The organism is Brevefilum fermentans, from assembly GCF_900184705.1.
GTDB classification, from domain to species: Bacteria; Chloroflexota; Anaerolineae; order Anaerolineales; family Anaerolineaceae; genus Brevifilum; species Brevifilum fermentans.
In genome coordinates, this window is the sequence record NZ_LT859958.1 from 288,357 (window position 1) to 403,699 (window position 115,343).

The 115,343-nt window shown below is 52.7% G+C and carries 96 protein-coding genes and 3 tRNA genes (2 of these 99 cut by a window edge); 38 read left to right on the top strand and 61 right to left on the bottom strand.

The annotated features are described in order from the left end of the window. Together CFX1CAM_RS01260 and CFX1CAM_RS01265 are read right to left on the bottom strand one after the other, a co-directional pair. Positions 1-849: the 5' portion of a heavy metal translocating P-type ATPase gene (locus CFX1CAM_RS01260; RefSeq protein ID WP_087861268.1), read on the bottom strand. Its footprint begins 1,350 nt before the window's first position; only the first 849 of its 2,199 coding nucleotides appear in the window; the start codon lies at positions 847-849; its stop codon lies off the left edge, out of view. A gap of 14 nt (positions 850-863) precedes the next feature. Continuing rightward, positions 864-1,193, bottom strand: coding sequence for an ArsR/SmtB family transcription factor (locus CFX1CAM_RS01265; RefSeq protein WP_197687145.1), 330 nt, complete (start codon positions 1,191-1,193; stop codon positions 864-866). Positions 1,194-1,652: 459 nt separating this feature from the next. On the opposite strand from CFX1CAM_RS01265, the gene CFX1CAM_RS01270 reads away from it, so the two are divergent. Both CFX1CAM_RS01270 and CFX1CAM_RS01275 read left to right on the top strand, forming a co-directional pair. Beyond that, positions 1,653-2,912, top strand: coding sequence for a magnesium transporter (locus tag CFX1CAM_RS01270; RefSeq protein ID WP_162287640.1), 1,260 nt, complete (start codon positions 1,653-1,655; stop codon positions 2,910-2,912). A gap of 22 nt (positions 2,913-2,934) precedes the next feature. Beyond that, the gene (locus CFX1CAM_RS01275; RefSeq protein WP_087861271.1) at positions 2,935-4,191 is read left to right on the top strand and encodes an Nramp family divalent metal transporter; all 1,257 of its coding nucleotides are present in this window, start codon (positions 2,935-2,937) and stop codon (positions 4,189-4,191) included. Positions 4,192-4,204: 13 nt separating this feature from the next. On the opposite strand, the gene CFX1CAM_RS01280 is transcribed toward CFX1CAM_RS01275, so the two are convergent. From CFX1CAM_RS01280 to CFX1CAM_RS01290, 3 genes are all read right to left on the bottom strand, one after another. After that, on the bottom strand, positions 4,205-4,507 hold the full coding sequence (locus CFX1CAM_RS01280) for a hypothetical protein (protein WP_087861272.1): 303 nt from the start codon (positions 4,505-4,507) through the stop codon (positions 4,205-4,207). Between the two features lie 160 nt (positions 4,508-4,667). Then, positions 4,668-6,713: a prolyl oligopeptidase family serine peptidase gene (locus tag CFX1CAM_RS01285; RefSeq protein ID WP_087861273.1), complete on the bottom strand. Its 2,046-nt coding sequence runs from the start codon at positions 6,711-6,713 to the stop codon at positions 4,668-4,670. Between the two features lie 20 nt (positions 6,714-6,733). After that, the gene (locus tag CFX1CAM_RS01290) at positions 6,734-7,306 is read right to left on the bottom strand and encodes a 3'-5' exonuclease (RefSeq protein WP_087861274.1); all 573 of its coding nucleotides are present in this window, start codon (positions 7,304-7,306) and stop codon (positions 6,734-6,736) included. 354 nt (positions 7,307-7,660) lie between these two features. On the opposite strand from CFX1CAM_RS01290, the gene selD reads away from it, so the two are divergent. From selD to CFX1CAM_RS01305, 3 genes are read left to right on the top strand one after another with little or no spacing between them, the layout of a single operon-like run. Continuing rightward, positions 7,661-8,650 (top strand): selenide, water dikinase SelD, encoded by a 990-nt coding sequence (gene selD / locus CFX1CAM_RS01295; RefSeq protein WP_087861275.1) that lies wholly within the window; start codon positions 7,661-7,663, stop codon positions 8,648-8,650. A gap of 53 nt (positions 8,651-8,703) precedes the next feature. Further along, positions 8,704-9,768 (top strand): CAP domain-containing protein, encoded by a 1,065-nt coding sequence (locus CFX1CAM_RS01300; RefSeq protein WP_087861276.1) that lies wholly within the window; start codon positions 8,704-8,706, stop codon positions 9,766-9,768. Between the two features lie 60 nt (positions 9,769-9,828). Then, positions 9,829-11,076, top strand: a complete 1,248-nt coding sequence (locus CFX1CAM_RS01305; RefSeq protein ID WP_157891633.1) for a hypothetical protein — start codon at positions 9,829-9,831, stop codon at positions 11,074-11,076. 212 nt (positions 11,077-11,288) lie between these two features. Here the strand turns inward: CFX1CAM_RS01305 and CFX1CAM_RS01310 are convergent, their stop codons facing one another. Next, positions 11,289-11,582, bottom strand: a complete 294-nt coding sequence (locus tag CFX1CAM_RS01310) for a GIY-YIG nuclease family protein (protein ID WP_231940995.1) — start codon at positions 11,580-11,582, stop codon at positions 11,289-11,291. Between the two features lie 5 nt (positions 11,583-11,587). Beyond that, on the bottom strand, positions 11,588-12,229 hold the full coding sequence (locus tag CFX1CAM_RS01315) for a site-2 protease family protein (RefSeq protein ID WP_087861278.1): 642 nt from the start codon (positions 12,227-12,229) through the stop codon (positions 11,588-11,590). A 184-nt stretch (positions 12,230-12,413) separates the two neighbouring features. Here CFX1CAM_RS01315 and msrP point away from each other — a divergent pair, with 184 nt between their 5' ends. The 12 genes from msrP to CFX1CAM_RS01375 all read left to right on the top strand — a co-directional run bounded on the left by msrP (position 12,414) and on the right by CFX1CAM_RS01375 (position 23,119). Next, a complete protein-coding gene (msrP, locus tag CFX1CAM_RS01320; RefSeq protein WP_087861279.1) occupies positions 12,414-13,352 on the top strand; it encodes a protein-methionine-sulfoxide reductase catalytic subunit MsrP in 939 nt (312 codons plus the stop codon). 74 nt (positions 13,353-13,426) lie between these two features. Then, the gene (locus CFX1CAM_RS01325) at positions 13,427-14,188 is read left to right on the top strand and encodes a class I SAM-dependent DNA methyltransferase (protein WP_087861280.1); all 762 of its coding nucleotides are present in this window, start codon (positions 13,427-13,429) and stop codon (positions 14,186-14,188) included. 90 nt (positions 14,189-14,278) lie between these two features. Beyond that, the gene (locus tag CFX1CAM_RS11275; RefSeq protein WP_157891634.1) at positions 14,279-14,653 is read left to right on the top strand and encodes a hypothetical protein; all 375 of its coding nucleotides are present in this window, start codon (positions 14,279-14,281) and stop codon (positions 14,651-14,653) included. Positions 14,654-14,682: 29 nt separating this feature from the next. After that, positions 14,683-15,741 carry a M20/M25/M40 family metallo-hydrolase gene (locus CFX1CAM_RS01335; RefSeq protein ID WP_087861281.1) on the top strand — a complete coding sequence of 353 codons (1,059 nt, stop codon included), beginning with the start codon at positions 14,683-14,685 and terminating at the stop codon, positions 15,739-15,741. Between the two features lie 3 nt (positions 15,742-15,744). After that, the gene (locus CFX1CAM_RS01340) at positions 15,745-16,845 is read left to right on the top strand and encodes a M42 family metallopeptidase (RefSeq protein WP_087861282.1); all 1,101 of its coding nucleotides are present in this window, start codon (positions 15,745-15,747) and stop codon (positions 16,843-16,845) included. 56 nt (positions 16,846-16,901) lie between these two features. Further along, positions 16,902-17,900 (top strand): M42 family metallopeptidase, encoded by a 999-nt coding sequence (locus CFX1CAM_RS01345; RefSeq protein ID WP_087861283.1) that lies wholly within the window; start codon positions 16,902-16,904, stop codon positions 17,898-17,900. Between the two features lie 26 nt (positions 17,901-17,926). After that, positions 17,927-19,237 (top strand): extracellular solute-binding protein, encoded by a 1,311-nt coding sequence (locus CFX1CAM_RS01350; protein WP_157891635.1) that lies wholly within the window; start codon positions 17,927-17,929, stop codon positions 19,235-19,237. Positions 19,238-19,239: 2 nt separating this feature from the next. Further along, a complete protein-coding gene (locus CFX1CAM_RS01355) occupies positions 19,240-19,587 on the top strand; it encodes a hypothetical protein (RefSeq protein WP_087861285.1) in 348 nt (115 codons plus the stop codon). Positions 19,588-19,626: 39 nt separating this feature from the next. After that, positions 19,627-19,983 carry a carboxymuconolactone decarboxylase family protein gene (locus CFX1CAM_RS01360; protein WP_087861286.1) on the top strand — a complete coding sequence of 119 codons (357 nt, stop codon included), beginning with the start codon at positions 19,627-19,629 and terminating at the stop codon, positions 19,981-19,983. A 206-nt stretch (positions 19,984-20,189) separates the two neighbouring features. Next, a complete protein-coding gene (locus tag CFX1CAM_RS01365) occupies positions 20,190-21,308 on the top strand; it encodes a M24 family metallopeptidase (RefSeq protein ID WP_087861287.1) in 1,119 nt (372 codons plus the stop codon). A gap of 10 nt (positions 21,309-21,318) precedes the next feature. Continuing rightward, the gene (locus CFX1CAM_RS01370; RefSeq protein WP_087861288.1) at positions 21,319-22,488 is read left to right on the top strand and encodes an MFS transporter; all 1,170 of its coding nucleotides are present in this window, start codon (positions 21,319-21,321) and stop codon (positions 22,486-22,488) included. Beyond that, positions 22,478-23,119, top strand: coding sequence for an MBL fold metallo-hydrolase (locus CFX1CAM_RS01375; protein ID WP_087861289.1), 642 nt, complete (start codon positions 22,478-22,480; stop codon positions 23,117-23,119). The genes CFX1CAM_RS01370 and CFX1CAM_RS01375 overlap by 11 nt, the downstream gene beginning before the upstream one ends. 2,248 nt (positions 23,120-25,367) lie before the next feature. Here the strand turns inward: CFX1CAM_RS01375 and rny are convergent. Further along, positions 25,368-26,906, bottom strand: coding sequence for a ribonuclease Y (rny, locus tag CFX1CAM_RS01385; protein WP_087861291.1), 1,539 nt, complete (start codon positions 26,904-26,906; stop codon positions 25,368-25,370). Between the two features lie 11 nt (positions 26,907-26,917). After that, positions 26,918-27,577, bottom strand: coding sequence for a regulatory protein RecX (locus CFX1CAM_RS01390; RefSeq protein WP_087861292.1), 660 nt, complete (start codon positions 27,575-27,577; stop codon positions 26,918-26,920). A gap of 594 nt (positions 27,578-28,171) precedes the next feature. Between CFX1CAM_RS01390 and CFX1CAM_RS01395 the strand changes: the two genes are divergently transcribed. The 9 genes from CFX1CAM_RS01395 to CFX1CAM_RS01435 all read left to right on the top strand — a co-directional run bounded on the left by CFX1CAM_RS01395 (position 28,172) and on the right by CFX1CAM_RS01435 (position 38,767). Further along, positions 28,172-28,630: a hypothetical protein gene (locus CFX1CAM_RS01395; protein WP_087861293.1), complete on the top strand. Its 459-nt coding sequence runs from the start codon at positions 28,172-28,174 to the stop codon at positions 28,628-28,630. Positions 28,631-28,720: 90 nt separating this feature from the next. Beyond that, positions 28,721-28,921, top strand: a complete 201-nt coding sequence (locus CFX1CAM_RS01400; protein ID WP_087861294.1) for a hypothetical protein — start codon at positions 28,721-28,723, stop codon at positions 28,919-28,921. Positions 28,922-28,947: 26 nt separating this feature from the next. Then, positions 28,948-29,871 (top strand): ribonuclease Z, encoded by a 924-nt coding sequence (locus tag CFX1CAM_RS01405; protein ID WP_087861295.1) that lies wholly within the window; start codon positions 28,948-28,950, stop codon positions 29,869-29,871. A 53-nt stretch (positions 29,872-29,924) separates the two neighbouring features. Next, a complete protein-coding gene (locus CFX1CAM_RS01410; RefSeq protein WP_087861296.1) occupies positions 29,925-30,818 on the top strand; it encodes a homocysteine S-methyltransferase family protein in 894 nt (297 codons plus the stop codon). 12 nt (positions 30,819-30,830) lie between these two features. Beyond that, a complete protein-coding gene (locus tag CFX1CAM_RS01415; RefSeq protein ID WP_173745447.1) occupies positions 30,831-31,478 on the top strand; it encodes a Maf family protein in 648 nt (215 codons plus the stop codon). A gap of 10 nt (positions 31,479-31,488) precedes the next feature. Next, complete coding sequence (locus CFX1CAM_RS01420) at positions 31,489-33,693, top strand: penicillin-binding transpeptidase domain-containing protein (RefSeq protein ID WP_087861297.1); 2,205 nt, start codon at positions 31,489-31,491, stop codon at positions 33,691-33,693. A gap of 66 nt (positions 33,694-33,759) precedes the next feature. Beyond that, positions 33,760-36,048 carry a penicillin-binding transpeptidase domain-containing protein gene (locus CFX1CAM_RS01425; protein ID WP_087861298.1) on the top strand — a complete coding sequence of 763 codons (2,289 nt, stop codon included), beginning with the start codon at positions 33,760-33,762 and terminating at the stop codon, positions 36,046-36,048. Beyond that, positions 36,045-37,013: a ribosome small subunit-dependent GTPase A gene (rsgA, locus tag CFX1CAM_RS01430; RefSeq protein WP_087861299.1), complete on the top strand. Its 969-nt coding sequence runs from the start codon at positions 36,045-36,047 to the stop codon at positions 37,011-37,013. Before CFX1CAM_RS01425 ends, rsgA begins: the two co-directional genes overlap by 4 nt. Beyond that, the gene (locus CFX1CAM_RS01435; protein ID WP_087861300.1) at positions 37,013-38,767 is read left to right on the top strand and encodes an ABC transporter substrate-binding protein; all 1,755 of its coding nucleotides are present in this window, start codon (positions 37,013-37,015) and stop codon (positions 38,765-38,767) included. Before rsgA ends, CFX1CAM_RS01435 begins: the two co-directional genes overlap by 1 nt. Before the next feature lie 47 nt (positions 38,768-38,814). On the opposite strand, the gene CFX1CAM_RS01440 is transcribed toward CFX1CAM_RS01435, so the two are convergent. From CFX1CAM_RS01440 to CFX1CAM_RS01450, 3 genes are all read right to left on the bottom strand, one after another. Beyond that, positions 38,815-38,887: transfer RNA gene (locus tag CFX1CAM_RS01440), tRNA-Ala, on the bottom strand. A 46-nt stretch (positions 38,888-38,933) separates the two neighbouring features. After that, a tRNA-Ala gene (locus tag CFX1CAM_RS01445) sits at positions 38,934-39,006 on the bottom strand. A 49-nt stretch (positions 39,007-39,055) separates the two neighbouring features. Then, positions 39,056-39,790 (bottom strand): PIG-L deacetylase family protein, encoded by a 735-nt coding sequence (locus tag CFX1CAM_RS01450; RefSeq protein ID WP_087861301.1) that lies wholly within the window; start codon positions 39,788-39,790, stop codon positions 39,056-39,058. Between the two features lie 165 nt (positions 39,791-39,955). On the opposite strand from CFX1CAM_RS01450, the gene CFX1CAM_RS01460 reads away from it, so the two are divergent. Both CFX1CAM_RS01460 and CFX1CAM_RS01465 read left to right on the top strand, forming a co-directional pair. Further along, entirely contained in the window at positions 39,956-41,230 is a 1,275-nt protein-coding gene (locus CFX1CAM_RS01460) for a nucleotide sugar dehydrogenase (protein ID WP_087861303.1), read from the top strand. Between the two features lie 233 nt (positions 41,231-41,463). Then, on the top strand, positions 41,464-42,231 hold the full coding sequence (locus CFX1CAM_RS01465; protein WP_087861304.1) for an ADP-ribosylglycohydrolase family protein: 768 nt from the start codon (positions 41,464-41,466) through the stop codon (positions 42,229-42,231). Positions 42,232-42,402: 171 nt separating this feature from the next. On the opposite strand, the gene CFX1CAM_RS01470 is transcribed toward CFX1CAM_RS01465, so the two are convergent. From CFX1CAM_RS01470 to greA, 10 genes are all read right to left on the bottom strand, one after another. After that, positions 42,403-43,089, bottom strand: a complete 687-nt coding sequence (locus CFX1CAM_RS01470) for a uracil-DNA glycosylase (protein WP_087861305.1) — start codon at positions 43,087-43,089, stop codon at positions 42,403-42,405. A gap of 116 nt (positions 43,090-43,205) precedes the next feature. Further along, the gene (locus tag CFX1CAM_RS01475) at positions 43,206-44,174 is read right to left on the bottom strand and encodes a hypothetical protein (protein ID WP_087861306.1); all 969 of its coding nucleotides are present in this window, start codon (positions 44,172-44,174) and stop codon (positions 43,206-43,208) included. Between the two features lie 164 nt (positions 44,175-44,338). Then, a complete protein-coding gene (gene eno, locus CFX1CAM_RS01480; protein ID WP_087861307.1) occupies positions 44,339-45,628 on the bottom strand; it encodes a phosphopyruvate hydratase in 1,290 nt (429 codons plus the stop codon). Positions 45,629-45,664: 36 nt separating this feature from the next. Next, positions 45,665-46,249, bottom strand: coding sequence for a hypothetical protein (locus CFX1CAM_RS01485; RefSeq protein WP_087861308.1), 585 nt, complete (start codon positions 46,247-46,249; stop codon positions 45,665-45,667). A gap of 1 nt (position 46,250) precedes the next feature. Further along, the gene (locus CFX1CAM_RS01490) at positions 46,251-47,867 is read right to left on the bottom strand and encodes a CTP synthase (RefSeq protein ID WP_087861309.1); all 1,617 of its coding nucleotides are present in this window, start codon (positions 47,865-47,867) and stop codon (positions 46,251-46,253) included. A gap of 151 nt (positions 47,868-48,018) precedes the next feature. Further along, the gene (locus tag CFX1CAM_RS01495) at positions 48,019-48,762 is read right to left on the bottom strand and encodes a S1 RNA-binding domain-containing protein (RefSeq protein ID WP_087861310.1); all 744 of its coding nucleotides are present in this window, start codon (positions 48,760-48,762) and stop codon (positions 48,019-48,021) included. A gap of 117 nt (positions 48,763-48,879) precedes the next feature. Further along, positions 48,880-49,758, bottom strand: a complete 879-nt coding sequence (locus CFX1CAM_RS01500; protein WP_087861311.1) for an anti-sigma factor family protein — start codon at positions 49,756-49,758, stop codon at positions 48,880-48,882. Further along, a complete protein-coding gene (locus CFX1CAM_RS01505; RefSeq protein WP_087861312.1) occupies positions 49,755-50,360 on the bottom strand; it encodes an RNA polymerase sigma factor in 606 nt (201 codons plus the stop codon). Before CFX1CAM_RS01505 ends, CFX1CAM_RS01500 begins: the two co-directional genes overlap by 4 nt. Before the next feature lie 66 nt (positions 50,361-50,426). Beyond that, positions 50,427-51,962: a lysine--tRNA ligase gene (gene lysS, locus CFX1CAM_RS01510; protein ID WP_087861313.1), complete on the bottom strand. Its 1,536-nt coding sequence runs from the start codon at positions 51,960-51,962 to the stop codon at positions 50,427-50,429. A gap of 77 nt (positions 51,963-52,039) precedes the next feature. Further along, complete coding sequence (gene greA / locus CFX1CAM_RS01515; protein ID WP_087861314.1) at positions 52,040-52,501, bottom strand: transcription elongation factor GreA; 462 nt, start codon at positions 52,499-52,501, stop codon at positions 52,040-52,042. Between the two features lie 688 nt (positions 52,502-53,189). Here greA and CFX1CAM_RS01520 point away from each other — a divergent pair. Further along, the gene (locus CFX1CAM_RS01520; RefSeq protein ID WP_157891636.1) at positions 53,190-55,226 is read left to right on the top strand and encodes a peptidoglycan DD-metalloendopeptidase family protein; all 2,037 of its coding nucleotides are present in this window, start codon (positions 53,190-53,192) and stop codon (positions 55,224-55,226) included. A gap of 142 nt (positions 55,227-55,368) precedes the next feature. Here CFX1CAM_RS01520 and CFX1CAM_RS01525 read toward each other — a convergent pair whose 3' ends face one another. The 12 genes from CFX1CAM_RS01525 to CFX1CAM_RS01580 all read right to left on the bottom strand — a co-directional run bounded on the left by CFX1CAM_RS01525 (position 55,369) and on the right by CFX1CAM_RS01580 (position 70,971). After that, positions 55,369-56,094, bottom strand: coding sequence for a gamma-glutamyl-gamma-aminobutyrate hydrolase family protein (locus CFX1CAM_RS01525; protein WP_087861316.1), 726 nt, complete (start codon positions 56,092-56,094; stop codon positions 55,369-55,371). A gap of 111 nt (positions 56,095-56,205) precedes the next feature. Next, positions 56,206-56,556, bottom strand: coding sequence for a 50S ribosomal protein L19 (gene rplS / locus CFX1CAM_RS01530; protein WP_087861317.1), 351 nt, complete (start codon positions 56,554-56,556; stop codon positions 56,206-56,208). A 151-nt stretch (positions 56,557-56,707) separates the two neighbouring features. Continuing rightward, positions 56,708-57,676, bottom strand: a complete 969-nt coding sequence (locus CFX1CAM_RS01535; protein WP_087861318.1) for a D-cysteine desulfhydrase family protein — start codon at positions 57,674-57,676, stop codon at positions 56,708-56,710. Further along, positions 57,673-58,788, bottom strand: a complete 1,116-nt coding sequence (locus CFX1CAM_RS01540) for a lipid II:glycine glycyltransferase FemX (protein WP_087861319.1) — start codon at positions 58,786-58,788, stop codon at positions 57,673-57,675. The genes CFX1CAM_RS01535 and CFX1CAM_RS01540 overlap by 4 nt, the downstream gene beginning before the upstream one ends. A gap of 11 nt (positions 58,789-58,799) precedes the next feature. Beyond that, the gene (locus tag CFX1CAM_RS01545) at positions 58,800-59,804 is read right to left on the bottom strand and encodes a lipid II:glycine glycyltransferase FemX (RefSeq protein WP_087861320.1); all 1,005 of its coding nucleotides are present in this window, start codon (positions 59,802-59,804) and stop codon (positions 58,800-58,802) included. Between the two features lie 77 nt (positions 59,805-59,881). After that, the gene (locus tag CFX1CAM_RS01550) at positions 59,882-61,780 is read right to left on the bottom strand and encodes a polysaccharide biosynthesis protein (RefSeq protein WP_087861321.1); all 1,899 of its coding nucleotides are present in this window, start codon (positions 61,778-61,780) and stop codon (positions 59,882-59,884) included. Between the two features lie 19 nt (positions 61,781-61,799). Further along, positions 61,800-63,218 (bottom strand): sugar transferase, encoded by a 1,419-nt coding sequence (locus CFX1CAM_RS01555; protein ID WP_087861322.1) that lies wholly within the window; start codon positions 63,216-63,218, stop codon positions 61,800-61,802. 10 nt (positions 63,219-63,228) lie between these two features. Further along, positions 63,229-64,248, bottom strand: coding sequence for a glycosyltransferase family 2 protein (locus tag CFX1CAM_RS01560; RefSeq protein ID WP_231940996.1), 1,020 nt, complete (start codon positions 64,246-64,248; stop codon positions 63,229-63,231). Between the two features lie 157 nt (positions 64,249-64,405). Further along, entirely contained in the window at positions 64,406-64,804 is a 399-nt protein-coding gene (locus tag CFX1CAM_RS01565; protein ID WP_087861323.1) for a RidA family protein, read from the bottom strand. Positions 64,805-64,960: 156 nt separating this feature from the next. Beyond that, positions 64,961-65,659, bottom strand: coding sequence for a creatininase family protein (locus CFX1CAM_RS01570; protein ID WP_087861324.1), 699 nt, complete (start codon positions 65,657-65,659; stop codon positions 64,961-64,963). A gap of 408 nt (positions 65,660-66,067) precedes the next feature. After that, a complete protein-coding gene (gene leuS, locus CFX1CAM_RS01575) occupies positions 66,068-68,530 on the bottom strand; it encodes a leucine--tRNA ligase (protein ID WP_231940997.1) in 2,463 nt (820 codons plus the stop codon). Between the two features lie 758 nt (positions 68,531-69,288). Further along, the gene (locus CFX1CAM_RS01580; RefSeq protein WP_087861325.1) at positions 69,289-70,971 is read right to left on the bottom strand and encodes a hypothetical protein; all 1,683 of its coding nucleotides are present in this window, start codon (positions 70,969-70,971) and stop codon (positions 69,289-69,291) included. Between the two features lie 323 nt (positions 70,972-71,294). Between CFX1CAM_RS01580 and CFX1CAM_RS01585 the strand changes: the two genes are divergently transcribed. The 4 genes from CFX1CAM_RS01585 to CFX1CAM_RS01600 all read left to right on the top strand — a co-directional run bounded on the left by CFX1CAM_RS01585 (position 71,295) and on the right by CFX1CAM_RS01600 (position 74,654). After that, positions 71,295-71,367: transfer RNA gene (locus CFX1CAM_RS01585), tRNA-Asn, on the top strand. Positions 71,368-71,654: 287 nt separating this feature from the next. Next, positions 71,655-73,334, top strand: a complete 1,680-nt coding sequence (locus tag CFX1CAM_RS01590) for an alpha-amylase family glycosyl hydrolase (protein WP_157891637.1) — start codon at positions 71,655-71,657, stop codon at positions 73,332-73,334. A gap of 114 nt (positions 73,335-73,448) precedes the next feature. Further along, complete coding sequence (locus CFX1CAM_RS01595; protein ID WP_157891638.1) at positions 73,449-74,147, top strand: methyltransferase family protein; 699 nt, start codon at positions 73,449-73,451, stop codon at positions 74,145-74,147. Positions 74,148-74,189: 42 nt separating this feature from the next. Next, a complete protein-coding gene (locus CFX1CAM_RS01600) occupies positions 74,190-74,654 on the top strand; it encodes an NUDIX hydrolase (protein WP_157891639.1) in 465 nt (154 codons plus the stop codon). A 152-nt stretch (positions 74,655-74,806) separates the two neighbouring features. On the opposite strand, the gene CFX1CAM_RS01605 is transcribed toward CFX1CAM_RS01600, so the two are convergent. The 4 genes from CFX1CAM_RS01605 to CFX1CAM_RS01620 form a co-directional block, all read right to left on the bottom strand. After that, entirely contained in the window at positions 74,807-75,811 is a 1,005-nt protein-coding gene (locus tag CFX1CAM_RS01605; protein ID WP_087861329.1) for a dihydroorotate dehydrogenase-like protein, read from the bottom strand. 113 nt (positions 75,812-75,924) lie between these two features. Beyond that, the gene (gene nifJ, locus CFX1CAM_RS01610; RefSeq protein WP_087861330.1) at positions 75,925-79,512 is read right to left on the bottom strand and encodes a pyruvate:ferredoxin (flavodoxin) oxidoreductase; all 3,588 of its coding nucleotides are present in this window, start codon (positions 79,510-79,512) and stop codon (positions 75,925-75,927) included. Positions 79,513-79,757: 245 nt separating this feature from the next. After that, a complete protein-coding gene (locus CFX1CAM_RS01615; protein WP_087861331.1) occupies positions 79,758-80,297 on the bottom strand; it encodes an NUDIX hydrolase in 540 nt (179 codons plus the stop codon). Positions 80,298-80,424: 127 nt separating this feature from the next. Beyond that, positions 80,425-80,976 (bottom strand): LysM peptidoglycan-binding domain-containing protein, encoded by a 552-nt coding sequence (locus CFX1CAM_RS01620; protein ID WP_162287641.1) that lies wholly within the window; start codon positions 80,974-80,976, stop codon positions 80,425-80,427. A 457-nt stretch (positions 80,977-81,433) separates the two neighbouring features. Here CFX1CAM_RS01620 and CFX1CAM_RS01625 point away from each other — a divergent pair, with 457 nt between their 5' ends. After that, positions 81,434-82,636 (top strand): S1C family serine protease, encoded by a 1,203-nt coding sequence (locus CFX1CAM_RS01625; protein WP_087861333.1) that lies wholly within the window; start codon positions 81,434-81,436, stop codon positions 82,634-82,636. 240 nt (positions 82,637-82,876) lie between these two features. Further along, positions 82,877-83,974 (top strand): baeRF10 domain-containing protein, encoded by a 1,098-nt coding sequence (locus tag CFX1CAM_RS01630; RefSeq protein ID WP_087861334.1) that lies wholly within the window; start codon positions 82,877-82,879, stop codon positions 83,972-83,974. A 175-nt stretch (positions 83,975-84,149) separates the two neighbouring features. On the opposite strand, the gene CFX1CAM_RS01635 is transcribed toward CFX1CAM_RS01630, so the two are convergent. From CFX1CAM_RS01635 to CFX1CAM_RS01645, 3 genes are read right to left on the bottom strand one after another with little or no spacing between them, the layout of a single operon-like run. After that, entirely contained in the window at positions 84,150-85,004 is an 855-nt protein-coding gene (locus CFX1CAM_RS01635) for a pyridoxamine 5'-phosphate oxidase family protein (RefSeq protein ID WP_087861335.1), read from the bottom strand. Between the two features lie 32 nt (positions 85,005-85,036). Beyond that, the gene (locus CFX1CAM_RS01640) at positions 85,037-86,029 is read right to left on the bottom strand and encodes a glycyl-radical enzyme activating protein (RefSeq protein ID WP_162287642.1); all 993 of its coding nucleotides are present in this window, start codon (positions 86,027-86,029) and stop codon (positions 85,037-85,039) included. Between the two features lie 45 nt (positions 86,030-86,074). Then, positions 86,075-88,594, bottom strand: coding sequence for a pyruvate formate lyase family protein (locus tag CFX1CAM_RS01645; RefSeq protein WP_087861337.1), 2,520 nt, complete (start codon positions 88,592-88,594; stop codon positions 86,075-86,077). A 209-nt stretch (positions 88,595-88,803) separates the two neighbouring features. On the opposite strand from CFX1CAM_RS01645, the gene CFX1CAM_RS01650 reads away from it, so the two are divergent. Next, positions 88,804-89,595 (top strand): PhzF family phenazine biosynthesis protein, encoded by a 792-nt coding sequence (locus CFX1CAM_RS01650; RefSeq protein ID WP_087861338.1) that lies wholly within the window; start codon positions 88,804-88,806, stop codon positions 89,593-89,595. Positions 89,596-89,782: 187 nt separating this feature from the next. Next, positions 89,783-90,937, top strand: a complete 1,155-nt coding sequence (locus CFX1CAM_RS01655) for a L,D-transpeptidase (RefSeq protein ID WP_087861339.1) — start codon at positions 89,783-89,785, stop codon at positions 90,935-90,937. Positions 90,938-91,105: 168 nt separating this feature from the next. Here CFX1CAM_RS01655 and CFX1CAM_RS01660 read toward each other — a convergent pair whose 3' ends face one another. The 12 genes from CFX1CAM_RS01660 to hydA form a co-directional block, all read right to left on the bottom strand. Continuing rightward, positions 91,106-91,486, bottom strand: a complete 381-nt coding sequence (locus tag CFX1CAM_RS01660) for a DUF1667 domain-containing protein (protein ID WP_087861340.1) — start codon at positions 91,484-91,486, stop codon at positions 91,106-91,108. A gap of 34 nt (positions 91,487-91,520) precedes the next feature. Further along, on the bottom strand, positions 91,521-92,795 hold the full coding sequence (locus tag CFX1CAM_RS01665) for an NAD(P)/FAD-dependent oxidoreductase (protein ID WP_087861341.1): 1,275 nt from the start codon (positions 92,793-92,795) through the stop codon (positions 91,521-91,523). Next, the gene (locus CFX1CAM_RS01670; protein WP_197687146.1) at positions 92,792-94,309 is read right to left on the bottom strand and encodes an NAD(P)/FAD-dependent oxidoreductase; all 1,518 of its coding nucleotides are present in this window, start codon (positions 94,307-94,309) and stop codon (positions 92,792-92,794) included. The genes CFX1CAM_RS01665 and CFX1CAM_RS01670 overlap by 4 nt, the downstream gene beginning before the upstream one ends. A 146-nt stretch (positions 94,310-94,455) precedes the next feature. Next, complete coding sequence (locus CFX1CAM_RS01675; RefSeq protein ID WP_157891640.1) at positions 94,456-95,199, bottom strand: hypothetical protein; 744 nt, start codon at positions 95,197-95,199, stop codon at positions 94,456-94,458. Positions 95,200-95,277: 78 nt separating this feature from the next. Continuing rightward, a complete protein-coding gene (locus CFX1CAM_RS01680) occupies positions 95,278-96,798 on the bottom strand; it encodes a carboxypeptidase M32 (RefSeq protein WP_087861344.1) in 1,521 nt (506 codons plus the stop codon). A gap of 50 nt (positions 96,799-96,848) precedes the next feature. After that, positions 96,849-97,790 carry a hydroxyacid dehydrogenase gene (locus tag CFX1CAM_RS01685; RefSeq protein WP_087861345.1) on the bottom strand — a complete coding sequence of 314 codons (942 nt, stop codon included), beginning with the start codon at positions 97,788-97,790 and terminating at the stop codon, positions 96,849-96,851. 134 nt (positions 97,791-97,924) lie between these two features. Then, a complete protein-coding gene (gene selB / locus CFX1CAM_RS01690; RefSeq protein ID WP_197687147.1) occupies positions 97,925-99,811 on the bottom strand; it encodes a selenocysteine-specific translation elongation factor in 1,887 nt (628 codons plus the stop codon). A gap of 20 nt (positions 99,812-99,831) precedes the next feature. After that, positions 99,832-101,013, bottom strand: coding sequence for a coiled-coil domain-containing protein (locus tag CFX1CAM_RS01695; RefSeq protein ID WP_087861347.1), 1,182 nt, complete (start codon positions 101,011-101,013; stop codon positions 99,832-99,834). A gap of 135 nt (positions 101,014-101,148) precedes the next feature. Then, positions 101,149-102,567, bottom strand: coding sequence for a proton-conducting transporter transmembrane domain-containing protein (locus CFX1CAM_RS01700; protein WP_087861348.1), 1,419 nt, complete (start codon positions 102,565-102,567; stop codon positions 101,149-101,151). After that, positions 102,567-103,172 (bottom strand): hypothetical protein, encoded by a 606-nt coding sequence (locus CFX1CAM_RS01705; RefSeq protein WP_157891642.1) that lies wholly within the window; start codon positions 103,170-103,172, stop codon positions 102,567-102,569. Before CFX1CAM_RS01705 ends, CFX1CAM_RS01700 begins: the two co-directional genes overlap by 1 nt. Position 103,173: 1 nt before the next feature. Then, complete coding sequence (locus CFX1CAM_RS01710; RefSeq protein WP_087861350.1) at positions 103,174-104,790, bottom strand: hypothetical protein; 1,617 nt, start codon at positions 104,788-104,790, stop codon at positions 103,174-103,176. A 19-nt stretch (positions 104,791-104,809) separates the two neighbouring features. Further along, on the bottom strand, positions 104,810-106,231 hold the full coding sequence (gene hydA / locus CFX1CAM_RS01715) for a dihydropyrimidinase (RefSeq protein WP_087861351.1): 1,422 nt from the start codon (positions 106,229-106,231) through the stop codon (positions 104,810-104,812). Between the two features lie 322 nt (positions 106,232-106,553). Here hydA and CFX1CAM_RS01720 point away from each other — a divergent pair, with 322 nt between their 5' ends. Then, a complete protein-coding gene (locus CFX1CAM_RS01720; RefSeq protein WP_087861352.1) occupies positions 106,554-106,763 on the top strand; it encodes a cold-shock protein in 210 nt (69 codons plus the stop codon). Positions 106,764-106,851: 88 nt separating this feature from the next. Here the strand turns inward: CFX1CAM_RS01720 and CFX1CAM_RS01725 are convergent, their stop codons facing one another. The 8 genes from CFX1CAM_RS01725 to CFX1CAM_RS01760 form a co-directional block, all read right to left on the bottom strand. Next, the gene (locus tag CFX1CAM_RS01725; RefSeq protein ID WP_087861353.1) at positions 106,852-107,406 is read right to left on the bottom strand and encodes a hypothetical protein; all 555 of its coding nucleotides are present in this window, start codon (positions 107,404-107,406) and stop codon (positions 106,852-106,854) included. A gap of 329 nt (positions 107,407-107,735) precedes the next feature. Further along, positions 107,736-109,202, bottom strand: coding sequence for a pyridoxal-phosphate dependent enzyme (locus CFX1CAM_RS01730; RefSeq protein WP_087861354.1), 1,467 nt, complete (start codon positions 109,200-109,202; stop codon positions 107,736-107,738). 76 nt (positions 109,203-109,278) lie between these two features. Continuing rightward, positions 109,279-110,235 (bottom strand): glycosyltransferase family 2 protein, encoded by a 957-nt coding sequence (locus CFX1CAM_RS01735; RefSeq protein WP_087861355.1) that lies wholly within the window; start codon positions 110,233-110,235, stop codon positions 109,279-109,281. Next, on the bottom strand, positions 110,232-111,479 hold the full coding sequence (locus tag CFX1CAM_RS01740; protein WP_087863207.1) for a threonine synthase: 1,248 nt from the start codon (positions 111,477-111,479) through the stop codon (positions 110,232-110,234). The genes CFX1CAM_RS01735 and CFX1CAM_RS01740 overlap by 4 nt, the downstream gene beginning before the upstream one ends. Positions 111,480-111,561: 82 nt before the next feature. Further along, positions 111,562-112,509, bottom strand: coding sequence for a carbamate kinase (gene arcC, locus CFX1CAM_RS01745; RefSeq protein WP_087861356.1), 948 nt, complete (start codon positions 112,507-112,509; stop codon positions 111,562-111,564). Positions 112,510-112,547: 38 nt separating this feature from the next. Further along, a complete protein-coding gene (locus CFX1CAM_RS01750) occupies positions 112,548-113,528 on the bottom strand; it encodes an ornithine carbamoyltransferase (protein WP_087861357.1) in 981 nt (326 codons plus the stop codon). A 55-nt stretch (positions 113,529-113,583) separates the two neighbouring features. After that, entirely contained in the window at positions 113,584-114,288 is a 705-nt protein-coding gene (locus CFX1CAM_RS01755; protein ID WP_269457039.1) for a GntR family transcriptional regulator, read from the bottom strand. Between the two features lie 87 nt (positions 114,289-114,375). Further along, positions 114,376-115,343, bottom strand: the 3' portion of a protein-coding gene (locus tag CFX1CAM_RS01760; protein ID WP_087861359.1) for a YgeY family selenium metabolism-linked hydrolase. 250 nt of this gene lie beyond the right edge of the window; only the last 968 of its 1,218 coding nucleotides appear in the window; its start codon lies off the right edge, out of view; it ends in the stop codon at positions 114,376-114,378.

A 115,343-nucleotide genomic window follows, 5' to 3' on the forward strand; every position in this document is an offset into this window, starting at 1 on the left:
GATAACCAATTTTCCCGACCCGTTGACCGTGCCGCCGAAGACCTCATCGCCCGGTGCTTTCCAGACCGGGATGCTCTCGCCGGTAATAGCCGCCTGATCAACATCGCTGTTGCCTTCCAACACGGCGCCGTCAATCGGGATGCGCTCTCCCGGGCTGACCAGGATCGTGTCGCCCGGAGACAATCTCTCCACTGGAACGAGCAGCTCCTTGCCATCTGCCAGTTTGAGTGCGTGGGTGGGGGTTAATTCCTTCAGTTGGGCAATGGCGCCGCGGGCGCGTTCGTTGGTAAAACCCTCCAGCGCTTCAGCGATACTGAACAACAGGATCATACTGGCTGCCTCGGCGTATTCGCCGATGGCCACCGCGCCGATGCCGGCGACGGTCATCAAGAAATTGATATTAAAACTACGGTTGACCCATAAATTCACCAGTCCGCTGCGGGCGATCGGCCATCCAGCCAGAATCAAAGCTCCAATCTGCAGCGCGATCGCCGTCCAACGGGGCGCTCCCAGCCAGTTGAGCGCGAGGGATAACAGAATGATTGCGCCAGCGATTAAGGCGAGTTTCGCTTCGATTTGCTGGAGCATGTAACGCCAGAAGCCCCCCAGGGCATTCGCTTCCGCCGCAGGTGGAAGGCTGGCAGACTTGCCGTCATCCACGCCGTAGCCCAATTGGGTGACCAGCTTTCGCAACTGACCTTCATCCACAGCGCCGCGTACCGTCAACGAGCCATCAAAAAAATGCAATTCGACTGCTTCCACTCCGGGCGCAGCAGCCACTGAGGCTTCCAACCCCCGGGCGCAATCTATACAATCTAAACCGGTAATTTTTAATTTTGTTTCTGTCATATTGCTCTTTTGCCTCAATCATGCAGGACATGTTCAAAGGTGCGCAGAAGGATGCCACGGACATGGTCGTCAGACAGGTCGTAGTACACTTCACGCCCCTCTTTGCGATAACGTACAATGTTAAGACTGCGCAATAACCGCAGCTGGTGAGACACCGCGCTTTGTGAAACATCCAAATGCTCGGCGATATCCCCTACACAACGCTCTTCAGCAAATAACAAAGCCAGGATTTTCAGCCGGGTGGGATCTGCCAGGGCTTTAAAGCTTTCTGCCATGGCGTGGAGCGCAGTTTCTGAGAGCGCTTCGTAATTAATTTCAACCGGTGTATTTGTCGTAGCTTGCATCATCATCTCCATAAATATATGAGCACATATTCATGTATTATTTTAATGCATTTTGGGATTTTGTCAAGTTGTTTGACAGAGAGTGCGATGCGAAGGTCCGCCTCTACAAATGACGTTGAATTAAGAACCAACCGATTTTCAACACGCGCTTGACAAATTCAGGTGTATAATTATGGCAGATTTCATGCTGTGTCCAACGGTTAGCCTTAAAACACAGCGTGATGATAGCAAGAAGATCAGTTAGTGCGTTAGCTATTTACAATGACAGAAAATAACGAAACAAGCACGTTAGACAGTGATAGTTCCAGCGGCGATAGACGCCGGGGAGCCAATACGGGTTGCCAGATGCAAACAATTTAGGCTGAGCTCACCTCTTGAATGCAGCAGGAGCCTGATTTGCATCAGGCTCTTGTTATAGCCCGATCACTGGATAGAAAATTCAAAAAAAAGAGGTGCGCGATGATTTACGTCAGCAAATTGATTAACCAGTATATTTGGGATGGCTATGGGGGTGCTATTGGCCGATTGGAAGACATTCTTGTTAATGGAACTGATAAAAACCTCCCGCCGATTGTGGCGCTGGTTGTGAAGAAAAACCATCTTGGAATTGAGATGATTCCCGCCAACCAAATTGCCAGTTTGTGGCCCAGCATGACGCTTAAAGTCGGCGCAGAACACATCAAACCCTATCAGCCGAGTGGGCATGAATTACCGTTATTGGACCGGGTGCTGGATCAACAAATCGTTGATACCGAGGGAAAACGGCTGGTGCGGGTCAACGACCTGCAGCTTGCCAGGGCTGGTGATCTGTTTGTCCTCACCGGCGTGGATGTGAGCAGTATCGGTCTTTTGCGCCGCCTGGGGTTGGAAAAACTTGGGCGACATATTGGGAATGCCCTCAAGCGCCCGGTGAGAACAACTGTTATCCCTTGGGAGTTTGTCGCTTCGATTGACCACGATGATCCTTTGCGCTTGAGCGTCTCGCAAAACAAGCTGGTGAAGCTGCCAGCCGCCGATATCGCCGCCATCGTAGATGAGCTTGACCATCACACCATCACTGCCCTGCTGGAAGGCTTTGATAACCCATCCCTGGCGGATACCCTTGAAGAATCCTCGCCTGAACTGCAGATGACCATCCTGGCTAACATGCCTCCGGAGCGGGCGGCTGACATCCTTGAGGAAATGGACCCGGATGAAGCCGCTGACCTGCTGGCGGATCTGCCCGAACAGACCAGTGAAGCTCTGCTGGAGCTGATGGAACAGGACGATGCCCAGGAGGTGCGCACATTGCTGACCTACCCGGAGGATACTGCCGGCGGAATCATGACCACTGAATTTGCCTATGTGCCCGTAGACCTGACCGTAGGCGCTGCTCTCAATTACCTGCGTTCTTCTGAAGATGCCCGTGATGATGAAGGTATGCATTATGTGCACATTCTTGATCACAATAAACGTTTACAGGGCGTGGTTACCCTGCGCGACCTGGTGATGGCTGAGCCTGACAGCGAGCTGCAGCAATGGGTGATCGCTGAGAGAATCACCGTCGAACCCCTGACACCGCAGAAAGATGTGGCTTACCTGATCGCCAAGTACGATCTGGCTTCCATCCCGGTGATCGATCCAAACACCAACGTCATGCTGGGCATTGTCACCGTTGATGATGCCATCGATATCGTCCTGCCGACGGCATGGAAGAAACGTCTACCCCGTTTGTTCTAAGATAGAAAATTGGAGCGCCCCTATGCTGAAGAAATTTAAAGCGCCCTTATGGCTAAGAAAGCTCGGCATCTTTTTGGCTGTCCTCGGACCGGGCTTGATCACCTCCAGTGCTGATAACGATGCGCCGGGCATTGCCACCTATTCCATGGCTGGTTCGATCTATGGCTATAAATTCCTGTTTGTGATTCTGGTTGTGACTATCGGCGAGGTCGTCATCCAGGAAATTGCTGCCCGGATGGGTGTGGTCACCGGCAAAGGCACGGCAGATCTGATCCGGGAACGATTTGGAGTCAAGATCACAACCTTTTCCATGTTTTCACTGCTGCTGGCTAATCTGGGTACCACTGTTGCGCAAATCGCTGGGGTGGCTGCCTCTGCGGAGCTGTTTGGCATCAGCCGCTATATTGCCGCGCCCCTTGCTGCCATATTGGTGAGCCTGGCTGTGCTGCGCGGTTCTTATAAACACATCGAGAAAATTCTTATAGCCCTGTCGCTGACCGCTCTCAGTTACATCATCACCGTGTTCCTGGTTAAACCGCCCTGGGGAGAGGTGCTGCGCGCCACGTTCATACCCCAATTTACGCTGGAATCGACCTTCATCCTGGCGGTACTGGCTACCATCGGGACGACCATCACCCCCTGGGGCATCTTTTTTATGCAATCCTCTGTAGCAGATAAGGGGCTGGCGATCAAAGATTATCCTTATACGAAAATTGATGCCACCTTCGGCGCGGCCTGGGGTAACGTGGTCTCGGCTTTCATCGTGATTTCAACGGCTGTCACCCTGTATGTAGCCGGCATTCATGTGGATACCGCAGAACAGGCTGCTCTGGCGTTGGCGCCCCTGGCGGGAAATGCAGCCCGGATTTTGTTTTCAGCCGGTTTGTTGGGCGCGTCCCTGCTGGCGCTTTCGGTGCTGCCCCTTTCAACCACTTATGCCTTTTGTGAAGCCTTCGGGTTTGAGCGCGGCCTTAACCGTCCCATCAAAGAGGCGCCTACATTTTATGGCATTTACTTGGGCATCACCGGTCTCAGCGTATTGATTGTCCTCATCCCGGGCATCCCCCTGTTCCCGATTATGTGGCTTTCGCAAACGCTGAACGCATTTATTCTGCCGGTGCTGCTGTACCTGGTGATTAAACTCTCCAGCAACGAGCGGATCATGGGGCAGTGGAAGAACACCCGCCTGCAGAATATCCTGGCTACCGGGTTAATGGTATTTATCAGCCTGGTGACGGTGGCGTTGGTTGTCGCTTCTTTTTGGAATCCGGCATCCTGAGCGGGGCGTCGTCTCAGATCAGGGTGTCTTCTCCGTTCGTGGGGGCTTGAACCTGATCATAATGTAACCGCAAATCCAGGCGGTACTCAACCCATGCCAGAATGATCCCCAGAGCGATTAGCGCGGCGGGGAGTAATAATAGCATCACAACGATCATCCGCCTGGTGAAGATCAGCAGCACCAGTACGGCAATCAGGGTGAGCAGCCCGCTCGCAAGAACAACACGGTATACGACACCAAGTAATCGGGCTTTTTTCACCTGGCGCTCTCTTTGCAGGATGGTCTCTCCTTGTGTACGTTGATTGTCTTCTGTCATATCAACTCAACTTTCCGAATTCCATCGGGCCAATTCGACGGCACTCTTTTTTAAACTCGTGCCGAATGATCCAAAAAAAATCATCATTCAACCGTCGATCCCTTCCTCTCAAACTCCCAACGCATCGATCAACGACCAGCGGCAAACGAACATCGATTGGCTAACCCGGTATGTGCATCAGTGCAAAGGTCCACATATCTGAAAATTCTTCGATCAACTTGGCAGTGGGCTTGCCGGCGCCGTGACCGGCGCGAGTTTCAATGCGGATCAGTATCGGAGCCTCGCCAGCCTGAGCGTTTTGCAGGGCGGCGGCAAATTTAAAGCTATGCCCGGGAAACACCCGATCGTCGTGATCGCCGGTCAGCACCATGGTAGGTGGGTAGATCGCGCCGTTTTTGATATTGTGATAGGGCGAATAAGCCAGCAGGGTGGAAAATTCATCCGGATCATCCGGAGATCCGTAGTCCGAGGTCCAGGCCCAGCCAATGGTGAACTTATGGAAGCGCAGCATATCCAGAACCCCCACATTGGGCAGGCACACGCCAAACAGGTCTGGGCGTTGGGTCAGACACGCGCCGACCAGCAGCCCGCCGTTGCTGCGCCCGCCAATCACCAGGTACGGTGACATGGTGTAGCCCTCATGGATCAGATATTCTCCTGCGGCAATGAAATCATCAAAGACGTTCTGTTTGTTGGCTTTCATGCCGCCTTCATGCCATTCGCGGCCATATTCACCGCCGCCACGCAGATGCGCCTGGGCATAGATGCCGCCCATTTCCATCCACACCAGGTTGGGCACACTGAAACTGACCGGCAATGGGATGTTGAAGCCGCCATATCCGTACAAATAGGTGGGCACTTCACCATCGATTTGCAGGTCTGCCCGGTGGGTGATGAACAGGGGCACCTGTGTGCCGTCTTTGCTGGTAAAGAAAACCTGTTTACTCACGTAATCTTTTGGATCAAAGGCCAGGTCGGGAGACCGGAAGACGGTCTCCTTACGGTTGAGAACATCCAGGTGGAAGACGGTACCGGGTGTGGTAAAACTGGAAAACTTGTAAAAGGTCTCCGGGTCATCACCCCGACCGCTGAACCCCATCACAGTGCCAATACCCGGCAACGTCAGTTCACCATCCGGCGTGCCATCCTGTGTGTAATAACGCACCTGGTGCGCTGCATGATGAAGATAGGTGCACACAAAAAACCCGCCGACAAAATCCGCATATTCAAGTTTATCTTTATCCTCCGGGATGACCTCATTCCATTTGCTCGGGTGCGGGTGGTCAATGTCGATGGCAATCACGCGGTTGAGGGGAGCATCCCGGTCGGTTTTGAAAAAGAAACGAGTTTCGTCGTTCCACACCAGCTCGTAGGCGGCATCGAAATCCGTCAACAAACCCGTGACCTCACCCTGGGGGTCTTCCAGGTCAAGGTAAAATACCCCGTTCTCTTTTGCTGTGCCCTGTGAGACGTAAATCACCAGGTAACGCCCGTCCTCGGTGACCTGGCCATAAAAGCCCCATTTTGGATGATCCGGGCGGGCGTAAATCAGCCGGTCTTCGGATTGAGGTGTGCCCAGGCGGTGGTAGTAAAGTTTGTGATCGTAATTGGCCGATTTGAGCGCATCGCCTTGCGGGGCATCGTAACGGCTGTAGAAGAACCCGGTGCTGCTCTTATCCCAACTGGCGCCGGAGAATTTAACCCATTCGATTCTGTCTTCCAGGTCCTGCCCGTCATCCACGCGGCGGACATGCCAGGTTTGCCAGTCCGAACCGGCATCCGAAAGGCCGTAAGCCAGCAGGCGCCCATCGCGGCTGATGGCTGCTCCGCTCAGGGCGACCGTTCCATCCTCAGAGAGGGTGTTCGGGTCAATTAATTCCTGTGGTTCGGCGTCCAGGTCTTCCATCCAGTAAAAAATGTCCTGGTTGAGCAAACCGGTGTTATAGGTAAAAAAATAGCGACCGCCGCGCTTGAATGGCGGAGAATACCTCTCGTAATCCCATAATTCATGCATGCGCGCCTGGATTTTTTCCTTCAGCGGTGATCTTTCCAGGTAGGCGTTGGTTAAGCTGTTTTGATTCTGGATCCAGGCTCGAATTTCATCGGATTCGAGGTCCTCCATCCAGCGATAGGGGTCCGGGACGCGGTGTCCATGAATTTCTTCGACCAGGTCTTGCGTGCGTGTTTGAGGGTAGGGGATCGGCATGATGGCTCCTTGTGTGGGGTTCAGGCTGGGTAATTGTCAATGTGGTTGAACAGAGCGGCGGTTAATTTGGCATCGTCGATGGCGCGATGCGAGTTGGGCAATGGGATGCCGCAGGCTGCACCGGCAGCCTCGAGCTTGTGAAAGCGATAACTGTTGCCGCGCGGGCTAATCTGACCGTAAAAGGCTGCATACAGTTTCATCACGCAGAAAAACTGCCTGTCATCCAGAGGCCACACCAACCCGTGACGGCTGTGGACCTGTTTTAACAACCGTAGATCAAAATCGGCGTTGTAAGCCCCGATATAGCGCCCCGCCAGTAAGGGTTGCAACTCGTCCCAGGCTTCTTCCCATTCGGGCGACTCAGCAACCATTTCCTCCCTGATCCCGTGGATGGCGATGGCATCTTCAGGGATCGGTATGGAGGGTTTGATCAGGGTTTCATACAGGGTTGCACCGTGTAAATCCACCACGCCCACCTCGATAACGACATCCTGGGGAGAAAAACCGGTCGTTTCGGTATCGATGAAGATGGGTTCATAAGCCAGGATTTGCCGGGCGCGTTGGATGACTTTTGGATTGGCAAGAGGGTACATAAGCGTGCCTTTAACGGTGTAATTGGTGTTGAAAGTTTACCACCTTACAGGCAAGCCTTCAAAGGTCAGGCATGGGTTTAAAGATTTAACGATCCGAGACACGCAAGGCACAAAGATGAAAAGAGTTTCTTTGTTTTCTGAGCGCTCTTTGTGCTGCTTAACAAAAACCAGAATTCGGGGGGGAGATGCACTCTGCATACCAATTTTTTCACTGCGATCCAGAGGCAGTTCTTGGGTATAATTCCGATGTTGTTGAAGCCACTTTGACGATTGGTAAATATGTCTGAAAAAACCCCGACCGGCCGCCAGATTCGCCTGACCTCGCTTTCTTCCTGCGCAGGTTGAGCGTCTAAACTGAGCGCGGAAGCGCTGGCGCAGGTTCTGCAGCCGTTCTCAAACATCTTCAACCCCGGGCATTATCCCAATTTGCTGATCGGGCTCGAATCGCCCGATGATGCCGCTGTGTGGCGCCTGGACGATGGGCGGGTGCTGGTGATCTCAACGGATTTCTTCACACCCGTAGTGGACGATCCCTATGATTACGGCGCCATCGCGGCTGCCAACAGCCTCTCTGATGTGTATGCCATGGGCGCCATGCCTTTTTTGGCGCTGACCGTCGCTGCGCTGCCGCCCGATTTGGATGTGAGCATCTCTCGCGAGATCATACGCGGCCTGGCAGAGAAATCTGCTGAAGCAGGTGTGGTCATCGCCGGCGGACACACGATCAACGATAAAGAACCCAAGATCGGACTGGTCGCGTTAGGTTTCGCCAGTGAGGATGCCATCCTGCGAAAAGACGCCCTGCAAGTCGGCGACCAGTTGGTGCTGACCAAGCCCATCGGCTTTGGCGTGACCACCACTGCTCTCAAACAGGAACAGGCTGCACCAGAGGATATCGCCGAGGTGGTGGGCTGGATGACGCGCCTCAACCGGGACGCGGCCCTTTTGGCACTCCAATTCAAACTGCGTGCGGCTACAGACATCACCGGTTTCAGCTTCTTGGGTCACGCCTGGGAGATGGCGGAAGCAGCCCAGGTTGGATTGAAGATCCGTTACAGTGCCGTGCCCTTTGTCTCCTGTGCCAGAGAGCATGCCCTGGCCTGGCGTTTCCCTGGTGGCGCTTTTGACAACCAGCACTATTACCAGCAGCATGTGTCTTTTGACCCCCAAATCACCGACGCGGAACGGGTCTTGCTGTTTGACCCTCAAACCAGCGGCGGTTTGTTGATGGGCGTCCCCCGGGCGGACGTGGACGCCTTTATGGCGGCAGCCAAAACCAGCAAACAGCCTGCCTGGCTGATCGGTGAGGTCGTCCCGGGTGATCAAATTGTAGTTGTTCCCTGAATGGCTGATGCGCGCTTGTGCTTGTCAACAATTTGAGTAGAATCTTCCGACATATGGCGACGAAAGCAATATTTAAGGTGAAATGCCTTCCTGCTAAGGCTTATCGACGACAACTTCACAACACCTTTTGGGTGGTTGTTCTGCTGATCAGCCTGGTTTTACTTGTTTTCGGCACGCCTGAGCCTGGGCGCGCACAGGCCGGCGCTCCATACGAGGTGCTAGCAGAGATCAACGGCCTGCGCGTTGCCAACGGCCTGGAACCCCTGGTTGAAAACCAGTATTTGAACCTGGCTGCTCAGAACCATGCAGATTGGATCGCTTCTACCTTGCAGGGAGGGCATACTGGCGCAGGCGGCAGCACACCCGCAGATCGGGCGCTGGCGGTCGGCTACGGCGGTGGGGCGACGGTCAGCGTCACCGAGAACTGGGCGCGCGGCCCGGGACTGACTGCCCACGCTTGTGTTTATACGATGTGGGCTCCCTCATCAGCGCACATCAACAACATGCTCACCACCTGGCACAATGAGTTTGGTGCCGGTGTCGCCCTGGACAGCCAGGGGATGACGGTATATGTGGTCAAATTTGGACATGTGATCGGCAGTGCTCCACCACCGAGAACATCGGTGCCCAGCGGACCGACCGGCACCCCCGCGCCTCTGATCCAACCGATTGCCACTGCTCAGGCAAACCCTGACGGCTCGGTGATTCACATCGTGCAGTTCGGGCAGACCCTGTGGGGCATTGCTGAGGCTTACCAGATTAACATGGTCGCGCTATTGGAACAAAACTATCTCACCGAGGATGCAGCCATATTTCCTGGTCAGAAGCTGTTGATTGTGCCTGCTGGTAGCGGAACAGGCACGGAAAGCGTCAAAAACCTGGGGGAAGAGACCACCCCTACGCCCACAAAAGAACCGACTTCCACGCCAACCCTGACGCGCACACCCTTTCCGACCCGCACGGTAATCACCGCCACGCCGATCCCGGAGCCCAACCCGAGCGGTCAATTCTTTATAAATCTCTTCAACGGGGACACGCTGGGAATTGGCATTAGTTTGGTGGTGGTGAGTCTGCTCGGGCTTGCATTGCTATGGTTTACGTCGTCGCGGCTGAAGTAAGATGGGCAAAGCCGATAGGTGGCGGGGGATGGGAAAAAATTAGAGAGAGGAAGTAAGACCATGCAAGAATCCTTTATAGTTACTTTAATGGCCCATATTATGGAAGCGACGATGATCCCAAAAGCACAGGTTGAACGTGCTGTGGGGCCTATCCTGAGCCTGTTTTTACCACAGGTTTTGACAGCAACATTCCAGGAGGACCCTGAACTTTCGGGTGAAATCGTGATGATTTGTCCAGAATTTCCCCTAAAAAAGACACACAATCGCCAATCGACCAATATTGACTGGCTAATGTTCAATAAAAGCCGAAAAATGCTGCTATTTTTTGAATTGAAGACTTCAGATACGTCAGTTAATGACCAGCAGAATGCCATTTATAACGAGCGGGTCCGACAGATACATGCCTCTGGTGGAGAGTTCCTTGTACAGGATGTTGAAGAATTGCGTGACGCCTCCAATGAATCTGGTAAATATCAATACCTGCTTGAAAAGCGGCTTGCACCCTACCATGATCAAATGACCAACTGCCGTGAAGCCCGGTTGATATATCTGGTGCCTAAAAGCGCCCGGCAAAAAATTGAAGGTCATGCAGACCGCGTCTTGTGTTTCAGTGATCTTGCAAAAATCATCCCGGACCCTTTTGCACAAGAATGGGAGGTTGTCCATAAAGAATTATCTCGTTTGGACACAATCTCGCGACGATCGCGCAATTTACTTTACCAGCCAGTGGAACCTCCCCAATCCAGCGAAGACCTTTCTGATGGCACCAATTTTAAAGGCAAGCTCCCTTTCCAAGAAATAATCAATCTCAGTAAAACACTTGGTGATTCAATTGTGATAGGCTTTTCTGGAGGACGTGAAGCGCTTGAAAACAGCCCACTGGCTTACCTGGAACAGCGATTATTTAAATGGGATGATGTCAAACACGGGTTGGGAAAAAAAGATAGGCGGAATTGGATACCGGGGAAGACTTTTACCTGGATCATTGAACGAAAGATTGCCCGCCAGGGGCAATCAACGCCAACAGCAGAGGTTGAGAAAATGCCCCGTTCGGTCAATTGGTCCGGGACATGTAAATTCTATGAAATGGTCCGGCTTTGTAAAGAACATGGCAACGATATTCTGATCGGTTTTACCGGTGGCGATACCGCATTTACCAACACAACCTTGGAGGCGTTACGTGAACGGAGCCATTACAAATGGGATTGGGCAAACCGTCCGGTAAAACGAACCAAGGCAGACTGGTTGCCAGGAGAAACAGTGTTGAATTTATTGAATCAATTTCACCAATTTGACAGGCCATTGTAACACACCACTATTCTGAATTTAGATATGGCCATGTTATCCAGAGCACAGGCAGGGCCTGATTCCAAATAGGGTGAATTTTTTCACCCTGGCAACCTGCAAAACCGAATGAATGATCAGAGCATTAACTTTGGTTAATAATTTTGTAGATCGATCATCTTAAGCTAATGGGCATAAATGAACGCGTTCGGTGGGCGGTGAAGTTCCGCATACCATTATGACCTGAAGGCTTCCGGCAGCGGATTTTCGGCAGCCAGCGCTGCTTTGCGGGCATGTGAAAATTTTTTGATCTGTGCTTCACGTTTGAGCGCAGCAATATGATTCTCCACCTCTTCAACATACACCAGCTCAACCGGGCCATGCATGCGAGTGTAGCGCGCACCCCGTCCGGCATTGTGTTCGACAATCCGGCGCAGGGGATCCGTGGTCCAGCCCGTGTAATAAGCATGATTGGCGCAGCGCACCATATAGCAGTAAAAACGATTTTGAGGGGGTCGTTCTTCAGGCACGCGGCTCACCAGTTGATCAAAAAGCGTGTCAAACCCATCAAAGGTTTGCGAATGACCAGGTAGATCAGGTCGAGGCCGAATATGGGTAGCACGAAGATGATCGCCAGCAGGATCAACGGGCTGTAAGGACGGATGCGATCGTAAAACGTCGCCCAGTGTTTGGGCAGGAAGTAGGTAATCACCTTTTCGCCGTCGAGGGGTGCCAGGGGGATCAGGTTGAACAGGAACAGCGCCAGGTTGATGTACAGGAATTCCAGCAAGAACGCGCCCGCGCCGGGTAGGATCGGTCCGCTGCTCATCGTCAACGGCGCCCAACGCAATGGGATGGCTGCGATCAACGCCAGCAAAAGGTTAGAGACCGGTCCGGCAATCGAGACCAGCATCACCCCCGCACTGGTTTTGCGCCGCAGCTCATAGGGATTGATCGGCACGGGCTTAGCCCAGCCAAAGCCGGCAAACAACAGGGTAATCGTGCCCATCATGTCCAGGTGCGCCAGGGGATTGAGGGTCAGCCTGCCATGAAGGCGGGGGGTGCTATCGCCCAGGGCGTCTGCTGTGGCGGCGTGAGCAAATTCGTGGACCGTGAACGCGATCAGCAGGGTGATGATGCGGGAGATCAGGACCGGAACGGAAAGATTGAATAGCATGGCATAATCTCTTTTATTTTAGCAACCCGGTCATTATACCCTCTGGCATGAGAGGGATGCTGGCTTGGGCGCGCAAGGGGATAAAAAGTATAATTAACAACCTGCTGAAACGCTCTCCGGTAGCAGCAACGCCGGTCGGCGCCCTGGGCTGTGTCCCTGATCATTGAACCCTGGAGGACTCTCGATGAAAAACAAAAACATCCGTTCCGTTCCCGTTGATCCCGATGAGGTTACCCCGCAGGCGCTCTACCTGTCACGCAGAAAATTTATAAAGGGCATGGGCTTAGCTGCCCTGGGTGCCCTTCTGGCTAGTTGTGAGCCACGCATCAGGAGCCTGATCGACAGCCCTGGCAGCCCAACGAACCCGCCTGACACACTCACCAGTTATGACGATATCACGAATTATGTCAATTTTTACGAGTATACGGTCAACAAAAACAGGGTAGCGGAGCTTGCCCAGGGTTTCGTCACCGACCCCTGGTCGCTTGAGGTCGGCGGCATGGTGGAGAACCCGCACAGTTTCAGCATGGAAGAGATGCGGGCTAACTTCATCCAGGAGGAGCGTATCTACCGCATGCGTTGCGTGGAGGGCTGGTCGATGGTCATTCCCTGGCTGGGATTCCCGCTGCATAAACTGCTGGCGGAGGTCAAACCCTTGCCAGGTGCACGCTATGTATCATTTACAACGGTTATGGACCCGGAACACATGCCGGGCCTTAATTCTGAGTTCTTTTTCTTTCCGTATTTGGAAGGACTGCGCCTGGATGAAGCTCAGCACGATCTGACCCTGCTGGCAACCGGGCTGTATGGTGAACCCCTGCCGCCCCAAAACGGCGCACCGATTCGCCTGGTGGTGCCCTGGAAATATGGTTTTAAGAGCATCAAATCCTTGGTGAGCATCACCCTGGTTGCCGATCAGCCGCCCACATTTTGGAATACCTTTGCTCCGCATGAATATGGGTTTTATGCCAACGTCAACCCGGCGGTAGACCATCCTCGCTGGTCGCAGGCAACGGAAGTGCGCATTGGGGAAAACAGCCGGCGGGATACCTTGTTGATGAACGGCTATGCCGGGGAGGTCATGCCGCTGTACAAGGGAATGGACCTGAAAGTGAATTTCTGATCTTCGCCGTCAGGAATACCTGCGCCAACCATTTTTTCACCTTTTGTCATTCCCGGCTATAATTGCTTGTGAAAATGTCAATTTATCAGCGTTTTGCACTCTTTTACCAGCGCGGCCCTTACCTGCGCTTTTCCCAGGAACTGGCGGAGTCCGTGGTGCCGGAATACCTGGATCTGATCAATTTCCACCCGGTTGATCTGCTCGATATCGCCTGTGGTGAGGGCAGCTTTGCCGTCGTGATGGCGGCAGCGGGGTATCGGGTTAGCGGGGTTGATCAATCGGCAGAGATGATCGCCCTGGCGCGAGAACGCGCCCGCTTAGCGAGCATCCAGGTGGATTTTTCAGTCGAGGACATGCGCAATCTGCAGTTCGTTGAAGAATTTGACCTGGTGACCTGTTTTTTTGACAGTTTGAACTATCTGCTGACGGTGAGAGATCTGCAGGCTGCCTTTCATGGCGTATTTGCAGCCCTCAGACCGGGCGGTTACTTCATCTTTGATATGAACACGGTTCACGGGTTGGTTGTGAATTGGATGCGCGAAAAAACCTATGTACAGAATGAAACGGATGATTTTATTGAATACCATCGGCATGAATTTGATTATGAGAATCTGATTGCCACCGTGGAAATCACCATTTTTAGCAGGTCATCCGGTGAGCTGTGGGAACGCATCCAGGAGACCCATCGCGAGCGCGGCTACCCGATAGCCGACCTGCAATTTCTTTTGACTGAAACCGGGTTTAAAATTGAAGCGATTTATGGTTCTTTGAGTAGGCGCACTGAGCTGCAGGTCGATTCTTCCCGGGTATTTTTTGTTGTTCAAAAACCAACCTGATCCCCCAGGGTCCCGGCGCTTGGCAGGACCGTCTGTTCTGCCTTGCCCCGCCTGCCTCCTGGTGTTATGATTTGATGGGTTGGAGGTGTCTTGGAAAACCTGAGCAAAAAAAAGCGGGTTCGGTACATTTTGATCCTGGTGATACTGGCGGCTCTTTCGTGTTATTGCCTGGGCGGGTTGGTTTTGTGGATCAATCAATCCGGGCCGATAATACTCACCCCGACAATCACGTCGACCCCCACCCGAACGGCGACGATTACCCTGACGCCCTATATCACCCTGACACCGTCGATCACGCCAGTCCCCACAGACACAGCGATGCCGACCAACACTGCAACCCCAACGGAGACATTCACGCCGACTCCCACCCATACACCGACTGAGACACCGACTGAGACGCCCACCGAGACGCCCACTGAGGCACCGTCCTTCATACCGACTGAAAAAGAGGATTTGGTGCCTTAGGAATCGGTCCGACATAGAAACGGAGTTTGATGATTGATTTATTAACACACCTTAAAGAAATGTTGTCTGCAGCCGGGCTTTCAGGTTTTGAAAGCCCAATCCGCAAAATTGTGCAGGAAGCCTGGGCTCCGCTCACCGACGAATTGACGGTGAGCAAAATTGGCAGCCTGCACGGTTTGAAAACTGGCAAGGGAGAGCAGCCCAGAAAACGGGTGATGATCTCGGCGCACATGGATGCTATTGGCATGATGGTGACGGGTATCCATGATGGCTTGATGCGCTTTACTGAAATCGGGGGGATTGATCATCGCATTTTGCCGGGTCAATTGGTGACCGTTCACGGGCGGGAGGATCTGCCCGGCGTGGTAGTCCAGCCGCCCGCATACTTGCTTCCCGAAGGAGACAGCGACGGCCCGGTGGAGATGAAATACCTGCTCGTCGATGTGGGGTTACGTCCGGATGAGGTTGCACAAAAAGTCCGGGTTGGCGACATCATCTCCTTTGCCCAGGAACCCCTGGAATTAACCGGCGATGCGCTCGCCGGGCACACCCTGGATAACCGGGTTTCCGTCGCTGCAACCACTTTGTGTCTGGAGGAACTGAAAAGCCGAGAGCATCACTGGGATGTATGGGCGGTAGCCTCCGCCCAGGAAGAGGAAACCCTGGGCGGCGCGTTGACCTCGCCCTTTGATATCCGTCCCGATATCGCCATTGTGATTGACGTCTGCTTTGCCAGGGGCCCGGGTTCCTCCGATTGGCGCAGCCTTCCCTATGGCAAGGGCGTCGGCCTGGGTTATGGACCGAACATCCACCCGGCTTTATTCCAGCTTTTCGAGGATAAAGCCAAGGAATTGGAGATCCCCTATCATCGAGATTTAATGCCCAGAATGTCTGGCACAGATGCGATGGCCATCCAGGTGGTGGAAGAAGGGATCCCCTGCATGGTGCTGGGCATCCCGCTACGGTATATGCACACGCCAGTTGAAACGGTTTCACTTAAGGATATCCGCCGGGCTGGGCGGTTGATGGCAGCCGTCATCGCTGACCTGGCGCCGGATGCCCTTGAGCACATCAAATGGGAAGAGTGATTTATGACCAAGACGAATAATCAACCAACGGGACAGGCGCCAGAAATCGGCGCCAGCCAGATCGAGTTATTGAAAAAATTATGTAATGCCACGGCTGTTTCGGGCGATGAGCATGCCGTTCGCCAGATTGTACTGGAGGAGATCAAGGGGATCGCTGACGAAGTCACCGTGGACGCACTGGGAAACGTCCTGGCGACCAAATTGGGCCGCGGTGAGAATCGGGTGCGGGTGATGCTGGCCGCTCATATGGATGAGATTGGCTTCATGATCGTTAACAAGCAGGACGATGGGCTGTTTGAATTTGAACGCATTGGCGGCATTGATGAACGCCAGCTACCCGGTAAGTCCGTCCTGGTTGGGCGGGAAGGTCTTCCAGGCGTAATCGGCGCCAAACCGATCCACATGACCACCCCCTCTGAACGTAAAAACACAATTGAAACCTCCGCCCTGCGCATCGACCTCGGTCCTGAGATTGGCGACAGGGTTAAACCCGGCGACCGGGCGACCTTTGCCACCCGTTTTGAGGTGGTCGGGCCGAGCATCCGGGCAAAAGCCCTGGACGATCGGCTGGGTGTGGCAACCTTGATTGAACTGCTCAAACACGCGCCGGAGCAGATTGACCTGCTGGCAGCCTTCACCGTCCAGGAGGAAGTTGGTCTGCGCGGCGCCCGGGTGGCGGCTTATGCCTTCAACCCGGATATGGCAATAGCTGTGGATGCCACCCCGGCGTATGACCTGCCACACTGGGATGACGATGACGAAAACGACCGCTATAATACCCGCCTGGATGCGGGTCCGGCTGTCTATGTGCTGGATGCCGCCACAATCCCCGACCGGCGTCTGGTGAACTGGCTGGTTGAAACTGCAGAGCAGGCTGAAATTCCGTGCCAGTTACGGCAACCCGGCGGAGGCGGAACGGATGCGGGTGCCATCCACAAAGTACGCAGCGGCATTCCCAGCGTTTCTGTTTCGGTGCCCATCCGTTATGCCCATACAGCGGTCAGTTTGGCGCGTCTGGACGATTGGGTCCATACCCTGAGGCTCTTGCACACTGCACTGGGCAGGGTTACCCCTGATCTGCTGGCTGTCGAGCGGCGGGGCTGACCCTTTATGCGCATCTAAACGCGATTTTAAACTCTATTTTTATCAGGAGCAAATCTATGAAATCCTTAATTAAACAACTTGTTGAAACACCCGGACCTTCCGGTTTTGAATATGCCATCCGTGATGTGATCCGCGAAGCCGTCGCGGATTATGCCGACGAAATCCGTGTGGATGCCCTGGGCAGCTTAATTGCCAAAAAGGGCACCAAAACGGATGAGGGCATGCGGGTGATGATCTCTGCGCATATCGATGAGATCGGATTGATGGCGACACATATTGATGAGAAGGGCTTTGTGCGCTTCACCAATATCGGCGGCGTATCACCGTTAACATGTGTTGGCGGAAGGGTGCTGTTCATGGATGGCACCCGGGGTGTGATCGGTGTTGACGGGATCGGATATGGCAAAATGCCCAAGCTGAGCGACCTTTTTATCGATGTGGGAGCTACCAGCAAAGAGGATTGCCCAGTGAAGGTGGGCGATGTGTGCGGGTTTGAGCGTCCCTTCATGGACCTGGGCAAGCGCATGGTGGCTAAGTCGATGGACGATCGCATCGCTGCCGCCGTGGCGATTGAGGCGATGAAACGGCTGACCAGCACACCCCACGAGGTGCACTTTGTGTTCAGCACCCAGGAGGAAGTGGGTTTGCGCGGCGCCACTACCGCTGCCTATGGCGTCGACCCGCAAGTGGGCTTTGCCATTGACGTGACCCGCAGCGGCGACACCCCCCGCACCAACCCGAAGATGGCAACAGCCCTGGGCGATGGGGTCGCGATTAAAGTGCGCGATGCCAGCTTTATTGCCGACCCGCGCTTGGTGGATTGGATGGTTAAATCTGCGCAGGAGGCAGGTATTCCTTATCAATTGGAAGTGCTTGAGGCTGGCGGAACCGATGGGCGCGCCATTCAATTGACCCGCAGCGGCGTTCCCACCGGCTGTATCTCGATTGCCTGCCGTTATATCCATTCACCATCAGAGATGGTAGACTCTGATGATGTAGAAAATGCGGTTCGGTTATTGGTTAAACTGCTTAGCGATCCAATCATTTTAGAATAAAAATCGGAATGGATGGTGGACTGGCTTTGAAAAGGATTAAGTTTTTTCTCGGGATTGGGTTGTTGTTGAGTCTGCTGCTTTCGGCTTGCGACAGCCTGCCATTTGACCTCCCCTGGTTAAACGCTGACGAACAGGTTTCCAGCACGCCGACAGAAACGGTTGAGGAAATCACGCCCACACCTGATGTGAGCCATGAGGTCGAAGAACCCCCGGCACCGATCACCAGTCTGACGGTGTGGGTCCCGCCGGATATGGATCCCGAACTGGGTACCGGGGCCAGCCAACGCTTTTCCAACCGTTTGGAAGCCTTCTCTGATGCACACGGAGGAATTGAGATCAACGTGCGGGTCAAGGCGGCGAGTGGCGCGGGTGGACTGCTGGATGCACTCACTGCCAGCAGCATCGCCGCGCCCGGGTCTTTGCCGGATTTGGTCGCCCTCACGCGGACTGATCTGGAAACCGCGGCGCTGAAGGGCCTGGTCTTTCCAATGGATGGAATGACCGAAATACCGGACGACACGGATTGGTACGGTTTTACCCGCGACATGGCTTTGATCCAGGGCAGCACCTTTGGCCTTCCCTTTGCAGCCGATGCGATGACCCTGGTTTACCGCCCCGAAACAATCACAGAGTTTCCACAAACTTGGTCTGCCCTGTTTGAAGAAGACCTTGTGCTGGCTTTCCCAGCAGAGCACGACCAGGCGCTTTTCCCGATGACTATGTACCTGGCTGAGGGAGGTGCGCTGCAGGATTCTCAGCGCAGACCCCAGCTCGAGCTCTCCCCCCTGACGGAAGTTCTGCGGCTATTTGAACAGGGTGTTCAAGCCGAGACCTTTCCGGAGTGGTTGAACCAGTACCAGACAGCTGGTCAGGTTTGGACTGCTTTCAAGGAGGGCCAGGTGGATTTGGCTGTCATCTGGGCTTCTTATTATCTGCAGGAGTTGCCCCCCGATGCGATGATTGCCCCGCTTTTACCGGGCTCGCAGCAGCTTATTTCACTGGGAACAGGGCTCAGCTGGGCGCTGGCTACACCGGAAGAACACCGGCAGCAACTGGCGGTAGAGCTGGCAGAGTTCCTGGTGCAGGCGGATTATCTGGCGGATTGGACCAGGGAGGCTGGATATCTCCCCCCGCGACCGTCTTCGCTGGAAGGGTGGTCAAACCAGAAAATTCGCACAACGCTCAGTCAGATTGAGGTGACAACACTTCTGCGCCCGCCAAACGAGGTTATTCTTACCCTGGGACCTTTCCTCCGGGATGGAAGCCGGCAGGTTTTGCAAGGTCTGGTTGACCCGGCTCAGGCTGCTCAGCAGGTCATTGAAAATTTGGGTGAATAAGCATGTCAGATCATTTTGAGAATGGAAATGGATCGTTTTGGGGACCGCGTTTGATGTGGACCCTGGTAGCGATGATTGTGATCATCATCGGACTCGCTGTGCTGGCGTTACGCAGCCCGATTTCGAAACCGACTGGAGAACGAACCGTGGTGCTGACACCGGAGGCAACCCCAGTGGTGGGAGACCTGGAGAATTCTTCTGATACAGGGGTCCTCATCCTGTCTGCCGAAGATTTCCTGGACCCTGAAGAAATTGGTCACACAGGAGAGATTATCTTCTGGGGCACGATCCTGCTCTTAATCCTGGTCGCAGCGACCTTGCGTGAGACGATCCTGCGCAAGAAAAGATAAAGCGTTTCGAGTATAAATTATTCCTGTGAGGTGATTGATATGGTAGACCGCCTGGAAGAATTCCAGAATTATCGTCAAAAAATGAACACGCGCATTACCGAGATTAACCACTTGGGAATCAAGCGGTTTTTCAACCTGGACACTCGTGCTTATGAAGACGGCGTTTTGAGCAGGAAAGAAAAAGAGTTGTTAGGCTTGGTGGCTTCCATGGTGCTGCGTTGCAATGATTGTATCGATTATCACATTTTGCAGTGTGTGGATACGGGTTGGAGCGACGAAGAACTTTACGAGGCGTTTAATGTCAGCCTGGTGGTGGGTGGAAGCATTGTCATTCCACATTTACGCCACGCTGTGGAGACCCTGGACCTTTACCGGGCGCAAAAGCTTTTAGAGTGATTTGCTGGTCAATGCATCAAGAGAAACAGGCTGTCAACAAAGGCAGCCTTTTTTGTTGCCATGAAATCTGGCATTGAAATTGAAAGGTTGTGTGCCCTGCTGAGATATTTTTACAGGAGAGCAAAACAGGTAGGTAGCTGTAATGGGGGACCACCACCCATCCATCGGTTATAATAATCCCGATAGCTAACGAAGGAGGCAGGATCATGCAGGAACGAATCAACAAATTAATTAAGTTAATGGCCGAATTTACAATGCCCGGAATCGCATTGAACCCCGGCCCCACGCTGAATTACCTGACGGGTTTGAATTTTCACCTGATGGAGCGACCAACCGTGCTCTTGATCACCGCTGGAGGGCAAACTGCCCTGGTCTTGCCCGCTCTGGAAACGGGAAAACTGGCAGACATCCCGATTAAAATCGAGGCGTTCACCTACAGCGATGACCCCGAGACCCGACCGGAGGCCTTTTTCCGCGCGGCTGACTACCTTGGCCTGGGCAGCACAGATCTGGGAGTGGAAGCTACCCGCATGCGTTACCTCGAGATGATGTACCTGGGAGATGTGTTAGGTGAAGCAGGTTTTCTCGATGCTAGCGCCTGCCTGGCAGGTTTGCGCATGACAAAGGATGAAACCGAGATCAAGAAAATGCACCAGGCAGCCATCATCGCCCAGGACGCGTTGTTAGAGACGTTGAAAGGCATCAAAGCAGGGATGACCGAAAAGGAAGTGGCAAACCAGTTGATCATTCAATTGCTGCGTGCCGGGTCGGGTCCTGAACTGTCCTTTTCCCCGATCGTGGCTTTTGGGGAGAATAGCGCTAACCCGCACAGCACTCCCTCCGATAGGAGGTTGAAAGAAGGCGATCTGCTGCTGGTGGATTGGGGCGCCAGTTACGAGGGGTACCTCTCTGACATTACCCGCGCCTTTACCTTTGGCGAGGTGGACCCCGAACTGTTGAAAATTGGCGAGATCGTGTTGCGCGCCAACCAGGCGGGTCGGGCTGCCGGGCGTGCTGGGATTGAAGCGGGTTCCGTTGACCGAGCATCGCGGGCAGTGATTGAGGAGGCGGGGTATGGCGAAGCCTTTACCCACCGCACCGGGCATGGCTTGGGGATGGAAGCGCATGAGGAGCCGTATATTTTTGAAAATAATGCGCTCGTCCTGGAACCTGGAATGACCTTTACCGTGGAACCCGGGATTTACCTGGCGGGCAAGGGTGGGGTGCGCATCGAGGATAACGTGGTGGTCACTGAAACCGGGCTCGAGACCCTGACCGACCTCCCGCGCCAGGTGCTTCCATTGGAAAGTTTCATGGGACTGTGATCTGTTCAGCATGACGCGTGATCTTAAAATCATCTCTGCCTCGATGTTGTTGTGGGGCATCGGCGAGGGCATGTTTTTAATTTTCCAGCCCCTGTACATTCAAGAACTGGGCGCTGATCCAATCTTGATTGGAGCTATCCTGGGGGTGAACGGCCTGGTGATGAGCCTGTCGCAAATCCCTTCCGGGTACCTGGCAGACAAACTCGGGCGTAGACCGCTGATGTGGTTCTCCTGGATTTCGGGATTGGTCGCCACCTGGGTGATGGCTTTTGCCCCTTCGTTAGGCGCCTTTGTGGTCGGTTTGATCCTGTATGGCGTCACCTCTTCGGTGATGGCGCCGCTCAATACCTATATTCAGGGAGCGCGCGGCAATTGGTCGGTTGGGCGAGCAGTCAGTTTTGTCACTGCCGCTTTCAACGTTGGTGGAATTATAGGACCAATCTTCGGTGGAATGGTTGCAGAACACTTTGGTTTACGCTCGGTTTATTTTGCCGCCGGCGCATTGTTTGCCCTATCAACGTTGATCATCTTATTTGTCCAGAAACAACCCGTCGAGAAGCTGACCAGCGTGGAGGGTGAAGTGCACCTGCTGAAGAACAGGCGCTTTTTGACCATGCTGGGGGTGATTGCCCTGGTGCTGATCGCAATGACGCTTCCCCAACCCCTGACGGCAAACTTCCTGCAAAATCAGCGCGGGATGCACTTTGGACGCATCGGGCAGCTGGGTTCATTGGCTTCCCTCGGCAGTGTTTTGATGACACTGGGCTTTGGTCACCTGCCTGCAAGTTTAGCCCTTTTGATCAGCCAGGGAGGATTGATGCTGTTTTCCGCATTAATTTGGGGCGGTGGGCGCTTTTTGTGGTACGGGTTGGGGTTTTTATTTTTGGGTGGTCATCGGCTGGGCCGGGCGATGGCCGTTGCGCTGGTTCAACCCCTGGTTCGCGAAGGCGAGGTTGGCCTGGCTTTTGGGATGGTTGAAACGTTGAATGCCCTGTCGATGATGGCAGCCCCGGTTCTGGCTGGCTTTTTGTATGATTGGAATCCCGTTTCGATTTACCCGGTCAGCCTGCTGGTACTGACGCTGACTTTTTTACTGAGCCTGCGCTATTTTAACGGCAATCGGCATGGTGCATCATCAGATTCAGCACGGGCTGAGAAGGAGATTTGCAATGACACTTGAAATCATCCGCCTGACGTTAGGACCCCTTTCGAACAATGTTTACCTTCTGGGAGACCCTGCCCGGGGCGATGCGGTGGTGATCGACCCCAGTTTTGAGGCGCAGGCTCTGCTTGAGTGCGCAGAATCCCTGGGCTGGACCCTGCGGGGGATCTGGCTGACTCACAGCCATTTTGATCATATTGCCGGTGCTGGCGAGATCGCCGGGGTTTTTTCGCCCCCACTCCCGGTGGGCTTGCATCCCGAAGACCAGGTCTGGTATCAACAGGAAGGCGGTGCGAGACAGTTTGGCATGTCGATCCCGCCGTTGCCGGCGGTGAAACAGCCTCTTACCCACGGCATGCGCCTGGGCTTGGGCGATGATTCGCCGCCGGTGGCTGAGGTGCGCCATGCGCCCGGTCACAGCCCCGGGCATGTTGTCTTTTATGTTGAAAGCCTGGGTGCTTTGTTTTGTGGCGATGTAATTTTTTACCAGGGCATTGGGCGTACCGACCTGCCCGGAGGAAATCTGGAAACACTGCTGGAAAGCATCCGAACACAGGTGTTTTCGCTACCCGATGAAACCCGCTTGCTGCCCGGTCATGGGCCGGAAAGCACGGTCGGCTTCGAACGGGCGAACAACCCCTTTTTGTGAACAGCGGGGTAAGCAGCTGGAGGGGAGGACGAAATTAAAACCAAGCCCCCCGGGGTTTGTGTTGGATTTCTTTCTACCACTCATAAAAACCCCGGGGGACTGACGCAACAAGCCAAAATTAAAACCAAGACCTCCGGGGTTCATGTTGGATTTTTTTCTACCCATTTTAAAAACCCCGGGGGTCTGATGAAACAAGCCAAAATTAAAACCACAAGACCCCCGGGGTTTGTGGTGGAGGGGGACTGACGTAACAAGCCAAAAATAAAACCAAGCCTTCCGGGGTTTGTGTTGGATTTCTTCCTTCCCACTCATAAAAACCCCGGGGGTCTGGCGAAAGAAACATAATTAAAACCAAGCCCCCCGGGGATTTATATTGAATTTCTTCCTAAACACGCATAAAAACCCCGGGGGTCTGGCGAAACAATCCTTACGAAGGTGGAGGATGGTTTGGCAGGCGGATGATGGTAGGAAATTAAAACTAAGACCCCCGGGGTTTATGTTGGATTTTCCCTACCACTCATAAAAACCCCGGGGGTCTGGCAAAACAAGCCAAAAATTAAAACCTTAAGACCCCCGGGGTTTATATTGCAGGGGGTCTGGCGCAGCAAGCCGAAATTAAAACCAAGCCCCCCAGGGTTTAAGTTGGATTTTTTCTTACTGCTCATAAAAACCCCGTGGGTCTGACGCAACAAACCAAAATTAAAACCACAAGACCCCCGGGGTTTATATTGGAGAGGGTCTGACGCAACAAACCAAAATTATAACCACAAGACCCCCGGGGTTTAAGTTGGATTTTTTCTTACTGCTCATAAAAACCCCGGGGGTCTTACTTAACAAACCAAAATAAAAACCACAAGACCCCCGGGGTTTAAGTTGGATTTTTCTCTACCACTCATAAAAACCCCGTGGGTCTGGCGAAGCAAGCCAAAAATAAAACCTTAAGACCCCCGGGGTTTATATTGGAGGGGGTCTGATGCAACAAACCAATATTAAAAACAAGACCCCCGGGGTTTATGTTGGAGGGAGTCTGACGCAACAAACCAATATTAAAACCAAGCCCCCGGGGTTTATGGTGGAGGGGGTCTGGCGCAACAAACAAATTAAACCAAGACCCCCGGGGTTTAAGTTGGTTTTTTCTCTACCGCTCATAAAAACCCCGGGGGTCTGGCGAAAGAAACATAATTAAAACCAAGCCCCCCGGGGATTTATATTGAATTTCTTCCTAAACACGCATAAAACCCCCGGGGGTTTGGCGAAACAAACCCTCCGCAGGTGGAGGGTAGGTTGGCAGGCGGATGATAGGACAAAATTATAATAAAAACCCCCGGGGTTTATATTGGAGGGGGTCTGACGCAACAAACCAAAATTAAAACAAAGCCCCCCGGGGTTTGTGTTGGATTTCTTCCTTCCCACTCATAAAAACCCCGGGGGTCTGACGTAATAAACCAAAATTAAAACCAAGACCCCCGGGGTTTAAATTGGATTTTTCCTTACTGCTCATAAAAACCCCGGGGGTCTGACTTAACAAACCAAAATTAAAACCACAAGACCCCCGGGGATTATGCTGGATTTTTCCTTACTGCTCATAAAAACCCCGGAGGTCTGGCGAAACAAGCATAATTGAAACCAAGCCCCCGGAGTTTGTGTTAGTGGGGGTATGGTGAAACAAACATAATTAAAACCAAGACCCCCGGGGTTTATGTTGGATTTTCCCTACCACTCATAAAAAACCCCGGGGGATTGACGCAACAAACCAAAATTAAAACCAAGACCCCCGGGGTTTATGTTGGATTTTTTCTTATGCTCATAAAAACCCCGGGGGTCTGACTTAACAAACCAAAATTAAAACCACAAGACCCCCGGGGTTTATGTTGGAGAGGGTCTGACGCAACAAACCAAAATTATAACCACAAGACCCCCGGGGTTTAAGTTGGATTTTTTCTTACTGCTCATAAAAACCCCGGGGGTCTGACTTAACAAACCAAAATTAAAACCACAAGACCCCCGGGGTTTATTTTAGAGTGGGGTCTGGTGCAACAAGCAAATTTAACCAAGACCCCCGGGGTTTATGTTGGAGGGGGTCTGACTTAACAAGCCAAAATTAAAACCAAGCCCCCGGGGTTTGTGTTGGAGGGGGTCTGACGCAACAAACCAATATTAAAACCAAGCCCCCCGGGGTTTGTTTTGCAGCGATATCCCATTAAAAATAAAAGCTGTCCCCTGGACAGCTTTTTTGGTTTTCTCAAACTTATTTTGCGTATTCGGTAGCCCGGCTCTCGCGAATCACGGTAACCCGGATTTGCCCGGGGTACTGCATGGTCTCTTCGATTTGCTGGGCGATATTTTTCGCCATGCGGTTGGCTTCAACATCATCAATCTCTTCAGGTTTGACGATGATGCGAACTTCGCGCCCGGCCTGGATGGCAAAACTGCGCTCGACGCCCTTGTAATTGTTGGCGATGGTCTCCAGCGCCCGCAATCGTTTGATATATTGTTCTAAATCCTCGCGCCGAGCGCCGGGTCGAGCGCCAGAGATGGCGTCGGCTGCTTCTGCAATCACGGCTTCGACCGACTCTTGCTCAGCTTCGTGGTGGTGTGAGGCGATGATGTTGACGACCTTGGGGTTGACCCCGTAGCGGGCGGCAAACTCAGCGCCGATCTGGGCGTGGGTGCCCTCGGTGTTGTGGTCCATGGCTTTGCCCAGGTCGTGCAGCAGTGCGCCGGCTTTGGCTACATCGACATTCGCGCCCAGTTCTGCAGCGATCACACTGGCAATTTTGGAGGTCTCAACGGCGTGTGCAAGCTGGTTCTGCCCATAGGAGGTGCGGAACTTGAGGCGCCCCAGCTTCTTCAGGATTTCGACGTGCAGACCGGCGACGCCGGCATCATAGACTGCCTGTTCGCCGGCTTCTAAGATGTCTTCGTCCATGCGCTCAGTTTCTTCTTTGACGATCTTTTCGATATTAGCCGGGTGGATACGCCCGTCAAGCACCAGGCGCTGCAGGGAACGCCGGGCAATCTCGCGCCGAACCGAATCGAAACAGGAGACGGTAACCGTCTCAGGTGTGTCATCCACAATCACGTCAACGCCTGAAATCTGCTCAAAGGTGCGGATATTGCGCCCGTTGCGACCAACAATACGTCCTTTCATCTCCTCATTGGGTAAGTTGACCAGCGAAGTGGTCACTTCAGCGACCTTTTCGGAGGCGACGCGCTGGATGGCATCTGCGATCAACTCGCGGGCACGCGTATTGCCCTTCTCGCGAGCTTCGCTTTCGATCTGGCGGATGATGCGAGCCATATCGGCGCGGGCTTCCTTTTCAGTTTCTTCCAGGAGGATCTCACGAGCTTCATCGCGGGTCATCTCTGAGACTCGCTGCAATTCTTCCATGATATCTTCATAAAGCTTATCGATTTCATTGGCGCGTTTATCAATACTGGATTGACGTTTGTTTAGCCGGAGTTCGCGTTCCTCGTATTTCTCAAGGCGCACATCCAACTCCTCGCGGCGTTTTTGCAGGCGGTCATCCTCTCTGCTGAGTTCAGCCCGGCGGCGGTTGAGCTCATCTTCGGATTTTTGGGTAATCTTCAGCGCATTGGCTTTGGCTTCAATTTCAACCTCACGCGCCTTTTCTTTGGCTTCGCTGATGATATGATCTGCCTTCAGGTTTTGCGCCTTGCGCCTGGCGTCGACCATGGATTGATTGATCAAAAAGCCTGCTACACCCCCCAATGCGATCGCGCCCACCACCAGGCCAATTAATATTAATGTACTTATTGTTGTCATCATTGCTCCATTTATTCCATTTCATCACAGCGCTCCGATTCTGGAAGTGCGACGGCCTCCCAAAGGCGATCTATGGCGTTCCTGACGGTCGTATGGTGGAAACCACGGCGGCTTAAATATCCACCGACTTTCTTGCTGAAATCAGGCTTGGTTTCCTGCCTGCATTGTTGTGCTTTTTTCAAACCAGCCTTAAAAGCCATACGATCTTCGTCACCCGCATAATTCTCGAGCGCTTGGGTAATTGTGTTATCTGCAATGCCCTTGAGCCTTAATTCGTAGGCTAACAGCCGTTTGCTGCGCGGCCGGAAGGCGTTTCGGTTTTCAATCCATTGGCGTGCAAAATCAAGATCGTTTAACCAATTTTTCTCGATCAGTCTTTGAAGCGTGACCTCAACCAGTGCATCGCTGAATCCCTTTTCTTGCAGACGGAGGCGTGTTTCTTCCACCGATCGGGGACGATGGTTGATGAAAGCCAGTGCTTTTTGGAAGGCGATCTCATACGAATCTTCCTCAAGCAACCGATCGATATCTGCACTGGTGAGCTTCTGACCCGGTGATAACCAGGCTGCCACAAAGCGGGAGAGACCAAAGGCGTATTCACCATCGAGGTAGATACTCACCCTCTGCTGGTTGTGCTTTTGCACTTTGATCGATGTAATTTCCCGTTCCATTGCGCCACTCTTAAACCAAAAACAGCCGTAATTTGCCCATGGTGGCTACGGCCGTCTTATCAGTGAGGCTTCCTGGCTGGCTATGGTTGTGTTAAGGATAGGTGTTACTTACGGTTTCGTCTAACCCTTATCTGAATTTCTATGGTCGTCCCTGGGGACTGATGTGTCAATAAAAACCATATCTATCCTTAACGGTATGCTTGACTCAAATCTTGACGAAGGCAAGGGCAGGATACCATTACGCCATTGCTGATCATTTCAAAACCGACGTCATCATCAACAATTTGCCAGGCAGGTTGCCGGCGAAAAACTTCGTGCGGTTCTCTTAGATATCTCGGTCGTAGCCGCCAAATATTCGGGCGGCAGATGAACATTTTTTATTTAATGTCATAAGTCCGAAGACTTATTTCTTTAAAAGTAATTATACAATAAAAACGCGATTAATGAAGACCCTGTGCCCAATATTGGTCGATCAAATTAATCGCATGCGGATTGCAGGGGCTGAATGCCCCTATTCCATAAAAGGGGTTTCCTTCGCGGACCCCAGAAGCTTTTGTTTGGGTTAATGACGCAATTCATGTTAAAATGAAGGCTATGATTGCACAAACATCCACAAAAATTACTGAATCAAAAACAAGCGGAAGTTATGCCCGCCATCGTCGGCAAAAGATCTGGCAAATCATTCTGCCTGTTGGCTTAGGCGCTGTACTGATCCTTGCAGCCCTTGGAATGGTGATTTACACAGCTGTTCGCACGCCTGCAGGTGAATCTGTTTCACAATGGGCAGATGTCTCGATGATCTGGTTGATCATACCAGCCTTGTTTATTGCCCTGGTGATAGCGGCGGTCCTGTTTACGATGGTGTGGTTGCTCACTCGATTGTTGAAAATTTTACCGCAGTACACCTCGGCAGCTCAGTATTATGTCGGTATTGCCGTCGAGAACATCCGCAGCGGGGCAGACAAAATGGCAATGCCCTTCATTGCTGGCAAAGGCTTTGTCGCCATGGCGTCTGAGCTGCTGAACAGGCTTGTTGGCAGGCGCCGCTCTTGAAACGGCAGCCCGGAAAAGGTGAAAACACCTGAATCGCCCATTGATGCAAAGGTTCAGGCATTTCGAAATTAGCATGGAAGGAAATGGATTATGGAAAACAACTGGAAGGCGAAGACGATTGTCACAGGCGTTGTGATTGGCGCTGTGGCAGGCGCCATTTCTGCAATTCTGTTGATCAAGAAGGCGGAGATCGAACAGACAGCCCCCAAATTAACAGCCGGTGAGGGCATTCAGGTTGGGCTGGGATTGCTGGGCTTGCTGCGCATGATTGCCGGGCTGGGTACTGAGTAAAATTTTTTTGCTGGTAGATACTGCTATTGTTTGAAATTTTATTTCTGGGTACCTCTGCCTCGGCGCCTTCAGCACACCGCGGACTATCTTCATTATTAATTCAGCACGAAGAGTTCCGCTTCCTGGTGGATTGCGGTGAGGGGACACAGCGCCAGATTTTAACGGCTGGTGTTGGCTTTAAACGGCTGAATCAGATTCTGTTGACCCATGGACACCTGGATCATATCCTGGGGCTGGGCGGGCTGGTATCCACCTTTTTACGCTGGGATGTCATTGAGGAGATTGAGATCTTCGGCACACGGCACACCCTTGACCGCGTGCACGATCTGATTTTTGGCGTGGTCTTACGGGGTTACCAGGGCAAACCTCCGGTGATTTTACACGAGATCAAGCCGGGAACCTTCTGGGAAGCAGAACGGTTCACGATTACAGCCTTTCCCGTGGAACACCGCGGCTCTCACTCGCTGGGTTACCGCTTTGAAGAGCGCATCCGGCGGCCTTTCCTGGTCGAAGCGGCCGAGAGCCTGGAAATCCCCCCCGGGCCCTGGCGGCGCGACCTAGTCAATGGGCAGACGGTAACTCTGCCCGACGGACGCGTGATTGAACCCGACCAGGTGCTGGGTGAGCCTATCAAGGGCACCAGCCTGGCTGTAGTGGGTGATACGGGCAATGCTGAAAAATTACTCCCCTATGTTCAGGGGGTTGATGCCCTGGTGATTGAAGCGACTTACATTGAAAGCGAAGCCGACCTGGCTGAACAGTTTGATCACCTGACGGCTGCCAGGGCGGCCGGGTTGGCAGCCCGGGCACAGGTTGGGCGCCTGTTCCTGACGCACCTTTCCAGGCGTTATCGGAGACGCGATATTCTCAACGAAGCCCAGGAAATCTTCCCGAATGTCCATGTGGCGCGTGACTTTGACAGTTTTCAAATTCGCAGGGAAGATGATTAAACCTGCTCTTGCCAACCTGCCCGGGTGGTTTACCCGGATTGACGGAGAATTTGATGACAAAAAAAGCCTTCCTTGAACGCATCGCTGCCGGCGAGGTGCTTGTTTCAGATGGGGCTACCGGCACCAATTTACAGCAAAAGGGCTTACCGGTGGGTGCAGCAGCAGAGCTGTGGGTGCTGCAGAACCCGCATGCAATCCGTGCGCTTAACCTTGCTTTCATCCAGAGCGGGTCAGACATCCTGTTGACCTGTACCTTTAGCGCCACGCGGCGCAGGTTGAAGGCAATGGGACTGGAAGCGCACTTCGAAGAGATCAATTGCACAGCGGTTGAAATCTCCCGCAAAGCGGCATCCGCTCACGAAGTCCTGGTGGCGGGATCCATCGGTCCATTGGGTGAGCTGCTGGAACCTCTGGGCGAGATGACGGTTGAGGAGGCAGAGGCAAATTTCAGAGAACAGGCGGAATTGTTGTGCCGAGGGGGCGTGGACCTGATCGTGGTGGAGACACAATTTGATCTTAATGAAGCTCGCGCGGCGCTTCGTGCGGTGCGAACTGTTGACCCGGCGATCCCGCTGGTGTGCTCCTTCAGTTACGACCGGGGAGTTCGCACCATGATGGGCGTTAAGCCAGAGGATATGGCTGCTGAGATCGGCGCGATGGATGTAGATTTGCTGGGCATCAATTGCGGGCGCAGCCTGGAGGATAACCTGGAAGTATTAACCCGGCTGCGGACAGCCACGGAAAAACCGCTGTGGTTCAAACCCAATGCCGGTTTGCCCGAAGTCGACCAGGACGGCAAGGCAATCTATGCCGTGTCGCCGTCGGAGATGTCCGTTCTGGTCCCGAGTTGGGTGACTGCAGGCGCGCAGGTGATTGGCGGTTGCTGTGGCACCAGCCCCGAGCACCTGGCGGCGATTGCCCTTGAAATCCATGCGTTGGACCATTGATTCGGTTTTCTAATGTGTGAATTGATCCTTGCCTCTAATTCCCCTCGCAGAATCGAGCTATTGGGCTTGATCGGCTTGCCATTCACCGTTAACCCGGCTGATATTGATGAAGGGCTGGGCATCGGTGAAACCCCGCAGGCGTATGTGCGTCGCCTGGCGCTTGCTAAAGCCCACAATATTGCGCAGAACCAGCCCGGGCTGGTGATTGCAGCCGACACCATCGTGGTTGATGGTGAAACGCTGTTGGGGAAACCTGCCAACCCGGCGGACGCGCGCAGGATGCTGCAGCAATTGCGCGGCCGTGACCACCAGGTCTTTACTGCCATTGCGATCCTGGCACCGCATCGCTTGCAGAGTTTCTCTGCTGTCTGTGTTACCGACGTCCCCATGCGCGCCTATACCGACGCTGAAATCGATGCTTATGTGTCCACGGGCGACCCGCTGGACAAGGCCGGCGCTTACGGTATTCAAAATGTCGCCTTTCACCCGGTGGAGGGCTTGCAAGGCTGTTTTGCCTCTGTGATGGGCTTGCCGCTGTGTCACCTGGCGGTGGGTTTGGGCACCTTTGGCGTGGATGTGACCCGGGGACTGCCCACGCGCTGCCAGGCATATTTGAATTACCGCTGCCCGGTCTACCGTGCGATCCTGAACAGTCCGTGAGGGTGATACTGTGAAAGTTCGAGCCCGGTTTTTACTCATCTTTGCCTGTTTGGTCCTCGTTGCAACGACCTTAATGGCCGGGTGCCTGGGTATGGGCGGCGATTGGACCGGACAGCCTATCTGGAGCGGGAAGGGCGATGTGACTTCTGCTGCCACCGTCCAGCACGTCCTGGAAGGCTTTTTGACGGACTGGGCGGTTGAGGATTACCCCGCGATGTATGCCCGCCTGACCCGATTGAGCCGCGATGCCATTACGCTGGAAGAGTTTACCCGCATCTATGAAAATTTTGCCCAGACCCTGACGCTGGAAAGCATCCAGACCCAGGTGCTTTCTACACTGGCGGAGGCCAACCATGCTGAGGCAGCCTACCGGGTGGCGTACTACACCCGCCTGTTTGGAATCCTCAGCCGGGACACAGTGGCAACCCTGACCCGCGAACCGGACGGCTGGCGCATACAATGGGAAACCGGCATGCTTCTGCCTGATTTGCGCGGCGGTAATCGGTTGGATTTTGTCTCTCAACTGCCCTCACGCGGGCGGATTTTTGACCGATCTGGTGCACCGCTGGCGGCTTATGAAAACGCGCTCGCCATTGGGGTTGTTCCGGGGGAAATCCTCCCCGAGCAGGCGCCGGATTTGTTTGCAGCCCTGGCGGAAATCAGTATTTACAGCTCTGATTCCCTGGGCAGGCTGGTTGAATCCACACCCGATGACTGGTACCTGCCTGTGGTTTCGCTGTCACAGGCGGCTGCAGTTCCGTACCTGGAGCACCTGCAGTCATTCTACGGGGTGCGGATCAGTGAGTTTCGTTCACGTTTCTACCTGGATGGCGGGGTGGCACCCCATGCCCTGGGGTATATGTTGTATATTCCCGAAGAACTGCTGGACGATTATTTGCGGCGGGGCTACCGTCAGGACGAACGCATTGGCGCTTATGGTTTGGAAGCCGCCTTCGAGGCGGAGCTGGCTGGCGTACACGGTGGCTCTGTGTATGTCAAAAGCACCAGTGGACAGATTGTTTCGCTGCTGGCGACCAGTGAACCTTCTCCCGGGCTGTCCATCACCACCACGCTGGATAAAACCCTGCAAACGCACCTGCAAACCTCCCTGGGCAACCTGCGCGCAGCCGTGGTGGTGATCGAAGTGGATAGCGGTCGGGTGTTGGCGCTGGTCTCCAACCCGCACTTCAACCCCAACGCCTTTGACCTGACTGAGATTGACCACAGCATGCTGGAATCCTATTTCAGCGACCCGGCGCAGCCTCTGTTTAATCGCGCCACCCAGGGGCAGTACCCGTTGGGCTCGATTTTCAAGGTTATCAGCATGTCTGCGGCGCTGGAATCCGGGTTATACCGCCCGGACTCGCGATTTTTCTGCGGTCAATCGATGTGGGTGTGTAACAGCGTCACGCTTTACGACTGGACTATCAATTACGGGCTCGCTAGCGGTGATCTATCCCTGGTGGAGGGGCTGATGCGCTCGTGCAATCCCTGGTTTTACCGTATCGGTGAGAGCCTGTACAACAACGACCAGGACGGATTTCTGTCGGAGATGGCTTACAGCTTCGGCCTGGGGGCGCTGACCGGCATCGAGATCGCCGAGGCGCCAGGCAACATCCCCCCGGTGGCGGGATCCTGCTTGAACAGCGCCCAGATTTCAATCGGGCAGGGTGAGGTGCTGGTCACGCCGCTGCAGGTGGCAGCCTTTTTTGCCGCCCTGGCTAACGGCGGCACCCTGTACCGACCGGCGCTGGTTGAAAGCCTGAGCACGGTGACCGGCGAGAAGACCTACACCTTTACGCCCGATCTACAAGGGGAGTTGCCCATTTCGGAGAAGACCCTGGCAGCGCTGGCTGAAGGATTGCGCATGGTGGTGGAAGAGCAACGCGGTACCGCCTACGGGACCCTGCAGGGTCTGGAAATCCCGGTTTCGGGAAAAACCGGCACAGCGGAAACGCCCAGCGGGACATCGCACGCCTGGTTTGCCGGTTACACCCGGGTCAACGACCCCGATCGCCCCGATATCGCCGTGGTGGTCCTGCTGGAGAACGCCGGTGAGGGCTCTGTGATGGCGGCGCCGGTTTTTCGCCGGGCAGTGACGCTATATTTCTCTGATGGCGAAGATCCCGGCGGCATCATGCCGTGGGAGAGTGAACCCTATGTGCTTTACCAACCTGAACCAGAACCTGCGGATGAATCCACAACCGGGGAGTGACACAGTATAATCAATGATCGTTAAGAACCGGGTACCGGGCAACCCCGGCGCCCATCGGAGTTCGGTATGAGAAGTTTAAAAATTGCGATCATTTTACTTTTACTGGCGGCAATCATCGGCTGTACGCCGGGCGGAGAAGTTTTGGAAGTTGAAGAAACCCCGGAACCAACGCTCACGCTTCCGGCTCCCCAGGTGTTTATCACCCCAGCCCCGGATGTCAACGCTGCCGTTGACGCGTTTATGGAAGCCTGGCGAGTTGACGATTACAGCGGCATGTACCGCCAACTTTCGGAGGGCAGCCGGGCTGCGTTGACGGAGGAAGATTTTATTGCCCGCTATAACCAGACTGCCATCGCACTGACGCTGCTGTTTGACAACGGCATCACTTACCAGGTGCTTTCCCGCACGACGGAACCCAATTCTGCCGTAGCCAGCCTGCAGGTGAATTACAACACCAACCTCTTTGGTACCCTGACCCGCCAGCTGGAAATTCCGTTGGTGCGCGAGGGTGATGGCTGGCGGGTGGAATGGCATGATGGATTGATCATGCCCGAGCTGGCTGGGGGCAACCAGCTGGAGATTGTGCGCCAATCCACCCCGCGCGGCGCGATCTACGCCAGCAACGGAGCGCCGCTGGCTGCCCAGGCGGATGCGGTGGCGATCGGCTTCACCCCTGGAAACCTTAACGACAGCCTGATGAGCCTGTTTTACAACACCATGGCCAGCCTGACCATTTACCAGGTTGATGAGATCCGGGAGATGCTGGAGGCGGCTCATCCCCTTGACTACGTCTCATTAGGCGAAGCGACCCAGGCTGAGATCAACGCTCACCTGAGCGCTCTTTCCAGCCTGACCGGCGTGTATCTGACCAGTTATTCTTCCCGGTTTTACTTTGACGGCGGGCTGGCGCCTCAAACGGTGGGGCATCTTTCGTATATCTCCAGTGAAGATTTGGATCGCTACCTGCGGATGGGATATTCTCCCAACGAGCGCTTTGGCGCCACCGGGCTGGAACTGGCTTTCGAGGACGTGCTTGCGGGAGAGCGTGGCGCCACCCTGTACCTGAAGGATGCCAACGGGCAGATTCTCTCCAAGCTGGGAGAGCGCCCAGCCTCTCCGGGGCAATCGATCACAACCACCATTGAGCCGGGCTTACAGTATCGCCTGCAGCAATCGTTGGGCGATTTTCGCGGCGCCATCGTGGTGATCGAAGTAGACACCGGGCGGGTGCGGGCGATCGTCTCCAATCCACAGTTTGACCCTAACCTGTTTGACATCAACAACCAGAACTTCGTCTATGCCCAGAACCCGTATAACGTGCCGAACGACCCGGTCTTCAATCGAGCTACCAATGGGCAATACCCCCTGGGCTCGGTGTTTAAGATTGTTAGCATGGCAGCTGCACTGGAAACGGGCACTTTTGGCGAATACGACCAGATTTATTGTGACCATTCCATTGTGGCCTGCGGCAATGTGCTGACGGATTGGACGCTGGAAAAAGATGTTCCGCCCAGCGGAACTTTAACGCTGCCCGAGGGTTTAATGCGCTCGTGCAACCCGTGGTTTTACGTCATCGGCGAGGAACTGATGGCGGCGGGGCGCCCCGATGCGCTGATCGACATGGCGCTGGGATTTGGGCTGGGGGTGCCGACGGGCGTGGAGGTAGCCGAACAGCCCGGCAATATCCCCGCCCAGGTGACCACCTGTGAACAGAACGTTCAGCTTGCAATCGGCCAGGGCGAGATGACCGTCACGCCTTTGCAGGTGGCGGCTTTTATCGCCGCGGTGGCTAACGGGGGCACGCTGTATCGCCCATCGTTGATCGACGCCATCGGTCCCGAGGAGGGCACACCGACACTGACTTTTACCCCCGAAGAAACCGGCAGCCTGCCTGTTTCAGATGTGAATCTGACCATTATCCAGACCGCGATGCGTGAAGTGATCACCAATGCCCGCGGTACTGCCCACAGACAGTTGGCTACCATGCGCTACCGACCCTATGGAAAAACCGGCACCGCGCAAAACCCCTTTGGGATTTCGCATGCCTGGTTTGCCGGCTACTCGCAGGTCAACAACCCCGACCGACCCGATATCGCCGTGGTGGTGCTGTTGGAGAACGCCGGCGAGGGCTCGGAGATGGCTGCGCCGGTCTTCCGACGGGCGATTTCGCTGTATTTCTCGGGCAATACCGATATCGGCTGGGTGCTCCCCTGGGAGGCTTACCCCTATGTGGTGGCTTCGCCGACGCCCTACCCCACCAATACGCCTGTTCCGACCAACACGCCTTTTCCAACCGAAACGCCCGTCCCCACCGAGACGCCTATCGGGGGAGATGTTGATGAACCGGAAGAATGACCCCCCTGGCTAAAACCCTGGACGGCCTGGTGATCCGCGCCCAATCTGGTTTCCTGGTGGTGCGCACCGATGCTGGTGATTACACCAGCCGCCTGCGCGGTCGCCTGAAGAAGGGCGAGCAGGAAGGAGACCGGGTGGCTGTGGGCGACCGTGTGACGATCACCCCCCATAAGGACGGGAGCGGCGTGATCGAAAATGTGCACGAGCGCACAGCCGAGCTGGCACGGGTGCGCACGGGGCTGAAGCGCGAGTACCGCCAGATTTTACTGGCTAATCCCGATCAGATTGTAATTGTGTTTGCCTGTGCTCAACCCGAGCCCAGCCTGCGTATGCTGGACCGCTTCCTGGTGATCGCTGAAAAGCAGCAGGTGGAGGCGCTGATCGTGGCGAACAAGGTTGACCTGGTGAGCCGAGCAACTGCCCGGGCGACCTTTGATCTGTACGCCAACCTCGGCTACCCCCTGGTGTTTACCTCTGCCCGGACGGGTGAAGGCTTGGACGAGCTGGGCGGCGCCTTAAAAGGAAAACTGTCCGCCCTCACCGGTCCCTCGGGCGTGGGTAAATCGAGCCTGCTGAACGCCATCCAGCCGAATTTAGGCTTGCAGGTGCGCGAAGTCAGCGATGCGACCTCGAAGGGACGCCACACAACCCGCGTGCGCCAGCTATTTCCGCTGGATTTGGGCGGTTATGTGGCTGATACCCCCGGCATCCGCTCGTTAGCCCTGTGGGATACCGAACCCGAGGAACTGGACGCCTATTTTGTGGAGATGCGGGAGCTGGTGGCTGATTGCCAGTTTTCGGATTGCACCCACACCCATGAACCGGGTTGTGCTGTGCTGGCAGCGGTGGAGGCGGGCCGGGTGGCTCCCCAGCGCTATCAGTCTTACCTGCGCCTGCGCTTTGGCGACGAAACTGATGAATGGATTGAAGACGAAGACCAGGATGACCTCGAAAGGACGTGTTGATGAAAAAAGCCCTCATCCTTACCGTAGCGCTGATCCTGATGCTGGCTGCCTGTAAGCCACAGGTGGTGGAGACGCCCCCGTCGGAGACGGTTGACCTTAGCCTCCCGGTGGAGCCCAGCGCAGCCCCCGAACCCACGCCGACGGAAACGCCGCCTGTGACCCTGACGGTGTGCACCGCCAGCCTGCCAGAGACGCTCTCCCCCTTCGGCGGTCCGTTGACCCCCGCCAGAGAGCGTTTGAATGCGCTGTTGTACCCCCCGGCTTACACCCTGGGCAATGTATGGCTGGAGCCGGTGCCGATTCGGCGCGGGCAGATGCTGGTTGACGCGCGTGGTGAGCTGGTGATGGCTGCCGAGGGGGTGAACGTACGCCCCAGCGGTTGTCGCGAGAATGCCTGTTCCATCACCTGGAACGGGCTGGACCCGCTGGAGATGGACCGCATGGTGGTGGACTTTAGCCTGCACGCAGGGTTGACCTGGAGCGACGGCGCCCCGCTGATCCCAGCCGACGCCGTCCTCAGCTACACCCTGGCGAGTGACCCGTCCTCGCCGGTTTACGGCTGGGCTGAGGCGCGCACCGAGAGTTTCAACGCCCGGGATGCGATCAGCCTGAGCTGGCGCGGCCTGCCGGGATTCACCTCCGCCGAGCTGGAGCGCTTTTTCTGGACTCCGCTGCCATCACATCGATTTGACTCCGTCCCGGACTTCAGCGCCGTCGCTGCGGAAACCTCCAGTTACGGACCCTTTTCCCTGGCTGAGCGTGGCGAACACGAACTGCTGTTGACCCGCAACCCCGGCTATCCTTCACCTGCAGAGACCCTGCCGGGTGTTGATCAGGTCGTACTGCGGGCCCTTGAGGGCGGCGCTGTGGCGGCGTGGGAGGCGCTGCAGACGGGAACCTGCGATGCGCTGGACGCTTCTTTCAACCTGGTCGAGGCGCCCGAAGTATTGGCTGCCATCCAGTCGGAGCCGGGTTACGAGGTGCGGGTTGAAACGGACGGTCCACCAACGCAACTGGTGTTCGGCATCCGCCCGGCGGAATACGACACGATTAACAACCCTGTGTTTGCCGAGCGCAAGGATTTCTTTGCCGACTCGCGCACGCGCCTGGCGCTAACACAGTGCATCGACATCGAAGCCCTAGCCGCACAGACCGGTTCGGCGCCTGTCCTGCAGGCTGGGCTGTCCTATGATCCGGTAGCGGGTGCAACCCTGCTGGAGACTGTCGGTTGGGTGGATCACGATGGTGACCCGCTTACGCCGCGAGTCTCGCAGAACGTGCCGGGTGTCTTCAACTCCACCCCGCTGTCGTTGACGCTGCTGGCGGGTCCCTCGCCCTTCCACCAGGACCTGGCTGCGGGGATCGCCGAAATGTTGGGGATCTGCGGCGTAGGCCTGCAGGTGCACACATTGAGCCTGCCCGAGCTGTACGCACCTGGCCCGGAGGGTCCGCTGTTTGGACGCGCGTTTGACCTGACCTTGCTCGCCTGGCAGCGACCGCCCGGTGGAGATTGTGCGCTGTACGCCAGTTGGGCGATACCGAATACAACCAACGGTTGGATCGGCACGAATATTGCCGGTTTTTCCGATGCTGGATACGATGCATTGTGCAGTGCGGCACTTCTGGCGACGCCGGAGGAGGTCGACACGCGTCGGGAATCTGCGCAAGCCGCGTTTGCCGAACTGCTGCCGGCGGTGATGCTGGTGACGCCGGTGCGTGTGGAAGTGTGGAAGATTGATGCGGGTGGCTGGTAGAAAAGAAGACCGAAAACAAAAAGCGCCCATTTTGGACGCTTTTCTTGTGGACCCAGAGGGATTCGAACCCTCGACCTCCTCAATGCCATTGAGGCGCGCTCCCAGCTACGCTATGGGCCCTCAGGTACCCCGTGCCCCTTTACCGCTGGTTTCCGGGGCACCGCAGTGGACCTGGAGGGATTTGAACCCTCGACCTCCTCAGTGCGATTGAGGCGCGCTCCCAACTGCGCTACAGGCCCATCTTTCAGGGTGAAAAAGATTTTACCCCCCTGTATGGGGACTGTCAAGCTAAGTTTTTCGCCACAAGCGTCCACCGCCGCCTGCCAGGTAGTTGCGCAGTGCCAGGAGCGTTTCATCGTCATTGCGCCAGAAGGAGGAAAGCTGTGACTTGTAGCACAACACAGCCTCCTGCCAGGCGCGCAGGGCGTCTTCACCCAGGTCGTAGGGGATATATTTTAATTCCCCATCCTTTAACAGGGGATTTTCAAAATGGTTGATCACATAGGGGTAATCGGCATAGTATGCATCAACGCCGCCAATCTGCTTACCGACGTTAACGACCAGCCGGTGATCAACGTGACCGCCCAGGCCCATCGGCATTACCAGGGATGCTCTTTGCGGCAATTCAGCAGTTAACGCCGTGCTGATTTCCGCAACCAGGTCTGCCTCGGGTAAGCTATTAAACAGAGTAAAAAAGTCCTTCACGAGCGGTTCGCCGCTTGCCGGGTCACGGCGATAGATGGCATCGAGCCAGTCAAAGTGGCGCAGTTCTGCCCCCAGGACAGCGCAGGCAGCCCGGTCCTCTTCTCTCCGGGCGAGGATCGCATCCACGCCCGAGATGCCCCAGGTTGCGTGCAACTCCTGTGCAAGCTCCGAGTAAAGTACATCCAGCGGCAAGCCCGTCAACAGCGTCCAGATTTCAACCCGATGGCCTTGACGGGTGAGGTCCCAAACCAACCCGCCGCAGGAGAGGGTGACATCATCCAAATGAGGGGAAATAAAAATGGTATGTTGTGTGTTCATCTTTCCATTGTATCAAAAATCCCAAGGGATTCAACTGAGATTTTTGAACTTTGGTATGCCTGTCGTAAAACACTTTTTTCGTTGGACAACCCAAGCCCTACGCAATAATTGGGGTAAAATTCTCTTGATACTGCCAGAAACGACCGTTTTCAAAGAAAGAAACTTATGAAATTTTCAACCTTATGTGTGATTGGAATGGGCTACATCGGTTTGCCCTACGCCAGCGTATTTGCCAGCAAGGGGGTACGCGTGACGGGCATGGACACCAACACCGCCATCATCGAAGGGTTGCAGGCGGGAAAATCGCACATCGTTGAGCCGGGACTACAAGAGCTGGTGGTGAAGGTTTTGGCGAGCGGTCACCTGACAATCTCAACAGAGGTTGTTTCTGCCGATGCCTTTATCATTGCAGTGCCGACACCCTTCGATACTGATAAGCGGGCGGATCTGCGGGCGGTGATCGCCGCCAGCCAGTCCATCGTTCCGCATCTGCGGCGGGGCAACCTGGTGATTCTGGAATCAACCTCTCCGCCGCGCACTACAACAGACGTCGTCACACCGATTTTAGAAAAAAGCGGTCTCAAAGCCGGGGAGGACTTCCTGCTGGCTTATTCGCCGGAGCGAGTGCTACCGGGACGCATCCTGCAGGAACTGGTGGAAAATCCCCGCGTGATTGGCGGGATTGACCGCTCTTCAGCGGAAGCTGGGCGTGATCTCTACCAGATATTCGTGCAGGGTGAGATCATCCTGACCGACGCCACCACAGCCGAGATGGTCAAGCTGATGGAAAACACCTTCCGCGATATCAACATCGCGATCGCCAACGAATTTTCTCGCCTGGCAGACGCCTTCAACGTGGATATCTGGGAGGCAATCAGCATCGCCAACCTGCACCCGCGGGTGCAGATCCTGCGTCCTGGCGTGGGTGTGGGCGGACACTGCATCGATGTGGATCCCTGGTTCCTGGTGGAAGCCGCGCCGGAGCGCGCCCCGTTGATCAGGGCAGCCCGGAGTGTGAACGACGGTCAACCAGCATTTTTAGCCGAAAACATCGCCAGGGTCGTCGGGGGTTTGGAGGGGAAAACCATCGCCTTTTTGGGTCTGGCTTTTAAGCCAAACGTGGACGATGTGCGCGAGAGCCCGGCGGCTGAACTGGTCCGGCTCCTGGTGTCCGCCGGAGCCCGGGTGCTGGCTTACGAACCTTTAAAGCCCGCGGCTAACCTGCAGGGCATTGAACAGGTGGAGCATTTGGAGGATGCCTTATCCGGGGCTCACCTGGTGGTTCTGGGCGTGGCACATGAGGTTTTCAAAGCGCTGGACCCTGCAGAATTGCGGTTAAAAACGAAGGCAGAATGGGTGTATGATGCGGTAAACGCCTGGGACAAGCACGCCTGGGAAGCCGCCGGGTTCAAGTTTCATGGCTTGGCGCGCAGGAATTAATGTTAAAAATGTGTTGGGCACAGTTCGTTACCCAATTAGTTTGACGAAAAATGTTACCAAAGTAAAATTATTAGCTCAAATGATAATGTTAATTTAAATCAGATCAACCCATCATCAAAAATTGATTGCTCAAATTCCCTTTCAAGGTATCTTTTCAACACCTTCTTTTCATCTTCAACAATCCGATTATAATTTCCCTATCACATAAATCAGCCCCAAAGCAAGGAGGTCTCATGCTCGGTGCACTTATTGGTGACCTGGTCGGTTCAGTTTATGAATGGAGAAATATCAAAAGCACTCAATTTGAATTTCTGAAACCCGAATGCTTCTTTACGGATGATTCGGTGCTCACCGTGGCGACAGCCAGCGCGCTGCTCACCGGCACAGGCTACACTGAGGCGTATCAGGATTTCGCCCGGCGCTACCCCGGACGGGGATACGGCGGCTACTTTTCCAATTGGATATACTCCGATAACCCTCAGCCCTACAATAGCTGGGGCAATGGCTCGGCGATGCGGGTCAGCCCGGTGGGGTTTGCCTTCAACACCGTCGATGAGGTCTTGGCAGAGGCAGAGGCAAGCGCCGTGGTGACCCACAACCACCCCGAGGGGATCAAGGGCGCCCAGGCGACCGCACTGGCTGTCCTGCTTGCCCGGCAGAAGACTCCCCTGGAAGAAATTCGGGCAGCGATTACCAACTACTGCGGTTATGACCTGTTGCGCAGGTTGGACGAGATCCGTCCGGGCTATACCTTCGACGTCTCCTGCCAGGGTTCCGTGCCCGAGGCGATCACCGCTTTTCTCGAATCGACGGGATTTGAAGACGCCATCCGCAAGGCGATCTCCATCGGTGGGGATAGCGACACCATCGCCTGCATCACTGGCGGGATCGCCGAGGCTTATTACGGCGTCCCCAATGACATTGCCCAGAAGGCTTATCCTTATTTGCCGCGTGAATTTCTTGACGTGATCGAAGCGTTTTATAAGCGTTATGGGAAGTAGGAATCAGGGATCAGGAAATAGGAATCAGGGATCAGGGATCAGGAAATAGGGGTTAGGGATCAGGAAAAAGTTGCTTTTGATGTGCAGTTGAAATACGGGACAGCTCAAGATGATCGTATTATCGAAATATGGGGAAGAAATGACCTGTAATACTTCCGCAGTACATCATTCCTAATCCCCAATCCCTAAACGCCTCACATTTTCCCACACCTCAGCAAACATCGCTTCAGTCAACCTGCCGGTGAGGGTGTTCTGCTGGCTGGGGTGATAGGATGCCAGCAGCCAGGGCAGACCGTCGCCCAGCCGGTAAAAGGCGTTATGCCCGAAGACCGGTTTGTGGTCCGGGTGCTCCTCGCTGCGATGCATGCGCACGAGGGTATCAAAAGCCACCTTCCCCAGGGCGACGAAGCCCTCCGCATGAGTCAGCAGGTTGATTTCAGCCTGCAGCCAGGGCAGGCAATTTTTAATTTCTTCAGCAGTGGGTTTGTTCTGGGGCGGCACACAGCGGCACACCGCGGTGATAAACACGTCCTGTAACGCCAGTCCGTCGTCTCGCTGGCTGGATTCGGTTTGGTTGGCAAACCCCGCGCGGTGCAAAGCCGCATAAAGAAATTTGCCGCTGGCGTCGCCGGTGAACATGCGCCCGGTGCGGTTGGAGCCATGTGCGCCGGGAGCCAGTCCCACCACAATGATTCTGGCGTCAGAGTCCCCAAAGCCGGGCACCGGTTTGCCCCAGTAGGTCTGGTCCTGGTAGGCTTTGCGCTTGATGCGAGCCACTTCTTCGCGCCAGGCGACCAGGCGCGGACACTTCCGACAGGTGATGATTTCTTGTTCCAGGGCTTGAAGAGATGCAGACATGGGTCTATTGTACTGGAATTATGAAAAATGATCCCACTTCGCGCAGCATTCTCTGTGCCCTCATGGTCTTACGAAGGTTTGGGTTCCACAAAAAGCCGAAAAGCGTGTGACGATTTTCAGGGAATGACACCCGGTGGAATTAAAAAGGATTCCATCATCGCATCCAGGTGCGTCAGGTCCGGGGTGAAAGCGTCAGCGGGCTGGGTGAGCATGCCCGCCTCCACTTCGGCGATGTAAATTTCAAAATATTCTGAAAACGCCGACCAGCCTTCTGCCGGTTCGATTAACCCATCGTCCACAAACCACAGATGGGCAATCGGCATGGTGGCCGAGAGGAAGTAGGCGCCGTCATCCGTCAGCCCGATAAAAGCATAAAAAGCGCTATCATTGCTGATCGGCACGGCAGCCTGACCATACTGGGTGATGAAGCGCACGCCCTTCCCATTCTGAAAATCCAGGTATTTAATCTGAGCGCGCATCATCTGCGCCGCATTGAAAATGGGCACAAAGGGGATGCTACCGGTTGGATGGAGGTCGCCGCTGTTCAGCAAAGCTTGCAGTTCAATGACCATGTTTTGGATATAAGGATTCAGAGCCATATACCCCTGAACGGGATAGATTCGAACGGCAGGACGGTGGTATACGTTGGAAACCGGGTACCCGGTTAAAATTATTTCGATCATATCGGGGTGACTGTCCATAGCGGGTGGATCACCACCCTCCGGCCGAAACTCAGGAATCAGGCTCTGTGAAAAGCCGTTGCTATACACCTTCGGGTAGCAGAATTCAACACCGAAAGCTATTCCGGGAAGCATCTCCTGAGAGCAGGCAAAAAATTCCGGGGTGGGTTCTACCGTGAGGGTTGCTGGCGGCGGTTCCGGCTCCAACGTCTCCGTTGGGGGCAGGGGTGTTGGTTCGGCTGGCTCCAGCGTCTCCGTTGGGGGCAGGGGCGTTGGTTCGACAACTGTGATCGCCACAGTGGGTTCAGGGGGTGGGGTTTCCAGGACTGGTGCCCATGGGATGTTGCAAGCCAGGGTGGCGAGAAAAAGGGCAACTAACACCAAGAAATACAAACGGGGTTTCATCTTTACTCCTACGAGCAGGTCGATAAAATCGGTTGTTATAAAGCCTTTGCTCACTATTGATTAAACAGCGAAACCCGGGATTTGTCAACGCCTATTTAAAAAACCACAAGAGGCGCCTTGTCGGGCGCCTCTTTGAGTGAATTAACAGGTCAAGCTGCTGCAGATTAGTGTTTTAAGGCATTCCAGCCGGCATACCGGGCTGTGCTGCCCAGCTCTGCTTCAATGCGCAGCAGTTCATTGTACTTGGCTACCCGGTCAGAACGAGCAGGGGCGCCGGTTTTAATCTGACCGGTATTCATCGCCACCGCCAGGTCGGCAATTGTGGCGTCTTCCGTCTCACCCGAGCGGTGAGAGACGACCGCAGTCCAGCCGTGGTGCTGGCACAGGGTCATGGCTTCCATGGCTTCCGTCAGCGTGCCGATCTGGTTGATCTTCACCAGCAATGAATTACAGGCTTTTTCAGAAATCGCTCGCTTGACCCGGGATGCATTGGTCACCAGCAAGTCATCGCCCACGATTTGAATACGATCACCGGCTACTTCAGTCATCAGCTTCCAACCCTCCCAGTCGTCCTGGGCAAGCCCGTCTTCAATGGACACGATCGGATATTTTTTGATCCAATCCATCCAGAAGCCAACCATTTCCTGGCTGGACAGTTTGAGGTTTTCCGTGCGCAAGAAGTAAATCCCTTCTTTTTCATCATAAAATTCAGAGGCTGCCGGGTCGAGGGCAATCGCCACCTGTTCGCCTGGTCGATAGCCTGCCTTTTCGATGGCTTCTAAAATGATTTCAACGGCTTCTTCGTTGGTCCTGACTGCCGGGGCATATCCGCCCTCATCGCCGATCAAACCGCTATAACCTTTTTTATTGATGACGTTTCTCAAGGAGTGGTAAATATCCGCACCCCAACGCAAGCCTTCGGCAAAGCTGGGCGCACCGAGGGGCATCACCATGAACTCCTGTGCATCGGTGGTTTCCCAACCGGTATGCAATCCTCCATTGAGGATGTTCATCATCGGCACTGGCAGGGTGTGAGCGTATGTCCCGCCCAGGTAACGATACAGCGGCATGCCCACGGCGCTTGCAGCTGCCTTTGCCACGGCCAGGCTGGTGCCCATGATCGCATTGGCGCCCAGGACGCTCTTGCTGGGCGTCCCATCCAGCGCCAGCATGATCATATCGATCGCCATTTGCTCAACAGCGTCCATCCCGACCAACGCCTCTGCAATGCGGGTATTGACATTATTCACAGCCTGGGTGACGCCCTTGCCCAGATAGCGCTGTGGGTCTCCATCGCGCAGTTCAAGCGCTTCATGCGTGCCGGTCGATACACCGGAGGGCACGATCGCTCGACCCCAACTGCCATCCCCAAGAACAACTTCCACTTCCACAGTGGGATTGCCTCGAGAGTCGAGTACTTCAATTGCTTTGACTGAAATTATCATTGTATCCATTATCGATCTCATATCTTTCTATAAAAAATTTTTGTATTAATCACAAACACAGCCGGAATCGTCTGGTTGGTAACCTTCATCAATTTGTACATCATCCTGCCAGGTGCGCAGATTAAGCAGCGCTTCTTCCAGGGTGACGACCTGATACTGTACCTCATTCTGTGTACCAGGGTCCAAAATCAGGGTCGCTTCATCAGGTGTGAGCACCAACTCCCAATCCCCGGTGATCAAATCGGGCTCTGTGGCGATGGCATAAGTGCCGTCCTTGTAAAAAGTCAGAAACCTGAAAGGCGGCTTAGATGGCTCGCCGTTCTCAGCAAAATCCGTCAACCGCCAGGTCTTCAATAACCATGAGAGCTTATCTTCGCCGACGGGATAGCTGGTCTCACCCTGACTGCTCGTAAGGCTTTGCTCAACCGGGTAAGCCTGAGCTTCTATTTCATCTTCGCCGGGGGGAGGAATACAACCTTCGGCATATTCCCCGGTTTCTAAATCAATCTGGCAGACTTCCTCTGCAGTCGCTTCAGGTTGACAGGCCGACAGTACAAGCCCAAGGATGCACACCAATACAATAAGGGTTAGATTGTTGTTTATTCTGCGAGGCAAAGTTTGTATCTTCATTTCACTGATCGATTTCTGCTTTTTGATTGACTGCTCGAATAAAGGCATCAAATAAGGGGTGAGGGCGGTTTGGCCTTGAGAGAAACTCGGGATGAAATTGCGTCCCCAACATGAAGGGATGATCTTTGATCTCGATAATTTCAACCAGCTTTCCGTCCGGTGAGATCCCCGAACAGATCAAACCAGCCTGTTCTAATGCCGGGCGATATTCATTATTCACCTCAAACCGGTTACGGTGCCGCTCTTCCACGCGATCTTTTTGGTAAGCCTGGTGTGCAATTGTACCCGTTTGCAGTTGACAGGGGTACAGCCCCAGGCGCATGGTACCGCTTTTTTCAGTTAAATAATGGGGATCGGTCATCTGGTCGATCACCGGCGCCGGGGTACTGGGATCAAATTCAGATGAATTGGCAGTTTCCAGTTGCAGCACATCCCGCGCGAAATCGATCACCATCACCTGCATGCCCAGGCTCAAACCCAGGTAGGGCACCTGGTTCACGCGGGCATAGTTGGCCACCCTGATCATACCGTCAATACCGCGGCTGCCGAAACCGCCGGGCACCACGATGCCATCCACCTGGCGTAAAATCTCCAGGCTGTCATCCTTGTCCAGGTCTGAGGATTGCACCCAGACGATTTCCACTACCACGTCGTTAGCGATCGCCGCGTGTTTAAGCGCTTCCCTGACGCTGATATAAGCATCACGCAATTCAACATATTTTCCCACCAGAGCGACCTTGACGACCGGTTTCCGTTGTTTGATCTTTTCGATCAGGTTTTCCCATTCCTGCAAATCGGGTTGTTGTTTGGGTTCCAGGTCAAGCAGTTTTAGCAACAAGTCTGCCACACCGGTTTTTTCAATGCTTAAGGGGATTTCGTAAAGGATGGGGGTGGTCACAATCGGGATCACCGCGCTGGCTTTTACATCGCAGAACAGGGCAATTTTTTCCTGCAGGTCGGTGCCGATGGGTAAGTCTGCCCGGGCAACGATCACATCCGGGATGATGCCAATCGAACGCAGTTCCCGCACGGAGTGCTGGGTGGGCTTGGTTTTAAGTTCGCCCGTGGCACCAATGTGGGGCAGCCATGTCACGTGCATGTAAGCGGTGTTCTCCCGCCCCAGGTCAAGACGTACCTGCCGAATCGCCTCGAAGAAGGGTAAACCCTCAATATCGCCCACGGTACCACCCACCTCAACCAGGACAATGTCAGCCCCAGTTTCCTGACCGACCAGGACGACACGACGTTTAATCTCGTTGGTGATGTGGGGAACCACCTGGATTGTGCCTCCGAGAAAATCACCGCGCCGCTCGCGTTGGATCACCTCGGCGTACACCTGCCCGGAAGTAAAATTACACACTTTGCTCAAGCGGATATCGACAAAACGTTCATAATGACCTAAATCAAGGTCAGTTTCCGAACCGTCATCCAGAACAAACACCTCGCCATGCTGGTAGGGGCTCATCATCCCGGGGTCTACATTGATATAAGGATCCAGTTTTTGGATAGCCACTGAAAAGCCGCGCGCCTTTAAAAGGCGACCAACTGCCGCTGCGGTGACTCCCTTACCGATTGAGCTTAATACACCGCCAGTGATAAAAATGTACTTCGAACTCATCCTGCCTCCAACACCCAATCCAGATCAATGCGTCAACCTCAAAAACACTTCTAAATTAAAAGCTAAGGGGAGAGCCCATCCTTCTCCGGCACCTCCCCGAAAAAACTAATCGTTTTTGCTGTGCCCCACTTTCGCAGATACAGGGTGTGAATTACGCGTCCTTGCCAAATTTTTTCTCCAGAGTCCGTGCGAGAATTTCATCCTGGTCTGACTCTGTGTCCTTCTTTTTGCGTGGTTTTTGTTTTGAGTGAGAAGCTTCGTTGCTTTCAGATTTTTCCAGCGCCTGGCGCAAGGCAATTTCCATGGCCGTCAACTCCGGTTCGGGTTCCGGTTCTTCTTCTGGTTTTTCTTTATCGCTGGCTTGCGGTTCCTCTTCCGGGGGTGCCGGTACTTCAAGAAGAGCTTTAACACTGAGTTTAATCTGCCTCTTGCGCCGATTGACCTCCAGCACCTGGGCGTCAATCTCATCACCTTCGCGAACCACTTCGCCAGGGGTGCGCACATAGCTGTGAGAAAGCTCACTGATATGGATCAGCCCGGGGCGTTCTGCGCCAATTTCCAAAAAGACGCCAAAAGTCTCCAGGCGGATCACGGTGCCTGTAACCGTCATGCCCGGTTTGATCTCGCGCCATTCCAACTTGATAGGTTCTTTCATGGTCAATTCGATGCGGTCTTTGCGGACACGCTTGACCCAAAAATCCTCTTGCTGACCTTCCACCAGTACTTCTTCAATCGAGTTGAGTGGTTTTCCGGGGTCGTCTTTTCTGACAGCCTGGGAAATGTGGATGAATGCAGGGATCTGACTTCCGATATTAACCAGCGCTCCCTGCAGCGTGGTCTTAAGCACCGTCCCCGTATAGCGCTCCTTTGCCTTAACCTCTTTTACTTGTTCCATGGCGCTTCTTCTCCAAAAACACAATACAAATTTACGAAAGAGGATTATACTTTGCAGGGTAGCTTATGTCAAACAAGGACGGGGGAGGATTAGATAAATACTGAAGTTAATCTCAGGTTAGCGGCGCCGACTGAGCAGCCACCATGCCAGGCTGCTGCCCAGAGCAATAGTTCCCAGGGCGATTTGCAGTGCGCGTAAGATTGGGCACCAGGCTGGCTGTGTGGCTAACAGGTCTATGGAATCCCCGCTGCGGTGGATGATTTCTCCGCCCTGTTCCAGGTTAATCCCCAGGATGAGGTGCAGGTCAGCATTTTCCACAATTTCCAGTGTATCCACACCTGCACCCGTTGACGATATCGACTCTGCCTCCAGCATGATTTCAGGCGCTACGTCAAGCATCATTTCTGGTGCTGCTGCCAGGGTCAATTCCCCTGCTGGCATGTCCTGTTCAACAGGTTCCTCCATCCCAACCGGCATGGATTCCGCCATCATAGCTGTGTCGATCATCACCGCAGCGTCGCCTCCTCGTCCTGCGAATTGAGCTTCAGCCCCGCCCATTGCGGGTTGTTGCCAGATGATCAACGGTTTCGGTCTGACTTCATCCGTCATCACCACGGTTTTCGTCATTGGTGCGGAATCCAGTGGGGTGCGAGTCAAAGGCATTCTGGAAAGCAGGGTTTCTGCACCCAACAAAACCACCAGCAGGATCGCTGCCAGAGCTGAGGCTAAACGCAAGGGTTGCAAGATTGGAGATTTTCTCCGTTTCTGCAGGGTCACCATTTCGGGGGTCAGGGTGTAATGACGCGGGGCTTGCAGACGCGGTAAATAGCCCACCGTCAGCTTAATTCTGCGCAATTGTTCCAGGCGTTCCTGCAACTCGGGTTCATGCTGGAGGCGCGCAACAAGGTCCTGGTGATCGCGCGGATGAAGTGCGCCGTCCAGGTAAGCAGAGAGTATTTCCAGTTCGCGTGAGCGCTGTCTTTCAGTCTTCCTCATGTTTCCTCAACCTTATGACGGAAGATTTCAGGCAAAAGTTCCCAATACTCCTGTAAGCAATCCTGCACCCGTGCACGCGCCCTGGCCAGGCGGCTTTTGACCGTGCCAACTTTAGTGCTGGCTATCTCGGCGGCTGTGTCGTAATCCAGCCCTTCCACATCCACCAACACCAATATGACGCGAAATTTTTGATCCAGTTTGTTGATACAATTTTGAATAGCCGCTTGCAGTTCTGCTCGTTCACTGTGCTCTTCCGGAGTGGGGGCTTCGTCTTTAATCCAGTAAGGATCTTCCAGGGTTTCGCCATCGGGTAGATCGGGTTTTAGCGGGACGACAGGCTGACGCTGGCGGCGGCGAAGCTCATCATAACAGGAATTGGTAACAATCCTCAACAACCAGGCTTTGAAAGATCCCCCTCGATATTGATGTAGTTTTAGATAAGCGGAAATAAAGCTTTCCTGGGCGGCATCATCGGCTGCGCCAGACTCACCCAGTATGCGGTAGGCAACGTTATAAGCCATATCCTGGTAGTGCAGCACCAGCGTATTAAAGGCGTTCAGGTCGCCGTCAAGTGCTTCCTGAATCAGTGCGCCTTCGTCCATGTTTGCTCGCAGTTTCTTATGCCGTTTGTTAAAAAATCTCAAGCTGCGCAGGATGATGGTTCCGGATTATCCCTGACCCTCAGCATCCTGGCTGCGCAGGTGCGGAAACAGGATCACTTCCCGGATGCTGCGTCGCCCGGTGAATAGCATTACCAGCCGATCGACCCCGATCCCAAAACCGCCAGCAGGGGGCATGCCATAGCTGAGGGCGTTGACAAAGTCATCATCCATGGGATGCTGTTCTTCATCGTCATCAGCATAGGCACGACCCATTTCAATAAAGCGTTGTTCCTGATCAAGGGGATTGTTCAGCTCGGTGAAGGCATTACACAGCTCCATACCGCCAACGAAACCCTCGAAACGCTCAACCACGCTTGGATTGCCGGGAATACTTTTCGCCAAAGGTGAGATATCCCTGGGGTAGTTGCATAAAAAAGTCGGTTGGATGAAGTTGGGTTCCAGAAAATCTCCGATCAGGGCATCAATCAGTTTGCCGCGCGTCATGCCCGGCTTATGCTTGATCTGTCTGGCCTCCAAAGCCGCCTGCAAGGATTCAGCCGTGGGGTTCAGTTCGATGTCGATGTCGATTGCCTCCAGGATAGCCTGGCGCATGTCAACGCGTCGCCAGGGCGGTGCCAGGTTGATCTCATGCCCATTAAAGTTGACCACGGTCGTTCCCAGAACCTTTTCAGCGGCAAAGGCAACCATCTGTTCGGTAAAATCCATCACCATCAGGTAATCGGCATAAGCCCAGTAAAATTCCAGCTGGGTGAATTCGGGGTTGTGTTTATAGGAGACGCCCTCATTGCGAAAGTCGCGACCGATCTCATACACACGCTCCAAACCGCCCACCAGCAGCCGCTTGAGATAGAGTTCAAAAGAAATCCGCAGATAAAGGTCCTGGTGGAGTTGGTTATGGTGAGTGACGAAGGGTTTCGCGGCGGCACCACCATAAATCGGCTGTAAGATCGGGGTTTCCACTTCGATAAAGCCGTGATCGTCGAGGAATTTCTGTAACGCCCGCACAGTTGCCGATCGGATTTTGAAAATCTCCTGGACATCGGGGTTGACGGCCAGGTCCACGTAACGCTGGCGATAGCGCGTTTCGGGATCGCTGAGAACGGCATGCCGGACGATTTCTCCGTCAACGACCTCATCTTTGGCTGCCGGCAGGGGTCGCAGGGCTTTGGCAAGCATTTTGAAGTCATCCACTTGCAACGAGACCTCGCCGCGTTTGGTGCGAAACAGGGTACCGCTGGCTTGAATGAAATCGCCTAAATCGTAATAGGCGCTCAGTTCAGCCATTTTTTCTTCACCTAAATCGTTCACCCGGAAAAAGAGCTGCAGTTTTCCATCCCGATCCTGGATATGGGCGAAGGTCAGCTTGCCCATCGGACGTAATGAGCGGATACGTCCAGCTACGGTTACCTGGATGGGAGATGCATCAGGTTGTGATTCCACCTGAATGAAAGCCTCAATCGCCTCCTGGCTGGTGTGCGTTTGCTCTGCACGTGTGGGGTAAGGGTCAATCCCGGCGGCTTCCAGGGTGCGCAATTTTTTCAGGCGCACCTGTTCAAGTTCAGAAAATGTGTCTTCCAGCATAATCCCTTCCTCGCTATAAGAAACAAAAACCCCGACCAGTCCAGCCGGGCGGGGTGAAAACGGTCATAGCCAATCAATCATCCGACCGAGAGGATCTCAATTTCAAATTCGCCACGTGGGGCTTCAACCTTGACCCTATCACCCACTTTGTGGTTAAGCAAGGCTTTTCCCAGGGGCGACTCGTTAGAGATGCGCCCCAAGCGCGGGTCTGCTTCGGCTGCGCCGACAATCATGTACTCCTCCGGATCCAAACCTTCTTCCTGAATCGTTACCTTAGATCCAACCTGGACAGTCTCCGATTGTGTTGATTCGTCGATCAGGTAAGCACTCGCGAGCAGAATCTCCAATTCTTTGATGCGTCCTTCAACAAAGGATTGCTCATTTTTAGCGGCTTCAAGTTCAGCATTTTCAATTAACTCGCCGTCCTCTAAAGCTTCGCGCAAACGATCTGCAACTTCAACCCTTTTTTCTGTTTTAAGATATTCCAGCTCCTGTTGCAACTTTTCATAGCCTTCGCGTGTTAAATATGAACTGGCCATTTAATTATCCTTCCATCTAATAATTTTTTTGCAGGGAACCGCCCCTCATTGTTATAATTAAAAAAAATCCGCCGTTTCCACTCAGTTATTGTTAAACTGAAACTAAGAAACAGTGATGATTGTTTGTGGATTGATATAGTATCACATAATTTGAATAAGTGCAAGTTCAACTCCATGAGGGTGTTGAAAAACAAATGGTAGATAATGGTCGGTATGTGAATGAAGATTTAGATTTTTCGCATTTATGAATATGATATCTATTCGAGGGGGCAACCTTTCGTATAGCATTTCCTGCCCCCGGCAAGGGTATTGAACGGTGATTGCCCTGTCTACAGGGCACTTTCGGGTTGGGCGGATACAGTTCAATGACTGCTCCGCAAAGATCCGCCCCTAACAATGCCGCTGAATTAAGAACGACCCCATTTTCATCGCGTTCACGCCATTGAGATGGATATTAATTCAAACGATGATTGGAACGAATTTTCAAAGTTTTAATTAAATGCTCACTGGCGTTCCCAAAAAAAGGATTTAGAAAACTCGCCATAAACTAAGAATGTGTTTGGCGCAAGTTCTGTTGAGTGGCATAAATATTGCAATCGTTAAGGCGACGATATCAGTCCAAAACAACCTGGTCAGCAATGAGCTACCACGGCAAGAAAGCGTACAGGCTAGAAAAGAGGCTTTTCTTATGACGAAATCGATTAAATTTGGCATCATTGTACTGATTTTATTATCGGCTACATTGATTGCGATCACATTGATCAATCCACCTCCAACCCAGGGTTCTAACGACTTTTCAGAAGGCACCGAAAGCCCAACAGATCCTTCTGACCCGGTCTCGACAAACCCTGACCTTATTTCGGCGGTGGAATCTGCCCTGAAAGACGCCAGTGGGCATTGGAAAATATTTAATTACCAGATTGAGCATACCCAAATTCAGGATGATGGTCAGATGGCGATCGTTTGGCTGTCCGCAGAGGATCCAGAGACAGGTGAATTAATGGCTCGCGAGCCAGAACTGACCCTGGCAATAGCCGACGAACACGGCAGCTGGGATGTTTTATTAGAAGATAACCCCAAGTTCATTGAGGCGTTCAGCAAATTTCAATACGCCGAAAAAAGCGTTCAGGGTGACTTGTTACATATTTCGGAGGCGAAAGCCCAGTCCAATAAGGTTTTTGGTGGATATTATTTGCCCTGGGCTGAAGGGCTTGAAAAACGCCTCACCTGGTCGGTTGGTCACTCATCCTGTACCCCGGTCTACTACTGTACCCATGCCTTTGATTTCGCCGATGGCACCATGTTCCCCATCATGGCGGCAAAAGGTGGCACGGTGTTCCGCTGGCGTGATTCATGCCCTAATAACACTCCGTCCTGTACCAACAGCATCACGCTTCAGGATAAGTCCACCACCCCCTGGACGTATCAGATCTACCTGCATATTGCCAACAACAGCATCCCCAATCACCTGAAACAGGTTGGAACGCCTGTCACACAGGGTCAATTTATTGCCAATGTGGACAACACCGGCTACAGCACAGGACACCATGTTCACTTTATGGTGGTCACCGAAGATACACGTTATTTTTCTCAAGGAATGCAATCCGTATGGGGAGTGGCTGAGGATATCACCTTCAGGGATGTGAGCATCAACTGGGATGAAGCAACCCAGGGTGGACGCCCGCGCCTGGCCTATGAAGCCGCTACCTATGGCGGCGTTGGAAAGACTTACTATGTTTCTGGCAATAAGCCTGCTAAAGCACCCACCGGTGGATTAACGGCTCCTTCGGCAGAAACTTATGTTACTAATCGCAATCTGAGTGTTTCTGGGTGGGGGCAGCAGAACGTTGGCGTGGTTAAACTGGAAATCCTGGCAAATTATAATGGTGCCTGGGTCCAAATCGGCAGCGAACAAACACAGAATCCTTTCACAACAACGGTAGATTTGTGCAAAACGTCAATCCCCAACGGTCATTTCCAAGTGGCATTACGAGTTTGGGACAATAAGGGTAACCCCTCCGGCATTTTAACACCCCGCACATTGATCAAAAATATTGAGTGCAGCACCACCGATACCAATCCATCGGTCAGCCTGGTTAAGACAGACGGGTTATTATTTCTGCCGGAAAACGGTCATGTGGTCGCAAATGTAGCCAAAGGCAGCATGGGCAGGGCTATTGCCTCTGTCGAATTCTGGTTCCATGGACGAGATTGGGAAAATGGTACCTGGGTGTACCTGGGTAAGGACATCAGCGAAACCGGTGGTTGGACGATACCGATTAACACAACCGGCATGGCTGACGGCGATGATTACGCCATCCTGGCCCTTGTAACCGATGCCGGCGGTAAAACGGGGGTAGATGTCGTCTTCGATGCGATTGTAGATGGAACCAGCCCCTGGATTTCAATCAACCATCTACAGTCACCGTTCACAAAGAACTCAGCAACAATCACCTGGACGGGTGGTGACCAGCTTTCGGGTTTGAAGCATTATTCACTCTCGGTGAGGGTCAACGGTGGTGCTGAACAAGTGCTGGTAAGCAACCTTCCTCCGACAACAACTTCGTACACCTATGACAAACTGGCGCCAAAACAATTGCTCCTTTTCTCGCTCACGGCTGTTGACAGGGCGGGTAATTCCACCGTCGAAAGAACAGCCCTGTACACTCCGGGTTATGAATTTGAGTATGGTTATCACTTGCCCCTGTTTTTTATGAGTGAATAATCTGCTGGACTTACCCTTCACCATGTGAATTAATGGTTCACCGGGGATGCGCGCCGCTATTAGGGCATCCCCGGTGTTGTTTTTCCCAATTTAAAGGGTCATTCTAAACGAATTTACAGGAATATTAAGGCTGTTGAACGGTTTACTGGCAAGCCTGAACGAACGCCTGGAACAAATTTTGTGAGCCTTCATCATCTGTCAAACACTCCGGATGCCACTGCACACCTACAGCAAAGCTCGCCGAGGGAACTTCCAGTGCCTCCATCAGCCCATCCGGTGCAACACCAGCAGCGACGAGCCCTTCACCCAGCCTGGAAATCCCCTGATGGTGCAGGCTGTTTACTTGAATCTCATCCGTCCCATAAATTTGATTGAGCCTGCTATCAGAGACAAAGGTGACCGAATGCGAGAGCCTGTCACGGGAAAATTTGGGGAACCAGTCATGTTTAAGCGCCCCTGGTAATTGGTCCGCAATATGAGTGTAGAGGCTACCGCCAAGGGCAACGTTTAACACCTGGGTCCCACGGCAAATGGTCAGCAAGGGTTTATCCATCTCAAGCAAGCGCTGAACCAGGAAAAACTCCAGCTCGTCACGCTCAGGAGAGATGCCGTAGACCTCAGGGTGAGGGTCTCCATTGTAACGCTGCGGATCAATATCACCCCCACCGGAAAAGATTACACCATCCAGCACATCGAGAAGCGCCGTCAACCGGCGCTCATCCAACCCCAGCGGGATGACCAGCGGGGTTCCACCTGCGCGCAATACTGCCCTGATATAGGCATCAGCAAGCTGACAAACCGGCACCTCGGAAGAATTGTTAACCAAACCGCTGGTGATGCCGATTAAAGGTTGTCGCAAAAGAGCCATGATTTTCTCCTAAATAAAAACACCCCATCCAGAAGCAGCTCACGTTGCTTCCCGATGAGGCGCGTCATCTCCTGGGAATCCTTGCCAGGGAAAAACCTGGCGGATGAGCCATTAAAAACGTTGTTTCAGACGGGCAGCCTTGCCAGTACGGTCGCGCAGGAAATACAGCCGGGCTCGTCGCACCTTTGAGTGTCGTTCGACCTCGACCTTTTCAATTCGCGGTGAGCGCATCAGAAAGGTGCGCTCAACACCAATTCCGTTGCTGGCGATGCGCCTCACGGTGAAAGTCGCATCGTTGCCCCTGCCGCGCACAAATAAAACAGTCCCTTTAAAAACCTGGATTCGTTCTCGTTCGCCTTCTTTAATTTTCAAATAAACACTAACCGCATCCCCGGGTGAAAGCTGCGGGATGTTGCTGTTTGCGGGTGCTTCAACTGATTTCAGCAGTTCAGTCTTGTCCATTTGTCGTTCCTTGCCTTTCAAAAAATAATGCCTCATCTATAAAGACGCAAGGGGGGATTATACCATTTTCACAAAGAGTCAGCAAGTCCGATTTTTTGGTTTTACCGCTCAGTCTGAGACGTTCGACCCCCATTCATCCTGAGGAACCCATTCAAGCGAGATCAATTAATCGGTTTTGATATTTGCTGGCAAACAAAGCAGGACCGCCGCCGGTATGCCAAAAGAGAACCGTATCTTCGGGCTTGAAAAAGCCCTTACGAACCAGGTCAATCAAACCAGCCCCTGCGCGCCCGGTATAGACGGGGTCTAAAAGCAGGGCTTCATGTTCAGCAAACAGGCGGATGGCTTCAATTTCACGGGCACCCATAATGGCATAGCCATCGCCGATGTACTCGTCGTTTACCAGGACTTCACCGGCTGTGAACGTATACGGTTCGTCCATTGTGCGTGCCGCCTGCGAGGCTAACTCGGCCACACGGGATTGTAAAAGCTCAGCCGGCTCATCCACGCTGATGCCCAAAATCTGACCGTGGAACCCGCTCATCCGGGCGCCGAGCAGCATCCCTGCCTGGGTTCCGCCGGATGAGCTGGGAAATACAATCCAATCCGGGGTGCAACCCTGTTCGGCAAGTTCCAGCATGGCGTTGACATATCCCAGCGCACCGGTTGGGTTTGAACCCCCATAGGGGATCAAATAGGGTTTCTTGCCCGCTTTCCTCAGATTTTGAAAGGTTTCTTCCAGCTTATCCTGAACACGGGGTCTTTCCGTGAAGACGAGCTCAGCTCCCAACAGATAATACAAAAAGTGGTTCCCGTCCGGGGGGCTGGGCGGGTCACCAAACAGCACCAGGGTGCAATTCAAGCCCAGACGTGCCGCTGCGGCAACGGTTTGCCGGCAGTGGTTGGATTGAACCGCACCGGCGGTGACCAGGGTATCGGCGCCTGCAGCTTGCGCCTCGTAAATCAGGTACTCCAGCTTTCGGGTTTTGTTGCCGCCAAACGCCAGCCCGGTCTGGTCATCACGTTTGGTGATTATGTTTGGACCCATCAATTCAGCAGAGAGGTGCGGCAATGCCTCAATCGGGGTGGGTAAGTGGGCCAGTTTAAGACGTTGTTTCATGTGCTCAAGCTCCTTTGCACAGATTTTTTCCCACGTGTCCGCATCACCTGCAAGATCCGGGGAAGGATTTGACAATATCCAGTATAAAGCAACGAATGCACCGGAAAATCCCAGGCGCCCAGGGTGCGTTCGACCCGTCCGCCAAACCCATCTTTGAAGCGATAAACACCCCACAGCGGATCATCTTCGGTAAATTCGTCGGGAGCGCCCCATAAATCATAGCGTTGGCAGCCCGCTGCCCTGGCGCGCAGCATGGCTTCCCATTGCAGAAGATAATTGAACATCTTTTCCCGGTGGGCGTCCAAAGACATCCCGTGCATGTACAAGGCGCGGTTGCCAAATCGGAAAATGACCACCGCGCCGACCGGCTGGTCTTCTACCTCGGCGATCAAGGGTTCTGCCAAACCTGCTTTGAAAAAAGTATCCCAGACAACCTGGTAATATGCCTTAGAACGGATGGTGAAATCGTCCCGAAGGGCGGTGTGTGCATACATCTGGTAGAGCAGGTCGATATCTTCGCTGCCTCCCGGTCGAACTCTCACACCCCGGCGTCCCGCCAGGCGAATATTATAGCGTGTCTTCGATTTCATACGCATTAGAAGTTCATCTTCCGTCCCGGTCAGGTCAACAGTGACGGTATTGCGGAACTGGATCTGCTCTTCTGAAAAAACCCAGCCGCGTGCGATCAACTCATTCTGCACTGCTAACCCCACCTGGTGGTCTTCAGCGCTTATCTCGCCCGGGATGCCAAACCCCAACGGGAGGTCAGGATCAATTTTAAGAAAGATTGAGCGTTTTTTACGGGTAAATTCCTCCAGGTCCTCCAGAACCTGGCGACGCAGGCTTTCCTGATCCCACTTCAGCAGCGGGCCGCGCGGGATATAGCCCACGCTCAGGGGCAAACCAAAACCAGCCAGGGTTAGCTTGCGCAAAAGGAGCAAAGCTGCAGCGCTAACCTCTCCGGACGCGTCCTGCCATATCAGTGGATACGCTTCCCATCCAAAGCGCATTTTAACCTGACCCCATTGCCAGGTTTGAAGGACGTGCGCCCCTTCGAGGTGGGCTATGGCTGTGTTCCATTGCTCTGCACTGTGAATTTCAACCCGTTTCAAGAGAAAACTCCTTAAGTCGCAGACTGAGGCTGGCCCCGCTCCGACCAGAGCTGGTAGAGTTTGTACAACAGGGGCTGGTAAACCTTATCCCAAGCACCGATTGTCCGACAAAGCTGCCCGCCGAAACCGCGTTTAAAGCGGTATACACCCCACAAACCTTCCGATCGATCGAGAAAAGCCTCCTCAAGCTCCTCCTCAGCGTAATCTGGCACGCCCCACAGATCATACACGGTACATCCCTTGCGCTTTGCCCACTGGATCGCCTCCCATTGCAACAGGTAGGACGGCATCCGGTTGCGTTCCTCGTTTGTTGAAGCGCCGTAAAAATACCAGGCTGTGCTGCCATGGGCGAAGACCATCAAACCTGCCAGGGGCTGTCCCCTGAATTCAGCGATCAACAGCACGCAAGCGTCGAGGGGTGCAAAAATGTCATACGCACGCTGGTAATAATCCCGGCTATGAACGCCAAAGGCGTCACGCTCGCCAGTGGTAAGCATCATACGGTGAAAGCTGCCGATATCATCGCTCGGTTGAACAATCACGTCTTTGCGTTGTGCCAGCCGGATATTGTAGCGGGTTTTTGGTTTCATGCTCTTCAGGAGCGCGTCATCATCCTGCTGCAGGTCAATCAAGATCGTGCGCGGGGGTTGAATCGTCTGGTGGGCTTGAACAAACCCGGGCATGCGCTCCTGGGCGAATCCCGGCGGGAGGGGCTCCCAAATATCGGGTTCCACGCGCAGGAAGACCGCCCGCTCTTTCCGGCACAGTGCATCAATTTCTGTCCAAAAGGCTGCCCAGTCCCCATTCCCAACAGGGCCGCGCGGAAGGTACCCGATACTTAACCCCAGCGGAAGTCTTCGGAAAAGAACCAGCGCACCCAGATCTTGATTCTGGACATAGTAAGGTTTCCAACCATAGGCTGATTTCAGCTCTCCCCAGGGCCTGGTTTGTAAAATGTGGGCATCGGCATGGCTTTCAATAAACCGGTCCCATGCCTGCGGTGTCAGGTATTGCATGATCTCCTTTACGGTCTGACAAAGCAAAAAACAGTGGTATCAACTTGATCCTACCCCATTTTTGATCGTGTTATCTTTTACGCAAGCAAATCCAGAGTGGGTTCCATCGATTGGATTGCCGCGCCAGGGATTGCTTCACTCAGGAGGGCCTGGATTGCGTCGGGTTTTCCTTCTCGAGCAAATTGAGCTAATTGTTCAACAATGGCATTTAGCTTCTCTGTAGAGAGCACTTCTTCGCTGTCCACGCGGTTGATATCCGGATGGATGGTGGGCGAATAGGCAAAACCCAGGTCCCACAGGTCTTCGGTGAGCTTTTCACCCGGCCGAATTCCGGTGAATACAATTTCGATATCCCGCCCGGGTTCAAGCCCTGAAAGACGGATCATATCTTCCGCCAGGTCAACGATGCGCACAGGCTGCCCCATGTCGAGGATATAGCTCTCACCACCGGTGCTCATGGTGGAAGCCTGCAATACCAGGTGCACCGCTTCAGGAATGGTCATAAAATAACGTTCCATGTCGGGATGGGTGATGGTAATCGGACCGCCAGCGGCAATTTGTCGCTTGAAGCGCGGCACCACACTGCCCCGGCTGCCCAATACATTTCCAAACCTGACCACCGTAAAGGCGCGCTGATGCAAACGGGCTGCATTTAAAACCAGCATTTCTGCGATACGTTTGGTGGCGCCCATCACGTTGATCGGTCGGATCGCCTTGTCTGTAGAGATCATCACCAGCCGCAGCACGTCATGCGTTAGGGCACAATTGACGACATTTTGTGTGCCAATCACATTATTGGTAACCGCTTCTTCGATGTTGGTTTCCATTAACGGCACATGTTTATGCGCCGCAGCATGAAAGACGATCTCCGGTTTCCAACGATTAAATATGACCTCCAGACGCGGCAGGTCACGCACATCTGCGATTAACGGGATGACTTCCAGGTGGGGGAAACTTTCTTTAAGGTCGCTTAATACGCTGAAAATACTGTTTTCGCCGTGCCCCAATGCTAATAACCGCCGCGGGTAAACCTGAGCAATTTGTCGGCAAAGTTCACTCCCAATGGAGCCGCCTGCGCCAGTGACCATCACCACCCGGTTTGCAAGGACGTCGCCAAGGGCATCGGTTTCGATACGCACCGGCTCACGTCTCAGCAGATCGAAGATATCTACCTCCCGCAGACGACTGACATTCACCACTCCACCCAGCAACTCGTAGATACCGGGCATGGTACGGAAGGCGATGTTGCGCAGCTGGCAGACTTCGGTTACTTTCCGAACCACCTTGCCGGAGGCGCTGGGGATCGCCACAACCACCTCATCAACGTAGTGTTTTTTCAAAACCTGGTCAATATCGTCCAGCGGCGCCAAAACCTGAACGCCGTGAATTTTGCTGTTCTGTTTAGAAGGATCGTCATCCAGAAATCCGATTGGCATCATCGCTAATTGTTGATTCTTCAACATCTCCCTGACAACCATCGCCCCCGCATCACCGGCGCCGACCACCAGGACCCTTTTCCGCCGTTTCGAATGGGGATAAGACCTGTCGTTTGATAAACTGGCTGTTTCCGCCAGGACGCGAAAGAGAAACCGGGAACCACCGATAAACCCCATCGAAAACAACCAATCGATGACCAAAACCGAGCGCGGAAATCCATAAAACGTATTTACCGCGCGTAAACCGATCATAACTGCTGAAAGGATCATCGATGCTGTGGTTACCGCAGAGAAAATGAGCACCAACTCGTGGATGCTGGCATAGCGCCAGACATGACGATAGATGCCAAACAAATAGTACATGAGGGGTTTGATGATGATTGCCATGGCAACCATCCAGAGCATGCTGTATTGATAGGTAGGAAATATCGCGATCAACTCCAGCCGAACCACATAGCTGGCCAGTACCGCAACTAAAGATAAGAAAATATCCCCAAAAAACAGATAACGATTGCGGACGTTCCGACCAAAAATATGCATGAGTGTTTTTCCTGTGGGTTTATTGTCCTTTGAAGCCGAGGACGGTGCCAATCGTTCGCAAAATAATTGAGATATCCATCAACAGACTGCGATGTTCAATGTAATATAGATCATATTCCAGTTTGATGGCGGTCTCTTTAACGGTGCCGGCATAGCCATAATTGATCTGCGCCCAGCCCGTGATCCCGGGTTTAACCAGTAAACGCGCCCGGTAAAAAGGGATTTCTTTCTGGAAGTTTACCACCATTTCAGGGCGCTCTGCACGGGGGCCAACCATGCTCATCTCACCACGCAGCACATTGATAAACTGTGGTAATTCGTCCAGATGCGTTTTTCGCAGGAATCGCCCCACTTTGGTCACACGCTGGTCGTTTTCCTCTGCCATGCGCGCAAAGCCATCCCGTTCAGCATCGCGTTCCATGGTGCGAAACTTAAATATTTTAAAGGGTTGACCGCCTCGTCCAAGGCGTTCCTGTGAAAAGAAGATGGGGAAGCCCGATTCAAGGAGGATCGCCAGGCTGATAAAAGGAAAAAATATGGTCATGATCAAGCTGCCAACCAATCCGCCTGTAAAATCGAGCAGGCTTTTTGAAAGGTGGTAAAACGTACTGGTATGCGTTTTTTCTACAAAGGACCGCACTATCCATTCAGATTCCAATAAAAAAATCGGCACCCGGGATAAAAGCTCCTCGTAAACCTGGGGCATCGGTGACAGATTGATGCCCATTTCCTGGGCGGATAGGATCGCCTGGAACATACTGCCCTTAATCTCTCCGCTGATCGCCAGGATTAAATCCGTCACCTGTTTTTCGTTGATGAGATCCAGCAGTTGATGTGAATTGCCCAAAACGGAGTACTTGCCAATTTCTGCACCAAGTTTTTTGGGGTCATCATCGACCAATCCAACCGTGAAAAATGGCGGCGGCCACAGGTCTGCGATCACGTCGATCAGGGTTTGTCCGGCGTTACCGGCGCCAATAATTAGCACACGCCGCAGGAGATGCGGTGCCGTAAACATGCGGATATAGATCAGCCGCCACACCAGTGTGAACACCGCAGCAAGGAAGATAAAAACGGACACACCACGCCTGGGAAGGGAGTTAGGCGCTGAGGTGAAGTAGAGCAACAAATAGATCAGCGTGAAGATCAGCGTCGCAAGCCCAATGCCCTTAAAGGTCTCGCGGTGATTACTGGCTCGATGAATGTCGTAAAGCTCAACCAGCAATATGATCCACATAAAAGGTAGCAGAAAATACCACAATGGGGGCCTGTCGATGATGAACTCCAGGGAGAATTTCATCCAGGCATCACCGGCAGCCCAGATATACAAGGCAAAGAACAGGGCTAACGCTGCAACCAGGAAATCGCCGATTATCAGGATCGCCACACGCTCGGAAGTTCGCATCTGCCAACGTTTTGGTCGTGAGATGGTGTTCATAAGCGTTATTTTAACCTGTTTTTCTTTGTTGTGGTGAAATCATTCCCCACAGGAAACCTGCCCCCCAGGAAAGGTGCATGCAGGCAATCGCCAGGGGTGCGCCCAGCACATATACGACTGTTTTATGCTTTACACTGAGGTGTAAGCCCGCCAGAAACAAGGTGATTGAATACACTGCCAGGATGCCAGCCAACCCATATCCCGCCCAGCGAGTAAATGGGGATAGAAGGATCAGCACGACCAAACCTGCCACAAACAATGGCGGTAAAGCCTGGCGCCAGCGGATGGTGCTGGGATAACGCTTCAACATGTGCACCTTCCAAAACCCATAGCGCCAGTATTGACGTGCCAACTCTGCCAGGTTTTGTCGTGCATAATATACCGTGCGGATCTGGGGGTCGAACCAGATCTTTCCACCTGCCTGGCGGATGCGCGCATTGAATTCATAATCCTCATTCGAAAGCAAGGTTTCATCGAACAGGCCCACCTGTGTTAGCAATTCGCGGGTAAATGCGCCAAACGGGACCGTATCGACATACCCTGCCTGGTCACTGTAACGATACTTAGCATCACCCACACCAATCGGGTGACCGGCCGCAACGGCAATGCTGCGCGCCATCCAGTGATCACTGCCGGGTTGGATATCCCATACACCACCCACATTCTGTCCGCGCCCCTCAGCAAGCGCGGTTACCGACCTTTCAACATAATACGGGTCCGGTCTGGAATGGGCATCCAGTCGCACAATGATGGCTCCCTTTGAGGCCTTGATGGCGGTGTTCAATGCCGCCGGGATAACCCGGGCATGGTTTTCCACCACGGTCACCGAAAGGTCAGGGTGTTGGTTTTTCCAGGCCTGGATCGCATCGAGGGTGCCATCGTTCGACATGCCGTCTGCAATCACAACCTCCATGGCGTCGCGCGGATAGGTTTGCTCGTACAGGGCGTCCAACAGGATGTGAATGGTCGCCTTCTCATTGTAGCAGGGAACAATGATCGAGGTTTGGATGCTCTTGGTTGAATCAGGCATATTTACAAGGCGTGATTTGCTAATCTCAGGGCGTGTTCAGGCGAGGTTGATTGAAGAACCAGGTTTCATGACATGCTGATCCGTCATGACCAAACGGAATGTTTTGCAGGTTTGAAAATGGTCTTGCACATACCGTGGTTTAGCTTTCGATACGCTCTCAGGGCAGCAGCGCAACGGCTTCAATCTCAACAGCAGCGTTGAGCGGAAGCGCAGCCACCTGAACAGCCGAGCGGGCAGGATAATTGCTGGTGAAGAAAGAGGCATACACTTCGTTCATCAAAGCAAATTCACCCATATCCTGCAAGAAAACCGTCGTTTTGATCACCTGATCCAGACTGCTGCCGGCAGCTTCGATAACAGCTTGCAGATTGATGAGTGCCTGCCTGGTCTGTGCCTGGATACCACCTTCAACAATTTTGCCGGTCGCCACGTCGATGGGTAATTGACCGGCTGTAAACACCAGCGTACCGGTGGTCACACCCACCGAATACGGTCCGATGGCTTTCGGGACTCTATCGGTAGTTACAATGTTCTTTTCGTGATGAGGAGTAGACATAGCAAAGAACCGCCTTTCAGTATTTGGTCTTTATCCGAATTACCCTTGATTATAACATTGCGGGGCTAAACCGTGCCCCGAAAAGTGGAGTTCGCAGCCTTCAGCCGGGGCAATCTATCCGTATTGCTGCTTAAAAACAGCCAGGCTCACTACAAGTTAGCGTCTTTCTTCAGCAAAGTTCAGCAAATTCAGCACATCCGCCAGGCAGGCGGCGAATAGTTCATCCATGATGGCTGGGTCCGCTTTGTAGGCGCCGCCGTAAACCCCATCTTGGTAGATCTCTCGAGTAGCGGCTTTGCCAAGGAGGGCATAACCGACATCCGGAATGGGCTTGATTCCATCTGGCAGCTCGGTGACCGTGGTGAAGTCAAAGGCTTCCATCCAGCTGCCGTGTTCACTATCCAACTGATATTTTTTTGCAATTTCAGCAACGGTGTCCGTGGTCCACCAGGCATACCAGCTCAACAGCAGATCGGGAAGCTGGTTGAGCAGTTCCACCAGGTGTGTTTTGACCGGGGTGTTGCCGCCATGCCCGTTTAAGATTAATATCCGGCGGAAGCCCGCACCATACAGTGAGCGCAAAATGTCCTCTACCACGTCCAGAAATGTGTGCAACCTGAGGCTGATGGTACCGGGATAGGTTAAGAAATAGGGTGAGCACCCAAAGTTGAGCGGAGGCGCTAAAAGCACACCGGACTGGCGCGAGGCTTCCTCTGCCAGCGCCATGGGGATTTTAACATCGGTCATCAGGCTCAGATAGCCGTGCTGTTCGCAAGCGCCCAGCACAAGGATGAGCCGGTCGTCGGTTTTCAGGTACTCCTCAACCTGCATCCAGTTTAGATCTTCGAATTTCATGTGATTCTCCAGGGTTAACTGTGTTCAAAACATCATTATAGCACCCAGCCAGGTTGTGACAGGTGTACAATTTTTGTGTGTGATAAAAACCGTGTAAATCGCCCCAGTGAGATGTCATTGCGAGGAACGAAGCAATCTCAATCTGTAGTAGAGAGACTGCTTGCCTTTTGCTTCGCTCAGGCACACTCCGCAGTCGTAAGGTCATAATTAGATGTCATTGCGAGGAACGAAGCAATCTTAACCTGTAATAGAGAGAGTGCTTGCCTTTTGCTTCGCTCAGGCACACTCCGCAGTTGCAAGCTCGCAGTGACAAAGCGGGTAGGCACGCTCCGCAGTCACGGGCTCGCAGTGACAAACGTTCAGGAACAAAGCAACCTCAAGCGTTGATGACAGACCGCGATATCCCATTCACACAACAATATTGACCAGCTTGCCAGGCACATAGATCACCTTTTTGGGTGGCTTACCCTGCAGGTAAACCTGGACTGCGTCGCTTTCCAGGGCTGCTGTCTTTGCATCCGCCTCACTGATTGAAACCGGAACGATCAGCCGGTCGCGCAACTTGCCATTCACCTGGACGACCAGGGTGATTTCGTCTTCCCTGGCAGCTTCTGCATCAACCTCCGGCCAGGGCTGCAGGTGCACCGAATAGTCATGACCGGTGCGCTCCCACAGTTCCTCAGCGATGTGCGGACAGACGGGAGCCAACATTCGCAGGTACAGGCTTTCTGCCTCTTTCCAGGCCTCGGTTCCAAAGGCGCCCGCCCCCTTTGCCAGCATCATTTCATTGTTCAACTCCATCAAACTCGAAACAATGGTATTAAAGTTGAGATTCTCAAAGTCATGGGTGACGGAGGCCAGAGTCTGATGGGCTTTCCGCCGCAGCTTACGTAAATCTTCTTCGCCGGGGCGTTTCCCAACCTCTGACGGTTCCAGCAGGGTGAACCAGACTTTTCGCAGCCAGCGGATGCTGCCCTCAATCCCGCTGCTATTCCAGGGTGCGCCCAGTTCCCAGCGGGCAAAGAACATCAGATAAGCACGCACGGTATCCGCGCCATAGGCAGCCACCAGGTCATCCGGGGCGACCACATTGCCCCGGCTTTTAGACATCTTTTCATGGTCCTCACCCAGCACCATCCCCTGGTTGCGGAGTTGCATCATGGGCTCGGCGCTGCGGGTGATACCCAGGTCGCGGCAGGCTTTGTGGAAAAACCGCGTGTAAATCAGATGCATGGTCGCATGTTCGATCCCACCGGTGTAGGTATCCACCGGCATCCAGTAGTCGTATTCCTCGGGATCAAAGGGATATTGATCATAATGCGGGCTCAGGTAGCGCAGATGGTACCAGCTGGAACACATGAAGGTGTCCATGGTGTCGGTCTCGCGTTCGGCAGCGCCGCCGCATTGCGGGCAGGTGGTGAAGCGCCAGGTGGGATGCAGTTTGAGCGGACTCTCGCCGGTGGGGAGCCACTCTACATCCATCGGCAGTTCAACTGGCAGTTCGGCTTCAGGGACGGGCACGGCGCCGCAGTGCGAACAGTGAATGATGGGAATTGGCGCGCCCCAATAACGCTGGCGCGAGATCAACCAATCCCGCAGCCGATAGCTCACCGCACCATGACCGACGCCCTTTTCCTCAATATAAGCAATTGCCCGCTGAAAGGCGACATCGCCGGGCGTTCCCGTCAGCGGTCCGGAGTTGACCATTTCACCCACGGCAGGGACAGCCATGGTCATCTCATCTGCGACGAGGGGGTGTTCATCCGGGGGCTGGATGACCACGACGACGGGCAAGTTGTACTTGCGGGCAAATTCAAAGTCGCGTTGATCATGGGCGGGCACCGCCATGATCGCGCCGGTGCCATAACCCATCATCACATAATCCGCTGTCCACACCGGGATCCTTTCACCGTTAACCGGGTTGATCGCGTATCCGCCGGTGAACACACCGGTCTTTTCACGGTCAGCCGTTTCGCGCTGGATTTCGCCCATGCGCTCCGCCTGGGCGCGGTATTCCGCCACAGCCTGCGCCTGCTCGGGTGTGGTGAGCTTTTTCACCAGGGGATGTTCCGGCGCCAGCACCATGAAGGTTGCTCCCCACAGGGTGTCCGGTCGGGTGGTGAAAACCTCAATCTCATCGCCATTTTCAGTCTTAAACACGACCGCGGCACCCTCCGAGCGGTTGATCCAGTTGGTCTGCAGGGTCTGAACCTGTTCGGGCCAGTCGATGGTTGAAAAATCCAGCAATTCATCGGCGTAATTGGTGATGCGAAAGAACCACTGCACCAGGTTTTTCTTGATCACCGGTGTGCCGCAGCGCTCGCAGTGGCGGTCATCGCCGTGGACCTGTTCGCGCGCCAGGGTGGTGTTGCAATGCGGGCAGAAATCAACCTGTGCCTCTTTTTGATAAGCCAGGTTATTTTTGTAAAACTGGATAAAGAACCACTGTGTCCAGTGATAATAACTGGGGTCTGAAGAGGTTGCCTCCCGCCGCCAGTCGATCATGGCGCCCATCGACTTAAGCTGTTGGCGCATCACTTCAATGTTTTGTGAGGTCCACTGCTGGGGGTGAATCCCGTGCTGGATTGCGGCATTTTCCGCGGGCAACCCAAAAGCGTCAAAACCCATCGGGAACATCACGTTATAGCCCTGCATGCGCTTGAAGCGGGCGCGGGCATCCGAAGGGCTCATGGCGTACCAGTGCCCGATGTGCAGATCACCTGAAGGATAAGGCCACATGGTCAGCGCATAAAACTTGGGTCGGTGCGGGTCGATATCGGCGTGGTAAAGACCGTCTCGCTCCCAGCGTTCCTGCCATTTAGGCTCAATCTGTGCTGGTTTATACATGGGTATGCTAGTTGGGTCTGGCATGATCTTCTCCTCGATAAAAATCATCATCATTGTTCACGATGTTTGCATTTAAAACAAAAACTCCGTCCGAACAGGGACGAAGCGATTAACTCCGCGGTACCACCCTGCTTCCCGGCGCTCTATCAAGGCCGGGCAGCTTGGGCCGCGCTAACGAGCGGTGATCGTCGCTGACTACTCGGGTTCACCAGCGCCATCTGCCCCGGTAAGGGACCGGCAAGGCGAGTTCAGCCTGGGGCGCTCCGTTACACCTGCCGGGTTCACACCGTTTCCCGGCTCGCTGGCGGATGGCTTACTACTCCTGCCATGATGTTTATGCGTTATGGTGAAACAATTCTAGCACATTCAGGTTTTAGATTCAACCCGAGCGCCAACACAGAGTGCGCATGTTTTTTGCGCACCCTGTTGGCTGTTTTTGTATTTACCGAAGGATTAGCGGAAAGTAGATACTCAATACCGTGCTGTATCCATAGGCACCGCTATCACAGACTGCTACGTACCTTTGATAGCCGATTGTCATCCCTTGATTGCGACCGTCTCCAGAGCGGAGCAGCATCCACAGTACACAATATCCAAAACCCCGATTTCAACTTCCTGTTTCCTTACTCACAACTCACGTCTTGAGACCTTCGGTCAAGGGCATTCGCCGTTGTTATTGCGAACAGAGAGTGTTGAATAAGGAATAGTGAATAGTGAATAGTAAAATCAGGGCTCGGATCATTCCGAGCCCTGATTTTTTCTTTCCAGTTTTGCCAAACTCGTTAAGGCTGATAGTAGGACAATCCTGCCATCCCGGTCAGCAACCCGTCGTAGAAGATGCCACTGAGAACATATCCATCAGCACTGTGCCAGAAATAGGTGCTGACGATTTTTCCATCATCCTCACGCAACCATTGTTCGCGTATAAACCCGGGGGATTGGAGCAGGTTGGCCATCACCTCATAAGGAATGACCTTGTCGCGGTCATAAATTCCCTTCAAAATCTCGTAATTCTCATTATTGACCGTTGGGAGGGCATAATCATCCGGATATTTGCCGCTTGTGACGTTCTTTTTGTAAACTACGCCATCCACGGTGACGCTGATATAAGCCGTCATCCCCGACCAGGGCATATCGTACAGGTAGGTTTGCTTGTGGGATTCCCGCGGCTTCCAAGAATCAGTGCTCTCGCGGCCCGCAATGGTCATTATCCGGTCCAGGTCTGCTTCTTTGGTTTCGCCGATGACAATGCTTGCATAACCCTGGTAAACCGGTCCTGCCATCAAACCGCTGAAATTCTCAGGGATGTCCAGCAACGATGGAATCTGAACTTCAGGTTCTTCCTGAACGGTCGTGCTGGTCGACCCCATCGGGTAGCCAACCAGTTCAACCGCATCAATTTCTGCCCAGCCCAGGCCCAACACGCTTTGATCAACCCAGATGACCACGGTGTCGGTATAAAAAACCTCATCTAATTCGATGGTATGCGTCCACTCATCCGGGCAGGTTGATATCCGTTCCGGTTCTCCATACCATAACGTCCAGGTTTCACCATCGGTATCGATGAACTGGATTTCAACCACCTGTGAGGGGTTATGAGATTGAATGATCACCAATTCCGTTGGGATAACCGGAACGTCATAGTACAGAACAAGATATTCTTCGGTATCTCCTGACAGGGGTGCCCAGGCCAGAGGGTTTTCTTCGCAGTAATCAACGTCGGGAGCACCCGTAGCCTGCAGGGCAGAATAATCATCCGAGGAGTATTCAGAGCTGGCTTCAGCCAGTACAGCCCATTGCCGAATGACTTGCGTTGAGGGAACCAGGATGTCCTCCAGGGTTTCATCGAACCCCTCTATTTCCTCCTCAAATTCGAAGTCTTCTAAATCAAATTCGAAGTCTTCTAAATCGAAATCGAGATCCGTTAAGTCAGCCTCAAAAAAGCTCACCGATTTGAGCACAGCATCATATATCGGCTCGATTTCTTTCCACCGATCTTCAGGTGACAGTACCGTCATGTAGAATGTCTGCTCAGGATAAGGCAAAGCCACAAATAATTTACCCTTCAGTTTTTGCCCATCTTCGATGCCTTTAAACTCGACCAGCAACCCTTCTACGCCACCGACCTTGGTCTTTTTGGGTTTACTGTACTCGGCAGAGACCTCATCATCTTGTTGTGTCATCTCGTCCATTAAACCCTGGAGGCTTAAATTATCGTCATTTGGCAAACCATAAGCCATAATCATGGGTCCAAATCTTTCGTCGGCATCAGTCGGCGACATCATCGTCATGCCCCAAAATTCTTCAAAATCATAACCGGGCACCTGTTGCAGAGAGTAACCTCCTGCTTCGGAACGGTAAGTCTCACCCAGTTTGGGGCTCTTCTTCCCGCCAAGGCTGCAAGCCAGGGTGGCGATCAGCAGCATGGTGATGATTAATATCAGCGGATAGTGCTTTTTGATCATGTTCTTCTCCTTTTTAAAATTTCACGATGACACTCAGTTAGCCAACGTGCTTGAAGGTCTTTGGCTAATTCTACCAAGTTCTGTGTCAACTGTCGCTAAAAATTCATTTGACAAATTATAATTGGTTTTTGATGGGAGGGGAAGAGGCGCGTGATGTTGACGGTTAACAACGATACCCTGATACTGCTCCCCATTGGCTGGGCTTGGATAACCAGAGCTGCCACAGCAAATGTAATGACAAGCCTGGCAGGTATGACAGCGCCATTTCACTCTTCCAAACGGCTTGACACTTGCACTGCTATTCCGTATAATTCTTTACGCCTTCCTCGATAGCTCAATTGGCAGAGCGAGCGGCTGTTAACCGTTAGGTTCCAGGTTCGAGTCCTGGTCGAGGAGTATTTTCTTTTAACGGCTGTTGAGCCATTGGTCCTGTTCTGCCGACGCTATCAATTCGTAGTCAACTTAAGGAATTGCATCGCTTTTTAAAAATTTTGTGCTATAATCGATTTATAGTAGACCAAGAACAACCGAATCCTCAAAACTTGAAATTTTCTACACCCCTGGTAACGCCGGCCGGGGGTGATCGCTTTAAGCGAATTTTGATTCGTGCCGCAAGGACTGAAGGGTTATAATCATAGCGACTCAGTCAATTAATGCACACACCGTTAATCATGAGAGCAGCAATGAAAATATCTGTACGAATACTCTTTTTGTTATTGACCCTTGTTGTGATCGGCTGCGCTGGCTGTCACTCCACAGCCTTGCCAGAGCCAACATCACAGCCGACTCTAAATCCAACGCCCACCCACACGGAACCCCCACCGGATCCTGAACCACAGGCGTGGTGGCGTGATATTGTCTTCTATGAGATCTTTGTGCGCAGCTTTAAAGACAGCGATGGTGACGGTATCGGTGATTTCCAGGGCATTATCCAGCAATTGGATTATCTAAACGACGGAGACCCCAACACCCATGACGATTTAGGCATCCAGGGCATCTGGCTGATGCCGATCAATCCTTCTCCCTCCTACCACGGTTATGACGTGATGGATTATTACAGCGTCAACCCAGACTACGGCACGATGGATGATTTCAAGCAGCTATTGGCCGAGGCAGAAAAACGCGGCATCAAGATCATCATCGACCTGGTGATCAACCACACTTCCACACAGCACCCCTGGTTCCAGGCTGCCCAGGATCCGACCTCGGAGTTCCACGATTGGTATGTCTGGTCGGCTGAACACCCGCAGATTCCCGGCCCATGGTTTCAGAATGCCTGGCACCGAAATTCTGTCAACAACCTGTATTATTATGGCATCTTTTGGGGCGGCATGCCTGACCTCAATTTTGATAATCCTGCCGTCAGCGATGAAATAATGAGCATTACCAAATTCTGGCTGGAAGAAGTCGGCGTGCATGGTTTTCGGGTGGATGCCGCCCGCTATCTGTATGCGGATGGCGTTTCCCAGCAGGATACCAAACAGACCATCCAGTGGTTTGAAGATTGGCGGGCTTTTTACAAAGCGATCAATCCATCGGCGTTCACCGTGGGCGAGGTGTGGACCGATCTGCAGGTCACAGCTCGTTATGGTGATGGGATGGACTCCCTGTTCATGTTTGACCTGGCTGAAGACATCATCAACGGTGTTTACGTCCCCAACCCCAGGCGGATCATCACCTCGTACCAGGACATCCAGAGCTTTTTCCCGGAGGGCGATTTCAGTACCTTTCTTTCCAACCATGACCAGCAGCGGGTTATGTCGTTTTTTGAAGGCAATGCCAATAAAGCCCATGTGGCGGCATTTGTCTATCTGACCGGACCGGGCGTGCCCTTTATCTACTACGGTGAAGAAATCGGGATGGCGGGCAATAAGCCGGATGAGCTGCTGCGAACGCCGATGCAATGGACCGGAGGACCAGGCGCAGGCTTCACCAGCGGAACCCCCTGGGAGCCTGTCAACCAGGATTATGCGCAAGTCAACGTAGCCGCCCAGGACACCGCCCCTGATTCGCTGCTCCACCAGTACCGGACTCTGGTGCACCTGCGCAATCAATACTCGGCGCTACGTACAGGCGCATACCTGCCCTTCACAGCGAGCTGCCAACAGTTGTATCCGATCCTGCGGGTAGAGGACGACCAGGTCTTAATTTTGCTGGCAAACCTCAGCCGCAAGGAACTGGAAGGCTGTACCATCAGCATCACCGAAAGCCCGCTATCCGGGGAGTATGACGTCGAGATGCTGTACGGCGATGGTGTTTTCAGCAGTTTCAATTTTGGGGAGGATGGCAGCCTGACGGAATATTCACTGCCAGAGATCATCCAGCCCTTCCAGCAATTCATTTTGCAGTTAAATGAATCCTGAACAGGGGATACAAGCGGTGAGCAGGCAATGTCTGCATCCTGCCGCCAGAGTGGGCATCGAGGCGCGATCAGGATTTACCTGTTCGGTTCACGCAGGCAGGTAAAGGAGGTCAAAATGGAGGACAACACAAAAATTATAACGCTCCGCATGATGATCATGCTGCTGGTATTTATCGTGGTTGCGCCATTGCTGCCGTTGCTGATCTCCTGGCGGTGGAGCTGGTGGGAAGCGTGGGTGTACGCAGCCATCAGTTTCGTGGGTTTTGTGGTCAGCCGCTACCTGGCTGGACGACGCCATCCCGAATTGCTGGTTGAACGCGGACAATATCTGCAAAATCCCAACCCGGAACCCTGGGACCAATACCTCTCGCCCCTATCCGCATGGGGAGGTGTCCTGATCCTCGTGGCAGCAGGGTTTGATATGCGTTGGGGACCATCGGCGCAGTTTGGATTGGTTATAAAAATCATCGCCATCATCCTGGTGCTGGGTGGCTACGCATTGGGAGCTTACGCATTGATCGTTAACCAGTATTTTTCCGGCTTGGTGCGCATCCAGGTAGAACATGGGCATCATGTGATCAATTCCGGGCCCTATCGTTGGGTGCGTCACCCCGGGTACGTCGGCGCACTGGTTACCTATCTATCAATCCCTTTCCTGCTGGATTCCTGGTGGGCTCTGCTACCGGCTTTTTTATTATCGATCATCATCTTCCTGCGAACCTTCTTAGAAGATCAATTCCTGCAAGAAAAGCTCCCGGGCTACAAGCGCTATACGAAAGAAATCCGCTATCGATTGATCCCCTGGATCTGGTGAGGTGGTTGAATCTGCGATATCCAATATCAAGCGTGAAGCAAGGTGAATAAAGCTGTTTTATTCTGGTTATGGAAGGTCCTCCCCCTTCCGAAGTTTGTGCGTGCTGCAATGGTCTGGATCGGCAATCCGAAATTCCTGGTTTCTGTCGATGCCCTGATCTTCAATGCAGAAAATGCGTGTTTATTATTCAACCACCCCTATCGCCAGGATTACACCTGGGGATTGCCAGGTGGTTATTTAAAAAGAGGTGAACACCCACAAAGCGCCATTCAAAGAGAGGTGTTTGAGGAATCGGGGCTTGAAATCCAGGTCATCAAGTTGCTTGATACGACGATGTCAGAAAAACACCGGAGGATTACACTGATTTATTTAGCTGAAATTGTCGGTGAGGTGAAGTTCACACCATCGGTTGAGGTGTCTGAGTTCGGGTTTTTCCCGGCAGATCACTTGCCGGACTTGTTTCCCAATCAGAAAGCGCTTATTCAAAAATACAGTCGGCAGCCATAAGCCAGCAGAACAAAGGGACTGACCCGAAAATAATGCAGGCTACCCTTTTCCCTGGGGAAAAGAAAATCGAGCCCAAATTTCTTGGGCTCGATTTTCTGTAGATGCCGGACAATCCCTATGAATTTGGATATGCGATACTCACGCGCGAGGCCTCACGGCATTTTGTTATCGAAGGACTGCAAAGCCTTCATGTAATTGGCGCGCTCAAAAACTGCAGGATTTTTAACATGTTTCTGGCTCATGCTGCCGCGCATCCGTTCAACGGAGGGGTGGTCATAGGCGCTCATCCAGGTGGACATCTCTGCCAACATTTCAGTCGCCCGACCGACGCCATTGGCAACAAACTCTGATGCCACCATAGCCACATTGGCGCCAGCCATTACCGCTTTGATCAGGTCAACACCGGTATGAACGCCTGAGGTCAGCGCAAGGTCAGCTTTCACCTGGCCAAAAAGGATTGCCGTCCAGCGCAAGGGCAACAGCAATTCCGCCGATGTTGAAAGGTTCAAGGTCGGGTCCACTTCCATCTCTTCAATATCAATATCAGGTTGAATGAACCGGTTGAACAGCACCAGGCCCTGCGCGCCAGCGTCGGCAAGACGACACGCCAGGTTGGGTAGAGCCGTGTAATAAGGGCTCAATTTCACGGAAACGGGAATTTGCACATGGGTGCACACCGCCTTCACCAGTTCAATCAGGTTATCTTCCAGCTCCACAGATTTCATGTCGCTGTTTGTGGGTAGATAATAGGTGTTTAATTCCAGGGCATCTGCCCCTGCCTGCACCATCTTTTGCGCATATTCCACCCAGCCCGAATTCGATACACCGTTTAAACTGGCGATGATGGGGATATCGACAGCCTCTTTATTTTGTCGGATTTTTTCCAAATATTCATCCGGACTCACATTATAACGATCAAGGTTGGGAAAATAACTCAGCGATTCAGCAAAGCGTTCTGTGCCGTGTTCCATAAAATAATTAAAAGCCAGGCTGTCGTGAGTGATTTGCTCCTCAAACAAGGAATATAAGACCACGGCGCTGATTCCGGCATCTTCCATCTTTTTCACAGTGCTCACCTTTTTTGAAAGCCCGGAAGCCGCTGCCACCAACGGGTTTTTAAGCTCAAGTCCCAGGTAATGTGTTTTTAAATCTGTCATCTTTCCTCCGAAATGTATCAATTGATGATCCAAATATTATCCAAAAATGGTGATGAACCCGGGTTCATCACCATTTATTATACTGGTTTTCGCTGCCAAACTAAAGCTGCCGCTTATTCTTCAGTTTCAGCATCGGGTTTCTTGTAGTGCATATCCGCCATTTGCTGGTAAAGCGTCCAGCGGCTGGCAGCATCCTGCTTGGCGTTGATCATCAACTGTTCTGCGCGCGCCTCATTGCTCTGCAGGAGCATGCGATAGCGGGTCTCATTGTATGCGTAATCCTCAACTGGAATTGTGGGCTCCTTGGCATCAATGATCAATGGGTTTTCGCCCTGTGCGCCTAATTCCGGGTTGTAGCGGTAAATCGGCCACACACCGGACTTGACAGCCAGTTCTTGCTGTTGAAGACCCAGGCGCATATTGATTCCATGGGCAATACAGTGGCTGTAGGCAATGATCAATGACGGTCCTGGATACGCTTCTGCTTCGCGTAAAGCCTGCAGGGTCTGCCTGTCGTTAGCACCCATGGCAATGCGAGCCACATAGGCATACCCATAAGACATCGCCATCATGCCCAGATCCTTTTTGGGAAGATTCTTGCCGTTAGCGGCAAATTTCGCCACAGCAGCCCGAGGAGTCGCCTTAGATGACTGACCGCCCGTGTTGGAATAAACTTCGGTATCCAGCACGAGGATGTTGACATCGCGGCCGGAAGCCAAAACATGATCCAGACCGCCATAGCCGATATCATAAGCCCAGCCATCGCCGCCAATGATCCATACGCTCTTACGCACCAGGTAATCAGCAATCGAGAGCAAGTTGCGGGCTTCAGGCAGGTCTAATTTTTCTAAGATGCTTTTAAGCTGCTCAACGCGCCCTCGCTGTGCTTCCAGTTCTTCTTCAGTTTTCTGGCTGGCGTTGATAATCGCATCAACCAGGTCACGTCCGACCTGGTCGGCCAGTCTCTCCAGCAGCTCATGCCCATATTCAATGAATTTGTCAATCGTCAGGCGCATACCCAGACCAAATTCGGCGTTGTCCTCGAACAGCGAGTTCGACCAGGCCGGTCCACGACCATCCGCATTGACCGCGTAAGGGGTGGTGGGCAGGTTGGCGCCATAAATCGATGAACAGCCGGTGGCGTTAGCCACCACCATGCGATCACCAAACAATTGCGTCACCAGGCGCAGGTAAGGCGTTTCACCACAGCCTGCACAAGCACCTGAGAACTCAAACAGGGGTTCCAAAAGCTGGGAGTTCTTGACGGTGTGTGGCGAGAAGCTCTTGCGATCCGGGTAGGGAATTGAGCTGAAGAAAGCCCAGTTTTCAGCTTCCTGCTCGCGGATCGGTGGTTGGGGCGCCATGTTGATCGCCTTGCGGCTGGGATTCTCTTTATCTTTGGCGGGGCAGTTTTCCACGCACAATCCACACCCGGTGCAGTCTTCAGGCGCGACCTGGACAGTGAAAGCCCACCCATCACGGAACTCCCTGAACTTGGCATTGGTGTGTTTGAAGGTCTCGGGGGTTTCAGCCAGGTAAGAATCCTGGTAAACCTTTGTACGGATGGCAGCATGCGGGCACACAAAAGCGCACTTGCCGCATTGGATACACAGGTCCGGTTCCCAAACCGGGATCTCGAGAGCAACGTTGCGTTTTTCCCATTGGGTCGTCGCTGTGGGGAAAGTGCCATCCACGGGCATCTCACTCACCCGCACGTTGTCTCCATCGCGATCGATGATCTTGCCCAGCACTTCACGCACATATTCTGGCGCTTCTGGCGGTACCGCTGGTTTCATGGGAATAGTGCTGGTGACTTTGTCGGGGATTTCGACCTTGTACATATTCTCCAGGGCGCTGTCCACGGCTAAGAAGTTTTGTTTGATAACGGCTTCACCGCGCTTCCCGTAGGTTTCTTCGATGGATTTCTTAATATGATCAATCGCCTGCTCCCGGGGCAAAATGCCGCTGATCGCGAAGAAGCAGGTCTGCATGATGGTATTGATGCGCTGACCCATATTGGTTTTATTGGCGACATCGTACGCATCGATGATGTAAAATTGCAGGTCTTTCTTAATCAGGGCTTCCTGTACCTTGGCAGGTAGTTGATCCCAAATCTCGTCCGGTCCAAACAGGCTGTTCAGCAAGAAAATGCCTTTCGGTCGGGCGTATTTAAGCATGTCATATTTCTCAAGGAAGCTGAATTGATGACATGCGACGAAGGAAGCTTCATTCTCTGCAATCAGGTACGGGGCTCTGATTGGTTCTGGTCCAAAGCGCAGATGCGATACGGTGACGGCACCCGACTTCTTGGAATCGTATTGGAAATAGCCCTGGGCAAAGTTCTCAGTTTCTTCGCCAATGATTTTGATGGAGTTCTTGTTGGCGCTTACGGTTCCATCAGCGCCAAGGCCAAAGAACATCGCCTGGATCACATCTCGTTTCAGGATTTCGTAAGTTGGGTCCCAATCCAGGTTGGTGTGACCGACATCATCGATGATGCCAACGGTGAAGTGGTTCTTAGGCGTTTCCTTATCCATTTCATCGAAAATGCCTTTGACCATCGCAGGCGTAAATTCCTTGGAAGAAAGCCCATAACGACCGCCAATGACCCTGGGCAGGGTTTTAAAGGGCGCCAGTCCCAAATCAAAACCTTCTTTGACAGCGTTGACCACATCCAGGTAGAGGGGTTCTCCGCCAGCACCCGGTTCCTTGGTTCGGTCGAGCACTGCAATCACCTTGACGGTGCTGGGAAGCGCTTGCATCAGATGCTTGGTAGAGAAAGGCCGATAAAGCCTGACGGCTATCACGCCAACCTTCTCGCCGGCATCGATTAATGCTTTCGCCGTCTCCTGTGCAGTTTCAACGCCAGACGCCATCACAACGATCACTTTCTCAGCATCAGGAGAGCCAACATAGTCAAACAGGTGGTAAGAACGCCCGACTCGTTCAGCAAATTGATCCATCACCTCCTGGACAATATCGGGAGTTTTTGCATAAAAAGGATTGACGGTTTCGCGGCCCTGGAAGAAAACATCGGGGTTTTGGGCCGTACCGCGCAAAACCGGGCGATCGGGCGAAAGGGCGCGCCTCCGGTGCTGTGCCACCAGTTCATCGTCAATCAGCGCCCGCAGGTCATCCTCATCCAGCCGTTCAATTTTGTTGATCTCGTGAGAGCTGCGGAAGCCGTCAAAGAAGTGCAGGAAGGGAACTCGGCTACGCAGGGTGGCTGCCTGGGCGATCAATGCCATGTCCTGCGCTTGCTGCACAGAATCGCTGGCCAGCAATGCAAAACCGGTTGACCGTACTGCGGAAATATCGGAATGGTCGCCAAAGATCGATAACGCCTGGGCAGCAATGGAACGGGCAGACACATTGAACACGGTTGAAGTCAGCTCTCCGGCGATTTTATACATATTGGGGATCATCAAGAGCAAGCCCTGAGAGGCGGTGAAGGTGGTGGTCAGCCCCCCTGCTTGCAGCGCTCCGTGTACGGCACCTGCAGCGCCACCCTCCGATTGCATTTCCGTCACATCCGGGACGGTTCCCCAGATGTTTTTAATGCCCTCGGCAGCCCATTCATCGGCGAATTCGCCCATACCCGATGAAGGCGTAATTGGGTAAATCGCAATGACTTCGTTCAATCGATACGCAACCCATGCCGTGGCTTCATTGGCATCGGTCATTACCATTTGTCGTGTCATAAACAAACCTCCTTTTTGATTGTTTTTAGAATTTTGTCAGTTATTTTTTTAATCATCCGGTTTTACTCAAGGCGTTAAAAACCATAGAGATGTTCCTGGTATTATCCAACCATTAAGTATAACCGGTTTACGTCGCTTGTTGATGTAATTTCTTTCCCCTTTGTTAATGCAACCTGTCACATTCACTAACCCGAAAAGCGGATTCCTGGCTGAACGTTGGCAATGATCTGTCAAAGTGATTGCCCTTATTTCTCATTGGATTTGATATACGGCATCGCCAAAAAAAGTGCAGCCAGGGTTTTTCCATCATGAAATTCGCCTGCAAACGCTTTTTCAAGTGCCGCTTCCGCAGGCATGGTGACCAAATTGATAAATTCATCTTCATCGGGATCCAGGGGCGACGCAAACAAGCCCTTCGCCAGGTAGGCAAACAAATATTCATCGGAATAACCTGCCGCCAGGTAAAAACCTCCCAGGGGGATGATCTGCTCAGCATCCATGCCGATCTCTTCGCGAATTTCTCGCCTGGCACCTTCCAGGGGGTCTTCGCCTGCATCCAGCATACCGGCAGGTAGTTCAAGCAACATCGAATTTGATCCCACCCGGTGCTGGTCGACGAAATAAACCTGTCCTGATGCATCGACGGGAACGATCGTCACCGAATTGCCGTGCTCGACCAAGTCGTAGTCTCGTTCACGACCGCTTGGCAGGCGCATACGCACTTTGGCAAGGTCAAAAATAGGTCCGGAATAAAGTTTTTCTCGATAAAGTTCTTGATGATTCATTGGGCTCCTTTGACTGACGGTGGTTGTTAAAAGCTTTGATGCACTGGCAGAAAAAACCGCTACGTTTTGACAATCCACAAACGCAGCGATTTAAAATCGTGATGAGACAGAAATCACATCTTGAAGATCAGGGGATCTCAAGCGTCTGACCTGCTGTCAGATGATAAGGTTCTTCCAGCCCGTTGACAACAATGATCGCCTCTGGTGAAACCGATCCATACGAACAAGCAATCGAAAAAATCGTCTCACCTGCACTTATGGTATGTGTGGTTGGGTGAGGTTGCAGCGAGCGGTCTCCTTCTCCCCAACTGCCCGTCTGGGGAATCTTCAATACCGTCCCCGGAGCCACGAGGGTGTCGGGGCTCAGGTTGTTCAGGTTGAGAAGGGCAGCCGGATCCAAATCAAATCGCCGCGCAATGCAGAATGGAAATTCACCCTCGCGCAGGGTGTATTCTTCAGGCCGGGTGAGCGTTGGCACCATGATCGTGGGCGCCAGGGTTGCGGTTGGGCTGAAAAAATCTTCGGTGGGTTGTTCTGCCTCTAAAGGATACCCCGGCTCTACTGTTCCGGTGACGGGAGGGACACCGCCTGTAAGTCCGCCGGACGGACTGGTAACGATGACGATGGGCGTGGTCTTGAGGTCATCATCAGAGAGTTCCGGGGCTTTTGAGGCTGGCATTTTACAACCAGACAGCAACAGAGCTGAAAAAACAATACTAATCATTAGAATAAAGATCTTTTTCTTCATTGAAACATCACTTTCGCAGGTCAATCGTGTTTGAAAGGGCAATAATTATTTGAAAAATCTTTTAATACGATAGTAGCATAAACCGTTTTAAGCGTCAAGATGGGTTGATCACTCATCAATCAATAAAATAGACCTCGATCATATTATTCTCCATTATTATAATCCAGGTTGAAAATATCCACTAACCCTCAATTGAACGGGGATAGTCCTCTAAATCCTGCCAACCCTCAGGAAAAGGCGTACCAATTCCGCCAATTCAACATCTTCATTGCCAGCCGGTTTGAAAACATCGAAGAAGAATTCCTGAGAAAAAATAAATGTAATTTTTAATTTTTGTTTAGAAAAATTTTACATTTTTGAGATAACATCAAAAAAAAAGGAGAAGACGATGAACACGATGAAATTAAAAATCTGGCTTATTATTGGCTTGGTCATTGTGTCGACTTTGGCTTGCGCCATCCCTGGAGTGACCACATCCTTCACGCTTAACACGGAGTTGGATGATAAATTCCCGGAAATCCATATTGAACCCCCCACGATAGAGGAAATCATCCCACCAAACACATGGGTGATCCCCGATTCTGTGCTCTTACAAGACAACCTGGTCCAATTGTATGAGTCCGTCAGTCCGGGTGTGGTATCCATCCAGGTATATTCTGATCTGGGGTCTGGGCTCGGATCGGGTTTTGTGATCGACCAGGAGGGGCATATTGTGACGAATTACCATGTGGTCGAAGTCGCGCGGGAGGTTGAGGTCCATTTCCCGAGCGGGCTTAAAGTCTACGGCGAGGTGATCGGCGTTGACCTGGATTCGGACCTGGCGGTAATCAAAGTTGATGTCGACCCGGACGACCTGCACCCTTTGCCCCTGGGTGATTCAGATCAACTGCGAGTTGGTCAGACGGTGGTTGCCATCGGGAATCCATTCGGATTAAGCGGCACAATGACGGTGGGGATCGTCTCCGCTCGGGGTAGAACCCTGGAATCCATTCGGCAAACCGAAGGTGGCGCTTTCTTTACAGCCGGCGATTTGATCCAGACCGATGCCAGCATTAACCCGGGCAATTCAGGCGGACCCCTCTTAAACCTCAACGGTGAGGTGATCGGGATTAACCGCGCCCTGCGAACAAGCGGTAACGGCATCTTCAGCACATCATCCAATACAGGCATTGGTTTTGCGGTCTCATCCAATATCGTAAAACGAGTGGTGCCGACCCTTAAAAAAGGCTTGACCTTTGATTACCCCTATTTGGGGTTGTCCAGCTTAGAATCCTTAACCCTCGCAAATGCTGAGCTCCTGGGTTTGCCGACGGCGAATGGTGCTTATGTTCTCGATGTCGTGCCCGGCGGACCCGCTGATAAGGCTGGTTTGAAGGCTGGCAGCCAGGCCACACAGGTTGCCGGTTTGTACGCCGGTGGAGATTTAATTATCCGCGTGGACAATGTGGACGTTCTTGAATTCAGCGATCTGCTCAGCTATTTGATGCTCAATAAAAATCCGGGTGAAACAATGGACATGGTCATCTTGCGCAATGGTGAGGAGAAGACGATTACCATCACCCTGGGTAAACGCCCATCCAGCGCACCATAATCAATACACAGCAACCGCTGCAGGTAAGCTCTGTGGTGGTTGCTGTGCGAATTCAGGCACTTGAGTGTGTGAGAATTGAAATTCTCATTATTTCACAGTCTCCTTGTTCAAATCCAATTGGTTTCAACTCTCCTAAAGGAAGTTTTGATTATTTTCTGCGGATTTGATAGAATTAATAAGCAGGTTGATCGCGATGATCAACATCCCACACGATAACCAACAATACTGATGGAGGCAATCATGATTTCCGAAAAAGACCTGAAGGAACTTTTGGATTATTCGTCCCAGGACGGTGTTCTGAGCGTTTACCTGAACACCAATCCAACTGAGGTGCAGGCTGAAGCTGCAAAAATCCAACTTCGCAACCTGTTAAGGACGGTCGACCAGCCAGAGGACGTTCAGGCTGTTGAGCAGTATATCAACCTGGAGTACGATTGGTCTGCGAAAGGGGTGGCTATGTTTTCAGACCAACGCGGGGATTTTTTCAAAACTTACCAGTTCAACATCTCTTTGCCTAACAAAATCCTTGTCAGCCACCGACCGATTATTCGCCCCCTGGTTCAGTTAATGGACACTTTTATGGGCTGGGGCGTGGTACTGGTCGATAAACAGGGCGCTCGTCTGTTTTCTTTTAACCTGGGAATTTTGGACGAAAGCACTGGCGTGATGGGCGACCCCGTCAAACAAACCAAACGCGGCGGTGGAGATACTATGTTCGGAAGGGGAAGCAGCTCCGACGCAAGCGACAAGGTGGAAAGCACCATCGAGCGTAATATCAAAACCATTATCGAATCCGCGATCGAGTTTTTTAAACACAATGCTATTCGGCGTATCTTGATTGGTGGTTCGGAAGAAAACATTGCCCGGTTTAAACAGGAATTACCCAAAGCCTGGCAGTCACTCGTTGTGGGAGAATTTCCAATCGGCATGAGCGCCGGTTATCTGGAGGTGTTGGAACAAGCCAGCCAAAAGGTTTTAGATGTCAATGAAAAGGTGAACCAGGCACTGGTCAAGCAGTCCATCACACTGGCTGCCAAGGGCAGCAACGGCGTTATCGGCTTGATCGACACCCTGAACGCCATCCGTGAAGGCAGAGTGAAAACCCTGCTGGTATTGGATGATTTCGCTCAAGCCGGCTATCGCTGTGATGGCTGTGGCTATCTCTCCGTACAGGAGGTGAAAACCTGTCCCTTCTGTAATGGGCATTTTCAGCGCATTGATGACGCAGTTGAAATGGCTGTTCGCGAGGCTATCAGAAATAACGCCGATGTAAAAGTGTTGACGCATGATCCAACCCTGGAGCAGCACGGAAAGATCAGCGCAATTTTGCGTTACTAAAACCAAAATCCAATTAAAAAAATTCTCCGGGAGCCCACATGGCTCCCGGTTTTGTTTCTCTCAAGCGACCCTTATTTTACGTCACACCTGGAATTACAGAGCATCCTGCATGCCACATCTTTTCCCATCGGCTCGGAGTCTATTCCCCATCACGACCTTGCCAAACCCGCCGAGCTTAAAAATCCCGCACTGGACTTAACGGCAATGGCGGATAGATTTGCTGCGGAACGGGTGGCATGGGGTTATAGACCCAATCCACCTTCATCACGCCGCAGCGCTGCAGCCCAACCCAGCGCAGACCCTGATAAACACCGCGCGTCAGCACATCGGTCATATCCAAACACAGCCCGAACAGAGCCATCGGTACGCCAGCGGGGATGGCCTTCAATTCATCGGTGAACGCTCCCAGGCTGAAGATCAGGTGCTGACTGCCCGCCGCCTGGGCTTGAATCACCGGGATGATGATCGGGTAGCCGTCTTCGGCAATATATGCCAGGAATTTCAGGTTATCCAGCTTGTTGAATAACGCCATCGTCCAGGGATTCATCACCGGGGCGCCTTTTTTTCGTAAAAACGGTTTGGCAAGCATGGTTTTTATTGCCGCCCCAATTATGGCACCCATTGCCAGCGGTTGTTTGCCGGTATGGGCAATCAGGTCCACATAATACACCGTGTGAATGCCGAAATATGCATTATAGCGAAACATGGGCGTATTGTTGTAAGCGTCAAAATCAACCCCGCTGGTGGCTGTGTGGGTGAAATTCCCCGTGCCACGCCATAAGTCCTTATTGAGTGTCATCACCAGCCAGCCAATTTTCGGGTTGTTGACGACATTGTCAGAGCTGGTCCCCTCAGTAAATTGCCCCCAGATGAGCGTGCTCTCATCCGAGGCTTTGAGCGAAGATAGCATGGTGATATGCGGCAACCCCTCGGGGGTGATCGTAGCCACCAGACCGATTTTCATGATCGGTTCAAAGGCGTCAATTTCAGCCGGTGAAAGATGGTTTGAGCGGTAAGGTTGGTATGTCATCAAAGGTCCTTTCAGCATATCAGGGTGCGGGTTCAGGTGCTGCTGGCAGCACCGGTCACAAAAACGCGTTCGGGGTCAAAGGCGCTGTCCTTGGCTGCCTTTTCGCAGCAATCCAGGGCCGATTGCGGCATGAGCGGTGTGGCTTCAAAATACCAGGGGATATCCAGGCGGCGGTATTTGTCCCGGCACAGGTTGTTGAACGCGCACAACTCCCAGCGATCCACCAGCTCGTTGAGGTTTTGGTCCAGGTAATGGGCGATCGCAGCCAGGTTTTCTTCGTTTGTGGTGATGTCGGGGATCAAGGGAGTGCGGATCCACAGGCGGGTTTTTAGGTTTTCGCTCCGGATGCGGTTGGTGATGTGGGTAAGATTGGTCAGGATAACCTCGTTCCCCAATCCCGTATACCGGCGATGTGCTTCTGAATCCATCAACTTAAGGTCATACAGAACCAGATCGGTATGCGGCAGGATAGCCTCCAGAGCCCTTGGCGAACAGGCACCGCAGGTGTCGAGGGCGGTGTGAATGCCTTCAGCTTGCAGCCGTGCAAACAGACGGGAAACGAAGCCGGCTTGCAGGGTGGGCTCGCCGCCCGAAGCGGTGACCCCTCCGCCGCTGGCTTCAAAGTAAGCCCGATCTTTTAGCAATTCAACCACCAGATCCTCCAGCGTCACCTGCTCGCCGAGCATTTCCAGCGCAGTTGAGGGACAGTTTTCAGTGCACACGCCACAGCCCTGGCATTTTTCCCGGTCAACCCGGATCATCCCCTGTGGGGACCGGTCGAGAGCGCCGTTAGGGCAAACCTCCAGGCAGATGGAACAGCCAATGCAGCGTGTTTCGATCCAGTGCACCTGGGTATACGTGGCAATCGATTCCGGGTTATGGCACCACAAGCACGAAAGGGGACAGCCCTTGAAGAAGATCGTGGTGCGGATTCCCGGTCCATCCTCGGTAGACAGCCGTTGCAGGTGCAGAATCAGGGCGGTGTTGGGCTCATCGGGGTCCCGCCTGGGGATGAATTGGCTCATATTGTCATCCGAAGTGTGTTGAATTGCGGTCATAGATACCCGGGTTTACATCCGGTGCGATTCACGGGCGATGATCTCGTCCTGCAATTCCTTGCCGATGGTGGTGAAATAGGCATTGTAGCCCGTCACCCGAACCAGCAGGTGTTTGTAATCCTGAGGATTTTTCTGCGCCTCGCGCAGGATATTTGCATCAAGGATGTTGATCTGCAGCGCGGTACCGCCATTTTCTGCATAGCCGCGCAGAAATGCTTTAAATTTTGCCTTGTGTGATTCGTCCCTGAGCAGTGAGGGGCTGAAGGTCATGGTGTGACTGGCGCCGTTGGGCAGCAGGTTGATATATCCCTCCCAATCGCCTCCGCCATTCGAAGACTTTCCGCCCAGCGCCTTGCCTACGGAGTTGGCGTTGGCGGTGGGTCCATGGATGTCCACGCCGTTGACCGGACAGATCGCATTTGAAAGGAATTGACCTTTCTTACGCCCATCGGGGCTGGCTGGCAAAATATCCGCGTCCGCAATCCAGTAATTCCAGCTCAACATGCCCGGTCTGAACTGGCGATCTGTTATGCTGGTGCGATGCTTCCAGGTGAATTTGGTCCAGGTTTCCATCACGCGCAGCGCCATGGCATCCGCCTCGTCATCGTCACGCCCATATTTGGGCGCTTTGTTGATCGCCATAGCCTGCAACACCGCATGTCCTTCCCAGTTATCTCGCAAAGCCTGGATCAGCTCAGCCCAGGTGCACGCCTTCTGATCAAACACCAGGTACTTGATCGCCAGCAGCGAATCCACTGTACTGGCAAAGGTGACCGCCTCGATGGTCACAAAGCGGATCTGCGGACCGCCCTGGTTCACGTCCCTTGCCTGTTCCGCACAGCCACGTACCAGTGTGGAAAGATAGGGCGAAGGCGAATAGGTGGCGCGCAGGGTTTCCGCGCGATCGTACAGGTTGACGATCTTCTGGATGATAAACGCGGTTTGCTGTTCATAGGCCTGCCAGAAATCCTCGAAGGTTTCGAAACGGGACGGATCGCCGGTATCGGGACCCGACCTGACCTGGGGGTCGGTGATCCAGGTCATCGGGTCGGTGTAGGGATGCATGTCATACCCACCCGTCAGCGCCAGTTCAACCGCTTTGAGCAAGTTCAGGTTGCAATCCACCGTGCCCGAGCGGTCATTACCGCACATGGTGTTTTCCAGGCAGCCGACCGGGGCATAATCGTGCACATTGTCTTCGTTGATCAGGTGCTCAATCCCGCCCTGCCTGGCTTGTAAGAGCATCCCCGCCATCGAGCGTTCATCGAAATTCAGCAAAAAAGGCGCTCCCTGGCTCTTTGCCACCATCTCCACGACTTTATCCATCAAAGGCTCAGGCGTTCTGCGATGCAGGCGGACATTGGGCTTGGGCTCCAGAATTGGCGACATCTCATCGATCACTTCCAGGATGGCATAGGTCAGGTCGTTGGTCATGTCCTCGCCGTTGGGTCCCAGCCCGCCGATGGTGAGCAATTGCCCATACCCCGCCGTGATGCCCTGGTTCCCGCCCGTGCGGATCATGAAGTCATAGGCTGTATTGGCATGGATCCAGAAGCATTTCAGAATTTCCTTGCCGAACTCGCGTTCCATGCCCTCATCCAGTGATTTCTGCCACAGCGGGTAAAGGTACTGATCAATCCTGCCAAAGGAGGTGCCCGCGCCGGGGTAATTTTCATCAGCCATCACCAGCATGTGAGTCAGCCAGAGCGCCTGTACTGCCTGCCAGAAGGTCTGTGGTGGTTCCCAGGGAACCATATTCAGGTTTTCTGCCATCTGTTTTAATTCATTTTCCCGCTGGGCATCCGGTTCCAACTCTGCCAGAGCCAGGCATTGATCCCGGTATTTTGCAGACAGGTCACGCGGCAGGGTGGCGGCGGTCAGCATGGCTTTTAATTGTGCGCCTTTCGGTCCTTGCTTATCCTTCTTTGAGAGGGCGTTATAAAAACCCTGCAGTTCGCGGTGAATACCAACAAATCCCTCCTCAATCACCCGTGGATAATCCGGGATAAGATGACCGTTGGTGCAGCCCGTGTTGCCATACCCATGGTTGTGAAAATCAAAGATCGCCTGGCGGAGAGAGTGCTTTCCTTCAATCGTGTCCAGGTAGGCTTTTGCCTGTTTCTCATCCAGGCAGGTGGAGGTTTGAACGTTAAACCGCCCCCCGGCGATCAGATCCCCTGGCAGAATCTCATGAGGAAGATGCTTGACCATCACCTCCTTCAAAAACCAGGCTTTCCGTTCAGCAATGGACCACTTCCAGAAATCAGGATGCAGGTCTATCGGGCGGGCGACCTGCTTGAAGGCGCCGCGAAATGTCGGAAAGAATGTATAGGTTTCCGGGACAATATAGAAGTTGAACTCTTCATACTGAAAATCCCAGGGGGTGCCGGTGGTCCAGGACGTAGCCTCGTTGTTCCAGGGTCGCTGCACGCCTGAAAAATAATAGTCCCTCAGCCACTGAATGCGCGGCGAAAGATTCTCTGGGGTTTTGATCTTATATGCCAGCCCGGTTTGTTGGGTTTCTTGATTCATGGTGACAGCCTCCGGTTGATGTGCGGAATTAATAATATAGTATGATTTTTATGGATAACCAGGTCATTAATGGCGACTCGTATTTAGTTTATCATAAATACGCTCACCGGTCAGTGCTGTCTTAGAAGATTAATCCATAAGCCAATGATGCCGACAAATCGCCTGACCAACATCCTGAACCCACTTTACCACCCCATGAAGGAGGAACGATGCGCCCCATTCTTTATCAGGTCGATGCATTTACCGCTGAACCCTTCAAAGGCAACCCTGCCGGCGTGTGCTTGCTTTCACACAAGGCACACGTTGGATGGATGAAGGGCGTAGCCAGGGAGATGAACCTGTCCGAGACGGCGTTTGTCTCCCCGGGACGGGGCGGCTGGCGACTGCGCTGGTTCACCCCAAAACAGGAAGTGAACCTGTGCGGGCATGCCACGCTGGCAGCCGCCAAGGTGCTGTTTGATCGCGAGCCTGCCCTGCGCAATGAGCCCATCTGCTTCAAAACCCTCAGCGGTGACCTGTTAGCCCGCTGGGTGGATGGCGAAATTGAACTGGATTTTCCAGCCATGACGTATCGGCGTTTTTCATACGAAAGCCATGTCGACCGGGCATTGGGGTTTAGACCCTGTGATGCTGTCTTTTCCGGAAATTATTACCTGTTTGAAGCCGAAGACGAAACCCTCATCCGCAAAATTACGCCAGACATCGCTGCCATCGAAAAATTGCCCATGCCTGAGGTGATCATCACCGCTCGCAGCCAGGACCCGGCTTTTGACTTCGTCTCGCGTTTTTTCGCTCCCCAGCTTGGCATCCCTGAAGACCCCGTCACTGGTTCAGCACACTGCCTGTTAGCGCCCTTTTGGGCTGAAAAATTGAAAAAGAATGCATTTTCGGCTTATCAGGCTTCTCCGCGCGGGGGAATGCTTCATGTGCGCCTGGAAGGAGCGCGGGTTATGATCAGGGGCTCAGCCGTGATCATCTTTGAAGGTGAACTGCGGGTTTAAGCCCACGTTTCGCAAATCAATCGTCCGCTCAGCAAATCTCCCGCGGATTGGCTCTTTTCGGATTTTTATTGGTTAAAGTGCAGCCCTCAACTCCTCCACACTGTCCGCATCGCCCACTCAACTCCAAACGACTCAAAAGATATTAAAAATAGTACAATAATAACCCTTGAAAACCGATTGAGGAAAGATGAAAAGAATTCTACGGGTTACCCTGCTGATGATCCTCCTCAGCTTGATGCTGGGCAATGTGCATCGTGCAGTCGACGCATCCGGCTCCGCTTATTTTGAACAGCCGCTATGCCTGCCCGGCATGCCGGATGACGGGACCTGCCTGATGCTCGGACCTGCCCAGGTCATCGCTGAACTGAAGGCAGCCGGTTTTACCTACCCGCCCAGGGGATTGCCAGCCGCCACACCCCCTTCCGAAATGGGGGTCATGCCTGTGTTTATCGCCCAGATCAATATTCCCGAAGACGAACCTGCCCCAATTTACGCCAGTTTTGAAGACGCCCGAACCGGAACGAACCCGATCCGCTTTATCGAAGCCGGTCGGATGCGTTTTGTCAGCTATATTGAACGCAGAGACGATGTCGATGGAACCCATTATGTTAAGCTGGCTTCAGGCGAATGGACTCGCGCTGCCCCAGCAGCATACCCGAGATTTCAGGGGTTAGAGTTCTATGAAAATCCAAAGAATAATTTTGGCTGGATGATCACAGAAAGCGAAAGCTACGTCGCACCTTCGTTTAATGCCCCAAAAACCGGTGTTGTTTACAGTAAGCACAGCTTGTTCCAGGTCTTTGACACTGTGGAAGCAGAAGGCTATTTGTGGTATCAAATTGCGCCCGGTGAATGGATCAACAGCCATGTTTCAGGCGTAGTGATCTTAAGGCCAGATCCACCTGAAGGCGTCAATACTAATCGCTGGATTGAACTGGATCTGTTTCAGCAGACCGCAATGGTTTACGAAGACGGGCAATTGCTGTTTGCCACCTTGATGACCTCGGGCTGGGAGCCCTTCTATACAAAGCCAGGTCTCTTCACCATTTACGAAAAAAAGGAGCTGGCTGACATGCTTGGCTCCTTTGAAGCGGACCGTTCCGATTACTACTTGTTTCAAGATGTCCCCTGGCAGATGTATTATGACGAAGCTCGCGCCATTCATACCGCATACTGGCGCACAAATTTTGGCTATGTGGGTTCGCATGGCTGCGTCAACCTCTCCCCCGGGGATGCGCACTGGATGTTTCTGTGGGCAAATGAAGGTGATTACGTCTGGGTGCACGATACCAGCGGGCGCACGCCAACCGACCCCTCTTATTACGGCCCTGGGGCGCCTTAGCCCTGGCAGCCAAAACACGCTTTGATCAATAACATCAACAAATCCCTGCGGATTGAAATCTCGCAGGGATTTTTCCTCTAATCCTGTGGGAAAGTATGAAAAATCAGTAAGGCGCCAGTAACCTGAGAATGCCTATCACCATTATCCAGAAAGTGACACGGTCATCATTCACGATTCACTTTTTTCTGCAGGCATGTCACGACTGGCTATGATATCGATGCCTGTTCCCAGCGCATTTTGCAGGACGACCTGGTTGATCTTGACCGGTGCTTGCACTTCAATGTCGCGTAATTTTTTTGCCAGGTTCGGGATGAGAAGCTTGGGAAAACTTGTGCTTGTGTAAACAGGCACCAGCGGATGCAGTCCCCCCTTCACTTTCACCGTGGAAGCCACCATCCGTCGAGGATCCTGCAGTTCACTAATCGCATATTCTTTGCCCCGCTTGCAGCCGCTTTCTAACACTTCCAAAACATGGGAGCCCTCGTGCTTAACCTTGAGCAAGCAGCCCTGGGGGCAGGTTACACAGATAATTTCACTGATCTCAACCATAATTCGTTCCTTTTTCTACCAATAATGATTTACTTTACCGCTTTCTGACGTTAATTGTCAAAGAGGTTGCCTTTTGAACGGCTTCATAGGCTTGGGGTTTGAGCGCCAGGGTTAAAATCTCCCCGGGGCGAGCATAGGGTTCTGCTTTTTTAGCCACCACCTCACCATTTTGGTCTTCCACAGTGACCAAAACGCGCGCTTCAATCGGTACAATGGCGCGCATCTGCAGTCGAACCAACTCCTCAGCCAGGTGCGCTTTGTCCAGCTTGTGGGGTACCACGTAACGGATATTCTCACCCGCTTTAAGCGGAATGTGTTCGCCCGGTTCAACTCGTTCAGATCGGGCAAAGGCTGCCGCGCCCTTCCCCGCCACATAACCCGCCTCGGTGACCCAGTCCACCAGGTCATACACATGCACCACATTCCCGGCGGCAAAAATCCCGGGGACATTGGTCATAAAGCGGTCATCGACAAAGGGTCCGTTGGTCACCGGGTCCAGCAGGACGCCGGCCTGTTTGGAAAGCTCATTTTCCGGGATCAAGCCCACGGAGAGCAACAACGTATCGCAGGGGATGATCTCCTGAGTGCCGGGGATGGGTTGCCAGTCAGCATCCACGCTGACGGCTTCAATCGCTTCCACCCGGTTGTTTCCAATAATGCGATTGACCGTGCGTTGTTTCTCTAAGACAATTCCATAATCCAACAGACATTGCACATAGTTGCGCGTCAAGCCGCTCAGATAAGGCATGATTTCCAGCACCCGTTCAACCCGCGCGCCTTCAATGGTCAGCCGTCGCGCCATGATCATGCCGATATCGCCCGAACCCAGGATGACAAATTTTTCGCCAGGCATATGGCCTTCAACATTCACAAAGCGCTGAGCCGTTCCGGCAGTGTACACACCTGCCGGACGGGAGCCGGGCAGTAAAATTTGAGCCCGAGTGCGCTCACGGCAGCCCATTGCCAGGACGATCGCGCCCGCTTCAATTTCAATGTAACCCAAGCCCCTGTTGATGGCGTAGATCGTCCGTTCGGGGGTGATGTCCAGCACCATCGTGTCCATCAGGGTTTCCACGCCGTGACCCCGGACCTTCTCGATGAAGTGTTGGGCATAGGCAGGGCCGGGCAAATCCTCTTTAAATAATTCCAGTCCAAAGCCGTTGTGAATACACTGCAGTAAAATGCCGCCCAGTTCAACATCGCGCTCGATGATCAGCACATCCTCGGCGCCATTTTCCTTGGCGGCTATAGCAGCAGCCAGCCCGCCCGGTCCGCTGCCGATGATGACAACATCATAATTTCGTTTCATATCAACGCCTCCACGCTCAGATGATCCTGATCAACATCCTTGGTCCGGCGCGAAAGGAAATTCGAAGCGCCACCCTTTTTTGTGATCTCCTCCGGTGTAAGCCCCAACTCTTCGGCGAGGATCGCCACTACACGCGGCATATCAAACCCACCCTGGCAACGACCGGTACCCGTCCAGGTGCGCCGCTTGATGGCATCGTAAGTAGTCGCCGGGATCGGGGCATGGATTTCAGCCCGTATTTCTCCTTCAGTGACCGTTTCACAGCGGCACACGATCCGTCCGTAAGCCGGGTCCCTGGCGATTAAAGCTGCCTGTTCGTTTCGACTCAGGTTGCGAAAAACCGGGCGGGGAACCCGTACCGGGTTCCAATCCGTTTTTTCAACCAGGACTTCGCCGGCGCCCTGCAGCAGCTCGATCACCTTGAGAGCGATCGCCGGTGCAGCAGTGAACCCGGGTGATTCAATCCCGCCCAGGTTAACCAATCCTGAAACATGATCCGGGATTTCAATGATAAAATCCTGGTTGTAATTGATATCCGGGTTGGGTGAGGGCGCATTACCGGTGGCGCGCAATCCGGCAAACTGGGCAATGATGTGTTTACGTTTAATCGCCGGTAGCAGCTTATTGCCGCCCTCCCAAATTTCCTGGATGCCCTCTGTGGTCATCGCCTTGTTTTCTTTAGAGTCCACAAAATTGGCATTGGGACCAACGATTACATTCCCGTGCAGCGTGCCTCCCACTACGATGCCTTTTCCTTTATCCGTGGGCGTTGGAAAGAACACCGTGAGCTGGGTCAACTTGAAATCTGCCTGATCCAGAATGACATATTCACCGCGCCGGGGCTTGATGACAAATTCCGGACGGACGCCAGCCTGATGCATAACCTCATCCGCATATAGCCCGGCTGCGTTGACCGTCCAGCGCGAGAGAAATTCGCCTCGATTGGTGCGCACGCCGATGATGCGCGTCCCTTCAATGATGAAATCTTCAAAGGCAGTTTCCAGCATCAGTTCCACGCCATTCATCACCGCGTTTTCTGCTGCGGCCACGGTGGCAGCAAAGGGATCGCTGATCGCGCCGGTCGGCGCCCACAGGGCTGCCACCACATCCGGGCGGATCAACGGCTCTCGTTGGCGCAACTCCTTGCCGCTGATGATCTCAAGACCCGGTACGCCATTCCGCCGACCACGCTCCAGCAGTTCTTCCAGAACCTGCGCCTCTTCTTCGTTGACGGCAACCACAAAATCTCCGCAGCGCTCGTACTTGATTCCCAGTTCCTGTGATAAACCGGGCCACATCTCCACCGCCATCACGTTGGTCAGCGCTTTATTCGAACCTGTCGGCGGGTCGTATCCCGCGTGCAGAATAGCGGAATTTGCCGAGCTGGTTCCCATGCCAACATCGACCTCTTTTTCAATTAACAAAATATCCAGCTTGTACCTGGATAAGAAACGGGCGACCAAACTGCCAACGATTCCGGCGCCAATGATAATCACATCGTAGGTTTTAGGCAAAACAACCTCCAAACAACAACAGTGAGTCCATCAAATAAAACTTCAACAATTATACTTGGTTTGATTTATAAAATTGAACCGATATCCAGAATGTAAGGACATTTTCCAACGCTGATGGGGTCTTGCCCGGACCAGGATCAACGCAATCAGGGCGCGATGATCACCGGCAGGCTGTCTAAAACCCCTATCACACCTGGCCAGCCAGCAGACTGCCAAATCACCAGGCGCATGTTCTCCTGTTTAACAACCGGCGAATAAGCCAGTGAGACCGAAAATTCGAAATCGATGCCGGGCGTTTCCACAGCCAATTGTTTGCTAAAAATGGCGCGCCCGCGCTCGGTCATTAACTCAAAATAAATCGGGGTTTCATTAATCGGCCTGACAGTTCCTGTAATCAGCAGCGGGGAATCGCTGATGACAGCGCCGGGTTCAGGTTGAGTTACTGTCAGCCAGGGGTCTTCATTAAGGTGTAGCAGGATTTGCTCTTCACCCCCGTTTGCCAAGTTCAACATTGCCGAACGCATCGCTAGGGGACGATGGAAGCGATCCTGGGTTGTGATCGTAAGGATAGCAGAAGTCGTGTCCGTCGGGATTTCGAAAGCCAGAAGGGTTGAGAATTCGAAGGTTGAGTCGCTGAGAGCATCCACCCTGAGCAACTGCCTGGCAAGCAGGTTCTGTTTCCGATCCACCAGGGTCAACCTGACCAAGCCGTCTTCTCCTGCGTGAATCATTGCGGTCACCTCGATCGGCGCCGTCACCAATGAACCTTCACCCGGGCTAAGTATGGTCATCGGTTGTGTCGGTTGTGCATTGGCAGCGTGCACAAAAGCTAAGATCAAACTCAGTGAAAGAAATAAGCGCAGGTAAGATTGCATGGAGGAATTATACAATATTCCACCTTTTCACCAATAGGGGCTGTTGCATTGATTGCTGGAACAGCCCCTGTTATCAAAAATATTCAACCCGCTTTAAAGATCGTAAATTTCCGTGTACTTTTTCCTCAGGTAAGCCATATAGGGTTCAGGGGTGATCTTGCTGCCCGTTGCCTTGAGCATAATCTCCTGGGGTTCAAATTTACTGCCATATTGATGGACATGCTCGCGCATCCACCCCAGGATGGTATCAAATTTACCCCTGGCAATTTCATCCGGAACATCGGGGTTTTCTTCCAAGAGTTTTTCCCATAGCTGTGCTGAAGCCAGGTTGCCGAGTGCGTAGGTGGGGAAATACCCGATCATCCCGCCGCTCCAGTGGATATCCTGCAGCACACCAACCGCATCGTCAGGCGGGGTGATGCCGAGGTATTCCTGCATCTTGCTGTTCCAGATCTCTGGTAGATCAGCGACATTCATTGTTCCTTCCATCAAACCAATTTCAATTTCCAGGCGCAACATGATGTGCATGTTGTAGGTGGCTTCATCGGCTTCAACCCGGATAAATGAAGGTTCGACCCTGTTAATCCCGCGGTAAAAGTCTTCCAAGCTGACCCCTCCCAGGTGCTGCGAAAAGAGCATCTGGAAAGAAGGATAAAAGTGCGACCAGAACGCCTTACTGCGTCCGACGATATTTTCCCACAAGCGCGATTGCGATTCATGAATCGCCAGTGAGCTTGCCCCGCCAAGGGGATGGCGTTTATACTTTTCAGGCACGCCCTGACCGTACATGGCATGTCCGGATTCGTGCATCGTGCTAAATAAAGCTGAGCCACCATCCTGTTTGAGGTAGCGGGTGGTAATGCGCACATCTCCGTAGCCAAATTCGGTGGTAAAGGGATGCGGCGCCACATCCAGGCGACCGCGCTGCCAATCATAACCAAAACAGGTGATCACATGGCGACCAAACAGCTCCTGATGTTCCTCATTGTAATGCTGCTTGATAAAGGAATTGTCAGGCGGTTCTTTTTCAGCAATTTCCTGTAAAAGTTCTACTTGCTGTGGACGTAACGCGTCGAAGATTTCTTTAACCTCAGTTGTTTTCATACCGGGCTCGAAATCATCCAACAGCGGGTCGTAAATATGATCATAGGGCTTAAACAGGTCAGCGTATTGCTTGCGCAGGTCAACAAGGGTTTCCAGGTGCGGTTGGAAGATGGAAAAATCAGATTGTGCTCTTGCTTTGACCCAGGCTTCGTGCCCCATGGTTTGCGCTTTGATGGTTTCCATCAACATCGGCAGCGGCACTTTTACTTGCTTCTCGTAAGCCCTCTTGACTGTTTTAACCGAGCGCGCTGCGTCTGTTTCCGCGTTCAAATCCCCCACTTCTGCCTCCAGATCCGCAATCAACTGACCGAACTCCTCGGTGGCAAATTTCTCGTGCAAAATGCGACCTAATGCGGCAGACTGTAAACCACGCTCTTCAGCGCCCCCGGGTGGCATATAAATTTGTTGATCCCACCCCAACACGGCCATAATGTGCTGCAGGTCTGTAAACTCTGCCACACGTTCCAGAAGGGTTTGCATTTTGGGTGAGTATTCTGGCTTTTCAGACATAAATATCCTATCTCTCGAAGATTAATCAAACGGGGCAGTCAATCGGGCGGCTAAACGATCTTCCAGCGCAACGGCTTTCCTTCCAGCGCAGCCACCACTTCCTCAACGATGTCAAAGCCTGCCCGCAATTGGGCTTCTGCCGTTTGTGCGCCGATATGGGGTGTTGCCACAACCTTGGGATGTGTGGATAAAAGATCGCCTGCTGCGGGCGGTTCTGCTTCAAAGACATCCAGCCCCGCACCAGCCACCTTTCCGCTGTTAAGGGCGTCCAGCAGGGCGCTGCCTTCAACCACGCCCCCGCGTGAAGCGTCGATAATCAAAACGCCATCCTTCATTTTGCTGAATGCTTCGGCATTAAGCAGGTAATGGGTCTGGGGTTTGTGGGGAACGTGAAGGGTGATAATATCTGACTGCGCTAAAAACTCGTCAAAGCTGACCGGTTCGGCGCCAAAACTGCGAATTTCATCCTGTGGTTTTGAAGATCCGTAGGTGATCACCTTCATGTCAAAAGCCAAAGCCCGTTGCAGGACCGCCTTCGCGATGTTCCCAAAACCGATGATTCCCAGGGTTTTTTTGTAAAGTTCCGTCCCAACCAGGTCTTTTTTGAGCCATTGTTCGGCTTTCATCCCGGCATCAGCCTTGGGGATGCTGCGAATCAGGCTCAACATCAAACCCAGGGTGAGCTCTGCCACCGAGACCGTGGTTGAAACCGGGGCATTGACCACTGTGACGCCATGCGCTTCGGCTGCTTTCAAGTCGATATTATCGACACCAACCCCCATCCGACCTGCCACTTTCAGGTTGGTCGCTTTCGTCAGCACTTCGTCGGTTATCTTTGTGCGCCCCCGAACGATAACCGCGTCCATTTCAGGGATCACATCTAATAATTCTTCGGGAGAAATCCCTTTTCTGTCAATCAACTCCACCGATGCGAGCAAATCCGGGTCGCTGATCTCAGAAAGACCATCTGTGAGTAAAATTTTCCAACGCATTATCAATGTTCCTCCTAAGGTTTATTTTTAGAGACGATAATTAATTTTACCATCACTCAAGCGTGAAACGCTTTCCAATTTTTTTAATACCCCTGCCCGTCGATGACACAGGATTTACGGCATCTGTTATCCAGTTACGGAGCGAAATGCTTTGTCAGAACCCTGGCATCGTCACGGCGAACCGTCACCCCCGTCTGATCCAGGTATTCTAAAACAGCGACTGCATACTTGCGGCTGGTGTCAAATTGATCGCGCAACTCAGCCAGGGTGATGCTGCCCTGGTTTTGAATATGGCTGATCACAGCCTGGCGCATCTCTGCGACCACCTGGGGCAGGAATAAAACATCCTCGCCAATCCGAACCAGTTTTCCCAGGGCGAGCATTGAATTTAGCAATTCCTCTCCGACGGCTTCACGGCTGTATTTGTAAGAGGGCGGCGTAAACGGCTGCGCTTCGAAAGCCTTCATCAGCCCCTCGATTTGCGCCTTTTGCTCCGCAGTAAAGTTGATCTGATGCTGGCTCAGCCACAGGTCAGCTCCCGACTCAACCAGGATGCCAGCCGCGGACAGGTGAGCAAGCATGCCGTCGAAGTCCCTGGTGTTCAAAGCCATTTGTGATTTGAGGCGTTCTCGCGGCATGCCGGCGCGTAAGGGATAGTTTTGATGGTATTCCTGCAAACGGGTTATGATATCTTGTTTGACCCGTTCAAAGCTCACCCGCGGCAAAACCATACGACCTTCACTGAAATGGATCAGCACCCCCTGGTCAATCAGTGCATTCAGCGCTTGTTGCGCCTGTTCCTGCTCCAGCCCGCTGTGCTCTACCAGATTTTGAGGAGAACTCAACCCCAATTTCAGTGCTGTTTGCAGCACAATATCTTCCGGGGTTCCCATCAAAAGCTGCGCTAAGTTCTCTAAGCGCTCCGTATTGAAGCGGCGATGTCGGCGGGCAGGGTGAGCATCCAGGATCTGACCGCCGCCAATCGTTGCGGGAGGAGAAGGGCGGCGCAGGATGAAACGATCACCCCTGAGGGCAACAAGGGGTTTTTGAAGCATCAGCTGTAAAAAAGCCTCGCCACCCGGGGGACATTCCTGTGCTCCCAGAACGCGCACTCTGGCGATGACTTCGGCTGCGCCCAGGAAAAGCTTGACCTCCATGTTGTGCTTCAGCGCTGTCTCGGCATCTGGCAAGATTTTACAGTACACATCAATCATCTTTGTGACCTGGTAATCGCCAGGGTGAACAAGCACATCACCGCGAAAGATTGCGTCCACGCTCACACCGCTGACATTGACCGCAGTTCGCCCTCCTGGCAGGGCTTTTTGTTCGGATTGTTTATGGGTTTGTAACCCGCGGATGCGACCTTTAACCCCGCTGGGTAGGATATGAACCTCATCACCTACAGCCAATTGTCCGTCGACCAGCGTGCCGGTCAGGATGGTACCAAAACCCGGCAGGGTGAAGACCCGGTCCACCGGCAACCGCGGGCGACCCAAATCCGGGCGGTGCGGATGCTGTTTGTTGATCTCCTGCAGGGCTTCCACCAACGCATCAAGCCCCTGGCCGGTCTTCGCACTGACGCGGATGATTGGCGCCTGCTCGAGGACGGTTCCAACCAGAATTTCCCGTAAATCGGCTTCGACCAGGTCAAACCAATCGGGGTCATCGATCAGATCCGATTTTGTAAGTGCCACCACGCCGGCTGGAATTTGCAGCAAATCAATAATCGCCAGGTGTTCAGCGGTTTGCGGCATCACACCTTCATCAGCAGCAACCACAAACAACACCGCATCAATTCCCCCAACTCCTGCGAGCATATTTTCAATAAAATCACGATGCCCGGGAACATCCACAATGCCAATTTCGCTGCCGTCAGGCAGCGTGATCCAGGCAAAACCCAGTTCAATGGTCATCTCCCGGTCCTGTTCTTCTTTCAGTCGATCCGGGTTGATCCCCGTCAACCGATTAATGAGTGACGATTTCCCATGGTCAACATGACCAGCGGTGCCAATGACTTGCACGCGAAGACTCCTCTTCAGTACTAACTTTTAAAAATCTTGTTGTATGCCTCAATCGATTCACGGACAGCCATCAACTGGGCTTGCATACGCTTAAGATTCTCCCGACCCACCTGGTCGAGATCGTCTTGCAAGGACTTGATGAGGGTTTCCAGGTTAGTAATCCGGTCGCCAAAACTTTCCAGTTCTCGATTCATTTCTCGATGCTGCTCATCTTGCGCCAGGGTGTAGTTCGACCAGCGTTTCTGGTCATCGGATTTGAAGGTGGTCCACTCCTGGCGGAAGCGATCCTCGTTCAGTCGCTGCACTTCGGTGATTTCATTCACGCGACGATCAAAGCGCTGCGTGACCTCGTCCAGGCTGCTGAGCGTTTTTCTTGCCGAACTGTGAGTTTCAGTGAGTTTGGTAATCTCGCTTTCCACGTCGTGGGCGATGGTTTCTACCTTCTCAAAGCGTTCAGACCACGACCTGAAGGTGCGATCTCGCTCAACCTGAGCGACATTGATTTTTTCAATAAATGCGATCTGCGCCTCCTTGCGCTCTGATTCGGCATCCACCAGTTCCTTGATCCGAATGTCAAGTTTGCGCATCCCATCGCTCACCAGATCCTGCTTCCCGCGGCTTTCGTCCAGGCGTTTGCGCAGCGCTGAAATCTCGCCCTGCAGGTCTGTTACGCGTTTGTTTTCCTGGCGTATGTTTTCCTCCAACATCTTCACCGAGCGTTTGTACTCCTCATCAAACCGGTTAATTTCATTCACCCGGACTTTTAATTCCTCGATCGAGCGCGCCAGGCGTGAGTCTTCTACCTTGCGCTCTTCAATCTGCCCGGGCAATTGCTCGAATTCGGCTATCTTCTTTCGGACATCAATCAGATCTAAATTTAAGTCTTCAATGCGCTGGCTGTGTTTTTCAGCCTGAAGCGATTTTTCTATCGATGAGCTTTTGATCTCATCGATTTGACGGGAGAACTCTGTGCGGAGGTTGGCGATTTCAACGTCAAACTGATCCACACGTGCCATGATGGTGTTAATGCGTGATATTTCACTTTCCAGATCGGATAAACGCATTCTCAAGCTCGAGTTTTCAGTCGTCAGGTTGTCAATTTTGCTTTGCATGGCTGCCAGCGCCGTCTTATCGTTGCGGCGCTCATTATCAAGAAAATCGATCCGCTTTTCAAGTTGTGCTAAGTTTGCTAAATCATTCATGATTTTCACCTATTATCTTTGAGGTAAACGTCAACCCCAGCTTAAGTTTGGAGTTGGTGCGAAATTTGTGCATTAGCATTATACAGGAAAACCAGCTTTTTCGCCCGGTTTTGCCTTCTGTGTAGAAAACAAGATCTATGGTAAAAATTGGAGTTGGGGAAAAGCAGCCAGGATATCGATGATGCCTGAAAAAATCTTGCCTGGAAACAAACCTGAGATGATCAATACAATAACCATCAATAGTATGGGTAAGAAATGCGAGAACTTATCCTGAAGGAACCAGGGTTGTTTAATTTCGATGTCGATCGGTTGATGAAAGCTTAATAACAGGCGAATTGTGAATATAAACAAACCCAAGCCCCCAAAAAAACTCCAAAGCCCGGAAACCATGTTCTCAGCCAGAACCTGCGAGAGTAATGCAATTTTGATCGGAAATGAAGCCAGCAGCGGCATGCCCGCGATGCTAAATTGTGCCAATATCAAACCAGAGGAGAGATAGGGAATCCTGAGAACCTCACCCTGGATGATCTTCAAGTTCAAGCCCCCACCATAACGGGATTCAAACCGCGTCAGGGTATATCCCCATAGCCAGTATCCCAGGGCACGCGGTGGAAGCATCATCAGCATCCAAACAATGCCGCCAGAAGTGGCAGAACTGATCGCCAGCAGGGAGAATCCTGTCTCAACCATCACTGAAAATCCAAAGGCGCGCTTGAGATGCTCCTGAACAGCCGTTGACACCCCTCCATAAACAATCATCAGCACCCCGATAAGCCTGATGACATTGAAAAGGGTTTCAGATGTTCTCAGGAATCCATAGCGATTGAAGAAATTTAACCCAAAAACAAGGACACCAGTGGGCAGAATAAAAAACAAGAAGCTGAACACCGTGGGATGACTGTGCTGGCTGATCATTGGCACCCAGCTATGGAAGGGAAATACAGCCAACCAAATGGCAAAACCGAGGCCCAGGACAATCGCACTTTGAGCGATGAGGGGGCTTTCTGGAGGCAGTGTATCCACACCGGTCAACAACCAGCCGGCTATCAAGATAAAGGGCATGGCAAGGGTCATCAAGCTGAGGAAGCGCAAGACTGCACGGCGATTTTCTTTTGTTGAGGAACTCAACATTGGAACTGAAACCAGCACCATTGTTTCAATCAGCAGGGCGGCATACAGAAAGGGTTCAACACCCAGGGCTGCTGTCAGTGCGGCAATAACCACCAAGCTGATCGGGCGAAACGTCTTTGGCACACCGGGCAGGTTACTGCTCAGCAACCACAAACCCGTTGCAGCATATAAAAGCGCAATCAGCGGGAGCATTGCATAAACCAGGGTGATCCTGCGACCTAAAAACCTGAGGCTTTCTTCAATTACGATCGTCAAAGGACCGAGTGAGAGTTCATGCGGTAAAAAAGCGGCAAGAATAGCCAATCCAAAGGCAATTGCACTGGCAATGATCAGGCTTAATTGCGGTTTACCGGATAAGAGGATGCAAATCGCGGCACCTACCAGCGGGAAAATGACCCAGATGACCGGGGTGCTGAGAGTCATCACAGTTCCTCTTCCTGGATACCATCAACGGTTTCCTCAGCAGAAACCATCAAATACACGCCCGCAAGTGACAAACCCAGATTGACCACAACGAATAACCCTGTTAACAGGGTGGAAAGTTCCAGTGCGGCATGGATCACCTCAAAACCTGATAAAAAGGTGAACAGGCCGATAATCACCGGATAGGGTTCTGAATTTAATCCAAGCTGCATCAGAGCCATTCCCATCATCATCAAACCACCCTGGATGATCACCAGGTCAACGCCCGGGAAAATACGCTCCTGCATCGGTGGCGCCAAAATAAAAACCAACACGATGACCAACAATCCGGTTAACCCCCTGAAAAATAAGCTGGAGGCTTTCTCTGGCTGAGATCCTTCCCGATTTTGACGCAAACAGGTGAAGGCAATTACAGACGACGCCATCCACCCTGTGATCAATTTCACAATTGCCAGGTTGACGGGCCACGAAAGGGCGACCAGGGCAAAGGCACCCAGGTATTGAGCGCCTAAAGCAACGGCGATAACTCGCCAATCCTTGAAAATAATAACGATCAAAACGGCTACCACTATTGTGGCTAATGCCAGCATGGATATCGACTGCATTTCAGTTAACGCCCCCGCCTGTTAACAGGCTGATCAACAATACCAGGAGCAAAACGGTCCAAAGAATGCCTCCCTCACCCTCAAAAATCGATGACATCAACTGTCTGACTCTGCTAAAAAACCCTAAGATTTTCCAGGTTACGCGGTAAACCCATTCAAACCGGAAAACAGGTTCAAGGCGTGGAAAGAACCAATCGGTCACTTTTTTAGCCCTGCTGCTGATGGGGAGCTGAAAATGAGGTGGGCTGACCCCAAAGCGGCGCGAAAGAATTAAAGCTGCCAGGATCATTGCATTGCTGATTAACGCCATCCACCACAAACCGGGAGTGAGGACGCCCGGCCATGCGAATAAGCCCAATACAATGCTCACCTGGATGATCAAAATCAGTCCCAGCGGAAAAACCAGGCGTGCCCAGGATTCAAGCGCACCGATTTCACTGCCAGGTTTTAAAGCGTGTTCCAAGAAACCCAGTATCATCAACCCATGGGCGACCAGCAATAAAAATGTCCACAGAGTGAAACCGTCTCCAAGCAAGCCCGCCCAACCGGATGCGGCAGGGCTGAAAGGCAGCCCCAACATGCCCCATAGACCCAGTAACAGCAAGAAATTGATCCGCTGGATACGCGGGTAATAAAGAAACAGCAGGCTGCCGGATAAAATCAAAGCCATCCCCCAGGGGATGCCGGATTGTGGGGCTCCATTCAATACCGACACCGTTGTAAAGCTTGCCCAGGCAACAATCCAGTACGGTCGACCTGCAATCTCATCCTTTGCTGCAACCCAGCGAGCAGCAGCATACAGGGCAGCAAGCGCCAACAAAGCCATCAACACAGTTTTCAAACGGCTTGAACCCGGCATAAGGATTTCACCTGGCAGGTGCGCTAAAAGCGTCAGACTGGCTGCAACCGGTGCCAGACGGAGGGTATTTCCCGCGCCTCGCCGTAAAACAGGCTCCACAAGGAAGGGCAGGTTAAGGGGAATCACCCCCAGGCGTAATCCCGCTGCCAGCAAGAATACAAAACCAGCGCTGGATGGGACCTGTGCAAAACTGAAATCCCCATTGGCTGCCCATCCCAGCATCGTTCCTAAATACAGCAATAAAATGGATGCGGTGCGCACACCATAAGCAATGATAATCCGCCGGTTGAATTGGGTCGTCTCTTGCAGGAGCAGCAAATTGAATAATTCAACCAAATCCACCACCACCCAGGCCATCATCATGGTCAGGCTGGTCCCGGATTGAATGGCAAACAGTCCCAGGGCGGTAATCGCCAGGCTCACCACCCAGGCACGCGGGCTGCTGTCAAAGCGGGTGCGGGCTGCATCGGTTAACAGCAAGGCTAACAAAATGGTCATCATCGCCAGCACATAAGGCCAGGATTGATAGTCCAGCAGGAGAGAAAAATGCCCGGTCAGGTGATGGGCAGGGTTATTCCAGGAAAGCAAATCCAGGGTTGTAGGTAAGCGTAGCCTCGAAAATAAGATCACCAACCAGGCTGAAACGCCAGAAACAACAGCGATCAGCCAGCTTGTTCCAAACCTCGGTCGAATGAGATCAATAATGAGGATTGCCACAGACCCAAGCAGCAACAATCCGATTGGGAGCAGAATTAACATCGAGTGCAGCCGTAAAACATCATGTCAGGATTTCACCTTCATTGCGATTGAGATAGCGCCCTCCCCCGGGCTTGCCATACCAGTTCTCGCCATCGACGATCTTCTGACCGCGCAGAAAGACCATCACCGGGAAGCCCCTCAGTTGCCAATCTTCATAGAGATTGTAATCTGTTCGGTGATGGGCAACATTGACTCCATAGGTCAATTCTTTATTGGGATCCCAAAGGGCAATATCCGCATCTGCTCCAGGTACCAGAGAACCTTTCTGTGGATAAAGACCGAAGATCTTGGCGGGATTGGTACAATGCATGGCGACAAACTGGTTAGGGGTTATATGACCACGTCCAACACCCTCAGTCCACATGATCGGCATGCGGTCACCCAGACCGGGAAGTCCATTAGGGATTTTGGTAAAGTTATCTCGACCCAATTCCTTGCCCGGTATGGCGACTGGCTGACCCTCATAAACAACTGGCGTTGTTCCATCATAAAAAAAGGGGCAATGGTCCGTGGCAATAACTTGAATGGTCTTTTCTTCGACGCCCTTCCACAATCGCTGATTATCGATTGGCTTGCGCATTGGCGGAGAACAGACCCACTTTGCACCATCTTCACGCCGCAGGTCTTCCTCAGTAAAGAACAGGTATTGTGGACAGGTTTCACCCATCATTTTCAGCCCATGCTCACGGGCATAAACCAGTTGATTGACCTCTCCTGCGGTGTTCATGTGCACCAGGTATAGAGGCGCATCGCCCGCCTGTCCAGCCAGCGCAGCAGCGCGCAGAGAAGCCTCCACCGCGCCCCAGGCTGGCCTGGTTTTGGCATGAAAAATGGGGGCGGTATTGCCTGCAGCCAGGGCTTCATCGACCAGGATGTCGATAACATCACCGTTCTCAGCATGCACCATGGTCAGGATACCAGCGGAACGTGCCAGGCGCATCACCCGGAAGATCTCGCCGTCTGAAAGGCGCAGGCGCTGATTATATGCAGTAAACACCTTCAGGCTGGTGATTCCCAGGTCAGGCAAAGAAAAAATCTCCCTGGCGACGTCCTGGTTGAAACGGGTGATGTTCATATGAAAACCAAAATCCACCGATGCCAGGGGGTCTGCCTTAGCACGCCAGCGGGCGATGTTGTCTGCTAATGTGCCCTCATCCTGGGGCACAAAGTCAATCACGGTGGTTGTTCCACCGAAGGCAGCCGCTTTGCCCCCGGTGTAGTGATCATCGGAGGAAACCGTGTCGAACATCGGCAGGTCAAGGTGGACATGCGGGTCTACACCGCCTGGCAAAACCAGTAGCCCCGACGCGTCAATCAATTCCGCATTAGAATGAGACAAATCCTGACCAATTAGGCTGATCTGTTCGCCTTCAATTAGAATATCTGCTTGATACGTCTCGCTGGCGGTTATCAGCGTACCGTTTTTAATAATTGTTGTCATCAGATTTACTCCAGGTTCTGAACAGTTTCTGTTATAGATATGATTTTAGCAGATAAACCTGAAAATAAGAAAAGGCATGGGTCAAGAAGCGATAAACAGGCTGTAAATATCGTTTATTTGAAAACAAACTTAAATTCTCTATTGACATTCCTGATGCGTGGGGTAAGATACTCTCCGTAGTTAAGTCAGTTTTGGTATACGAAGGAATACTTCGAGAAAGGTAATAACCGTCCAGACTTGCGGAGACTGGATGGTTTTTTTATCAACCCAGACCATGACTTTAAAATGAACTGTTTTAGTAACACACAAAGGAATATTTAGAATGTCAGAAAAAGAAATTGGAACCGTAAAGTGGTTCAGCGACGTAAAAGGTTATGGCTTTATCTCACGAGCAGCAGGCGATGACGTATTCGTTCATTATTCTGCTATCCTGGGAAATGGCTTCAAATCTTTACGTGAAGACCAACAGGTTGAGTTCTCCGTGGAACAGGGTCCTAAAGGTCTGCAAGCTATAGAAGTACAACCCCTGTAGCCCTCAAGGTATAAAAAAAAGAAAAAACACCAGCCAGCATTCCGCTAACTGGCTGGTTTTGTTTTTAATCACCGATCGTTTTTTTAAATTATCCCGAAAACTTTCCCAATAGCGCCAGGATGGCTGGATCCAGTAATGATTCGGGCAGCTCTTGTGCGCGGTATTCATGTGCCCTGAGGGCACGCTCACGTAGCGTATGCCACAAAACTTCGCGTTCATCCTGGGATTTGATCACCAGGTCGTTGATCGTCTGTGCGTTCTGGAACATCTCGCCCGTGGTATAAAAAAAGGTGATTCGTTTCCAATCCCCAGCCGGGATGGGGTGTTCCAGTCGCTGCAAGGGGCCAATCTGTAGTTTGAAGTATTCCTCATCGGCGCGGGGATGGTCGATCTCATCGCGAATCAGGTCGCGGCGCCGGGTCAATTCATGACCGAGGATCTCAGCCACATAAGCGATCTGCCAGCGCCCAGCGCCCCCAAAGGATTGCGTCTGGTAAAAAGCCAGATAATCCACCGAGATGATCTTGGGTGCGCTTTTAAGCGGGATGCGGTACCAGCCAAACAAGCGCGCAATGTCGAAATCGCGCGGCGTTGGCAGTATCGCCACCAAAATTAATGCTGTTTCAGGCAGGATGGTGCTCATGGCGCTCCTTTTGTCTTTCGTCGGTATGCAAATTTTATCATGAAAGATTTACAAGAGGTGAATGGTGATCCCACTCGCTTCGCTCGGGGACGATGATAGTGAATGGTGAATTGTGAGTGGGGAATAGCGACGTGTAAAAAATTGTGTTATAGGAAAATATGGGTGTGCTTTGTCATGGATGGTTAACAACAAAACAGGGTGTGTCGTTTTTCAACACACCCTGTTATCAGTTTAATCGCAATTGTTCAACGATCAGAAGATGTATGAGAAGCGAGCAAACCACTTAACATTATCGTCCCCGAGCGCTGCGCGAAGTGAGACCACCAATTTTATAGCAATCCAACCCTTTCGTTGAATTCTTTAATCTTGGCATCGATTTCGGGGATCTGCGCCTGGAGCTCGGTCCAGTAATCGCGCTGGTACCACATATCCTGGATTTCTTCATAGGTCTTACCCTGCTGCTCGACCCAGGTGTAATACTTCAGGTTGTGAACGCGCTTCTTTCCCATATAGGTCAGCTCTTCCATATAATCCGTGGTAACACCTTTCAGCCAGCGGGCATCATCTATGGCAGCAGCTTTTTCACTGTACTGACCCACTTCTGCATGCAATTCTTCCAGGCGGCTTTCATAAAGCTCCATGCTGTCGGTCAGCATGGTGACGATGATATCGTTTTTCGTCAGTTCCAGGTATTTGGCAACTTTGATTGCGCTGAGCAGGTTGATGGTGCTCGATAAGCCCAACAAATCGAGGTTCTCGACCAGGTCTTCCGATATACCTTCTTTGACCAGGTAGGCTTTGCCTTCAGGCTCGTTAAACAGGCGCGTCAGGTTCATAACCGCATTGTCATCGACGGCAATGATGAAATCGGTGTTGGCGATATTATGGATCCAGGGGACATGATTGTCGCCAATGCCTTCGACGCGATGGGCGCCAAAGCCGTTCAGCAACAGCGTTGGACACTGCAGAGTCTCTACCGCGGCGATGAAGCTGGACGGATAGAGCTGTTTCATGTAATCGCCGCTGGCGATCGTACCTGCTGAACCGGTGGCTGAAATCAAGCCCCGATACGCATCCCCGGGTCCTGCAATTTCATTAACCAGTTCTTCAATCGCATGACCGGTGATGTCGTAATGCCACAGGTAATTACCAAATTCATCAAACTGGTTGAAGATCATCACATCGGGGTCTGATTTACGCAATTCCCAGGTCTTATCGAAGATTTCTTTCACATTCGATTCAGATCCAGGGGTCCTGATGACCTCTCCAGCGACATTTGCCAGCCACTCAAATCGTTCCTGGCTCATCTCTTCGGGCAAAATGGCGATCGATTCGCATGCCAGCAAGGCTGAATCATAGGCGCCGCCACGGCAATAATTGCCGGTAGAAGGCCAGACGGCTTTTTGATAGGTCGGATCAAACTGTCCGGTCACCAAACGCGGCACCAAACAAGCAAATGCCGCGCCGACTTTGTGAGAGCCAGTCGGCATCCACTTCCCTACCAAACCCACAATGCGAGCTGGTGTACCGGTTAAGCTTTCGGGAAATTCCAAATAATTCAGCCCACCAAATAAACCACCGCTGACTTTCGGCTCATTGTGCCAGGTGATCCGGAACAGGTTTCGTGGGTGAATGTCCCATAAACCAATCCCTTTAAGCTCTTCTTTAATTTTCTCCGGAACCAGGCTTGGATTGCGCATTTGTTCAAAGGTTGGGATGATGATATTCCGCTCGCGGACACGCTGTACGGTTCGCTCAAGTCGGTCGGGATACATGGTTAAATCGATTTTTGTCATTTAGATTCTCCTATAAATTTGTCTGACAATATTGTTAAGAAGCATTATCTCCACAGTAACGGATATTATGATGCTTTCACAAACTTTTATTTTCATTAGCCGGCATTTCAGGTCCCTCTGCCACAATGTACAGGGGCCGGTTTTTTGCCTCATCATAGATGCGCCCGATGTACTCACCAATAATCCCCAGGCTGATCAATTGCACACCGCCCAAAAACAGTACGACGATCAATGTGGTGGCCTGCCCCAACAGGGCTGTACCGGTGATCAGGCGCAGGATCGCGACCACCGGGATCGCGACCACGCTTAACCCGGCGGTAATAAAACCGATATACGTTGCCAGTTGCAGGGGAAAGTAAGAAAAACCAGTGATGGCATTCAAAGCTAGCTTGAACATCTTTTTGAAGGGGTACTTGGTTTCGCCGGCATAACGCGGCTGTCTTTTATAAGTGACGCCCACCTGCCGAAAGCCCACCCAGGCTGACATCCCACGCAGGAAGCGGTGCTTCTCGCGCATTTGTTGCATGACATGCACGACTTTCCGGTCTATCAGGCGGAAGTCCCCGGTATCCAGTGGAATTTTGACATCGGTGATCCGGTAGATCAACCGGTAAAATAAAGCCGCTGTTGTGCGTTTGAACCAGGTTTCACCTTCGCGTTCTTCTCGCACCGCAAAGACAACTTCGTAACCCTCATCCCATTTGGCAATCAAGTCGAGGATCACCTCGGGTGGGTCTTGCAGGTCAGCGTCGATGATGATCACTGCATCGCCCTGGCTGTAATCAATGCCAGCAGTCACCGCAATTTGGTGACCAAAATTACGGGCAAAGATGATCGGGCGCACGCGTGGATTATTCTCTGCCAGTTTTCGTATCAATTCCGTGGAACCGTCTGTTGAGCCATCGTCAACCAGGATTAACTCCCAGGGTTCACCCGTGCGATCCATCACGTCCTTAACCCGGTGATACAGTTCCGGGATATTTTCCAGCTCATTAAAGATGGGGGCAATGACAGTAAATTTTGGTGAGGTCATCCAAGCTCCTTTTTTAACGCATCCAGTGTTGGCTCGATAATTGGCGCTGCAGCGACAACCTGCATGGCAGCATTAACGTCTTTCAGTCCACTGCCGGTGTTGAGCACTAACACAGGATCATCGGGTTCAATTATTTTTTCCTCAACGGCTTTGACCAGGCCAGCATAAGCTGTTGAAGCCGCCGGCTCGGCAAAGATTCCCACACGACCCAATTCGACAATTGCCCCCAGAATATCCTCATCAGGCACGGTCAGGTAGGTGCCGCCGGTTTCTGTTGCCGCGCGCACAGCCCGCAGACCATCACGCGGCAGGTCAACACAGATGCTGTCCGCCAGCGTTTCCGCATGAACGGGCTGGATATCCTCATCGCCGCGCCAAAAAGCATTGGCGACAGCCGCAGACCGGGTGGATTGCACACCGATGATGCGCGGCATTTTTTCTAACCAGCCCAGGGCTTGTAAATCCTTAAAGCCTTTGTGCACGCCAGAGATGATATTTCCATCTCCCACCGGGATGAACACGGTCAGAGGTTTGCTTTCCGCTGGCATGCGGCGGATCACCTGTTCCCAAATCTCAAAACCTGCTGTTTTCTTTCCCTCCGTGGTAAAGGGATTAAAACCGGTATTACGGTTGTACCAACCAAAGGCGTGCGTCGCTTCAATACTTAAATCGAAAGCCTGGTCATAATTTCCATCCACCAGCAATACTTTAGCGCCAAAGATGATCAACTGGGCAATTTTGGCGGGCGGGGCGGTTCTTGGCGCAAAGATGACCGCTTTTGCGCCCACTGCGGCAGCCATACCTGCCAAGGCTGAGCCGGCATTGCCAGTTGAGGCAGCCACGGTAACCTCAGCGCCAATTTCTGCTGCGCGAGCGACCACAATGGCGCTGGCTCGGTCTTTAAATGATGCGGTCGGGTTGGGGCTCTCGTCTTTGATCCACAAACTCTTTAAGCCAAGTTTTTCCGCCAAACGCGTGGTTTGATACACTGGCGTCCATCCTGCACGCCGCAGGGGTGTGCCAATGCCCCCCGGATCTGCCACGGGCAGCAGGCTCAGGTAACGCCATAACGATGCCTCCGGCAAATCCATAAACTTTTGGGCAGTGTACCAGGCATTGATGGCTGCGTAATCAAGGATGACGCTCAGGTTTCCGCCATCGGCAGGGCAGGTGTAGGTCACCTCTTCAGGCCCATATTCAGCGCCGCATACCGAGCAGAGATAATGTGAGAACTTGTGTTTCATAAGCATCAATTTGTTCGTTGCATCGTCAGCATAAAACCCTGTGGGCTGCAATCTAACCAATCGCAGCCCAGCTTATTTGAGGTTAAGGAACGATCCACGTTCCGGTTTTCCCTTCAAGGGCATCACTGATGTGTTTTGGGTCGGTGATCAGGGCTTTCTTGCCGCCTTCATCAAAGAATTTGATGATCGCCTGAATTTTTGGCAGCATACTACCGGCAGCAAAATGGCCCTCTTCGATATATTGTTTGGCTTTTGCAACAGTCATTTGATCCAGGAAAACCTGGTCGGGCGTATTGAAGTAAAGAGCCACTTTTTCAACAGCCGTGCTGATGACGAATAAATCTGCCCGAATGTTTGCAGCCAACAGCGCCGAACCAAAATCTTTGTCAATTACAGCTTCAACACCTGTAACCCGACCCGCTTCGTCCTCCACCACCGGGATCCCGCCGCCGCCGACCGCCACCACAATGATTCCAGCGCGAATCAGGGTCTCGATCACCTTAGCTTCAACGATGCGGGTGGGGATGGGTGAGGGAACCACACGCCGCCAGCCGCGGCCGGCATCTTCCACCACTGTCCAGCCCTCATTTTTGGCGCGTCGCTGTGCCTCTTCTTCATCCATAAAGGAGCCGATGGGCTTGGTGGGATTCTGAAAGGCAGGGTCATTTTTGTCGACAATGGTTTGCGTTACGACGGCTGCGGCATCTTTCTGCATGCCGCGGTCTTTAAACTCATTTTGGAGCGCGTTTTGGAACATATATCCAATTGCGCCCTGGGTATCAGCACCGCAGTAATCCAACGGGACTTCGTGCATTTCATGCCGGGCGAGTTCTGAACGCCGCAGGATAAAACCCACCTGTGGGCCGTTACCGTGCGTGATCACCACGTCCCAGCCTTTTTGAATCATATCCACGATGTGTTTCATCGTATCTTTGGCAGCCTCATACTGGTCCTGAACCGTTTGGTGCGCCTTATCTTTGATCAGCGCATTGCCGCCCACCGCAACGACTGCAATTCCTTGTCTTCCCATACGATTGATTGATCCTGTTCCGTTAATTATTTTAAAAATTACGCCATCGTCAACGCCATGACAGCCTTTTGCGCGTGCAGACGGTTCTCGGCTTCATCAAACACAACCGATTGCGGACCATCCAACACCTCATCCGTCACTTCAATGTTTCGGTCCGCTGGTAAAGGATGCATAAAGATGGCATCTTCTTTGGCTAAAGCCATTTTTCGCGCGTCGGTGATCCAGCTCTCGTATTTGTTGGTCACCCGGGTGATTTCTGCGGGATCAGTGATGTTAACCAGGGGACCCCAGGATTTGGCATAGACAATATCCGCATCTTTGAAACCCTCTTCCATGCTGTCAACAACATCAAAGCCGGTTTTGTACTTGCGAGCTTGTTCGCGCGCCTGATCCATAATTTCGGGCATCAGTTCAAACTCGGGTGGGTGAGCCAGAACCACATCCAGACCAAAGCGGGGCATCTGCAGAATCAGAGATTGCGGGACAGAAATGGGTTTTGAATAGGAGGAGGCATATGCCCACGAAACAACGATCTTCTTTCCGCGCAGATCGCGGCCTTTCTTCTCCCAAATGGTCATCAGGTCTGCTAAACATTGTGGCGGATGGTAAACGTCACATTGCATACTCAGCAAGGGCACGCGTGCTGCATTGGCGACCTCGTTGAGGTAGCGGTTGCCAATGCCCCAATCGCATTGACGGATGGCGATGCCGTCAAAATAACGACCCAGAATTTCGCCAATTTCCGTTGCCGTGTCGCCATGAGAGATCTGAGTGGTCTGCGATTCGATAAAAGCAGCATGACCTCCTAATTGAGCCATACCCGCTTCAAAACTGCAGCGCGTCCGGGTGCTGGTAAAGAAAAACAACAATCCCAGGACTTTGTCGCGCAGGTAGGCGTGCGGTTGACCGAGGGCACGTTTCCGCTTAAGATCGAATGCGACATCTAAAACGGTTTCAACTTCTTCTTTACTGAAGTCAAGGTCGCTGATTAAATCTCGTCCACGTAAATTTGTTTGCATTTAAGGCTCCTTTGTTTAAAAAATAGTGTTTTACAATTTATTTTATTTAGAAAAATCATTGTATTTCGAAACGTCCAATTTTCCTGACGATGTGCAGCTTGAAATAACCCGGGAGAAAATAGCTGTAAGAAAAGTCTACCGGGTGCCCTTCAACATCAAACAGCACACCCGACAACAGCAGCAAGGTATCTCCTCGCTGGATGTCCAGGGCTTTTGCCACTTCCGAATGTGCATGGACTGCACTGATCTCGGTTTTGGATTCCGACAAAGGTGGATTCACAAACCGATTCAGAAGATCAAGCATCGAGCCAGTAAATTGGTCTTCAATCGTTTTCAGAGTGATGACGTGGTCCGGTAAGATATCGATTAAATACGCCACCGGTGCGTGATCGGTGATAATCACACGTTTGACTTGTAAAATGGGCGCCCCCACCCGCAGATGCAATTTTTCAGCCTGCATCTCATCTGCCAGGGCATGCTTGATATCCAGGGCGCCCATCGTGACATTCAGACCAATTTTCTTTCCCAGCGTTTCGATGCTTTCCAGCACTTCAAGACCGGTTTCAATCACCCGGGTTGGTTTCTCAACAAAAGTTCCCAAGCCCTGCCTGCGCCGAAGGAAACCCTGGCTTTCAAAGGTGCGCATTGCCTCTCGCAAAGTCGCCCGAGAAACGCCCAACTCGCTCGCCAACTGGGGTTCTGACGGCAATTTCGTTCCCTTAGGAGAATTTTCAATCATCTCCCTCAGGTCGTTTTGCAAGCGGTGATATGTCGAAAGATCTGAACTTATGTTTTATTCGGTTTCGTCCTAAAATCGTTTTTCCAGATTGTCATTCACAAAACGAAATTATTGCGATCTTTCTTTAATCAAATGGCTGATCAGGGCGTAAAATTCGGTCGCCTTGACCACATCATTCAGATTCACGCTGTCCACATTTGTGTGCGCGGTTTCCTCATCGCCAGGGGCAAAGCCAATCGAGGGGATGCCAGCTTTACCAGCCCAGTAGATGCCATTGGTGGAAAAATTCCATTTGCCGGCGGGGAGATCGGGCAGCCCAATTTTTTGCATGGCTTCGAGTCCCGCCTGCACGAGGTGGTGATCTTCATCCAATACCCAGGCCGGGAAGTATTTATCAACTTCGAAGACAAAGCCGGTGTATGAAGGCTCATCGTAAAACAGCTCTTCAAGGGTGATCAGATCGCGAGATTCTTCGGGAATCAGAGCCTGGATTTGTGCAAAAGCTTCTTCTTTTGTCTCACCAAAGGTTAATCGCCGGTCAATATAGATCACCGCTTCATCGGGGACGGCATTGATGGAAGGGGTCTTAACTTCCATGTCGGACACGGTGATTTTTCCATGCCCAAGGAAATCGTGATCGCCTAATTCTGGTTCCAGGTCACGAATGCCTGCAATGACGGGCAATAACAGGTAGATGGCGTTGATTCCCAGGTGGTTGGAGGCAGCATGTGCTGAACGACCCTTGGCGGTCATCTTTAACTCGATTCTGCCTTTGTGACCGCGATAAACCTGCATTTTGGTGGGCTCGCCAATGATGACATAATCTGGCTTAACCGCAGGATCCACTTCAACAAAAGTGTTGGGCGAAATTCCATCGCACCATTCTTCCATATTACCGAAGTAATACGCAGTCCAGCCTTCCAGCAAGCCCATATCGCGAGCGATAGCCATGCCATAAACCATCCCGGGGGTAGAGCCTTTTTCGTCACAGGCGCCGCGAGCGTACAGAACCCCGTCTTCAACCTTGCCGATGAAGGGATCCCATTCCCATGATTCAGGATCGCCGATCCCAACCG

Bases quoted from the DNA above. Each gene is read 5' to 3' on its own strand.
- CFX1CAM_RS01665 (WP_087861341.1), bottom strand. From the start codon at position 92,795: ATGAAACGAAATTATGATGTTGTCATCATCGGCAGCGGACCGGGCGGG.
- CFX1CAM_RS01580 (WP_087861325.1), bottom strand. From the start codon at position 70,971: ATGATCAAAAAGCACTATCCGCTGATATTAATCATCACCATGCTGCTG.
- CFX1CAM_RS01505 (WP_087861312.1), bottom strand. From the start codon at position 50,360: ATGGACGAAGGCGCACTGATTCAGGAAGCACTTGACGGCGACCTGAAC.
- CFX1CAM_RS01655 (WP_087861339.1), top strand. From the start codon at position 89,783: ATGAAAAGAATTCTACGGGTTACCCTGCTGATGATCCTCCTCAGCTTG.
- CFX1CAM_RS01285 (WP_087861273.1), bottom strand. From the start codon at position 6,713: ATGCCGATCCCCTACCCTCAAACACGCACGCAAGACCTGGTCGAAGAA.
- CFX1CAM_RS01360 (WP_087861286.1), top strand. From the start codon at position 19,627: ATGGTAGACCGCCTGGAAGAATTCCAGAATTATCGTCAAAAAATGAAC.
- rny (WP_087861291.1), bottom strand. From the start codon at position 26,906: ATGACAACAATAAGTACATTAATATTAATTGGCCTGGTGGTGGGCGCG.
- CFX1CAM_RS01365 (WP_087861287.1), top strand. From the start codon at position 20,190: ATGCAGGAACGAATCAACAAATTAATTAAGTTAATGGCCGAATTTACA.
- CFX1CAM_RS01700 (WP_087861348.1), bottom strand. From the start codon at position 102,567: ATGACTCTCAGCACCCCGGTCATCTGGGTCATTTTCCCGCTGGTAGGT.
- CFX1CAM_RS01335 (WP_087861281.1), top strand. From the start codon at position 14,683: ATGATTGATTTATTAACACACCTTAAAGAAATGTTGTCTGCAGCCGGG.
- CFX1CAM_RS01630 (WP_087861334.1), top strand. From the start codon at position 82,877: ATGATTTCCGAAAAAGACCTGAAGGAACTTTTGGATTATTCGTCCCAG.
- CFX1CAM_RS01740 (WP_087863207.1), bottom strand. From the start codon at position 111,479: ATGAAACACAAGTTCTCACATTATCTCTGCTCGGTATGCGGCGCTGAA.
- CFX1CAM_RS01435 (WP_087861300.1), top strand. From the start codon at position 37,013: ATGAAAAAAGCCCTCATCCTTACCGTAGCGCTGATCCTGATGCTGGCT.
- CFX1CAM_RS01495 (WP_087861310.1), bottom strand. From the start codon at position 48,762: ATGGAACAAGTAAAAGAGGTTAAGGCAAAGGAGCGCTATACGGGGACG.
- CFX1CAM_RS01695 (WP_087861347.1), bottom strand. From the start codon at position 101,013: ATGAATGATTTAGCAAACTTAGCACAACTTGAAAAGCGGATCGATTTT.
- CFX1CAM_RS01400 (WP_087861294.1), top strand. From the start codon at position 28,721: ATGGAAAACAACTGGAAGGCGAAGACGATTGTCACAGGCGTTGTGATT.
- CFX1CAM_RS01550 (WP_087861321.1), bottom strand. From the start codon at position 61,780: ATGCATATTTTTGGTCGGAACGTCCGCAATCGTTATCTGTTTTTTGGG.
- CFX1CAM_RS01520 (WP_157891636.1), top strand. From the start codon at position 53,190: ATGACGAAATCGATTAAATTTGGCATCATTGTACTGATTTTATTATCG.
- hydA (WP_087861351.1), bottom strand. From the start codon at position 106,231: ATGACAACAATTATTAAAAACGGTACGCTGATAACCGCCAGCGAGACG.
- CFX1CAM_RS01270 (WP_162287640.1), top strand. From the start codon at position 1,653: ATGATTTACGTCAGCAAATTGATTAACCAGTATATTTGGGATGGCTAT.
- CFX1CAM_RS01750 (WP_087861357.1), bottom strand. From the start codon at position 113,528: ATGCAAACAAATTTACGTGGACGAGATTTAATCAGCGACCTTGACTTC.
- CFX1CAM_RS01485 (WP_087861308.1), bottom strand. From the start codon at position 46,249: ATGAAGATACAAACTTTGCCTCGCAGAATAAACAACAATCTAACCCTT.
- CFX1CAM_RS01720 (WP_087861352.1), top strand. From the start codon at position 106,554: ATGTCAGAAAAAGAAATTGGAACCGTAAAGTGGTTCAGCGACGTAAAA.
- CFX1CAM_RS01395 (WP_087861293.1), top strand. From the start codon at position 28,172: ATGATTGCACAAACATCCACAAAAATTACTGAATCAAAAACAAGCGGA.
- CFX1CAM_RS01280 (WP_087861272.1), bottom strand. From the start codon at position 4,507: ATGACAGAAGACAATCAACGTACACAAGGAGAGACCATCCTGCAAAGA.
- CFX1CAM_RS01415 (WP_173745447.1), top strand. From the start codon at position 30,831: ATGTGTGAATTGATCCTTGCCTCTAATTCCCCTCGCAGAATCGAGCTA.
- CFX1CAM_RS01660 (WP_087861340.1), bottom strand. From the start codon at position 91,486: ATGGTTGAGATCAGTGAAATTATCTGTGTAACCTGCCCCCAGGGCTGC.
- CFX1CAM_RS01525 (WP_087861316.1), bottom strand. From the start codon at position 56,094: ATGGCTCTTTTGCGACAACCTTTAATCGGCATCACCAGCGGTTTGGTT.
- CFX1CAM_RS01730 (WP_087861354.1), bottom strand. From the start codon at position 109,202: ATGACAAAAATCGATTTAACCATGTATCCCGACCGACTTGAGCGAACC.
- CFX1CAM_RS01645 (WP_087861337.1), bottom strand. From the start codon at position 88,594: ATGAATCAAGAAACCCAACAAACCGGGCTGGCATATAAGATCAAAACC.
- CFX1CAM_RS01635 (WP_087861335.1), bottom strand. From the start codon at position 85,004: ATGACATACCAACCTTACCGCTCAAACCATCTTTCACCGGCTGAAATT.
- CFX1CAM_RS01705 (WP_157891642.1), bottom strand. From the start codon at position 103,172: ATGCAGTCGATATCCATGCTGGCATTAGCCACAATAGTGGTAGCCGTT.
- CFX1CAM_RS01555 (WP_087861322.1), bottom strand. From the start codon at position 63,218: ATGAACACCATCTCACGACCAAAACGTTGGCAGATGCGAACTTCCGAG.
- CFX1CAM_RS01470 (WP_087861305.1), bottom strand. From the start codon at position 43,089: ATGTCTGCATCTCTTCAAGCCCTGGAACAAGAAATCATCACCTGTCGG.
- CFX1CAM_RS01300 (WP_087861276.1), top strand. From the start codon at position 8,704: ATGGCGACGAAAGCAATATTTAAGGTGAAATGCCTTCCTGCTAAGGCT.
- CFX1CAM_RS01685 (WP_087861345.1), bottom strand. From the start codon at position 97,790: ATGCGTTGGAAAATTTTACTCACAGATGGTCTTTCTGAGATCAGCGAC.
- CFX1CAM_RS01680 (WP_087861344.1), bottom strand. From the start codon at position 96,798: ATGTCTGAAAAGCCAGAATACTCACCCAAAATGCAAACCCTTCTGGAA.
- CFX1CAM_RS01475 (WP_087861306.1), bottom strand. From the start codon at position 44,174: ATGAAACCCCGTTTGTATTTCTTGGTGTTAGTTGCCCTTTTTCTCGCC.
- CFX1CAM_RS01265 (WP_197687145.1), bottom strand. From the start codon at position 1,193: ATGCAAGCTACGACAAATACACCGGTTGAAATTAATTACGAAGCGCTC.
- CFX1CAM_RS01500 (WP_087861311.1), bottom strand. From the start codon at position 49,758: ATGAGGAAGACTGAAAGACAGCGCTCACGCGAACTGGAAATACTCTCT.
- CFX1CAM_RS01615 (WP_087861331.1), bottom strand. From the start codon at position 80,297: ATGAATCATCAAGAACTTTATCGAGAAAAACTTTATTCCGGACCTATT.
- CFX1CAM_RS01570 (WP_087861324.1), bottom strand. From the start codon at position 65,659: ATGAAATTCGAAGATCTAAACTGGATGCAGGTTGAGGAGTACCTGAAA.
- CFX1CAM_RS01640 (WP_162287642.1), bottom strand. From the start codon at position 86,029: ATGAGCCAATTCATCCCCAGGCGGGACCCCGATGAGCCCAACACCGCC.
- CFX1CAM_RS01620 (WP_162287641.1), bottom strand. From the start codon at position 80,976: ATGCCAGCCTCAAAAGCCCCGGAACTCTCTGATGATGACCTCAAGACC.
- rsgA (WP_087861299.1), top strand. From the start codon at position 36,045: ATGACCCCCCTGGCTAAAACCCTGGACGGCCTGGTGATCCGCGCCCAA.
- CFX1CAM_RS01375 (WP_087861289.1), top strand. From the start codon at position 22,478: ATGACACTTGAAATCATCCGCCTGACGTTAGGACCCCTTTCGAACAAT.
- greA (WP_087861314.1), bottom strand. From the start codon at position 52,501: ATGGCCAGTTCATATTTAACACGCGAAGGCTATGAAAAGTTGCAACAG.
- nifJ (WP_087861330.1), bottom strand. From the start codon at position 79,512: ATGACACGACAAATGGTAATGACCGATGCCAATGAAGCCACGGCATGG.
- CFX1CAM_RS01565 (WP_087861323.1), bottom strand. From the start codon at position 64,804: ATGTCTACTCCTCATCACGAAAAGAACATTGTAACTACCGATAGAGTC.
- eno (WP_087861307.1), bottom strand. From the start codon at position 45,628: ATGGATACAATGATAATTTCAGTCAAAGCAATTGAAGTACTCGACTCT.
- CFX1CAM_RS01345 (WP_087861283.1), top strand. From the start codon at position 16,902: ATGAAATCCTTAATTAAACAACTTGTTGAAACACCCGGACCTTCCGGT.
- CFX1CAM_RS01450 (WP_087861301.1), bottom strand. From the start codon at position 39,790: ATGAACACACAACATACCATTTTTATTTCCCCTCATTTGGATGATGTC.
- CFX1CAM_RS01425 (WP_087861298.1), top strand. From the start codon at position 33,760: ATGAGAAGTTTAAAAATTGCGATCATTTTACTTTTACTGGCGGCAATC.
- CFX1CAM_RS01545 (WP_087861320.1), bottom strand. From the start codon at position 59,804: ATGCAATACCTGACACCGCAGGCATGGGACCGGTTTATTGAAAGCCAT.
- CFX1CAM_RS01650 (WP_087861338.1), top strand. From the start codon at position 88,804: ATGCGCCCCATTCTTTATCAGGTCGATGCATTTACCGCTGAACCCTTC.
- CFX1CAM_RS01325 (WP_087861280.1), top strand. From the start codon at position 13,427: ATGTCAATTTATCAGCGTTTTGCACTCTTTTACCAGCGCGGCCCTTAC.
- CFX1CAM_RS01290 (WP_087861274.1), bottom strand. From the start codon at position 7,306: ATGTACCCTCTTGCCAATCCAAAAGTCATCCAACGCGCCCGGCAAATC.
- CFX1CAM_RS01735 (WP_087861355.1), bottom strand. From the start codon at position 110,235: ATGACCTCACCAAAATTTACTGTCATTGCCCCCATCTTTAATGAGCTG.
- CFX1CAM_RS01370 (WP_087861288.1), top strand. From the start codon at position 21,319: ATGACGCGTGATCTTAAAATCATCTCTGCCTCGATGTTGTTGTGGGGC.
- CFX1CAM_RS01305 (WP_157891633.1), top strand. From the start codon at position 9,829: ATGCAAGAATCCTTTATAGTTACTTTAATGGCCCATATTATGGAAGCG.
- lysS (WP_087861313.1), bottom strand. From the start codon at position 51,962: ATGCTGGAAGACACATTTTCTGAACTTGAACAGGTGCGCCTGAAAAAA.
- CFX1CAM_RS01315 (WP_087861278.1), bottom strand. From the start codon at position 12,229: ATGCTATTCAATCTTTCCGTTCCGGTCCTGATCTCCCGCATCATCACC.
- CFX1CAM_RS01560 (WP_231940996.1), bottom strand. From the start codon at position 64,248: ATGCCTGATTCAACCAAGAGCATCCAAACCTCGATCATTGTTCCCTGC.
- CFX1CAM_RS01625 (WP_087861333.1), top strand. From the start codon at position 81,434: ATGAACACGATGAAATTAAAAATCTGGCTTATTATTGGCTTGGTCATT.
- CFX1CAM_RS01465 (WP_087861304.1), top strand. From the start codon at position 41,464: ATGCTCGGTGCACTTATTGGTGACCTGGTCGGTTCAGTTTATGAATGG.
- CFX1CAM_RS01355 (WP_087861285.1), top strand. From the start codon at position 19,240: ATGTCAGATCATTTTGAGAATGGAAATGGATCGTTTTGGGGACCGCGT.
- CFX1CAM_RS01460 (WP_087861303.1), top strand. From the start codon at position 39,956: ATGAAATTTTCAACCTTATGTGTGATTGGAATGGGCTACATCGGTTTG.
- CFX1CAM_RS01340 (WP_087861282.1), top strand. From the start codon at position 15,745: ATGACCAAGACGAATAATCAACCAACGGGACAGGCGCCAGAAATCGGC.
- CFX1CAM_RS01275 (WP_087861271.1), top strand. From the start codon at position 2,935: ATGCTGAAGAAATTTAAAGCGCCCTTATGGCTAAGAAAGCTCGGCATC.
- CFX1CAM_RS01410 (WP_087861296.1), top strand. From the start codon at position 29,925: ATGACAAAAAAAGCCTTCCTTGAACGCATCGCTGCCGGCGAGGTGCTT.
- arcC (WP_087861356.1), bottom strand. From the start codon at position 112,509: ATGGGAAGACAAGGAATTGCAGTCGTTGCGGTGGGCGGCAATGCGCTG.
- CFX1CAM_RS01595 (WP_157891638.1), top strand. From the start codon at position 73,449: ATGGAGGACAACACAAAAATTATAACGCTCCGCATGATGATCATGCTG.
- CFX1CAM_RS01490 (WP_087861309.1), bottom strand. From the start codon at position 47,867: ATGAGTTCGAAGTACATTTTTATCACTGGCGGTGTATTAAGCTCAATC.
- CFX1CAM_RS01590 (WP_157891637.1), top strand. From the start codon at position 71,655: ATGAAAATATCTGTACGAATACTCTTTTTGTTATTGACCCTTGTTGTG.
- leuS (WP_231940997.1), bottom strand. From the start codon at position 68,530: ATGCCAGACCCAACTAGCATACCCATGTATAAACCAGCACAGATTGAG.
- rplS (WP_087861317.1), bottom strand. From the start codon at position 56,556: ATGGACAAGACTGAACTGCTGAAATCAGTTGAAGCACCCGCAAACAGC.
- CFX1CAM_RS01535 (WP_087861318.1), bottom strand. From the start codon at position 57,676: ATGAAACAACGTCTTAAACTGGCCCACTTACCCACCCCGATTGAGGCA.
- msrP (WP_087861279.1), top strand. From the start codon at position 12,414: ATGAAAAACAAAAACATCCGTTCCGTTCCCGTTGATCCCGATGAGGTT.
- CFX1CAM_RS01725 (WP_087861353.1), bottom strand. From the start codon at position 107,406: ATGAGCACCATCCTGCCTGAAACAGCATTAATTTTGGTGGCGATACTG.
- CFX1CAM_RS01390 (WP_087861292.1), bottom strand. From the start codon at position 27,577: ATGGAACGGGAAATTACATCGATCAAAGTGCAAAAGCACAACCAGCAG.
- CFX1CAM_RS01710 (WP_087861350.1), bottom strand. From the start codon at position 104,790: ATGTTAATTCTGCTCCCAATCGGATTGTTGCTGCTTGGGTCTGTGGCA.
- CFX1CAM_RS01605 (WP_087861329.1), bottom strand. From the start codon at position 75,811: ATGACAGATTTAAAAACACATTACCTGGGACTTGAGCTTAAAAACCCG.